The organism is Verrucosispora sp. TAA-831 (genome assembly GCF_050780145.1).
Lineage (GTDB): Bacteria > Actinomycetota > Actinomycetes > Mycobacteriales > Micromonosporaceae > Micromonospora.
This window is the reverse complement of sequence record NZ_CP192240.1, coordinates 6,812,719-6,927,715: the sequence shown is the minus strand read 5'-3', so window position 1 is coordinate 6,927,715 and position 114,997 is coordinate 6,812,719. Positions and strand designations below refer to the sequence as shown.

Here is a 114,997-nt window from a genome sequence, read left to right as displayed (position 1 = left end):
CCAGCGCGGCGGTGACGAAATCCTCGTCGCCCACGCTGCGGGCCACCGCCCGATCCAGGTCCGCGACCACCCCGCGCAGGTCGGACCGCTCGTACGCCACGTGCCGGTAGGAGCCCAGCACGATGCTGGCCAGCCGGACCGCCTCCAGACCCTTGCCGCGTACGTCGCCGATGATCATGCGTACGCCGTACGGGGTGTCGATCGCCTCGTAGAGGTCGCCGCCGATCTCCGCCTTGGCGGTGGACGAGATGTACCGTCCGGCCACCGACAGCGTGCCCACCCGGGGACCGAGCGGACGCAGCACCGCCTGCTGGGCGACTGCGGCGAGCTTGGACAGCTCGGCGATCTGCTCGGCCTGTCGTTGACGTACCGCCGCCACCGCCGCCGCGATCCCGGTGCCCAGCGCGATGCCCGCCACCGCGACGGCGGTGGAGAGCGAGACGTTCTCCTCGGCCAACGCGAACGAGGCACCGAGCACCGAGGCGGCGGCACCGACACCGAGCACGATCCGCCAGGACGCCAGCGCGGCGGCCAGGAACGGAGCGGCCACCATCAGCGCGATGTAGTTCGCCGCCCGGCCGTCGGCCAGTTCCACGGCGGAGACGAGCGCGAGCAGGACAAGGGCCGCGCCGAGGCCGGCGCGGGATCCGGGACTCAGCCGGCCACGGCCCGGCTGGAGGAGTTGCGTACGTACACCCGACAGCATGCCCGATGGACGTGAACGAAAAAATGAACCTGACCCGTCGGACGAGAATGATCTGGCCGCGAGGATCATCCCGCGCACCGATCGCCGCCCGGTCGGGCTCAGCCCAACACCTCGTAGCGCACCTGGATGTGACCGAGGTCGTGCGAGGCGATCTCACCGAACGCGCCACGGGAGAGGTCCAGGCAGCGCCCCTCGATGAACGGTCCCCGGTCGTTGATGCGTACGGTGACCGACTTGCCGTTGGCGGGGTTCGTCACGCGTACCCGGGTGTCGAACGGCAGGGTCTTGTGCGCGGCGGTCATCCCCTCCGGGTTGAACGCCTCGCCGTTGGCGGTGACCTGGCCCTGCCAGTAGAACGATGCGCCGCACGAGCCGGTGTCCACCACCGGGCGGGCGGTCGTCTTCGAGGCCGTCGGCTTCGGGGTCGGGCTGGCCGTCCGCGACTTGCTCCGCGACGGCGCCTGCGTGGTCCGGACCGGCGTCGGGCTCGCCGTGGCGCTCGGCGAGGCGCTGGTGCTGGCGCTCGGGCTCGGGCTGGCACTCGGTGACGCGCTCGGCGAGCCGGTCGCCGGATCGGTGGCATCCGGGATGGTCGGGAGGTCGATCGCGGTCGGGCGGGCCGGGTCCGAGTCGTCGGACAGGCGCATCGCACCGACCGTCCCGCCGACGGCGAGGGCGACGGCCAGCACCCCAGTGGCCGTCAGCCCGGCCGGCGAGGTGATCCTGCGGGTACGGGAGTGCCTACCAGTCACCGGCCCGGTCCTTTCCTTGGCAGATCAAATCGGGTCGGACCATAACGAGAGAAGCACATCCGACGTCAACGTGATCATGATGGTATGACCGTGATTGCGGCGATACGTGAAGCCGATCATCCGATCCGAGGTGGGCCAGCCGGCCCCCGCAGCCGTGGGCTGCCGTCGGCCCCGTGCAGCTTGTTAGCTCGCCCGCGATGGGCCGGCCGCCGCCTCTGGCGGCGCGGGGTGCCGCAGGATGAGGGGATGTCCGCTGAGCTGCGCGCCCGCCTGGTCGAACTGATCCACTGGATCGACCCCGGTCCCGGGGCGAGCCACCTGGTCAGCGACGTCTCCGGCTGGTGGCGCGACCCCGACGTACTCGCCGCTCTCGGTCCCGCGCTCGTCGCGCCGTTCCGGGCCGCCCGGCCCACCGTGGTCGTCAGTCCGGCCGTCACCGGCTTCCTGCTCGGCCCGCTCGCCGCCACTGCGCTCGGCGTCGGGTTCGTAGCGGCGCACAAGCCGGGCGACGGCCGACTGCCTCCCGGATCGCTGACCTGGGCGCAGAGCCCGCCCGACTTCCGTGGCCGACGGGTCGACCTGGCCGTACGCGACCGACACCTGGGCCCCGGCGACCGGGTGCTGGTGGTCGACGACTGGGTGGCGACGGCCGCCCAGGTGCGCGCCCTCTACGACATCTGCGCCGCCCGGGGTGCCGAGGCACTCGGCACCTCCGCCGTCGTGATCGACTGCGCACCGGCGCTGAGCGCCGAACTCCGCATAAGCGGCCTGCTCACGAGCGCCGACTTGTGAAAGGAAGGGCACCTTATTAACGCCTCGTGCATAGCAGGGGTCCCCTGCTAACAACCGAACCCCGCCGCGCCGCCGCGGGTCAGCGGACGAAGTCCTCCACCACCGTGCAGACCTTGCCGAGCACCTCGGCGGACCGGGCCAACGGCCCCGGCACCATCAGCGCATGGTCGGCGGCGGTGATCTCCAGCACGTGCGGGGTCAACCGGCGGGCGATCCCACCGTCCCAGGACGAGTCGGCCGTACCCCCCACCAACAGGAACGGGGCGGTGGCCCGGCGCAGCGCGTCGACCACCTCGCCCCGGTGCAGCAGCGGCGTGAGCCAGACGGCGGGCAGCCGCCGCTCGACCGCGAGTGGCGCGGCCAGCGAGCCGAGCGACTTGCCGACCAGCAGGTCGGTGCGCTCGGTCAGGGTCGGGGCGACCTCGTCGCAGACCCACCGGCCGATGGTGTTCGGGTCGAAGTCCTCCGGCACCTGCCAGGCGATCCCGTGCAGCCCGAAACCGAGCCGACGCAGCGCCTCACCCAGATAGAGGAAGAGCGGATACCGGGTGTCGTAGCCGCGTCCGGGAATGAGCACCGCGCGTCGGTCCGCCATCGACATCTCCTCTTTCGTCGGGCATCGACCGTACCGCTCCCACGTGGACTCTCCACCCGTCGAGATCCCACCGGAACCCTCGCCCCCACCGGTAATCTCGCGTCATGTGGCCACGCGTCGGCGGACTACGCACCCTCGCCCTCGGCACTCCGGGCGAGCTTCGCGCAAGGCTCAACACCCTGGTCCTGGCCGGGGTGAAGACCGCCACCGCCGGCCTGCTCACCGAGTACGCCGAGGAGCGCGAGGACCTGGAGCACGTCGGCGAACGACTGGTCGTGGTCGACGACCAGGACGCCCTGGTGGCCGTGGTCCAGGTGACCGGCGTGGAGGTGACCCGCTTCGCCGAGGTGAGCTGGGACTTCGCCCGCTCCGAGGGAGAGGGCGACCGCTCGGTCGAGGAGTGGCGGGCCGGGCACGCCGCCTACTGGGACCGGCTCGGCACCCCGGTCACCGACGACACCGAGATCGTCTGCATCCGCTTCCGGCTGGTCAGCCGAGGCGACGAGGGCGCGTACGGGACGTAGGACGGCCTCAGCCGCGCAGCTCGGGGAGCAGCCGGGTCGCCACGTCGACGAGCACCGCCTCGTCGCCCGCGTACCAACTGCTCTCCCGGGGCCAGTGCGTGATCACGTCGGTGAAGCCCAGCTCCGCCGCGCGGCCCACCTGGTCGGCGAAGAACTGTGCACTGCTCAGCGAGAAGACCGGTCCGGAGTCCAGCGACAGGTAGCGGTCCAGGCTTGCCGGGTCCCGGCCGTCGGCGGCGAGCCGCGCGTCCATCCGCGCCGCCAGCCCGGCGACCCCGTCCCACCACTCGCCCAGGTCGTCGGCGTCCGGGCCGGTGGTCACCCAGCCCTGACCGAACCGGCTGACCAGCCGCATCGAGCGGGGACCGTTGGCGGCCATCACGAACGGCACCCGGGGCTCCTGCACACAGCCGGGGTTGTTCCGCGCGTCCACCGCCGTGAACCAGTCGCCCTGCCAGGTCGTACCGTCCTTGAGCAGGATCGTGTCGAGCAGCTCGGTGAACTCGGCGTACCGCTCCACGCGCTGTCGCGGCGGCAGCGTCTCACCGCCGAGCACCGCCGAGTCGAAGCCGATGCCACCCGCACCGAGCCCGAGCAGCATTCGCCCGTCGGACACGTCGTCGAGCGAGGTCACCTGCCGGGCGAAGGCCGCCGGATGCCGGAAGTTCGGGGACGCGACGAGCGTGCCGAGCCGGATCCGCGAGGTCACCGTCGCGGCGGCGGTGAGCGTACCCATCGAGTCGAACCACGGGCCGTCCACCAGATCCCGCCAACCCAGATGGTCGTACGTCCAGGCGTGGTCGAAGCCCCACTCCTCGGCCTGCTGCCACCGGTGCCGGGCCACCGACCACCGCTGGTCGGGCAGGATCACGATGCCGAATCTCATGATCACCAGAGTACGGCGACCGACCAGCGGATCAGCCCAGCCGGTCGAGAAACTCCAGCGTGCGACCGATCAGCAACTCGGCGGCCGACTCGTCGTAGTCGACGCCGCCCGCATCCGCGAAGAGGTGCCCGGCACCGGGGTAGACGTACAGCTCGGCGCCGTCGATCTCGTCCGCCATCGCCCGCATCGCCGGCACCTCGGCCCACTCGTCGTCGGCCATCGCGTGCATCTGCACCGGCGTACGGGTCGGCCACGGGCCGAACTCCTCCGGCGGCACCGCCCCGTAGAGCAGCAGCGCGCCCAGGGCACCCGGCCGGGTCTGGGTGAGCGACTGCGCCGGCAGGTTGCCGAGCGAGCAGCCCGCGTAGACGAGCTGCTCGGGCAGCGCCTCGGCAGCCGCCGTCCCGCGCCGGATGATCTCCCCGAACCCGATCGACTCGGCGTGCGCGACCCCCTCGTCGACAGTGCCGAAGGTGGCACCGTCGTACAGGTCAGGGGTGTGCACGGTGTGTCCGGCGGCCCGCCACCGGTCGGCCAGCGCCAGGAACCCCGGCGTCTGCCCCTGAGCATGGTGGAACAGCAGAATCTCGACCATCCCCCCACCGTAAAACCACCACCCGACAAGAACCGGGAGCGGCCACCACCTCGTCCCGGTGCCACCGCCGCCAGATCTCGCCCTAGGTCACGGACGGCAGCGTAGAAGCCCACCACATCCCATGATCGTCACTGCTGCCCCGGCCCGGCGTGGCGCATCAGGCCGCGGTCTCCACATAGTTCGCCAGGTCCGCTTCGATGCCGGCCGCCGTGAAGAAGGCAGCCGGCTCGAACCCCTCCGCGCGGTGCGCCGCCTGTACGGCAACACGGGCTGAGGGCAGATCGTCCGGGGAAGACCACCGCACGATGGTGACGGCGTTGAAGCGACCCGGGCCGGAGTGCTGTTCCAGCAGGGCATCGTCGAGGAATCCCGGTTGATCCCGCAGGATCGCGTGGGTGCGCCGTACGTGTCGCCAGAACTCCGCGCGCGCGGATTCCGGGACGTCGAACTTGTCCACTCGGTAGACGACGGGCATGCCGCCCTCCTTCATGCCGGAAATCGGTCAGACCGAGGCTAGAACCTCAACCCGACTTGAGATCAACAGCTCGGAGCGACAACCTCACCGAGATGAAATGCTCACGCTGGTTCGGTCTCGTCCAGCACCCATCGGAGGTAGGCGGGATTCCCCTCATTCACGGTCACGGCGATGACGCAGGGCACCTCGTACGGATGCCCCACGCCCGCACGGGCGGTGATGCGGTCGACCAGGCTCGCCCGGGTGTGCAGCGCCCCCGGGCCTCCTGTTCGTCGTGGACCGTGCCGTGCCACCGATAGATCGAGCGAATCGGAACGAGGTGGTGTCCGCAGGCGGCCAGACGGTCGTCCATCAGGCGGCGGGTGAAGGCTGCCAGCCACTCGGGGTCCAGCCCGGTGATGATGGGCGCGGGCTTCCTGCTCACTGTGCGCCATTCCGCCCCAGCCGGTGGCGATCTCGCCGTCGTAGCTCAGCCCGACCCAACGGCCAGTCATCTCCTGTCCGAGCGGATGAAGCACGAAGTACGTCGTTCCCTTGGACCGGACAGAGCCACCGTTCGCGGCGTACCAGCCCACAAGGATCTCGTTGTCCCACAAGCGGAGTTCGCCCTGCCAGTGGTAGCCGCCTTCTGCAACGTCGATGCCGCGGCGTAGCCGGCGCGGCAGCCGATCGGCAGGAGCCCGACGGCGGCCAGCCACCCTGGCGATCTCATGGGCGCTGGCAACATCAGAGCATTGGCGGGGACTTACGTCCTGACCAGTGCCTTCGCGGTGGAGCGGGTGACGGGAATCGAACCCGCACTGTCATCTGTCCGCGGAGTAGGCGTCGGCAAGGGCCTCGCCGAAGAGCCGTCCGGCGAGTTCCGCGCAGCGCATCCGGGCAGGAGAGAAGTCATAAGGCATCTTGGTGATCGCTGTGGCGGCACTCAACTCTGTGTGCTCCGCCCCTCTCAGGTCGGCGTCGTAGCTCTCGAAGATCTTCTCCTCGGCCGCATCGAGACCGGCTGCCTCGATGGCCTGATTCAGGGCCATCAGGTGAGCGCATCGCTGTACGGCAAGCTCTTCGACGAGCGGGTCGTCGGGTTCGACGCCGTCGTCGAGGGCGGCCTCGGCCGCCTCCAGACGGTCCTCCTCGGCCCGCAGGTCGGGGTGGGTGGCCAGCACGATGAACGTGCCGGCCTGGATGGCGGCGCCCAGCGGCCCGAAGATCCGTTCTGTGATGAGCAGGGCGTCCAGATCGGAGGGGCGCAACGCGCCCGGGGGCAGGTGGCTGAGCCGGTCCGTGACCAGTTCGGAGAGCAGCCCCTGCGGGCTGCCCAGCGCCTGCAGACGCTGGACAGCCGCGCGCCGACGCTTGATGATGGCCTCCTGCGCCGCCAAGGTCTCCTCCAGCCTGCTCAGGACCGACTCGATATCCGGGGCGTGGTCCAGGGCATCGTCTCCGGCGTCGTCCCGGGCTTCACCGAAGGCGGCCCGCATGTCGTCCAGGCTGATACCGGCATCAGCCATCTTGCGGATCCACAGCAGGCGGGTCATGTCGTCATAGCCGTAGCGGCGGCGGCCGTCCCCGCCGCGCTCGGGTTCCGGCAGCAGACCGATCTCGTGGTAGTGGCGGATGGCGCGTGGGGTGATCCCGGCGAACGCAGCGGCATCACCGATCTTGACCTGCCGGGGAGGCGTGAGAGAGGGATACATCGCAGTCAGAGCCTTTCGTGCTGTGGTGCCCTGACCTCACCACATGCCGCTACGGCATGTGCAACAACCGCCCACCGGAGCCAGGCCCTAGGGCGCAAGCCACCTGAGATCCGGTAATGCTGGGAGGAGGCCAGATGGAGACATGGCGTGTCCTGGCGGGAGTCGCCACGAGCCTGGCTATCGGCCTCGTCGGCGTTGCCCTGGCCACCAACTTTCGCGACGTGACGGAGTGGCACGTGCGGCGGTCGATGTCCACCACGAGCGGGCTACGGCGAGTTCCGCCGTGGCGCTGGCTCTCAGGCGTCCCGCACGAGCAGCGTCTTGCGCGCTTCATCCTGCTGGAACGGGCGATTGGCGTAGCTTTCGCCGCGATCGGCCTTACGTCCTTGATCGTTCTCGGCTACGGCATCTTGAGTGGCCAGCCGATGCGCATGGTGAAGTAGGTAGCTTGATCTTCCCGCCGGCAAGGGAGGTCGATCAAGGCATCGCCGACGCGATCGACAAGGCGGTGACGGCGGCCCGAGGCACGCCCAGCAAGCAGCGCACGCCGAGGCAGGCCCGAAGGTGGCAGACCAGCGACCGAAGCGAGCTAATGGCCCGCTAATGACCCACGGCCGGTTTCAGCTCTCCTGGCAACGCGAAAGCCCTGGTGGGACTCACGTCCTGACCAGGGCTTTCGTGCGTGGAGCGGGTGACGGGAATCGAACCCGCACTGTCAGCTTGGGAAGCTGATGTTCTGCCATTGAACTACACCCGCAAGCGGCACCACTGTACCTGAGCCACCGCCCCGGTGCACCCAGCCACCCCCGCCGACCACCCCGCCCGGCCCGCCTCCGCACGCTGCGCAAGAAGTTGCATGCCGGCAACACATAGCCATTCTCAAATCTGTCGATGCGTTGTAACGTCTGGCCCACGTTTCCCGCACGACGCGACACAACCCCCGGTCGCGTCGCCAGAAAGAGGTGGGCTTATGGGACTCCGTCCCGTCCTGCTGAACCGGCGGATCGCCGGCATCGCATCGACGTCGCTGGCGGTGGCGCTCGGCGTGGCCACGGTCGGTCTGCTGCCGGCGGCCACCACGGCCGCCGCCCCGACGGCTACCGCCGTCTCCGCCGACGAGGTGTGTGAGGACCCGACGGGCACTGCGGCCCGAGTCCGGGGCGACGCGGTCGTCAAGCACGACCCGAACGAGTTGACCATGACGCAACTGCACCAGCGGGAGTCGGAGTTCGCCGACCTGTTGCAGGAGCGGGCCAAGCGGGTCGGTCAGCGTACGCTCAGCGCCCAGGCCGCGGCGGCCTCGGTCACCATCCCGGTGGTGGTGCACGTGATCCGCAAGGACACCACCCGGGCCGGCGGGAACATCCCCGACTCGATGATCCAGTCGCAGATCACCGTGCTGAACCAGTCGTTCGCGGGTGCGACGGGCGGTGCCGCCACCGCCTTCGCCTTCCAGTTGCAGAGCATCAACCGGGTCACCAACACGTCGTGGTATCCGATCAGGCAGGGCTCCACCGCCGAGCGGCAGATGAAGACCCAGCTCCGCCAGGGCACCAAGGGCACGCTCAACATCTATCTCGGTGAGCTGAGCGGGGGCCTGCTCGGCTGGGCGACCTTCCCGCAGACCACGCTGAACGTGATGGACGGCGTGGTCGTGCTCAGCGAGTCGCTGCCGGGTGGCACCGCCACCAACTACAACCAGGGTGACACCGGCACCCACGAGGTCGGCCACTGGCTGAACCTGTACCACACGTTCCAGGGCGGCTGCTCGGGCAGCGGCGACCAGGTCTCCGACACTCCGGCGGAGGCGTCGCCGGCCTACCAGTGCCCGACCGGTCGGGACACCTGCTCCACCGCGGGGCTGGACCCGATCACCAACTTCATGGACTACACGTACGACACCTGCATGTACCAGTTCACCCCGGGCCAGGCGACCCGGATGATCAACGCCTGGAACACCTACCGCGCGTAGCGCGGGAGTCGTCGGCGCGTACCTCCGGTGCCGGTCCCGTCGTCAGGCGGGGCCGGCACCGGAGTGCTCAGGCGGCGCGGACATGTCGGGCCGCACGGGTCGGGTGGGGCGCGGGCCGGGCCGCCTGCGGGGTGGCACCGGCCGGGTCGAGCCAGACCTGTACCGCCGGTCGTCCGACCAGCCCGGCGGTGGCGGCGTGCTGGTGCCGGGTGAGCATCGCCACGTCGACGGTGAACTCGAACAGGCGCCAGTCGACGTGCGGGGCTGCGCGGGCCGCCAGCGCCAGCCGGGCCACCGTGGCGTCGTCGGTGACGGGTCGGGCCCGACCGGCGACGTACGCCTCGTCGTCGCTCTCCTCCGCCGGGAACGAGTGCAACGCATACCGCCCGTCGCGTTCCAGGTCGCGCCGCTTCGGCGAGTCGATCACGAAACAGAACAGACCGTCGTCGGTGATCAGCGGGGAGACCGGGTGCACCCGGGGCCCGCCGTCGGCGCGGACCGTGGCCAGGTAGCCGAAGCCCGGGCCGTACTGCTGCATGAGAAGGCGGATCCCGTCGGCGAGTCGAGGCTCGTCAGCGGTGAATTCGGACCAGGAAGCCATGCCGCCATCCTATCGAACATACGTTCTAAGCGGGTAGTCCGACACGCAGGTCACGCATACCGGCCGCTAAGGTGTGGCGATGCTGCTCTCCGACCGTGACCTGGTCTCCGAGATCAAGGCCGGCACCCTGGCACTGGAGCCCTTCGAGCCCACCCTGGTGCAGCCGTCCAGCATCGACGTCCGCCTGGACAAGCTGTTCCGGGTGTTCAACAACCACCTGTACACACACATCGACCCGGCGACCCAGCAGGACGATCTCACCTCGCCGGTGGAGGTGCCCGACGGCGAGCCGTTCGTGTTGCACCCCGGTGAGTTCGTGCTCGCCTCCACGCTTGAGGTGATCTCGCTCGGCGACCAGCTCGCCGGCCGGCTCGAAGGCAAGTCCAGCCTCGGCCGCCTCGGCCTGCTGACGCACTCCACCGCCGGTTTCATCGACCCCGGCTTCTCCGGGCACGTGACGCTGGAGCTGTCCAACGTGGCCAACCTGCCGATCACGCTCTGGCCCGGCATGAAGATCGGCCAGCTCTGCATCTTCCGGCTCTCCTCGCCCGCCGAGCACCCGTACGGCTCGCTCGTCTACGGCTCGCGCTACCAGGGGCAGCGCGGCCCGACGCCGAGCCGCGCCTGGCAGAACTGGCGTACCTGGCCGACCCGCTGACGACCCGCTGACGACCGGCGGGCCCGCGCCGCCGTGGAGCGGGCCCGCGATCATCCGGCTACTCAGCCGGGTCGGCCGAAGCTGTGGATCGGGCTGCTGTCCATCCGCTTCATCGCGATCGGCTTGCCCGCCCGGGAGGCGTGCACCACCCACCCGCCGCCGACGTACATGCCGACGTGGTGCAGGTCGCGGTAGTAGAAGACCAGATCACCTGGGCGCAGGTCGCCGCGACCGACCGAGGCGGTGACCTGCCGCTGCCGCGCCGCGTTGTGCGGCAGCGCCACCCCGGCCCGCGCCCACGCGGCCAACATCAACCCCGAGCAGTCGTACGCGTGCGGCCCCTCGGCACCCCACGAGTACGGCTTGCCGATCTGGGCGCAGGCGAAGGTGACCGCCTCACCGGCCGGGCCACCCGGGTAGGTGGCCGGACAGGGCGCCGGCCGCAGCGGACCACCACCCCCGTCGTCGTACGCCCGCAGCCGCAACCGCTGCAACCGCTCGATCTCGGTGTCGATCTGCCGCCGCTTCGCGGCCAGGTCGGCCTCGGTGCGGGTCAGCTCGGCGATGGTGCGGTCCAGTCCGGCTCGGGTGGCGGCGAGTTCGTCCCACAGCTCACGCGCCTGGCGTACGTCCTCCTGCTGGAAGCGGGCGTACCGGTCGAGCAGGCCGAGCTGGGCGACGACCTCGCCCGGCGACCGGCTGCCCAGCAGCGTGTTCACGGCGCGGACCGGCTCGCCCCGGTACGCGCGCGCGGCCAGCGCGCCGACCCGCTTCGTCGCCTCGTCCACCTGCTGTTGGAGCGGGGCGATGCGGGCGGTCAGCGCGTCTGCCTCCCGGCGGGTGCCGGCCAGGTCCTGCCGGGTCGCGTTGTGCCGTTCGATGACGGCTTCGAGCCGGTTCCAGTCCTCGTCGATCTGGCGCTCGATGTCGTCGACCGTGGGATCGGCGTGGGCCGCCGTCGCGCCGCCGGTCAGCAGAACGGCGGTCGCGGCGAGTGCGGCGAGTGCGGTGGTGCAGCGGTACCAGCGGAATCGCGGCGCAGCCGTCGTCGGGCCGGGCTTCGCCGGCCGGTACGACGGTGGCCGCGGGGCATGGTGTGCCACCGGGCTGCGTACTCCTTCTTCCCAGACCGCCTACCGGGTTAGCTGACGGGTTCGGGCGGGAAGGGGACGCCCTACCGCGACGATCGCGGACTCACCCCGGGAACCTGGGTCCCCGGCTCGCTCGGACAGCGACTCGGCGGTGTCGGACCGTCACCGCCCCGGGTGGGCGGTCCTGCCAGCGGGCCGACGATTGACCAGCGTAGGGACGATCGGCGTCGATACGCAACACACCCACACCGTCACTCTCGGTGCATTAATCCGACAACGAAGAAGGCCCCCGGTCGCTTGACCGAGGGCCTTTCGTCGTTCCTGCGTACGCGCTCAGGCGTCAGCCGGGTCGACGGAAGCCGGCGACCGGCATCGTCGTGATCGGCGAGACGTTCACCGGCACACCGGCACGCGCCGCGTGCACCATCGTGTTGTTCCCCAGATAGATCCCGACGTGGCTCACGTCGCTGCGGAAGAACACGAGGTCACCGGGGCGGGCGTCAGCCCGGGAGATGGCCTTGCCCTCGCGCCACTGGGCACCCGTGAAGTGGGTCAGGTAGATACCCGCCGCCTTGTACGCGTACTGGGTGAGACCCGAGCAGTCGAACGAGTTCGGCCCGGTGGCACCCCAGACGTACGGCTTGCCGACCTGCGCGCAGGCGGTCCGGATCGCCGTCCGGGCCGCGTCGCTGACCACACCGTTGATGGTCGGGCAGTTGGTGGTCTTGACGGTGGTCACCGGAAGGGACCGTTCCAGCCGCTTGATCTCGGCGTCGATCTGCTTCTTCTTCGCCGCGAGCTGCTTCTGCTTGGCCTCCTGGTCGACGATCAGCGCGTCGAGTACGGCCTTCTGGTCGTCGTACTTCTTCCGGATCTTCATGACGCCCTCGAGCTGACGGCGCTCCTCCCAGGCCAGCCGGTCGAGGAGGGCCATCTGCTCACCGAGCTTGTCCGGCTTCGCGTTGAGCAGCACCGCGCCGATCTCCTGCGAGGGGCCGGTGATGTAGTACCGGGAGGCCAGACCGGCGACCCGGTTCATCGCCAGCTCCGTCTCCAGCGCCAGCGGCTCGATCTTCTTTTGCAGCTTGTCGGCCTTCTCGCGGTTGGTCCGCAGCTCCGAGCGCACCTTGTTGAACTGCTCGATAGTGGGTTCGAGCTGCTGCCACTGCTTGTCGATCTGGCGCTCGATCTCGTCCACCGACGGCGCGGCGGACGCGGGCGCGGCGACCAGACCGGCACCGACCGCGGCGGCGGCGACCAGGACGACCAGGCGGCGAGCGGCCTTGCGCAGCCCGCGCGCGGGGGTGGGGCGTCCCGGCGCATGACGATGGAGGGGCATGGTTGCCACCGGCACCGACTCCTTTGCGACCGACCACCGGGCGTCCCGCTAGCGGTAGGGGGCGAGACAGACGACCCACGGCGGTCGGTGCCTCACATTAGGGAAGGCGCGCGGTGGAATCAAGGCGACCAACGGCTCATTCACCTTTGTGCGACGGACCGCACACAAAGGGTGTCGACCAATTCGTTACAGTCATCTCCGCCAATATAAAAATCAGGACGTGTCGGCATCCGTACAGATGCCGACCACGCCCCGACGTTCTCGCTGGTCACCCGGCGACCGGCTCGCCCTCCTCGGCGCCCCGGGTCGGCTCGGGCTTGATCGAACGCAGCAGCACGCTGGCCACGTCGACCACCTCGACCTGGTCGCCCGCCCCCTTGCCGTTGACTCCGTCACTCAGCATCGTCGAGCAGAACGGACAGCCGACCGCGACGGTCTTCGCGCCGGTGGACATGGCCTCCTCGACCCGATCCACATTGATCCGCTTACCGATCCGCTCCTCCATCCACATGCGCGCGCCACCGGCGCCACAGCAGAAGGAGCGCTCGCTGTTGCGCGGCATCTCGACCACGCTGTTGTCGGCACCGACGGCGCTGCCCAGCACCTCGCGCGGCGGGGCGAAGACCCGGTTGTGCCGGCCCAGGTAGCACGGGTCGTGGTAGGTGACGCCGCCGTCGACCGGCTGCACCGGGGTCAGCTTGCCGGTGGCGACCAGGTGCGCCAGCAACTGGGTGTGGTGCACCACCTCGAACTCGCCGCCGAGCTGGCCGTACTCGTTGCCCAGGGTGTTGAAGCAGTGCGGACAGGTCGCGACGATCTTCCGCTTTGCCTTCTCGCGGCCCTCGAACGCCTCGTTGAGCGTCTCCACGTTCTGCTGGGCGAGCATCTGGAAGACGAACTCGTTGCCGATCCGGCGGGCCGGGTCGCCCGAGCACGTCTCGCCCTCACCGAGGATGGCGAACGAGACACCGGCCTCGTTCAGCAGCGTGGCGACCGCCCGAGTGGTCTTCTTCGCCCGGTCCTCGAACGCGCCCGCGCAGCCGACCCAGAAGAGGTACTCGAAGTCCTCGACCTCGCCGACCCGGGGCACCTCGAAATCGAGACCCTTGGTCCAGTCCTCCCGGGTGTTCTGCGGCGCGCCCCAGGGGTTGCCCTTGTTCTCCAGGTTGCGCAGCATCACGCCGGCCTCGGAGGGGAAGTTCGACTCGATCAGCACCTGGTAGCGGCGCATGTCGACGATGTGGTCGACGTGCTCGATGTCCACCGGGCACTGCTCGACGCAGGCCCCGCAGGTGGTGCACGACCAGAGCACGTCCGGGTCGATCACGCCGCCCGCCTCGGCGTCGCCGATCAGCGGCTTCTCCGCCTCGGCGAGCGCCAGCACGTCGAGGTGGGCGAGTTGCGCGGCGGTGGCCTTCTCCTCGCCGGTGAGGTCCTTGCCGCCGCCGGCCAGCAGATAGGGCGCCTTGGCGTACGCGTGGTCACGCAGGCTGAGCACCAGCAGCTTCGGCGACAGCGGCTTGCCGGTGTTCCACGCCGGGCACTGCGACTGGCACCGGCCGCACTCCGTGCAGGTGCTGAAGTCCAGCAGGCCCTTCCAGGTGAACTGCTCGACGTGCGCGACGCCGAACTGGTCCTTCTCCGGATCGGCCTCCTCGAAGTCGAGCGGCTTGCCCTCGCTCGTCATCGGCCGCAGCGGCCCGAGGCCGGAGCCGGACGCACCCGGCTTGCGCTTGAAGTAGATGTTCGGGAAGGCGAGGAAGCGGTGCCAGGCGACGCCCATGGTCACGTTCAGCGAGATCACGATGAGCCAGGTCATCGAGATCGCGATCTTGACCAGGGCGGCGATGCTGACCCCGGACTCCCAGTCCGGCAACACCGAGCCGACCGCGTGACTCAGCGGGGTGGCCCAGGTCGGGTACTCGAAGTGGTCGGTGGCCACCTTGAAGCCACGGATCAGGAAGCCCATGACGAGGACGGCGAGGACGACGGCCTCGACGAAGTAGCCCTGCCACATGGTGGAGCCGGTGAACCGGGACCGGCGTCCGGCCTGACTCGGCCGGTTGGCCACCCGGATCGCGATCAGCACCACGATGCCGACCACGCCGAGGATGCCGATCCACTCGGTGACCAGCCCGTAGAGCGTCCAGCCACCGATCAGCGGCAGGCCGGCGGTCGGCGACACCACCTCGAAGTACGCCTCGAGCACCAGCAGCGACAGCACGAGAAAGCCGACCATCACGAACCAGTGCGCGGCGCCGACCACGCTCCAGCGGAGCATCCGGGTGTGCCCGGCCGTCTCCGCGAGCATGGTCTTCGTACGCGCGGCGTGGTCACCGGAGCGGGACGGGTCGGGCTGGCCCAGCCGGATCACGGCGAACATCTTCGAGACCGCACGCACCGCGAGCCACACCGCCACGGCGGTGATCGCCGCCGCGAGGATCGTGGTGACGATCTGGACGCTGCCCATCGAGTTGGCCTCCCGGTCTGCTGCCTGTCGAGCGGCTCGGCGACCGGGGTCGGGGTGCGATTGGTCACGCCAGGGTGCCGCACCTCGACCCGGATCGGTCGATGACCTCGGTCCACTCGGTCATGCGATGCAGCTTACGCGCAAGGTTACTCAGCAGTAACGTGAGACTTCTCGCACCTGGGCCACGCCGCCCTGCGCACACCTTAGGAGGCCACCGCCGAATCCGCTCGGCCGGGGCCCGGGCACGTGGCCGTTGAGCAGGGGATCAGCGCCAGCGGGAGAGCAGGATCAGCGAGGCGACCATCGCGCCGAAGCCGACCGCGAGGTTCCAGTACCCCAGCTCCATGACCGGGTACTCCTGCTCGGACAGGTAGTAGACCACCAGCCAGGCGATGCCGAAGGCGATCAACGACACGGCCGTGGCGGGCAGCCAGACCGGGCTCGGCTTACGGGACGCCGATGTCGTCGTCGGGCGTACGTCCGTGGGCGGGGTGTACACCTTCTTCTTGCGGACCTGAGACTTGGGCACGACGCTCTCCAGAGGGGTTACGACCTCGTCCGGCCTGACAACCGGGCGCGAGGGCGACGGTCCATGGCCAATAATGTTCGACAGCTAGCGTAGTCCGGAAGGCCCGTCCAATCCACGAATGAGGCCAGACCGATGTCCGGCATCGGCGAATCGGACGGGCGGGCGACCGTCGCTCCGCCGCACCTGTCGGGTGCCGGAGCCGGAGGACAAGGGGGGAACGGCCGTGGAGTACACGTCCGGCGCAGCGTCGTGGCAGAAGGCGCTGCGACGACTCGTCGCCGGGTTGCTGCCCCGTCGGCCGCGTCAGCGCCGTCCGGGCTGGTCGATCGGGGTACCCCTGATCGCCGCCGCGGCCGGCCTGCTCTTCACCACCACCGCCACCACCGCTGGCGGCACGAACCTGCGCGAGGACCGACGCCCCCAGCTCACCGAGCTGATCGAGGACCGCCGCGCCCAGGTGGCGGCGAACGAGGAACGCGCCGCGACGCTGCGCAAGGAGGTCGAGAGCCGTACGGCCGACCTCGCCGGCTCGGACACACCGATCCGGGAGCAGCAGGAACGCGGCGCCGCCAGCCTCGCCAACGCCGGTTTCACCGAGTTGACCGGCCCGGGGATGACCGTCGTGCTCGACGACGCGCCCCGACTCAACAACCTGCCCGAAGGGGCCACCAACGACGATCTGGTCGTGCACCAGGGTGACGTCCAGGCAGTGGTGAACGCGCTGTGGGCCGGTGGCGCCGAGGCGATGTCAATCATGAACGTCCGCGTCCTGGCGACCAGCGCGGTACGCTGCGTGGGTAACACCCTGCTGCTGCACGGCCGGGTGTACTCCCCTCCGTTCAAGATCGTAGCAATTGGCGACCCCGCCGCACTGCGGCAGGCCCTCGCCGCTTCCGAGGGAGTCCGGTGGTTCAGGGACGCGGTCGACAACTACCAGCTCGGCTACCAGGAGCTTTCCGGCACCGTCACCGTGCCCGCGTTCGAGGACTCCACCACCCTGCGATCGGCCACGGTGCCGCGGTGAGCACGCTGTGAGCCCGCACCCCGACGGCCGGCACCGCGACCAGGCCGAGGAGCCCACCGCCTTTCTGCCGAAGGTCGAGCGACCCGACCCCGGCGTGGCCGACGGCCGCCCCCCGGCCACGCCGGACAACCGCCGCACCGCCACGCCGGACAACCGCCAACCGGGCATGCCGGACAACCGCCACCAGGCCCGGCCCGACAGCCGTCGCGCCGCCGCGCCCGAGGGCCGTGCGTCGGGCGGGTCCGAGCGTCGCCCGCCGGTCCCGCCCGGTACCCGGCCGTCCGATACCCACGACACCCGACCCGGCGAGCCCACCGGCCCGGCCGGTCGCTGGAACACCACGCCCGGCCGGTGGGACACCTCCGCCCCGCCGGGCAGCGGACCGGACCCACGCTTCGGCGACACGGCCGGCCCGGGTGGCTCCGGGGCACCGGGCCGCTGGGACACCGCGCCGGGGCAGGACCGGACACCCGGTCAGTGGGGTCCCTCGCCCAGCGAGGACCGGACGCCGAGCCAGGACCGGACGCCGGGGCAGTGGGGTCCGTCGCCGAGCCTGCCGCCGGTCGGTGGGCCCGGTCGACGGCAGGGCCCGGGTGGTGCCGGGCAGTGGAACGGCGTACCCCTGCCCTCCGGCGAGCCGGACATCCCCGTCGAGCCGACCCCGTGGCGCGGGGCCTTCGAGGCCCGCCGCCCCGCCGCGCCCACCCCGCCCGACCGCACCGCCCCCGGCGGTCCGGGACAGGCCAGCGGCAGCGGCCCGGGTGCCTCCTCGACCTGGTCCGGTGGACAGCCGCCGCCCCTCTCGCCGCCCGGCGGCGCGACCGGACGACCGGCGACCGGACCAGCCCGGCCGGACACCGGATCACCGCCGCACGGGCCCGGGTCACTGCGCCCGGACGTGCCCAGCCTGGCTCCCTCGGGGAACGGATCCGCACCCTCCGGGGCCGGCCCGGCCCGGTCGAACGCCGGCCCGGTACGACCGGCCACGCCGCAGCCCGGCCAGCCGTCGACCTCGTTCTCCGGCGCGGGGCAGTCGTCGTACGCCCGGCACGGTCTCGACCCGGCGCAGGCGCGGCACGGCGGGCAGCCCGAGCAGGTCCCGCCGTCGGGGCCCGTCCGCCAGCAGCCCACGGGCCCGCAGCAGCCGACGGCACCGCACCCGACGTCACAGCCCACCGGCCCGCAGCCGCCCGCAGCGTGGCGGCCGGAGAGCCGGGACGGCCGCGACGGGCCGCCCTCGGGGCAGCCCACCGGCCAGAGCTGGTCCGGTGAGGGACCGACCGCACTGATGCCGGCGATCGGCGGTCAGGCCCGCTCGGCCGCCGCCCCGAACGGCGGCACGCCCCCGGCCTCGTCGACCACGCCCTCCCTCACGGGCAACCCGTCCGCGTCGCCGACGCGGGGTGCCCCGGCACCGACCGGCAACACCCCGGCGTTGTCGCCGACCGGTGGGGCCGCCACCGGCTCCCGACCGGACGACGGCCGGTCGGCCGACCCGGGCGCCACCGCCCTCATCCCGGCGGTGACCGGCACCCGACCGAGCACTCCGCCCGCGATGGACTCCACCGCCCTGATGGGGGCCGTGCCCCGGCCGCCCGAGACCGACGACCCGGCCGACGGTGCCGACCCGGGCACCGAGCCTCCCAAGCCGCGCCGGGGCGACCGGGTGGTGCAACTCCGGCCGCACCAGACCGGCGAGGGCTACAAGAGCGTCTACTCCGAGCTGACCCGGCCGTCCGCCTGGTCCCGGATCCGCACCGGCCTGCGGTTCAGCGGCGAGCTGCTGATCACGTTCGGCCTGGTGGTGCTCCTCTTCGCCGGCTACGAGATCTGGGGCAAGTCGGCGATCGTCGACGCGCACCAGGGCGAGCTGAGCCAGCAGCTCGCCGAGGCGTGGGGCCCCGAGGGCGACCCCACGGTCTCCCCCTCGGCCAGCGCCTCGCCGTCGGCGTCCCCGAAACCGCCGGTCAACGGCAAGCCGATCGCCGGGCTCTACATCCCGAAGTTCGACAAGGAGTGGATCGTCGTCGAGGGCGTCCGACAGGAGGACATCCGGTACGCGCCGGGCCACTACCCGGACAGCGCCCAGCCCGGACAGGTCGGCAACTTCTCCGTGGCCGGACACCGCAACCGGGCCACCTTCTGGCGGCTGGACGAGCTGCGCAACGGTGACGCGATCGTGGTCGAGGGCCGCGACGACTGGTACGTCTACCAGGTCACCGAGAACCACATCGTGAAGCCGTCCCAGGTGGAGGTGGTCGCACCCGTGCCGGGGCGGCCCGGGGTCCGGCCGTCCAAGCGGATGCTGACGCTGACCACCTGCAACCCCAAGTTCGACAACTACGAGCGGCTGATCGTCCACGCCGAGTTGACCCGTACGCAGCCGAAGGCCGAGGGGCGCCCGGCGGAGCTGGGAGCCTGACGATGTACGCCTGGATCTGGCGAAAGCTGCCCTTCGGGGTACCCGGCAAACTCGTCGGCAGCCTGCTGCTCGCCACCACCGCGGTAGCGCTGCTCTGGTACGTGGTCTTCCCCTGGGCCGGGCCGCACCTCCCGTTCACCGGAGAGGACGTCCAGGTGACCCAGCAGGACGACGGTCCCGGGGCACCCGGCGGTGACGTGGTGCCCGGTGAGGATCCCTCCGACGCCCCGCCCGGTGACGAGCACGACCTGCCGTACGACACCGACCGGAACAACACCCCGCCGCCGGACGAAGACGAGTGAGGCCGATGCGCGTCCTGGTGATCGACAACTACGACTCGTTCGTCTTCAACCTGGTGCAGTACCTCGGCCAGCTCGGCGTCGAGTGCGAGGTGCGGCGCAACGACGAGATCGACGTGGCGGAGGTGGGACGGGTCGGTGCCGACGGCATCCTGCTCTCACCGGGACCGGGCAGTCCCGACCGGGCCGGCATCTGCCTCGACGTGATCCGCCGGTACGCGGGCGAGATCCCGATCTTCGGCGTCTGCCTCGGTCACCAGGCGATCGGCGAGGCGTACGGCGCCACCGTCGCCCGCGCCCCCGAGCTGCTGCACGGCAAGACCTCCGAGGTACGCCACGACTCGGTCGGCGTACTCGCCGGTCTGCCCGACCCGTTCACGGCGACCCGCTACCACTCCCTCGCCGTCCTGCCCGAGACGCTGCCGGCGGAGCTGGAGGTCACCGGCCGGACGGAGTCCGGCGTGGTGATGGCGATGCGGCACCGCACGCTGCCGATCGAGGGCGTGCAGTTCCACCCGGAGTCGGTGCTCACCGAAGGCGGGCACCTGATGTTGGCGAACTGGCTGGCTGGCTGCGGCTACCAGGAGGCGCTGGAGCGGGCGCCCGCGTTGGCGGCCGAGGTCGACACCCGCCGCCGCGCCGCGTTCGCCACCACCTGACGCCGGTCCGTCACCGGCCCGCCCGACACAGCGAAGCGGTCACCGACCGCCCGGCCCCGCCGGACCGGGCGGCGTCGCCACCGCACGGGGGTGGCGGCGGGGGCCGCGTCGGTCACTCTCCGGGGAAGCGGAACGGCGGGAAGCCCGAAGTCGGCATCACCTGGCCGCCGCCACTGCCACCGCTGCCGCCACCGTCGTCGTCCTCGTCCGGCGGCGGGGTGGACGGGCTCCCGGTCGGCGGCGTCGGCGTCGGCGGATCCGGGTCCTCCACCTCGGGCACCGACACGACGATCTTCACCGTGCTGCCCTTGGTGCGCTGGGAGTTGGCGTTGGGACTCTGGTCGAGCACCCGACCGGCCTGGTCGGCGGGCACCTCGCGGCCCTGGTCGACGTCGACCTTGAAGCCGGCGTTCTCCAGCGCCTGCTTAGCCGCCTGCTCGGTGAGCCCCTCGACGTTCGGCACCGGCACGACGTTGCCCCGCGACACGGTGAGGGTGACCTTGGTCCCCTCTGCCACCTTCTCGCCCTCAGCCGGCTCGATCTTCAACACCTGGCCCTCGGGCGCGGCGTTGTTCTCCTGCTTGACCTCGACTTCGAGTTTGAGCTTCTCCAGCTCGTTCTCGGCGAACTGCCGGGTGCCACCGACCACGGACGGAATGGTCACTTCGGGCTTGCCGCCGCAGATCTCCACGGTCACCGTGCTGTTCGGCTCCACCCGTTCACCGGCAGCCGGGGTCTGGTTGACCACGGTGTCCTTCCGGCAGTCCGAGTCGAAGACGGGGTTGCCCACCTCCAGGGTGAGGCCACTCTGCTCGGCCTGGGCGCGCGCGTCCTCCTGGCTGAGCCCGGTCAGGGTCGGCACCGGAGTGTCCTCGGGATCGCGCTGGTTCAGCAGCAGCGCGGCGACCAGTGCGATCACCGCGAGTACGCCGAGCGCGGCGAACATGGCGATCAGCCAGGACGAGGCGCGACGCTGGCGCGGGTCGCCGACCCGGGCGGGGATCTGCCGCGTCTGGGTGGCACCCGCCGCACCGGACGAGTAGCCCGGGGACGGCGCCATCGCGACGGTCTCGTCCTCGCGCATCACGGGCGTCGCCATGACCGGGCGCCCAGCCGCCGCCCGGAGCATGTCGGCACGCATCTCACCGGCGCTCTGGTAGCGGTTGAGCGGGTTCTTGGAGAGCGCCTTGAGCACGATCGCGTCGACCGCCGGGGTGACGTCCGGGTTCAGGTCACTCGGCGTCGGCGGGGTCTCCCGCACGTGCTGGTACGCGACGCTGACCGGGCTGTCGCCGACGAACGGCGGGTGGCCGCAGACCAACTCGAAGAGGACGCAGCCGGCGGCGTACACGTCGGAACGGGCGTCGACGGCCTCACCGCGCGCCTGCTCCGGGGAGAGGTACTGGGCGGTGCCGATGACCGCGCTGGTCTGCGTCATCGTGGTGGCACCGCTGGCCAGAGCCCGGGCGATACCGAAGTCCATCACCTTGACCTGGCCGGTCTGGGTGAGCATCACGTTGCCGGGCTTGATGTCGCGGTGGATGATGCCGTGCCGGTGGCTGAACTCCAGCGCGGCGCAGATGTCGGCGGAGATCTCCAGCGCCCGCCGGGGCTGCAACCGGCCCTCGGCACCGAGCACCTCCTTGAGGGTGCGCCCGTTGACGAACTCCATCACGATGAACGGAAGGGTCTCGCCGGTCGGCGCCTGTTCCTCACCCGTGTCGTAGACCGCGACGATGGCCGGGTGGTTGAGCGAGGCCGCGTTCTGCGCCTCCCGCCGGAAACGCATCTGGAATGTGGCGTCCCGGGCCAGGTCGGTCCGGAGCATCTTGATCGCGACATCTCGGCCGAGCCGCAGGTCGCGACCGCGATGCACCTCGGCCATGCCGCCATATCCGAGCAGCTCGCCGACCTGGTACCTGCCACCGAGCAGGCGGGCCTGCGCTGTCATCGCGTCCGTCGTCCTTCACTCGTCGTCGTCTCGTGGCTGCCCACGCGGGGCTGATCCAGTCGACGGTACGCGGTACCGGCCGGATCGTCTCGCCCGTCGAGCCCTGGCACGACGGACGACACCGTTTGCACGGAGACCCCGACCGGCAGGTCGGCGCTCTGGTTCATCCGCACCCGGTAGGAAACCACGCCGGAACAGAGCAGGACCAGTACGCCCAGCATCACTGCCAGAAACAGGACTCCGGAACGCGACCGTCCGGGCACCTGCTGTGGTGGTGCTGGCCGTGGCTGGTAGCCGGGCGGCGCGGCGGCGGCACGCGGGTAGTTGTTGGGCGGGGGCATCGGTCGGCCGACCGGCATCGCCGGCACGGCCGGGGCGACGGTCGTGGGGCGCAGTGGTTGCGCCGCCGGGGGACGGGCCGCCATCGGCGGCCGGTGGTTCACGGCCGGAGGGCGACCGGGCGGTGTCGAGTGCGGCGCCGCCGACGGGCGCGGCGGTTGCGGTGTCGGCACCTGGGCGCGTCCGGGAGCCGGTGACGCGGGGGCGGCCGAGATCGGGTTGGCGTTCTGCCCACCCGCGCGCGCCTGCTGGGACAGCGCCGTCTTGAGCTGCCGGGCCACCCCGGCCAGCGCGGCGGCGCTCTGCCAGCGGTCCTTGGGGTCCTTCGCCATGGCCCGCTCCACCAGGGCGCAGACCTGCGGCGGGATGTCGGACGGCAACTGTCGCGGGGTCTCCCGCACGTGCCGCATGGCGATGTCGAGCGGGTTGTCGCCCTCGAAGGGCCGACGCCCGGCGAGACACTGGTACGCCACCACGCCGAGGGCGTACACGTCCGAGGCGGGGGTGGCGACCTGGCCGGTGGCCTGCTCGGGCGAGATGTACGAGGCGGTGCCGAGCACCGAACCGGCGGCGGTGAGCTGGCCGACGAGTTCCGAGCGGGCGATGCCGAAGTCGGTCAGCACCAGCGTGCCGTTCGGCCGGACCAGCAGGTTGCCGGGCTTCACGTCCCGGTGCACGATCCCCTTGAGGTGGGCCGCGTGCAGCGCGTCGGCGGCCTGCGCCACCAACGCCATCGTCCGGGCCGGGGTGAGTCGACCGACCCGGCTCAGCGTGGCCGAGAGCGGGTCGCCCTCCACGTACTCCATCACCAGGAAGGCGATCTGCTGGTCGTTGCCGAAGTCGTAGACGTCGACCACACCCGGGTGGTTGATCGTCGCCATGGTGCGTGCCTCGCCGCGGAACCGCTCGGCGAAACCGGGCTCGTCCAGCAGCGCCGGCAGCAGGCTCTTCACCGCGACCGTACGGCCGAGCACCTGGTCCAGGCCGCGCCAGACGTCGCCCATGCCACCGCTGGCGATGCGCTCGTCGAGACGGTAGCGGTTACCGAGCTGCACTCCCGGACTGAGCATGTCAACGCCCTCCACGGTCGGCGATGACGGCGCGCATGATCTGCCCGGTGATCCGGGCCGCCTCTGCGCTGCCGCCGCTGCCGGCCTCTTCGAGCAGCACGCAGACCGCCGAGACCGGTTCCCCGTTGGAGTCGATGGCGAAACCGATGAACCAGCCGTGGTCGGGCCGGTCGGGCGCCGACTGGGCGGTGCCCGTCTTGCCACCCACGGTGTAGCCGTCGATCTGCGCGGACCGGGCGGTGCCGTTCTCCACCACGCTGACCATCATGTCCCGCAGGTCGGCGGCGACCTCCCGGCTCACCGGACGGCGCAGTTCGCGCGGCTGGGCGGGATCGTAGACCGTGGTGCGGTCCGGCCCGAGGAGCTGGCGTACCAGATAGGGCCGCATCTGACTGCCCTGGTTGGCGACCGCCGCGGCGATCATCGCCCCCTCCAGGGGACTCATCCGCACGTCGCGCTGCCCGATGGAGGACTGGGCCAGCGCCGCCGGGTCGGCCCCGCCGTCGGGGTTCTGCATATCACCGGTACGGCTGGCCGCCACCGACTGGCCGCCCTCGCCGAGCCGGCCGACGGTGAGGTCCTCCTGCTCGAACCCGAACTGCCGGGCCTTCTCCTTGATCACGTCCGGGCCGAGCTGCACACCGAGCTTGGCGAAGCCGGTGTTGCAGGAGTCGGTGACCGCCTTCATCAGGGTGACCTCGGACTGCGGGCAGATCGACGGCACCGCGTTGGTGATCGCCTCGCCGGAGGTGGGCGGGGTGTAGCTCGGCCCGGCCGGGATGTTGGTGTCCTTGCCGATCCCGTTCTCCAGCGCGGCGGCGGCCACCACCATCTTGAACGTGGAGCCCGGCGGCAGCACCTCGCCCAGCGCGCGGTTGCGCAGCGGGCGCTGCGGGTCCTGCTCCAGCTCGTTGTACGCCTTGGTCGCCTCGTTCGTGTTGTGGCTGGCCAGCGGGTTCGGGTCGAAGCTGGGCATGGAGACCATCGCCTGCACCGCCCCGGTCTTCGGGTCGATGGCGATCGCCGCGCCCTTCTTCACCCCCCGGTTGTTGTTGCGCAACTGGTCGTACGCGACGTCCTGGGCCCGCCGGGAGAGGGTGAGCAGCACGTTGCCCCCGGCGGTGCGGTCGCCGGTGAACATGTCCTTGATCCGGTTGGCGATGAGCTGGTCGCTGGTGCCGGCGAGGAAGTCGTTCTCGGAGCGCTCGATCCCGGTGTCGCCGAGGTTGACCGGCTTGTAGCCGAGCACGTGGGCGTACTTCGCCCCACCCGGGTAGGTCCGCAGGAACTTCAGCTCGCCGTCGGTCTCCTTGCTGACCGCCAGGGCGGTGCCGCCCGCCTCGATGTTGCCGCGACGGCGCTCGTACTCGGCGACCTGGACCCGACCGTTGTAGTCGCTGGTGCGGTACTCGTCGGCCTTGTACGCCTGGATCCAGTTCAGGTTGGCGAAGAGCAGAGCGAACAGGACGATGACGACGACGCCGACCCGGCGCAGGGGTGCGTTCACGGCTTGATCACCTCCGTGGGGGCACCGTGCAGTTGCTCGGGCGGTCCGCCGGACGGGCGGTTCACCTTGCCGCCGATCCCGGTCACCGGGCGGCGCCCGGCGTCGGAGACCCGCAGCAGCACCGCGACGAGCAGCCAGTTCGCCATCAGCGAGGAGCCACCGGCGGAGAGGAACGGGGTGGTCTGACCGGTGAGCGGGATCAGCCCGCTGATGCCGCCGACGATCACGAAGACCTGGAGCGCGAGGGTGAAGGCCAGGCCACCGGCGAGCAGCTTGCCGAAGGAGTCACGGACCGCGATGGCGGCCCGCAGCCCACGCTCCACGATCAGCAGATAGATCACCAGCAGCGCGGAGAGGCCGAACAGGCCGATCTCCTCACCGAGGCCGGCGAAGATGAAGTCGTTCTGCACCTCCGGCAGCAGCAGCGGCTGGCCGCCGCCCGGTCCGGCGCCGAACATCCCGCCGGTGCCGAGCGCGAGCAGCCCCTGCACCAACTGGTAACCGGCGTCGTACGGCTCGGCGAACGGGTCGAGCCAGATCTCGGCCCGGACGTAGAAGTTCGCGAACGGTCCACCGACCAGTTCCCCGAGCACGTACGCGAGGTAGGCGCCGCCGAAGAAGAGGACCAGACCGATGAGCAGCCAACTGACCCGTTCGGTGGCGATGTACACCGTCGCCACGAACATGCCGAAGTAGAGCAGCGAGGTGCCCAGGTCCTTCTCGAAGATCAGGACCAGCAGGCTGATCGCCCAGACCACCAGCACCGGCCCCAGGTCGCGACCACGCGGGAAGTCGATGCCGAGGAACCGGTGACTGGCCAGCGAGAGCACCTCGCGCTTGCGGACCAGGTAGTAGGCGAAGAAGACCAGCAGGGCGAGCTTGGCGAACTCGCCGGGCTGGATGGAGAAGCTGCCGACCCGGACCCAGAGCTTGGCACCGTTGATCTCGGAGATGCTGGCCGGCAACACGGCCGGCAGCATGACCAGCACGATGCCGGCCAGGCCCAGGGTGTACGCGTACCGGGAGATCGAGCGATGGTCGCGCATCAGCGCCAACAGCCCGGCGGCGAGGATCACCGAGACCAGCGTCCAGGCCAACTGCCGCCCGCCGGTGCCGGCGAAGGTGGCCATGTCGACCCGGTCCTCGGGAGCCGACCGGGCCAGGTCCAGCCGGTGCAGGAAGCCGACGCCGAGCCCGTTGAGCAGGGCCACCGCCGGCAGCAGGGCCGGGTCGGCGAAGGGCGCCAGGAACCGGATCACCAGGTGCATGCCGAGGAACACCGCGGTGAGCGCGGCGGCCGGCACCCAGAAGGTCGGGGTGACCGTGTCGAGCACGTTCGCCTCGACCATCGCCCCGTACGCCGCGACCAGGGCCATCGCCAGCAACAGCAGCGACAGCTCGGCGTTGCGCCGGGACCGGGCCTGGCGTACGCCGGAACGCTCGCCCGCACTGGCGGGCGAGGTTGCCGGGGTGGCCGCTGCGGTCACGATCGTCCTCGGTTCGGGTGCCGGTGCCTACTCGGGCGACCGGCAGGCCGCCGGGTCGACGGTGGGCGAGAAGGTGTCGGGCGTGGCATCGGGTGTACCGGTGGTGGGCAGGAGCGCCGCCCCGTTGTCGGACGGGCGCACCGGCGGGGTCGCGGAGGCACCCGTGGCGGAGACCGACGCGCTGCCGACCGGGCTCGGCGAGCCGCTCGGCGGATCCGCTGCCGGCGACGGTTCGCCGGCGTCGGGGGTCGGGGTCGCCGTGGGCGGGCAGATCGGCTTGAGGTTGACGTTGGTGGGGCTGTCCACCGTCAGCTCGGCCAACCGGCGTTCCGCATCCGGCTCACTCTTGGCCGGGATGCCCTGCTTGACCTGCTCCTGCGCGGCGAGGGTGAGATCGTCGAGCTGGGCGCTGCTCTCCGAGTGGACCGTGGAGAGGTCCATCCCGGCGATCTGACCCTGGATGCCGCGGAACACGGCCACCTGGCCGTCCTGCGTGGCACCGACGTAGTACTGCCGCTGGGTGTAGGTGTACCCGCCGTAGAGGCTGCCGCCGAGGATGACCGCCAGGGCGGTCGTCATCGCCAGTGCCCGCAGCGGGCGGCGACGGGCCTCCGGCTCGTCGTCGGCGTTGCCGGCGGGCTCCTCCGGCACGGCCGGGCGGGGCGCGGAGAGCGCCGAGGCCCGAGCGGCCGGGGTGGAGACGTCGGCCGAGGTCGCCATGCCACGGTCCCGGGCCGCCGCGCCGCCGACGATCGGGGCCGCCTCGACGATGTCCCGGTCGGTGGCGTCCGCGATGATCACCGTGATGTTGTCCGGACCGCCGCCGCGCAGGGCGAGTTGCACGAGTCGCTCGACGCACTGCTGCGGGTCGGTGTACTCACGCATGGTCTCGGCGATGGTCTCCGCACTGACCACGCCGGAGAGTCCGTCGGAGCAGATCAGGTAGCGGTCGCCGGTGAGCACCTGACGCACCGAGTACTCGGGGTCGATGTCCCGGCCGTCCAGGGCCCGGGTGAGCAGCGAGCGCTGGGGGTGGCTGCTCGCCTCCTCCGGGCTGATCCGGCCTTCGTCGACGAGCATCTGGACGTAGGTGTCGTCCTTGGTGATCTGGGCGAACTCACCGTCGCGCAGAAGGTAGGCCCGCGAGTCACCGATGTGGACCATGCCCAGCTTGCTGCCGGAGAAGAGGGTCGCGGTGAGCGTGGTGCCCATCCCCTCCAGCTGTGGGTTGGCTTCCACGGTGTCGCGGAGCTGTTGGTTGGCGGTGCCCACGGCGGAACGCAACGCGTCGACGAGGGCGTCACCGGGGACGTCCTCGTCGAGCGGCGCCATGGCACCGATGACGATGTTGCTGGCGACGTCACCGGCGGCCATGCCGCCCATGCCGTCGGCGACGGCGAGTAGCCGCGGTCCGGCGTAGACGGAGTCCTGGTTACCGTCACGGATCAGACCGCGGTCGCTGTGGGCCGCATAGCGCAGGGTCAGAGTCATGGCCGTAATTCGAGAGAGGTGCGGCCGATCCGGATCGGCACGCCGAGGGGAACGGGGGTCGGTCCGGTGACCTTAGCGCGATCGAGGTACGTCCCGTTAGTCGAACCGAGATCCTCGACGAACCACTGCCCGTCGCGCGGTACGAGCCGGGCGTGTCGCGCGGAGGCGTAATCGTCGGTGATGACGAGGGTGGAGTCCTCCGCCCGACCGATGGTTATCTGTGCCTCGCCCAACGTGATCCGGGTGCCGGCCAGTTGCCCCGCGGTCACCACGAGCTGGTGTGCCGCCCGCCCCCGCTTCACCTTCGCCGGCTTCGCCGTCGCCTGGCCGGTCGACGCGCCGACCGCTCGGGGTGCGGCCACCAGCCGACCTGAGCGGGCCCCCGCGAACAGGTCCCGACGGATGACGCCGACCACCGTGAACACGAAGATCCACAGCAGGACGAGGAATCCGAACCGGGCGACGGTGATGACGAGTTCCGGCAAGGCGGGTCAGCCGTCCACGCGGAAGGTCAGGGTGGTCGTACCGAGCTGGATCATGTCGCCGGGGTTCAGCGCCACGGCGGAGACCCGCTGGCCGTTGACCATCGTGCCGTTGGTCGAGCCGAGATCGGTCAGCACGACCTGGCCGCCGTCGAAGTCCAGCCGGGCGTGTCGCCGGGAGATACCGACGTCCGGCAGACGCAGGTTGGCCTGGTCGCCCCGACCGATCACGGTCGAACCCATCTGGAGCGGGTAGGTGCGGCCGTCACCGGAGACCAGCCGTACGTTGCGACCGCCACCATGACCCTGCGGCGGGCCGTAGCCGCCGCCCTGGTCGTACGAGGGGTAGCCGGGCGGGCCGGCGTCGTACCCGCCGCCGGGCGCCGAGACCGGGGCGACCTCGCCACCGGTGTAGACCTCGGCGGTGACCCGGAACATGCCGGTGTCCAGCCCTTCACCGCGCTCGATCTCGACGATCACGTCGCCGTAGACCGTCCAGGCCTGCTCGCCGATGAACTCCGCCTGCGACTGGGCCAGTTCCTGGGCCAGCGCGGCGGCGTACGGCGCCAGCCGACTGTGGTCGTAGGGCGAGAGATCGATCACGTAGCGGTTCGGCACCAAGGTGCGCCCACCGGCCAGGATGGCCTTGTGCGCCTCGGCCTCCCGCTGCATGGCGTTGAGGATCTCCACGGGGTGCACGACCCCCTTGAAGACCTTGGCGAAAGCCCCTTCGACCAGGCCTTCCAGACGCTTCTCGAAGCGTTGCAGCACGCTCACCGGCTCCTCCTCGAGTCCCGAGGACATGATGGTATCCGTCCAGAGCGCACGCAGCTCACACGCCGCTCGGCCAGCAGGCCACGGCCCGTTCGGACGGCCTCGGATCGTCGTGCTACTCTTTCGTCCGCCACGAACGGTAACCGCTGGAAGCAGCGAATGCCATTCGCGGTGACGACCGAGGGTCACGTAGCATTGCCGAGGTCCGCCGGAGACGGTGGAACCGGTCCGGGCTACGCTGCCCGAGGTCATGCCACGGGGAAGTGGCGGAATGGCAGACGCGCACGGTTCAGGTCCGTGTGCCCGAAAGGGCGTGGGGGTTCAACTCCCCCCTTCCCCACCACAGACGAGGGCTCCGCGGCGACGCGGGGCCCTCGCTCCGTATCGAGGCGCACCAAACGTCACGCTATGCTCCGATGGTTTCTGCCTCCGACGCACCAGGAGTGGCATGTGAGTGTCGCATTCGTGACCGGTTCGGGCGGGCTGATCGGCTCCGAGGCGGTCCGGCACTTCGCCGGCCTCGGTCTCGACGTCGTCGGCATCGACAACGACATGCGGCAGGAGTTCTTCGGCGAGGAGGCGTCCACCGCGTGGAACGTCCGCCGGCTGACCGACGAGCTGGGTGAGGGGTACTCGCACCACAGCATCGACATCCGCGACCGCAGCGCGCTCGGCGCGCTGTTCAAGCGGTACGGCCGGGACGTCGCCGTGGTGATCCACACGGCCGCGCAGCCCTCGCACGACTGGGCGGTCCGTGACCCGTTCACCGACTTCGACGTGAACGCCGCCGGCACCCTGAACGTCCTGCAGAGCGTCCGGGAACACTGCGTGGAGGCACCGTTCATCCACTGCTCGACGAACAAGGTCTACGGCGACCGGCCGAACAGCCTGCCCCTGGTCGAGCTGGAGACCCGCTGGGAGATCGAGCCGGGCCACCCGTACGAGCAGGGCATCCGCGAGGACATGTCGATCGACGCCTGCCTGCACTCCATCTTCGGCGCCTCCAAGGTCGCCGCCGACGTGATGGTGCAGGAGTACGGTCGCTACTTCGACATGCGGACCGCCTGCTTCCGGGGCGGGACGCTGACCGGCCCGGCCCACTCGGCGACCGAACTGCACGGCTTCCTGGCGTACGTGATGCGCTGCAACCTGGAACGCCGGACGTACAAGATCTACGGCTACCAGGGCAAGCAGGTGCGGGACGCCATCCACAGCTCGGACGTGGTCTCCGCGTTCGAGGCGTTCTTCCGCAACCCCCGCTCGGCGGCGGTGTACAACCTCGGCGGCGGCCGGCACTCGAACACCTCCATGCGGGAGGCGTTCACCGAGGCCGAGCGGATCACCGGGCAAGAGATGATCTCGGAGTACGTCGAGGCCAACCGGATCGGCGACCACAAGTGGTGGATCGGCTCGAACGAGGCGTTCCAGGCCGACTACCCGGACTGGAAGCAGGTCTACGACGTACCCATGATCATGCGTGAGATCTACGAGGCCAACGTGGACAAGTGGGTGCCGGGAGCATGACCAAGAAGAACGTCCTCGGTGTCCTCGTCGACGCCACGAACTACGCCGAGGCGACCGAGCGGGTGGTGGCCGCCGCGCAGGAACGCCGTCCGATGGCGTTGACCGCGCTGGCCGTGCACGGCGTGATGACCGGCGTGCTGGACCCGCCGCACAACGCGCGACTCAACTCGTTCGACGTGGTGACCCCGGACGGCCAGCCGGTGCGCTGGGCGTTGAACCTGCTGCACGGTGCCGGCCTCACCGACCGGGTCTACGGGCCGCTGCTGACCCTGCACGTGCTCTCCCGTTTCGCCGACGAGGGCCTGCCGGTCTACCTGTACGGCTCGACCGACGAGACGCTGGCCCGGCTCATCCCGGAGCTGGAGCGGATGTTCCCGGCGTTGAAGATCGCCGGGGTGGAGGCGTCGAAGTTCCGCGCCGTACAGCCGGGCGAGGACGTCGAGATCGCCGACCGGATCAAGGCCAGCGGTGCCCGGCTCGTCCTGGTCGGCCTCGGCTGCCCACGCCAGGAGGTCTTCACGTACGCGATGCGTCCGCTGCTGGACATGCCGATGATGGCGGTCGGGGCGGCCTTCGACTACCACGCCGGGCTGCTGCGCCAGCCACCGCCGTGGATGCAGCGGGCCGGGCTGGAGTGGTTCTGGCGGCTCGGGCTGGAGCCGAAGCGGCTCTGGCGTCGCTACGTGATCCTCAACCCGGCGTACCTCGGCCGGCTCTTCGCGCAGAAGACCGGGCTGTGGAAGGCCCGCCCGCCGGCACCGGCCACCGAGCGTCCGAGCACCTTCGCGGTCTGACCCGACGACGGAGACCGGGCCCCCTGGCGGTACCGCCAGGGGGCCCGGTGCCGTCACGGACGATGCTCAGAGGGTGAGCGTCCAGGTGTTGAGGTAACCGGTGTCTCCGCTGTAGACGTCCCGCACCTGGAGTCGCCAGGTGCCGTTCGCCGCCTCGCTGGAGAGGTTCACCGTGTAGGTGGCGTTCACGTTGGCCGTGCCGTCGAAGATGCTGCTGTTCTTCAGGCGGTAGGACGAGCCGTCCGGGGCGAGCAGGTCGACGACCAGGTCGCCACGGTAGGTGTGCACGATGTTCACCGCGACGGTCGAGTTCGACGCGGCGTTCCGGTTGCAGCCGGAGATGGTGATGGAGCTGGTCACCGCCGCGCCCGCGTCCGGGATCGTGACGTCGGTGCCGTTGGTGCCCGTGCATCCGCCACTGCCGCTGCCGGTCACCGTCAGCGAGTACGTCGCGGTCCTGCTGCCGGACGTGGCGCTGCCGGTCACCGTCACCGGGTACGTGCCGGCGGGGGTGCTCGCCGAGGTGGTGACGGTCAGCGTCGACGACCCGCCGGAGGTGACGGTGGCCGGGCTGAACGAGGCGGTCGCCCCGGACGGCAGGCCGCTCGCGGAGAGGCTGACCGACTGCGCCGACCCGTTGGTGGTGGCGGTGGCCACGCTCGCGGTCACCGAGCCACCGGGCGCGGTGGAGCCGGAGGTCGGCGACACCGAGACCGAGAAGTCGTTGGTCGGCGGCGGGGTGTCGCCGTTGACCACGTAGAGCAGTTGGTTCGGGGTGCCGGTGCCCACATTCGTGATCACGTTCGGGGTGGAGTTGGCCACCAGGTAGTCCCGGACCTGTTGCGGGGTCCACGACGGGTTGGCCGAGAGGACCAGTGCGGCGACGCCGGCCACGTGCGGTGACGCCATCGACGTACCGCTGATCGAGTTGGTCGCGGTGTCGCCGGTGTGCCAGGCCGACGTGATGCTCACGCCGGGCGCGAGGATGTCCACGCAGGTGCCGAAGTTGGAGAAGCTGGCGGCGGCGTCGTTGTTCTGGGTGGCGCCGACGGTGATCGCCGGAGCGGCCCGGGCCGGCGAGTAGTTGCAGGCGTTCTGCCGCTGGCCCAGCGCGTTGCCGTTTCCGGCGGCCACCGCGTAGGTGATGCCGGCGTTGATCGAGTTGATCACCGCGTTGTCGACCGAGGTGTTCGCCCCGCCGCCCAGGCTCATGTTGGCCACGGCCGGCTTGACCGCGTTCGCGGTGACCCAGTCGATGCCGGCGATGACTCCGGCGTTGGTGCCGCTGCCCTGGCAGTTCAACACCTTGACCGCGACCAGCCGGGTGGCCTTGGCGACGCCGTACGCGGTGCCGCCGACCGTACCGGCGACGTGGGTGCCGTGGCCGTTGCAGTCGGTGTTGTTGGTGTCGACGGTGTTGGTGCCCCAGGTCGCCCGGCCACCGAAGTCCGAGTGGGTCGTCCGGATGCCGGTGTCGATGACGTACGAGGTGACGTTCGAGGCGGTGTTCGGGTAGGTGTAGGAGCTGTTCAGCGGCAGGTTCCGCTGGTCGATCCGGTCCAGGCCCCAGGACGGTGGGTTCGTCTGGGTGCCGCTGATCGTGACGGTGTGGTTCTGCTCGACGTACGCCACCGCCGGGTCGGCGGCGATCCGCGCCGCCGCCTTGGCGCTGACCCGGAGTTCCGCACCGCGTACCGCGGCGGTGTAGGTGCGGGCCGTGCTGCCGCCGTGCCGGCGCAGCAGCCGGTCCACCGACGAGCCGACGGCGCTGCGGCCCACCTCGGCGTCCTTGAACACGACGATGTAGCTGCCCTCGACGGCGGTGGCACCGCCGGCACTCCTGACCGTGCCGACCGGCTCGGCCGCCATGGCCGGGCTGGCCGTGGCGACCATGGCCAGCGCGGCCAGGCCGACGAGTACGGTCCTGTGTGGAAGAGCCATCTTCCTACCTCCCTCCGACCGGCACCGATCGTCGACCCGTTCGTGGCAGGTTGATCGATGAAAGCCGATCGAGGTGAGAGTAGTGGTGTGCCCGGAGGCAGATAAACATGCCGGAACTCCCATCACGCCGGTGCGATGGCCCCCTACGGGGACCGGGTACGGGAGGAACGGGGGACGGGCCCGGATTCGCGAGCGCGGAAAGCGGGCAAGTCTGATGGGCATGCAGAGCCATCTCGCCCTCCTGCTCCCGGTCGCCGCCGTCTGGTGGGTCGCCGGATACGTCGCGGACGGGTTGCCCCGGATGACCCACGCCCGCCGGCTGCGCCGGCACGCCGGTTGGCTGCTCGGCCTGACCGGGATCGGGCTCGCCCTGACGGTGGCGCTGCCGATCGCCGGACTGAGCACCCCGGGAGCCACCCTGGCCGACCGGGCGGCGAGCGGACTCACGCTGGCCGCCGTCCCCGCCGCCGTGGTGGCGATCTGCACGGTCCGCCGGGTACGCCGACTGCTGGCCGGCGCCACCACGCTCGCCACGGCACCCCGGACCCCGGCACCGCACGGGTTGCGGGCCGCCGCCGCCCACCCGCTGATCGGTCTGCCGTTGCAGGTGACCGGGCTTGCTCTGCTGCCGGCCCTGATCGCGGCGAGTGGCGTCGGTCAGTTGCTCGGACCCGGTGCGGCCGGGCCGGCGGTCACCGTGGGCGCGTTGGGCGTCGCGGCCATCGGCGTACGCCACGCGCTGCGGCACAACCGGCTCGCCGAGTTGGCCATGCCGGAGCGGGCGGTGACGTCAGCGCAGTCGGCCCGAGCCCTGCACGTATAGCAGTTCCAGGATCGCCCGGGTCGCCTCGAACCAACGGTCCAGCCAGCCGGGCGGCGGCACGCTGCCGCGCGGCGGCAACTCCATCATCAGCCCGTGCATCAGCGGGTGGTCCACCAGCGAAGGGTTCTCCGTCATCGGCCATCCCGGTGGCGGGAACGACCCCTCGGTGAGCGGATTCGGGTCCAGGGACGGTGGGGCGTGCTGCGACTGCGCCGCCGCCTCGCCCCGGACGTCCCGCCCGCCACGTTCACCGTCCGGCGGCACCTCGCTCAACATGCTGTCCCGGCGGGCGCCGCGGTACTGACCGCCGAACCGCTCCGCCTTCGCGGGACCGTTGCTGATGTTCTCTGATCCGATACTCGTCATTGCGTCTCGCCTGTCTCGTTCGGTTACCCGCCCTGCCGGGAGGATGTCGACCAGCGCGTACCGACAGGTACAACGAGACACGGTCGATGTGGCGACGGCAGCCCTCGGGACGGCCACGGGCACCCGACACGACGACGGTCCCCGTCCGGCCGAGCCGGACGGGGACCGTCCACACCGCTTACCGCCAGTCAGCTCCGGCCGAACGCGCCGTCCCTGGTGCCGGCGACGAAGGCGTGCCAGTGCCCCGGGGCGAAGACGAGGGCCGGACCGGCCTTGTCCTTCGAATCCCGGACGCCGACCGCCCCGGTCACGTACGCCACCTCCACGCAGTTGTCACAGTTCGGCCCACTCTTCGAGCTCTTGAACCATGTCGCCTGCGTCAGGTCCACGGAGAATCCTTGCGTCGCCACTTCCACAACGGCTCCTCTGCCAGTCTCGCGATGTACTCGACGGACTCCTCCGGACGTCGGGCCGCTGCTCGAATGTGATCGAAGATGAAGCTGTACTTCTGTAGCTCGTCGCTCTTCTCCAGGAAGAGCCCACCCGTGGCGTTCTCTGCGTACACGACATCCGGATCACCGGGTTCGGGAAAGCTGAGGATCGTGAAGGTGCCGTCCATGCCGGCGTGCGCCCCTACCTCGAACGGCAGGACCTGGAGCGTCACGTTCGGCAGTTGGGCCACCTCCGCCAATCGCTTGAGCTGGTCACGCATGACCATGTCCCCGCCAACCGGACGGCTCAGCACCGCCTCATCGAGCACCACCCACAGATCGACCGGATCATCCTGGGTCAACAACGACTGACGGCCGAGTCGGACACGCACTCGTTGTCGTACCTGTTCGGGGGTGAAGTCCGGACGAGCGGCCTTGATCATCGCGCTGGCGTAGTCCTCGGTCTCCAGCAGTCCGGGTATGACCTGCTGTTCGTACGCCCGGATCGAGCTGGCCGCCGCCTCCAGGCCGACGAACGCACCGACCAGCACCGTGCTGTACGGGTGCCACCAGCCCTTCTGCCGCGCCTCGCGGGCGATCTGCACCAGCTCGTCGCTCTCTGCCCCCACCACGCCATAGATGCGGAGCATGTCCCGGACGTCGCGGGGCGTGGCGGTGGTGTGGCCGGTCTCGATGCGGGAGATCTTCGACGCCGAGCACTCCAACTGCTCTGCGACCGCCTCTATGGTGATGCCGGCGGCCTCGCGTTGGCGGCGCAACTCCGCGCCGAGCCGGCGCCGCCGGATGGTCGGACTGCGGCGCTCGCTCACCCGATGTCACCTCTCGCCTCGACGCGCCGTCGGTTCGACACCCGCCTCGGGCGCGACCGTCGGGGCTGGCGAGCGTACGCGGCGTTGGGGTGGTGCCGGTCGTCGGCCGGCCGCGGCGGCGAAACCGTTCCTCAGTGTGCCGCTCGGGTGGTGGCGCGTTCAAGCGCCGTTTCGTGCGAGCCGCTCACTTATTGGCAAAAGTCTACGTGCAACTTGCATGCAGCACGTCTCTGATGCACTCTGTCCGTATGACCTGGGTTACGCACCGTCTCCGCGCCATCTCCCCCCGTGATCCCCACGGCGGAGGCGCGGACGGGGTGCAGACCCGACCGTCGGCCATGGGCACGGACTCCCCGCACGGGAGCCGGCCGCCCACCCCCGGCGGCGGCTCCGGCGACACCACCTGAGCCCGCACCGGTCGAGCGGCGCGCCACCAGCGTGCCCGGCACCGACCGACGCCCGCGCCACGAACCGGCGCACGAGACACGACCTCGTTGCCGGAGCCGCATCTCCCCCCGATCGCCCCCGCCGACCTTCCCCGTCGGCCAACCCTCTCAGGAGCCCATGTGCTTCCCCGCTCCGGTGACGTACTGCACGTGACTCGCGCGGCGAGTGTCCAGTTCCGCAAGCCCATCCAGTTCCGGGTGATCCGGGTACTCGACCGACCCACCTACGACGGCTGGCTCTGGCTCGAAGGCTACGAGTTGAACGCGGCGGGGGACGCGGTCAACCGGCGTTCGATATTCGTACAGCGGGCGGGTCTGGAACAGATCCAGGCCGCTCCGCAGCCGCGTGCGCACACCGTCCGCTCGGCCCGTCGGCCGGTCACCCGAACTCCGATCCGGGTGGGCTGAGCATCACGAACAGCCGCCGTGGGGGCACGCCGACGCCATAGAATCGGTGTGCCCACCCCGGCAAAGTCTCCATCCCGCGCGTCCCGGGCCCTGAACCTGGGATGGCCATGGTCAATCTGCCCACGCGACAGCCCCATCGGTCCCGCATCACCTACGCCTTCGGAGTCCTGGCGCTTCTCGGTGCCGCCACCACCATGCTGGTGCTGGTCCGGGACCCCGCCCTCTCGTCCACCCGACTGGCCGAGCCGGTCCCGGCACCGGAGATCACCGTCGTGCAGACCGAACCGGTCGGCCCGTACGGCGTGACCGGCGGTTGGGACGAGTTCGGCACGAGCGACCAGCCGGGCGGCGCCCCGGCCACCGCGTACGGCGGCTCCGGGTCGGTCGACGATCCGTACCGGGACACCGACCCGTCGGCGCACGCCACCCGTGCCGACCCTCGCCAGGAACTCAGCCGCTCGCTGTTCTGGTCCGGCGTGTTCGGTTTGTCCATCTCGCTGGCCGGGCTGGGACTGGTCGGCACCAGACGCCGGATGTGGTGACCGGCCTCAGGTGGTCGGGCTCGCCGTGACCGTCGGTTCGGTGGTCGGCGCACCGGTCGTCGGCGACGGGCTCGGGCTCGCGGTGGCCACCACCAACCTGATCTCGTCGCCCTCCTCGACCAGCGCACCCGCACCGGGTTCCGTGGCGATCACCGTGCCCGGCGGCTGGTCCGACGGCCGGTACTCCACCTCGTAGCCGAGACCGAGCTGGTCCAGCAGCGCCCGCGCCGCCGCCTCGGAGAGCCCGGCCAGCGGCGGCACCGGGAGTTGGGTCGGGGCAGCGCTGGTGGTCGGCGGTGGCGACGGTGACCGGGTGGTCGGCGACGGTGACGCGGTGGTCGGCGACGCCTGCGTCGTCGGTTGCGGGGACGGTGGCGTCGACCCGTCCTCGTCCAGCGCCTGCCGGACCAGCCACAGGCCCACGCCGAGCAGGACGAGCAGGAGCAGCAGGACGACACCCCAGAGGATCGGCGACCACCAGCGCCGGTTGCCCGGATCGTCGGGGTACCAGTCGCCACCGGCCGGCTCGCCGTCGAAACCGGGCCGGACCGACGGCACCTCCGCCCGCCCCGACCACGCCGCGGAACCGGACCGCTGCGTCGGGGGCAACGGCGCGGTCGCGTCCACCGGCTCCCCGGGAGCACGCCCGAACGGCGCGGTCTCGTCGGGTACGGCGGGATCGGGCGTACGGTCCAGCGGCGCGGTCTCGTCGGGACGTCCGCTGGCCGGCGGGATCGGGCGGGTCCGGTCGTCCGACTCGCCCTCGGGCGGCTCCTGGCGGTCGTCGCTCATCGCACGTCCTTTCCGCCGGTCCGGCGGGCGGCATGGCCCTCGACGGTCAACCTAACGGTTCGTCGGGCCATCGGCCGGCATCAGCGTGTCGGACGCGCGTCTCTACGACTCCTCGCTGGCCTCCGGGCTCGGGGTCGTGCCGCACCAGATCTGGACCACGTCGTTCCATCTCCCGACGGCGCCGCCCGCCGGGTCCTGTGCGGTGACCGTGCCGGACTTCCCGCTCGGGTACCGCGGATAGAAGCCGTCGTCGACGAGTTCGTCCCGCGCCTCACCGCACGAGTCGCCGACCAGGTCAGGTATCGAACTCTCCGGCGCGGCACCGGCCACGGTGACCTTCACGGTGGCCCCGCGCTTCACCGGTGAACCGCCGGCCGGCTCGGTGCTGCGCACGCGGGAACTGTCGCCGCTGCCGAAGACGAACTGCCAGCCCAGGCCCCGGTCCCGTAGTTCCTCCCGGGCCTCCTCGAAGTCCATGCCGACGAGTTCCGGCACCGTCAGGCCGGTGCGGTTCGGCGTGGGCCGGGCGGGCTGGCTGGTCGCTGTCGTCGGCCGGTCGCGCGGCGTCGGCGAGCCTTCGGACGTCGGGGCCCGACTGCCGCTCGCGTCCAGTGTCGTGTCGCGCGGGGGCTTCTGGTCGCCGGCCAGCACCCATCCGCCGGTCGCCCCGATGACGGCGAGGAGCACCGCCGCGAGCCCGCCGCCGATCACCACCTTCGCGCGGTCCGGGCCGGCGCCGGAGCGCACCTCGTCCCGGTCCGTGGATCCGTCCGTCATCTCCGCCCACCGCCCTATCACCGGCGACCGTAGTCGCCGACGCCAAGCACTGTCCGTCACCGTTGCCGGCCGGTGCCGCGCACGACTCGCCGCACCGACCACAGGACGTTACGCTGCCCGGCATGGCCAGACAGGGCTGGGGAGGATCGATCGCCACTGCGGCCGGCGTGGCAGCCGGCGCCGGGGCCGCCCAACTGGGCTTCGGGTATGGGCTCGGCATTCTCAACTGGGCACCGACCGAGGCGACCGCCGGCACCGCGGCCTGGGTGGCGAGCCTGATCTGGGCCACCTGGATCGCCGCCACCTCGACGATCTTCGGCGCGGTCTGCGCGCAACGCCTACGCGACCGCCGCACCGCACCGCAGCCGACGTCCGCCGCACCCCCCGACGCCGGTACGCCCACCGACGCCGGCCCGTCGGCCGCCACCACGCCGCAGCCCGAGACGGTCGGGGCCGACACCGCTCGGACCAGCACCGTCCGGCCCGACGACGCCCGATCCGATTCCGCCGGGTCGACCGACGTTCGCCGGGAGGGCGGTGACGGCGGTGGTCTGCACGGGATCGCGCTGGCCGGTGCCGCCGGGCTGGGCGCGCTGATCACCGTGCTGCTGGTCGCCGTGCCGGCGCGGGTGGCGGAGGTGCCGGACACTCCGTCCCCGCGGGACATGGCCGCCGCCTACGCCGCGATCGGCGTACTGGTCGGAGTGCTGGTGGCGGTCTGGGCACTGCGCTGCCGGGCCGCCGCCACCAACGTCATCGCCACCGCCGGCTGGCTCTGGCTGCTCGCCGTGGTCGCCGTCGTCGACTCGGTGCTGGCCGGTCGCGGGCTCACCACCGCCCAGCTCGGCATCTGGCAACTCAGCTCGGACAATCCGCAGTTCTGGATCCGGGACTACTTCTATTGGCCGGGCGCGATCCTCTCGCTCGGCTCGGCGCTGCTGATCGGCGCGCTGGCCGCGCGGCACGGCGTACGTCCGGCGCACCGACGGGTCGGTGCCACCGCCTCCGGTGCCGCCGGACCGCTGCTGGTGGCCATCGCCTACTTCCTCGCGGTGCCGAGGCTGACCGCGATCAGCCCGGAGCAGGTGTCGGCCCACCTGATCGCCCCGTACGCGGTGATCGTCGGTATCGGCGGGTCGGTCCTGGTCGCGGCGCTCGCCCAGCGGGCCGCCCGGCGCAGGCAGGAACTGCCGCCCACCGGCGACACACCCCGGGTGCCCCGGCAACGCAGGGCGGCCGACGACACCGGCCTTGCACCGGCGGCCAGCGAGGGTCCTGCGCGCACCCCGACGGCCGCCGACCCGACCGCGCCCGACCCGGCCGGGTCCGGCTCGACGACGACGCTCGACGGACCGGCGGCGGACAGGGCGAAGGAACCCGCGCGCGCCGCGACCCGGAGCCCGGCCCGACGGCGACTCGGCGGCAGGAGCGGCACGGACAGCGGCACCGGGCGGAGCGGAACGGTCGACGACGACGCGCCCGTCACCCCGACGGCCCCCGGCGGCTCGCCGGCCTCCGACGAGGCGTCGCCCACCGCACCACCGGACGGCGGTGCCACCGGTACCGACCCCGCGCCCGAGGGCACCGGTCGGCGCAACCGCCGCAGCCGCTGACCCGGCGGTGCGTGTGCGCGCCGGGGCGCTCGGCGCGACGGGTCAGTCGATGGGCCAGGTGTGCACGGGCTCGTTGGTGCGCTGCAACTCGGCGTAGCGCTGGAGCATGTGGTGCAGGGCGGCGGTCCGGTCCAGGCCGTGTTGCCGTTCGGCGGCCCACACCGCCGCGGTCTGCCAGGCCGCACCGTTACGACCGGTACGACAGCGCTGCTCGATGATGCCGAGCAGGCGGTCCCGCTCCGCCGGGGAGACCCCGAACCCGTCGAGCCCGGCGGCGGCGATCGGCAGCAGGACGTCCAGCACCAGCGTGGTGACCGGCACCTCGCCGAGGCGTGGCCAGTGCAGCACCGCGTCCATGCCCCGTCGGGCGGCGGCGTGGAAGTTCTCCTCGGCGGAGCTGAAGGTGAGCTGGCTCCAGATCGGCCGGTCGGCCTCGGCCAGGCCCCGGGCCAACCCGAAATAGAAGGCGGCGTTGGCCAGCATGTCCACCACGGTCGGCCCGGCCGGCAGCACACGGTTCTCCACCCGCAGGTGCGGGCGGCCGTCCATGATGTCGTACACCGGCCGGTTCCAGCGGTAGACGGTGCCGTTGTGCAGCCGCAACTCGGCGAGCTCCGGTACGCCACCCGCGTGCAGCACCTCCACCGGGTCCTCGGTCTCGCAGATCGGTAGCAGTGGAGGGAAGTAGCGGACGTTCTCCTCGAACAGGTCGAAGATGGACGTGATCCAGCGTTCCCCGAACCAGACCCGGGGCCGTACGCCCTGCGCCTTCAGCTCGTCCGGCCGGGTGTCGGTGGCCTGCTCGAACAGGGCGATCCGGGTCTCCGCCCAGAGTTGGCGGCCGTACAGGAAGGGCGAGTTCGCACCCACCGCCACCTGCACCCCGGCGATGGCCTGGGAGGCGTTCCAGTAGTCGGCGAAGCTGTCCGGTGCGACCTGGAGGTGGAACTGGAGGCTGGTGCAGGCGGCCTCCGGCGCGATCGAGTCGGTGTGCGTACGCAGGCGCTCGACACCCCGGATGTCGAGCTCGATGTCCTCGCCCCGGGCACCGACGATCTGGTCGTTGAGCACCCGGTACCGCTCGTTGGTGGAGAGGTTGTCCGCGACCAGGTGGCGCTCGGTCAGCGTGGGCAGGATGCCGACCAGGACGATCCGGGTGTCCGAGCGGGCCGCCCGCCCGTTCGCCCGATCCAGGCTGCCGCGCAGGTCACGCTCGTAGTCGGTGAACCCGCCGTTGGAGATGAGCCGGGGGTTGGCGTTCAGCTCCAGGTTGAACTGGCCCAACTCGGTCTGGAACAACGGATCGGCGATGGCGGCGAGGATCTCCTCGTTGCGCATCGCCGGCTCGGCGAGCGGGTCGACCAGGTTGAGCTCGATCTCCAGCCCGGTCATCGGCCGGTCGGCGTCGAACCCGAAGTCGTCCAGCATCAACGCGAAGACGTCCAGACAGCGGCGGACCTTCTGGCGGTACCGGATCCGATCCTCACGGGAGAAGGCGGCTCGGTCGACGTCCCTGCCCATGTTTCCTCCCGGCGCGCGACGCGACGGAACGGTGCCGTTCCGCAGCGCAGTGTGAACCATACTCGGTGAAAGCGCCGAACCGGATGGCCCGAAGATCGGTCCATTGTCGCAGTCCACCCGCCTTGCGGGTGGGTCGGACCCATCGACGGGGCGGGTGAGCCGCTCCCGTGGGCATTCCTACCCGGCCAGGTCCGTGGCGCCACCCACGTCCCTGCTGACAACCTGTGACAAACCGCACCGCGACCGTCACCGGAAACGCCGACGGACCCGCGCGGTCGGCGCGGGCCCGTCGGCGTACGGGGACGATCAGGACTGGCGAATGCCCTCGCCCTCGATCTCGATCTTGATCTTCTTGCCGACCAGCACGCCGCCGGACTCCAGGGCGACGTTCCAGGTCAGACCGAAGTCCTCCCGGTCGATCTCGGTGCTCGCCGAGAAGCCGAAGATGTCCTGGCCGAACGGGCTGCGGCCGACGCCCTCGAACTCGACCTTGAGCTCCACCGGACGCGTCACGCCCTTGATGGTCAGCTCACCGTCGAGCACGAACTCGTTGCCCTCGTGCGACTTCACACCGGTGCTGCGGTACTCCAGGGTGGGGAACTGCTCGGCGTCGAGGAACTCCGGGCTGCGCAGGTGCGCGTCCCGGTCGGCCTGCGCGGTGTTGATGCTGGCGGCCTGGATGGTGGCGCTGACCGTGGACCCCAGGGGCTCCTCGGCGATCGTGATGGTGGCGGCGGCGTCGGCGAACTCACCGCGAACCTTGCTTACCATCATGTGCCGGGCGACGAAGCCCACGCGCTTGTGCGCCGCGTCCAGCAGGTAGGTGCCGGCCGCCGGGATGGTGAGGCCGTTCCACTCGCGGGTAACCGGCTCGGTGCTGCTGGTCATGAGAAACTGCCCTCCGGAAGAGATTGTTTAGTAGCCCAACGACTGCCTGAGCAACTATAGTCGTAGCAATATTCCGTGTGTCAAGTACTGATAGGATGGGCCGGTGGACCCGAACGTGTTCGACGACCCTCGGATCACCGCTGTCGGCCTCCTCTTCGAGGTGCACGCGGGCCTCTCCGCCCGCTTCGCCACGCAACTCGACGAGCACGGGCTGTCAGCGGTCGAGTTCGAGGTGCTGACCCGGCTCACCCGGTCACCCGGCAACCAACTACGGATGACCGATCTCGCCGCGCAGACGTCGCTCTCCACCAGCGGCGTCACCCGGGTCGTGGACCGGATGGAGCGCGACGGTCTGATCACCCGGCGCGCCTGCCCGTCCGACCGACGCAGCTCGTACGCCGTGGTGACCCCCGCCGGTCTGCGCCGGCTCGACGAGAGCCTGCCCGGCCACCTCCGGCTCATCGAGGACTGGTTCACCGGCCAGCTCGACCCGGCGGCGCTGGACGCGCTGCTGGACGGCCTGCGGCAGATCCGCGACGCGGTTCACCCCTGCGCGACCGCCGGCAGCAGTGACACCGCCCCGGAGCAGGAACCAGCCCGGAAAACGCCGGATTCGTCCCCTTGTTGAGTGGCGCGACGCCTCGACCGCACCCGCGCTCCGACCTTCGGTGCCGATCGGTACACCCGAGCGTGACGGCACCGGCAGAAGGACCGGCAGAACCGGACAACGAAACGGCTATACCGCCACAAGAGGGACGGACTTCGCGGTAGTCGCTCGCTAATCTCGCTGCAGCGGGGCACATCGGGGGGAATCGGCGCGGGCGATGAGCGAGGGGTGGTAACAGGGGGCTTCCTCGCCCGCGCCACCTCGGGTTTCCGCCGCCGGTCGGCCGGGCCACGTGCCCGGCCCGCCGTGCTTCTCCGGCACCACCGTCGGGCCGGTCCGGCTCAACGGCGACGACCGACCGACAACGCGTACAACAACTCCTGCTCCTGTGGCAGCAGCCGCACGGCACCCGCGCGGCAGGCGAGGTCCAGTCGATCGAGCACCTCCGGATCCGCCGTACTCGCCGCGAGGCCGACCAGCGCCTCCACCACCCGCCGCCGGTCCCGGTCCTCCCGGTTCATCTCGGCCGCGGCGGTGAACCACTCCACGGCGACCTCCCGGTCACCCCGGTGCCGGGCTAGCTGTCCCTCGATCAACGCGCCGGTCCCGTCCAACGGCCGCAACTCCACGAGCACCTCGGCGGCCTCGGCCGCACGGCCGTCCTGCGCGAGGGCCAGACCCAGCGTGCCCAGCACCCGACGACGGTGCCGGGGCACCCCCAGGTCGGCCAGCGCCGCCAGGACGCGTCGGGCCTCGCCGACCGCGTCGACGTACCTGCCCTCCAGGCGGAACACCTCCGCGACGGTGCCCCGGGCCAGCACCCGCAACCGCTGCTCGCCACACTGGCCACCGAGACGGTCCACGGTGGCCAGTCGACGCCGCGCGGCAGCGAGGTCGGCCACCCGCATCTCGTGCCAGGCCAGGTGGTGCTGCGCGATCGCCATCTGCCGGAGCAGACCGGCCTCGGTCGCCACCGCCAACACCGCCTCCGCCTGCTCCCGCGCCTGTCCCGGTCGGCCCGTCGCGGACAACAGCGCACCCAACACGTTCCGCGCCTCCAACTCGCCCGGCACGTCACCGAGACGCCGGAACGCCGCCAACGCGGCCTGCGCCGTCGGTAACTCCTCACCCGCCGCGCCGTGCTCACCGGCGAGCATCGCGACGCCGAGCGACGCCCAGGCCCGCAGCGCCGGATCGGCATCGGCGGTACGCGGATCGGCGAGCAGCCGCAGCAGCCACTGCCGGCCCAGGACGTCCCGTCCCCGCAGCCGCCACCACCGGGACAACGCCGCCGCCAGGCGCACGGCGGTCAGCGGGTCGTCCACCGCCGCGTACGCCAGTGCCGAGCTGATGTCGCCGGTGACCTCGTCCAACCGGTGTGCCGCGACGGTCGCACCGGCACCGCTGAGCGCCGGCACGGTCCGCTCCACCAACCGGGTCACCACCCGGGCGTGCCGACGCCGGACCGCAGTCGACTCACCGGCACCGGAGGCCTGCTCGACCGCGTAGTCCCGCACGGCGTCGACCAGCCGGAACCGGAACGGTCCGGTGCCGCGTACGCTCAGCAGCCCGAGGTCGAGGAAGCGGTTCAGCATGGGTACCGGGTCGGCGGTCGCCCCCGTCCCGGCCAGCATCTCCTCGGCCATCTCGACCGACCAGCGGTTGCCGAACGCGGCCAGCCGACGCAACGCGGCCCGCTCCTCGTCGGCGAGCAACCGGTAGCTGGTCGCCACCGCGTCGCGGAGCGTCTCCGCCACGGCCGCCCGTGCGTCGTCACCCCGGCTCGGGCCCGGTTCCCACCCGCCGCGTGCCGCGCCCGAGGTGTCCAGGTCCAGCACCCGGTCGCCGTACCGGTCGAGAAGCTCGGTGAGGTCGAGCAGTCGCCCGCGCGCGGCCATCAGCTCGATGGCCAACGGCAGCCCGCCCAGCCGCCGGACCAGCGACGCCAGCGCCGGCAGCTCCGCGTCGGACGGCGGCTCCGGGCGCACCTGCGCCAGCCGCGCGGTGAACAACGCGACCGCCGGATAGGTGGCCAGCGCCCCCGGGTCGGTGCCGCCCGGCGGCGGTACGTCCAGCGGCGACACCGGACGGACCCGCTCCCCCGGCAGCCCGACCGGATGCCGACCGGTGACCAGCACTCGCAGCGACGGCACCCCACCGACGAGCCGGTGCAGCGTGGCCGCCACCGGGCCCGGCGCGCGTTCCGCCGCGTCCACCAGCAGTACGGCCCGGCGGTCACCGAGCCGGGCGGCCAACTCGGTGATCCGGGCGGCACCGAGCACCGTCACCGAGGCGGCCAGCACGTCGGTGACGTCGGACCCGGCACCGATCAGCACCCCGGCCACGCCACCCGGATGGGCCGGTGCGACGGCGTGCACCGCCGCCAACGCCAGCGCCGTCTTGCCGACCCCGGCCAGCCCCACCAGGCTGATCACCCGGGGGCCACGCGGATCGGTCAACATCGCGGTCAACTCGGCCACGTCCTGCTCCCGGCCGATCAGCTCCGGCGCGGGCGGCAGGCCCAGCGCCGGACCCGGGTGGGATGGCGCGCTCGCGGTGCCCGTCCCCCGCGCGGCGGTGAGGAACCCGGCGCGGGCGGTACCGGTCAGGTCGAGCGCTGCGGCGAGCAGTTCGACGGTGGTGCGCTGCGGTCGTACGGATCGACCCCGTTCCAGGTCACGAACCGTTCGGATGCCGACGCCGGCGCGCACCGCCAACTCGGCCTGGGTGAGGCCGGCGGACAGGCGGTGCGACCGTAAGAGTTCCGGGAGCCCGGCGTGCGTGGCCGGCCCGACCCGACGATCATGACCCGGAGGCATGGCCACGGACACTACGGGCCACACCCGACACTGGACACGGGATCGTCGGCCACCCGACCCGACCGCGAAGAAACCCGACAGCGGCCGACCGGTCGACAGCACTGGACGATCAGCCATTGATCGGGGTGACCGGCGACGGTCACAATGCCGCCCATGTCCCGCGACAGATTGCCGGGCGACCTCGACACCCGGCAGGCCCGCTGGTTGCTGACCCGGCACGCCGGCCTACTCGGCCGTCAGCCGCAACTCGGCCACCCCAGTGGCATACCGGTGACCCGGCGTACCCACCCGGAACTCGCCGGACTGGTGGCGGAGACCGCCGATCGGCTGGGTACCCCGATGCCCGACCGCGTGCTGCTCACCGGCACCCCGACGGTGGACCTGGCCGTCGCACGCCGACGCCGGCATCTGCTGATCGGCCTCCCACTGCTCGACTGCCTCAACGCGACCGAACTGCGGGCACTGGTCGGCTACCGGCTGGCCCTGCTGCGCCACCGCCACTGCGGTCTGGTCGTCGGCCTGCTGCACCTCTGGACCGAGGCGGTGCGCGCCGAGACGTACGAGGAGGGCCGGGACCTGCGCCGGGTCACCGAGTTCCGGCGTACGCTGGCCGGCTTCGCCGCCGAGGTGCAGCGCGACGCCGACGAGGCCGCCGTGCTCGCGGCCGGCGCCGCTGCGGCGGCACGGGCGTTCGCGCTGGCGGACGCCGCCGCGCAGGGGTACACCGACTTCCTGGAGAGCACGGCGCTGCCCGAGCACCGATGGTGGCGGCTGGCCGAGGTGGGCATCAGCGACGTGGACGACGGGTGGCGGCACCTGCTGCGACACGGGACGCCCGACGTCGAGTGGGGTGAGGACGAGGCGCAGGTGCTCGCCACCCTGCATCCCCGGCTCGCCGACGCGCTGCGTGCCCTCGGCAGGACGCCACCGCCGGTGGTGCCGACCGCCCATCCGGTGCCGGTCGCCCCGCTGTCCGGGCGGGAGCGCCGCCGGCTGGCCCGACGCCTGCTGAACATCCCCTATCCGCGCTACATCCGCTGGCACACCTTCGCCGACTCCCCGCCGCGTTGGTGGCTGCGCCGGGCCGCCGGGGAGGCCGGTTCGGTCCGGGCCGACGTGGCTGCGGTGCTGGGTCGACCGCCCGTCGACGACGTCGAGGCCATCGACGTGATCCGGACCCGCCCCCGGGAGGTGCTGGCCGCCGCCATGCACGTGCCGGTGGGCGAGCTGTCCGACGATCCGGGCGACTGCGAGTGGGACGAACCAGCCGCCGCGTCGGTGTGGCTGGTCGAGGAGAACCTGCTGCGCCGTGGCTGGCGGTTGGCACATCCGTCGGTCCGGGGTGTGCTGATCGGGCCGGCGGGCGAACAGGTCGACGCCCGTGCCCTGATCGCCCGTGCCGAACAGGACGCGGCGGACCGTTCGACCCTGCGTCAGCTTATGACGTCGGGCTGACCCGGCCCCGAGGCGCGCTCACCGCCTCGGGTCGGCCGGACGTCGGAGCGGGCTCACATCCCCAGGTCGCGCGCGATGATCATGCGTTGCACCTCGGACGTGCCCTCGCCGATCTCCAGGATCTTGGAGTCCCGCCAGAACCGGGCCACCGGGTACTCGTTCATGAAGCCGTAGCCGCCGTGGATCTGGGTCGCCTCCCGGGCGTTGTCCACCGCGACGGTGCTGGCGTGCAGCTTGGCGATCGCGGCCTGCCGCTTGAACGGCTCGCCGGCCAGCATCCGCGCCGCCGCGTCGTAGTACGCCAGCCGGGCGGTGTACGCCCGCAGCTCCATGTCGGCGATCTTGAACTGGATCGCCTGGTAGTTGCCGATCGGCTGGCCGAAGGCGTGCCGCTCGGCGGCGTACTTCACCGACTCGTCGACGCAGCCCTGGGCGAGCCCGACGGCCAGCGCGGCGATCGCGATCCGGCCCTCGTCCAGGATGCGCAGGAACTGGGCGAAGCCGCGCCCACGCTCGCCGAGCAGGTTCTCCGCCGGCACCCGGCAGTCGTCGAAGGTCAGCTCGTGGGTGTCCGAGGCGTTCCAGCCGACCTTCGAGTAGCCCGGCGCGACGGTGAAGCCCGGCGTCCCGCTCGGCACGATGATGGTGGAGAGTTCCTTCGCGCCGTCCGGTCGGGTGCCGGTGACGGCGGTGACGGTGACCAGCGCGGTGATGTCGGTACCGGAGTTCGTGATGAACGCCTTCGAACCGTTGATCACCCATTCGCCGGTCGTCTCGTCCAGCACCGCCCGGGTCTCGGTGCCACCGGCGTCCGAGCCGAAGCCCGGCTCGGTGAGTCCGAATCCGGCCAGCGCCTCACCGCTGAGCAGCTTCGGCAGCCACTGCGCCTTCTGCTCGGCGGTGCCGAACCGGTAGATCGGCATCGCACCCAGGGAGACCGCCGCCTCCAGGGTGATCGCCACACTGGAGTCGACCCGGGCGAGTTCCTCCAGGGCCAGGCAGAGCGCGAAGTAGTCACCGCCCATGCCGCCGTACTCCTCGGAGAAGGGCAGGCCGAACAGGCCCATCTTGCCCATCTGCCGGACCACCTCGTACGGGAAGGTGTGCTGCTCGTAGTGCTCGGCGATGACCGGCGCGACCACCTCGCGGGCGAATTCCCGCACGCTCTCGCGCAGCGCCTCGTGCTCCTCGGTGAGCCGGAAGTCCATCGGGTTCCTCCTGTGCGGACGTGCCCGCCGGGCGCTCGTGACGCCGGGGCGGTGCCGGTGCTGACTGGTGCCGGGTGAGCTGTCAGACGGGGGTGACGCCGTGCCGGCGGCGGGAGAAGTGCCGCTCCTTGCTCCGGGCGGCGGTGAACCGGCGGACCAGCTCGGCGCGGAGCTGGTGCGGTTCCACGATCGCGTCGACCACCAGCTCGCTGGCCAGCCGCACGATGTCGATGTCCCGCTCGTACTCCGCCCGCTTCGCGGCGACGAACGCGGCCCGCTCGGCCTCGTCCTCGATCGCGGCGATCTTGTTGGCGTAGACGGCGTTCACTGCGGCCTCGGCCCCCATCACCGCGATCTTCGCGGTGGGCAGGGCGATCGTGGCGTCCGGCTCGAAACCCGGCCCGGCCATGGCGTAGAGCCCGGCCCCGTACGCCTTACGGACCACCACGCAGATCTTGGGTACGGTCGCCTCGGAGATCGCGGTGATCATCTTTGCGCCGTGCCGGATGATGCCCTGCTTCTCCACCGCACTGCCGACCATGAAGCCCGGCACGTCGCTGAGGAACAGCAGCGGCACGTTGAACGCGTCGCAGAGCTGTACGAAGCGGGTCGCCTTGTCGGCCGAGTCGACGAAGAGCACCCCGCCCTTGAACATCGAGTTGTTGCCGACGACGCCGACGACCTCGCCGTCGAGCCGACCGAAGCCGATGGTCAACTCCTTGGCCCAGAGCGCCTGGATCTCGAAGAAGGAGCCGTCGTCGAGCAGACCCTTGACGTACCGCCGCATGTCGAACGCCTGGCGCTCACTCGCCGGCACCAGGGCGGCCAGGTCCGCCTTCTCGGGCGCCTCGACGGCCTCGGCGGCCGGCGGACGCTGCGTCCAGTTGGCCGGCAGGTAGGACAGGTAGCGCTTGACCACGTCGAGCGCCTCGGCCTCGGACTTGCAGAGGAAGTGCCCCACGCCGGACTCGGCACAGTGCACCTTGGCCCCGCCCATCGCCTCCAGCGTGGTCTTCTCGCCGGTGACCATCTCGACCATCCGGTCGGAGCCGAGATACATGCTGGCGTTGCCGTCCACCATCGCGACCACGTCGCAGAACGCCGGGATGTAGGCACCGCCCGCCGCGCTCGGCCCGAACAACGCGCAGACCTGCGGGATCGAGCCGGAGGCGCGAACCTGGTTCCAGAAGATCTTGCCTGCGCCGCGTCGGCCCGGGAACAGGTCGACCTGGTCGGTGATCCGGGCACCGGCCGAGTCGACCAGATAGACCATCGGCACGCCGGTGTCGTACGCCCGCTCGATGGTCCGGATGATCTTCTCGACGGTTCGCGCGCCCCAACTGCCGGCCTTGACCGTCGAGTCGTTGGCCATCAGGCAGACCTGGCGTCCGTCGATGGTGGCGGTGCCGGTGACCACGCCGTCGGCCGGCAGGCCGTCGGCGAGCGCGTTCGCGTAGAGCCCGTCCTCGACGAACGACCCCTCGTCCACCAGCAGTGCGACCCGTTCCCGGGCGAACATCTTGCCCTTGGTCGCGTTCGCCGCGTGGTACTTCTCCGCGCCACCGGACCGGACCCGCTTGCGTAGCTGCTCCAGAGCCTCACCGTCGAACGTCACGCCGCCCCCTCGCCGCCATCCCGACACCGGCACTCCGGCCCGGGCAACCAGCCTGAACGATCGTTAGGCTAACGCATCGGGAACGGCACCGGCGACCTGCCGGTCTCCGGCGCGCGGCGGACCGTCACCGACCGTCGACACCGCCCGACGGTGGCTCCGGTGCCCGGTCGGGTCGGTCCAACTCCGCGACGTGGGTCGGGTCGAGCACCCGGGCGAGGAACGCCCGGGTCCGTTCGTGCCGGGGAGCGCCGAGCACCTCCTGCGGCGGGCCCTGCTCGACCACCACCCCACCGTCCATGAACACCACCCGGTCGGCGACCTCCCGGGCGAACGCCATCTCGTGGGTCACCACCATCATCGTCATACCGTCCTCGGCCAGCTTCCGCATGACGGTGAGCACGTCGCCGACCAACTCCGGGTCGAGGGCGGAGGTCGGCTCGTCGAAGAGCATCAGCTCCGGGTCCATGGACAACGACCGGGCGATCGCCGCCCGCTGCTGCTGCCCACCGCTCAGTTGCGCCGGGAACGCGTCGGCCTTGTCGGTCAGACCGACCCGCGCGAGGTTGCCCCGGGCGATCCGCTCGGCCTCCGCGCGACCGCGTCGCAGCACCCGACGCTGGGCGATGGTGAGGTTGTCCAGCACGGTCAGGTGCGGGAAAAGGTTGAACGACTGGAACACCATGCCGATGCCCCGGCGGACCCTGTCGATCTCGACGTCGGGATCGGTCATCTCGACGTCGCCGACCCAGATCCGGCCGGAGGTCGGTTCCTCCAACAGGTTCACGCACCGCAGCAGAGTCGACTTGCCGGAACCGGACGGCCCGATGACGCAGACGACCTCGCCGTGACCGACCTCGACGTCGATTCCCCGGAGCACCTCCAACGCACCGAACGACTTGTGCAGGTCGCTGATCCGTACGGCGGGCCGGGACCGATCTTTCGACATCCGGATCACCGGGCTTTCGCGTAACGAAGTTCGAGACGCCGCACCAACTGGGACAGCGGCAACGTGATGAGCAGATAGGTGAAGCCGGCGACCAGCAACGGAGTGGCGTTCACCCGGTCGTTGAGCGCGTCCCGACCGAATTTCGTGATCTCGATGGTCTGCGCGGTCACACCGAGCACGTAGGCGAGCGACGAGTCCTTGGTGAGCAGGATGAGTTCGTTCGTCAGCGGCGGGATCACGATCCGGAACGCCTGCGGGATGATGATGGCGCGCATCGCGGTGAAGTGCGACATGCCGAGCGTACGGGCCGCCTCCATCTGCCCCTTGGGAACGGCCTGGATACCGGCGCGAATGGTCTCCGCCATGTACGCCGCCGCCGTCAACCCGAGGCCGATGGCGATCGAGCCGAACACCCCGCCGGGAATCTCCCGCTCCGGAAAGGCGATCGGGATGCCGTACCCGACCAGGAAGAGCACGAGTAGCGCGGGCAGCCCCCGGAACAACTCGATGTACCCGGTCGCCACCCAGCGGTAAGGCGCCACCCGGGACAGCCGCATCAACGCCAGCAGCGTGCCGAACACGAGACCGAAGGCGAACGCGCCCAGGGTGTAGAGAATCGTGTTGCGCAGCGCGACCGTGATGATCGTCGGGAACATCGACTTGATGATGTCGACGCGGAAGAAGGCGTCGGCGAGCCTGCCCCAGTCGGCGCTGCCGATCACCAGCGCGACGACCGCCACGAAGGCCAGGTACTGGAGCCAGAGGGACAGCCGTTCGCGCTGGCGACGACGCAGCTTCACGGGCGTGGGCCGATCCACTTCTCGTAGACCCGGTCGTAGGTGCCGTCCTGCCTGGCCCGGTCGAGCACCTCGTTGATGGTCTTGAGCAGTTCGGGGTTCTCGTCCTTGCGGACCGAGAAGCCGTACTGCTCACCGGTGTCGAACTCGGCCGCCACCTCGAACCCGCCCGGGTTCTCCTTGATGTACTCGGTCCAGACCGGCAGGTCGTTGATGGCCGCCTCGACCTGCCCGTTGGCGAGCGCCTGCTGCTCGGCGGCCAGGTCCTCGAACTCGACGAGTTCGAGACCCTTCTCGGCCGCGAGCCCGCGCGCGTAGTCGCGCCCGGTGGTGGCGGCCTGGACGGCGACCTTCCTGCCGCGCAGATCGTCCAGCGACTTGTACGGCTTACCGGCCTTGACCAGCATCGCCTGGGTCGCGTCGAAATAGGGCGCGGAGAAGTCCATCACCTTCTGCCGTTCCTCGGTGATCGTCATTCCGGCGGCGGCCACGTCACACTTCCCGGTGTTCAGATCCTGGCCGGACTTGATCCCCTCGAACGGCGTGTCGACGATCCGTTGTTCCACGCCGAGTTCCCGGGCGACCAGGTCGATCAGGTCCACGTCGAAGCCGATCACCGCACCGGCCGCGTCCTTGGACTGGAACGGCGGATACGGCAGGTGCGTGCAAACGGTCAGCTTGCCCTTCTCGACCAGCTTGACGCCGCCGGCCTGCACCTCGCTCTTGTCCTCCTTGGCGCATCCCGCCGTCGCGACGAGAGCGACAACCGCCACTACCAGGCAAACCTTTCGGACCGGGCTCTGCACAGTCACACGGTGTCCCTTCGGATCGTCCCGTTGGCCGGAAGCCACGGCCGTGAGAGCGCACGGTACCTGATCCAGATGTCCGCTGACAGACGTCCGAGGACCAGTTTTCCGCCCCATGGGACACAGCGGGCGGAAGGCACATCTCATCGCCATCAGACAATTTCCTCGAAGCCGTCGACCTCCGCTCCGACACCTGCTAAGACGTACAGCCGTCAATGCGTTGACAGGCGAGCGAGAGCGCCGTTAGGGTCCGACCCGGGTCAATGGAGACCTGCCACTCGCGCCCTCGGCAGGCACCGCCGGGAACGCGGAAGCACACCTCGGGGGAGGTGCCCTCAATGGCATCCTCATCTGCGCTTTGACGATTCTCGGAATGGAGCGCGTCCGCCGCGATCCCGCTGAGGTCGGCGCTCTCCTCACAGGACCCACCCGACCACGTCCGCTACACCGGACCGTGGTCGACCTCGTCGACGAAGCCGTACGGCGTCACCCGGACGCCGACGCGGTCGTCCATCCCACCGGCGCGCTGACCTACCGGGACGTCGACCGGCTGGCCGACGTGGTCGCCGCCGACCTGCTCGCCCACGGCGCACGCCGGGGAGACTTCGTCGCCCTGCTGCTCGACGATCGCGTCGAGCAACTCGTCGCGATGCTCGGCACCATGCGTTCGGGCGCCGCCTTCGTGCCGTTCGACCGGGCCTGGCCCGCCCAGCGGCTGCAACGGATGCTGCACGACCTCGCTCCCCGGGCGGTCGTCGGCGCGCCACCGTCGGCCATCGACCGGCCGGTGATCGGCGTACGGACCGACCCGGACGCCGCCGCCGGACCGGCCGTCGCGGCGCGGCCCCGCCCCGACGACCCGATCTACGCGTTCTTCACCAGCGGCTCCACCGGGCTGCCCAAGTGCGCGGTCAACCTGCACCGGGGTCTGGTGAACCGCTTCCTGTCGATGACCGAGCGGTTCGCCGCCGACGGCGCGGTGGTGCTCCAGAACTCCGCACACACCTTCGACTCGTCGATCTGGCAACTGCTCTGGCCGCTGACCCGAGGCGCCACCGTGGTCATCCCGGACCGCACCGGCATCCTCGACTTCGACGCCACGCTGGCGCAGATCCACCGGCACCGGGTCACCATGACCGACTTCGTGCCGAGCATCTTCGACCTGCTCGTCGAACGCCTGCGCAGCCGACCGCAGGACCGGCGCCTGCTGTCGTCGATGCGGCAGGTCTTCATCGGCGGTGAGGCCGCCAAGCCCCCGGCCGTACAGGCGTTCCGGCGGATGTTCCCGGACGTGCGGGTGACCAACACCTACGGACCTACCGAAGCCTCGATCGGCTCGGTGTTCCACGCCGTCGGCGACGACGACCGACAGGTCATCCCGCTCGGCCTGCCGCTGCCGAACACGGCCGTGCTGCTGCTGGACGAGCACGGCGCACCCACCCCGCGCGGCGACGTCGGCCAGATCCACCTGGCGGGCGTGTGTCTCGGCGCGGGCTACCACGGCGACGCGGCCCGCACCCGCCAGGTGTTCGTGCCGAACCGCTACCCCGGGGTCCCCGGCGACCTGCTCTACCGCACCGGGGACTTCGGCTGGGTACGCGACGACGGCCTGCTGATGTTCACCGGCCGGCGCGACGCCCAGGTCCAGATCGCCGGGGTACGCGTCGACCTCGGCGAGATCGAGTGCACCCTCGCCACGCTGCCCGGTCTGCGCCAGGTGAAGGTGCTGGTGGACGAGGCCGGTGCCACCGCCGCCCTGGTCTGCTTCTATTCGGCGGACGGCGAGGTCGGCGAGGAGACGCTGCGCGAGCACGCCCGTGCCGGACTGCCCGGTGAGCTGGTGCCCGGCCGGTTCGTCCGCCTCGACGGCCTGCCGTTGCTCGCCAACGGCAAGGTGGACCAGCAACGCCTGCGCGGGCACCTCGCGGAGGCACCGGCGGGCAACGGCGGGCCCGGTCCGACCTATCCGGCGGGGAGCGTCGAGGCGCGGATCGCCCAGATCTGGGCCCGGGTGCTCGGCTTCGGCGCGTACGACGGGGACTTCTACTGCCTCGGCGGGACCTCGCTCGGTGTCGCCCGACTCGCGGTCGACCTGGAGCGTACGTTCGGAGTGCGGCTCGCCGCCCGCGACCTGGTCCGGGCCTCCACCATCGCGGCCCAGGCGGAACTGGTCCGGGGCGGCCGGTCCCTGCCGGTGCCCACCGCCGTGCCGCCCGAGCTGGCCCGGGACGCCCGGCTCGGCGACCTGGGCACCGCTTCGCCGCGACCGGCCGAGGATCCGGGCGCGATCCTGCTGCTCGGGGCGACCGGTTTCGTCGGCGCACAGGTGCTCGCGGCGCTGGTGGCCCACGGCGACCGGCCGGTGGTCTGCCTGGTCCGGGCGGCCGACGACGAGGCCGCCTCGGATCGGGTGGCCGCCGCGCTGGCCGCGACCGGGACGGCTGCGGTACATCGCTGGTCCGCGCTCGCCGGTGACCTGGCCCGACCGCTCCTCGGTCTTCGCGGTGACGACTGGCGGCGGCTGTGCCACCAGGTCGGCACGATCGTGGACGCGGCGGGCCGGGTGGACACCCTCCGCGACTACCTCGATCTGCGCGACACCAACGTGCACGGCCTGCGGACGCTCGTCGACCTCGCCGGCACGCAGGTCCGCAAGAGGCTGGTCACGCTCTCCACCACGACGGTCCGGAGCACACCCGGTACGCCGTTGGCCGAGTCGTTCCTCGCGCCCACGTCGGCACCGCCGGTCGACGGCTACAGCCAGTCCAAGTGGGTCGCCGAACAGCTCGTCCGGGGTGCCGCCGCGCAGGGCGTACCCGCGACCGTCGTCCGGCTCGGTGAGGTGGCGGCACACTCCCGTACCGGCTCCGCCAACCCGCGCTCGTCGGTGACCATGGTCCTGCGGCTCTGCCTGCGACTCGGCGTACGCCCGTCGACCCGGCTGTGGGTGGACTGGACACCGGTCGACGTGGTGGCCCGGATGGTGGCCGCGCTCGCCGACCCGCAGCGCCGCACGCCCGCCGAGGGTGTGCTGAACGTGGTGGCACCCGCCTCCGTCGCCGTCGCCGACCTGTTGGCCCGGCTACGCGTCGGGGACGGGCCACTGCCGGAGATCAGCTACGACGAGTTCCTCGACCGGGCCGCCGACGCGGTCGGCGACGACGAGGTGGCGCGCTGCCTCGCCGTCCTGCGTCCCCGCGCCGCGGCGGCGACCGAGCCACTGGCCGAGGTGGTCCACGACGCCCTGGTCGGCACCGAGACACCCCAGGCCACCCGGCTGGCGCGGGGACTCGGCCTCGACTGGGGCACCAGCCGGGACAGGGAGATCGACGTGATGATCGACCGTCTCAACCGGACGTACCACGCAGCGGTGGGCCGTCCTCATCTGTCCAGCGGGACAGTTCAGTGAACCGCGACCAACGGGTCCAGGAGACGCCATGAAGGTCAATCTCTACTACGCACCCTACCCCTCGCAGATCTTCCAGGGCGAGAGCGAGCCGATCAACACCGAACGGCCGCACAACCCGAAGAGCGCACTGACCACGATCGCCGCCGGGCTGCGCGCGTACGCGCCGCACTTCGGCTACTCCTGCGACATCGAGATCGTCGATCTCCAGCTCGGCGGGCAGCGGGTGAAGTACAAGTCGCTCCCGTACGGCCCGCGGGTCATGGACTGCTACCGGTACGGCACCCCGTTCGAGGAGGCCGACGAGAAGATCCGCGCGGCGGACGTACACGGCATCACCTGCAACTTCACCAACAGCGCGCAGATCGTGGCCGACCTGGCGCTGCACATCAAGCGGATCAATCCCAAGGCGATCGTGGTGGTGGGCGGGGTCGACTGCACCGCCCGCCCGCAGTACTACCTGGCCCGGGGTGCCGACGCGGTGGTGCGCGGGGAGGGCGAGCTGACCTTCGCGCGGCTGGTGGACGCGGTCTACCACAAGCGGGACCTGTCCACGGTGCCGAACATCTCGCTGCCCGGCCGGCTGATCCCCAGCAAGGTCGACTCCTCCGAGACCGTGCCGATGGACTCGATCGAGCCGATGGCGTTGGACCTCATCCCCGACCTGTCCATCTACGACGACACCGCCGAGGGGCCGCCCCCCGCGGGCGTGCAGGGCAACTTCATCTGCTGGGAGACGTCCCGGGGATGCGCGTGGCGGTGCTCGTTCTGCACCGCGCCGTCGCGGGGCGGTTACCGCTACATGAGCCTGCCGGTCATGGAGAAGCACCTCCGGGTCTTCCAGGAGTACGGCATCAAGACGATCGTCTGGCAGGAGGACAACCCGCTCTCCCGGATCCAGCAGAACGGCGCGGGCCGCTACCTGTACGACTCCGGGCGCGAGGACGTCCTCGCCATGTTCCGGATGTTCCGCGAGTACGGCTTCGCCTGGGAGTTCGCCAACGGCATCGAGTTCGGCAAGTTCATGCAGAACGGCAGCTTCGACCACGAACTCGCGGACGCGCTGCTGGGCAGCGAGACGGTCGACGGTCGCTGGGTCGGCTGCTACCGGGTGCAGATCCCGCTGGACAACATGAACGTCAAGAAGCGCCGGTTCCCCAAGCTGCTCGGCTTCGACGAGCAGGTGAACGTGCTGGCCACCATGCTCACCGACCACGGCGTCGGCCACCAGACGTACGACCTGTTCATCGGCTACCCGGAGCACGACCGCGAGGGCATCGACATCTTCACCGACTACTGCATGCGGTTGAAGGAGGAGCTGACCTCGGTCGGCAAGGGCAGGTACAAGCCGTACTTCAACGTGTTCAACCTGTCGCTGCTGCCGGGTGCCCGCGACTGGGTCACGCTGCGCTCGCTGCTCCAGTTCGACATCGACGAGAACCCCGAGGTGATCGGGATCTTCCTGTCGGCCATCAACACCGACCACTTCACCTACTGGGACATCTACCAGAAGCGTCTCGAAATGACGAACATGCTCAACGACCGCGAGATGCACCGTCTCTACGACGGCATCTACGCGGGTTGACGGGAGGTACGGCCATGCGCGTCACCCTCTTCTACGCCCCGTACCCGGGGCAGTCGTTCCGGGACGAAGGAACCACGATCAGCCCGGTCCGGGTCCGCAACCCCAAGAGCGCTCTCGTCACGTTGGCCGCCGGAACGCGCGCGTACCTGCGGGAGTGGGGTGTCGACGCGGAGTTCCGGATCGTCGACACCCAGGTCGACGCCGGGGAGCCCGAGCACTACGCCTCGTTCGCGTACGGGCCCCGCACCGTCGACTGCATCCGCTACGGCGGCGCCTTCGAGAACTACGCGGACGAGGCCCGGGCCGCCGACGTCATCGGCATCTCGAACAACTTCACCAACTCGGCCCGGGTGGTGGCCGACTTCGCCAAGTTCCTCAAGAAGATCAACCCGAACGCACTGGTCGTGGGCGGCGGGATGGACGTCACCGCCCGGCCCGAGTGGTACCTCGCCAACGGCTTCGACGTGGTGATCCAGCTCGAAGGCGAGCAGACCTTCGCCCGGGTGATCCAGGCCCGGGCCACCGGCAAGCCGATCGAGGAGTCGGTGCTGAGCCGTCGGATCGGCGACGGCCTGGTCATCATGGGCGGCCCCCAGCTCAACCTGGCCGAGCTGCCGCCGATGGCACTCGACCTGATCGACGACCTGTCCGTCTACGACGACACCGGCGAGGGCCAGCCGCCGATGACGGTACGGGCGCCGTTCACCTGCTTCGAGACCTCGCGCGGCTGTTACCGGACGTGCTCGTTCTGTGCGACGCCGATGCGCGGGCACTACCGCTACATGAAGCCGGACGTGGTGCGTCGACACTTCGACTACTTCCGGTCGGTCGGCATCTCGAACATCCTCTTCCAGGAGGACAACACGCTCTCCCGGATCCAGCGGTCCGGCCGGGGCACGCTGCTGCACGACTCCGGCCGTGAGGACACGCTGGAGATCTTCCGGATCGCCCGGGAGTACGAATTCTCCTGGGAGTTCGCCAACGGGCTCGAATTCGGCAAGTTCCTGGACCTCGGCGAGGTGGACCGGGAACTGATGGAGACGCTGTTCTGGAACGACACCAGCGGCGACCGGTGGATCGGTTGCTATCGGGTCCAGATCCCGTTGGAATACCTCGGTGACGAGCCCACCCAGAAGTTCCGTAAGCTGCGTCCGTTCCAGGAGCAGATGCGGATCATCACGTCCATGCTGGACCTGGGCGTCCGATACCTGACGTTCAACATGCTGATCGGGCACGACGACGATGACCAATCGATGATCGACATGTACCTGGACCGGTGCCTCGAACTCAAGGACCGGCTGGTCGAGGCCAGTCCCGAGGCGACCAACTACTTCAACGTGTTCAACCGGACACTGCTGCCCGGCACCGCCGACTTCCGGAAGAAGGCGGACCGGCTCGCCTTCGACATCGAGCAGACCCCGGAGGTGATCAGCGTCTACCTCTCGCCGATGCCGTCCAAGCACCTGTCCTACTACGAGTTGTTCGAGCAGCGGCTCCGGCTCACCGAGGCGCTGAACGGATCGCTGATCGACCAGTACGACGGGATCTACCGGCCGCGTGCCGGTGCCGACGCCGCCCCGGTGGCCTGATTGGACGCCCGTGTCGCTGGTTGACGCCGTCGGGCGGTACGTCGAACTCTGGCGTACCCCCGGCGTACCCCGGGTGATGCTGCCCGCGATGCTCGCCCGACTGCCGGTGGCGATCGAACCACTCGCGATCTTCCTGCACGTCAGTGAGAAGACCGGGTCCTACTCGGCCGGTGCGACCGCGCTCGCCCTCTTCTCCGGCGGCCTGGCGGTCGCCTGGCCGGTGCACGGGCGACTGATCGACCGCCACGGGCTGCGTCGGGTGCTGCCGGTGCTGGCCATGCTGCACGCGGTGGCACTGGTCGGGTTCGTCGCCGCGAACCAGGGGCCCGGCTGGATGCTGATCTCGTCCGTGGTGCCGGTGGCGCTCACCATGGCGCCGGTCGGCTCGACCGTCCGGGCGGCCTGGGCGCTGATCCTGCCGCCCGGGCCGAAGCTGAACACCGCCAACGCCCTGGAAGCGGTGCTGATCGAGGTGTTCTTCGTGATCGGGCCGGCGGCGACCGGCCTGTTCACCAGCGTCTTCAGCGCGTTGGCCACCACTCTGCTGGCCGGCGGCATGCTGGTGGTCGGCTCGCTGCTCTACGGCAGCGCCCCGGCCGTCGCCACGCTGCGCAAGCCGGGCGAGGCGGCGGAGGCCGAGGCGACGACCGGCGACGGTCCCGGGCGCACCCGGCGGCCGTGGCGGATCCCGGGCGTGGTGGCGATCCTGGTCGCCGCCGGTGCCGCCGCAGCCGCCTTCGCCGTCCTGGAGGTCGCGGTGCCGGCCACCGTGTCGGCGCACGGCAGCACGGCCGCGACCGGGGTGGCGCTGCTGTCGCTGCCCCCGGCCGCGAGCGTCCTCGGCGGGCTGGTCTGGGGGGCGCGACAGCACACCCGCCGAGCGGTGAACCGCTACCTGGTGCTGCTGGCGGTGGCGTTGGCCTGCATGATCCCGCTGGTCTTCGCCACCTCGATCCCGGTGCTCGCGGTCTGCCTCTTCCTCGCCGGCCTGCCGTTGGCGGCGCTCAGCGCCGAGGAGTTCGGGCTGCTCGGCCAACTGGTGCCCAAGACGGTGATCAACGAGTCGTTCGCTCTGGCCGCGACGATGATGGCGGTCGGCAGTGCGGCGGGCACCCTGCTGGCCGGCGCGGTCCTGGGCTGGTTCGGCCCCGCCGAGGCGCGTCTGCTGTCCCCGGTGGCCGCGCTCGTCGCACTCGCGGCCGTCTTGTGGGTGCGGGATACGCTGAGTCGCGTCGATGCCCCGGTCAGTGTCGGCAGCGCATCGTGACCGGCTGAGTCACCAGTCGCCGGGCACCACCGGGCCGGGATCCGCAGCAGCAGCGAGGGGGGACGCGTGTCCGGTTTCGGGGGGAGCGACTACTACGGCGTCCGCAGGTGGGAGATGTCCACCGAGGAGGCGCTCGACCGGGCCTGGGTCGGTGTCGACGACGTCGACCTGGTGATCGTCACCGATCCGGCCCGGGACCGGTGGGCGGATCTGACGGCGTCGGGTTTCCGACTCAAGCCACGCTGGGTGACCTGGGGGCGGCGTACGCCGGAGCGGACGGCGGACTTCCTGGCCGCCCTGCCGAAGGCGGAACGGCAGAACGTCCGCCACGCGCTGCGGTACGTCGAGTCGGCGGGGCTCGACGTCGAGGTGCACGACCGGATCGACCCGGTCCTGTTCGACGAGTTCCTCGACGTCTACGACGCGCAGATCGCCACCATGCCGTACGGCCTGCCCGCCGCACACGCGGTCACCGCCACCGAGGCCGGGCTCGCCGACTTCGTACTCGTCACCGCCCGGTCCGCCGGTGAACTGGTCGGCGCGGTGATGTGCCGGGTCACGCCCGAGGCGCTGCGGGTGGCCTTCTCGGCCGCCCGGCCACAGGCCCGACGAGGGATGATCAGCCGCGCGCTCTACGTGGCCGCGTTCGAGGAGAGCGCCCGGCGCGGACTCCCGTGGATCTCGCTCGGCACCGACCCGACCCTGTACGGCCACATCGCGCAGGCGGGGCTGTTCAGCTTCAAGAGCCGCCTCGGGTTCGTACCGGTCCCGCTGCACCACCTCGACCCGGACGACGACGGCTGCGACGAGGCCGAGTTGGTGCTGCGTACCGACCGGCTCGCCGACCCGGTGCTGAGCCTCTGCTACGCCCGACCGCCCGACCGGGCGGCCACCTGGACGGACCCGCTGCCGATGCGGCTGGACGTGCTGAGTCCCGCCGTCGGGCTGGACCTGCGTCCGTACCGGGCGTCGTTCGTGACCGAGGTGGTCGCGGCACCCCCGCACGGAGTCCCCGGCCACAGCGTCGACACGACCACCGCCGACACCGACGAGACCATCGTGATCGTCGACCCGTTCTCCACCGGCGCGCTCCTGGCACCCGAGTTCGCCCGGCACGGTCGGCGCTGCGTCGCCGTCCTCACCGGCACGATCAACGAGCGCTACGCCGCCGGGCTGCGCCGGGAGCAGTTCGTCGACGTGCTGACCGCGTCCGGCGAGGGTCCGGCGGCCCTCCGGCAGCTCGCCGACCGGCTCGTACCGCTGCGGCCGGGCCACGTGATCCCGGGCTGCGAGTGGGGCGTCGACCTGGCCGACGACCTCGCCGCCGAGCTGGGGCTGCCGGGCAACTCCCGGACCGATGACCGGCCCCGGCGGCAGAAGCCGGCGATGATGGCCGCCGCCGCCCGCGCCGGCCTGCGGGTGCCGCTGGGCACCCAGGTCCGCAGCATCGAGGAACTCGACGAGTGGCTGGCCGCGACGCGGGTGCTCCCGGTCGTGGTCAAGCCCGCCGCCAGCGCCGGTTCCGAAGGGGTGCACTTCTGCGCGGACGGCGCCGAGGCCCGGTCGGCGGCGGGCAAACTGCTCGGCTCGGCCAACGCGATGGCCCAGGTCAACGACTCGCTGCTGGTGCAGGAGCAGTTGGTCGGCCAGCAGTACTTCGTCAACAGCGTGAGCCTCGACGGCCGGCACCACGTCCACGAGATCTGGCGCGACGACCGGATCTTCGTCGACGGGCGGCCGGTGTACGACCGGCAGGTCCTGCTGGACGGCGCGGGCGAGATCCAGGACCGGGTGCAGATCTTCGTCGAGCGGGTCCTGGACGCGCTCGGCGTGCACGACGGGCCAGCGCACACCGAACTCTTCGTCGACGACCGGGGGCCGGTGCTGATCGAGTCCGGTGCTCGCCTCGAAGGGGGCGTCACGCCGGACGGGCCGAGGCAGGCGACCGGGGAGAGCCAGCTCTCGCTGACCGTGGAGCGGTACGCCGCTCCTGAGCGCTTCCGTCGCCGTCTCGGCACCGGCTACCGCCGCCACCGCGCCCTCATGGTGGTCTGCCTGGTGGCCCCGTACGACGGTCTGATCGCCGACGGTGCCGCCGACCGCCTGGCCGAGCTTCCCTCGGTGTTGTGCGGGTCGGCGTTGAACCTGCTGCCGGACACGCCGGTGCACCGGACCGTCGACCTGTTCACCTCGCCCGGCCACCTCTATCTGATCGCCGACGATCCGAGCCGTCTGGAGGAGGATTACCAGCGCATTCGTGCCCTCGAACAGGACGCTCTCTACAAGCACAGGTAGGGGCCGATCTTCGTTGAGTGGACGGATATCCTGTGCGCTGATCTCCTGAATGAGGAACAGATGGACGAGTTCACCTATCGCGACGGCACGCTGCACTGTGAAGGGGTCCCGCTGACCTCGGTGGCCGAGCGTTTCGGCACACCCACCTACGTCTATTCGGCGAGCACCCTGATCGACCACTACCGTCGCTTCGCGAAGGCGTTCGACGCGGTCAACCCGCTGGTCTGTTTCTCGGCGAAGGCGCTGAGCAACGTGCACCTGCTCCGCCTGCTCGGTCGGGAGGGCGCCGGTGTCGACGCGGTCAGCGGCGGCGAACTGCACCGGGCGATGCTGGCGGGCGTAGACCCGGAGCGCACCGTGCTCGCCGGGGTCGGCAAGTCGGAGGCGGAGCTGCGCGAGGCGGTCGTCCGCAACATCCGCTGCATCAACGTCGAGTCCGAGGCCGAGGTCGAGCTGCTGTCCCGGATCGCCCGCCAGGAGGGCAAGCGTCCCCGGCTGGCGATCCGCGTCAACCCGGACGTGGCACCGGACGACCGGACCCCGGCACGGACGACCACCGGGACCCGGGGCGGCAAGTTCGGCGTGGACATCGACCGCGCCGGGGCGCTGTTCACGAAGGCCGCCACCGACGAGGCGCTGCGCATCGAGGGCTTCCACGTCCACCTGGGCAGCCCGATCTTCGACCCGCAGGTGTACGCCACCGCCCTCGATCGGCTGCTGGCCCTGGTGGCCCAGCTCGAACAGGCCGGGCACCGCATCACCACGCTCAACCTGGGCGGTGGTTTCCCCGCCGAGTACGTCGACCGCACCGCGCCGAGCTGGGACGACTTCGCCGAGGCGATCATCCCCCGGCTGACCGGGTTCGCCCGGCTCGGCGGTCAGGTCATCTTCGAGCCGGGTCGGACGATCGCCGCCAACGCCGGTGTGCTGGTCAGCACCGTCCGCTACCTCAAGCAGGCCGGTGAGCGGCAGCTCGTGGTGCTCGACGCGGGCATGACGCACCTGGCCCGGGCGGCGATGTACGACAGTTACCACTTCATGTGGCCGGTCCAGCCCCCGGCGGACGCCACGCCGGTCTCCCGGGACGTCTCCGGCCTGGCCGGGCTGACCTCGTACGACGTGGTGGGCCCGATCTGCGAGTCCAGCGACTACCTGGCGCGGGGTCGCTCGCTGCCCGAGCTGGAGCCCGGCGCGCACTTCGCGATCTTCACCGCCGGGGCGTACGGCATGACGATGACCAGCAACTACAACAGCCAGCAGCGGCCCGCCGAGGTGCTGGTGCACGGCGACCAGGTGACGTTGATCCGCCGCCGGGAGACCTACGACGACCTGGTGGCTCTGGAACTGTTCGACGACGGCGTCAGCCAGGGGAGTTGATGGACGACCTGTCGGTCACCACCCGACGTTCGGTCACCGAGATCGGCGAGGACGTGTGGAACGGTCTCGCCGCCGGTGACGGCTTCTACCTCGGCTACCCGTGGGTGGCCTGGTCGGAGACCGACAGGTCGTTCGACACCACCTACCTCGTCGTGCAGGACGCGGCGGGCACCACGCTGGCGGCGGTGGCCACCTACCTGTGGCACGGCGCGAGCGTGCCGTCGATGAACCTGGCCTACAGCCCGAGCCACATGGCCGAGGAGAACCTCGGGCGGTCGCTGTCGCCCGAGGAGCACGCGGCGTTCCTGCCGGTGCTGCTGGTGGGTTCGCGGGCCGGCTACCACGGTGCGGTGGCGATCGCCGACGATCTCACCGCCGACCGGCGCGACGCCGTGCTGACCGCCCTCTTCACCGAGGTCGAGGCGTTGGCGGCGCGGCTCGGCGCGGCCAGCGTCGCGCTGCTCTACACCCCGGTGGCGAACGTCGAGGCGTACCTCGCCGCCTGGACGCGGGCGGTCGGCCCGGACGGTCCGCCGCCGGTGGCCGCGCCGCTGTCCGCCGAGGCGGTGCTGCCGGTGCACGTCGGCGAGGGCTCCGCCGCGACGGCCGGACGCCGCGAGTGGCGGCGGGAACGCCGCCGGTACGAGGCCGCCGTGGACCGGGTCGAGACGGTGCCGCTCTCCGCCTGCGTGGACGTGATCGCCCCGCTGCTCGGCGCGACGCAACGCAAGTACGGCGGCCCGGACACGGACGCCGACATGCACGCCTACTTCGCCTCGCAGGTGCCGTCGCTCGACGCGTACAGCCACGTGCTCCTGGAGTACACGGGCGACACCGTGGTCGGGTTCAGCCTCAACTACCTGTGGCCCGACGGGGTGTACGTCCGCGCCGCCGGGTTCGCCGAGGGGGCCGCGCCCTACTCGTACTTCAACCTCAGCGTGTACCGACCACGGGAGCTGGCGGCGGAGCGCGGCCTGGGCCTGGTCCACCTCGGCGCCGGCACGTACGGCGCCAAGCGCGCCCGGGGCGCCGAACCGCGCTGGACGGCCGGTCTGGTCCGGCCGCCGGTCGGTGTATCCGCCGAGATCGTGCGTTCCTTCGCGTCGCCCGGCTCCGACCATCAGCAGGCGGTACGCGTGTGGGGCGACGACACACCCCCTCAACCCCCTCGGGCACCGGAGAGGTGACACATGCGCTACCGCAGGTTCGGCCGACTGTGCTGGCAGGTCAGTGAGGTCTCGTACGGCATGTGGGGCGTCGGCGGTGGTCTGCACGGTTGGACCGGCGTCGAGGACGACGAGAAGGTCGCGGCCCTCCAGCGCGCCGTGGACCTGGGCTGCAACTTCTTCGACACCGCCTGGGTGTACGGGCGCGGGCACAGCGAACGGGTGCTGGGCGAGCTGGTACGCGCCAACCCGGACACCCGGCTGTACGTCGCCACCAAGGTGCCGCCGAAGGACATGCGCTGGCCGTCGACCCGTGAGTCCACCCTGGACGACGTCTTCCCGCCCGAGCACATCGAGGAGTACGTCCACACGAGTCTCGGCAACCTCGGCCTGGACGCCATCGACCTGTTGCAGTTGCACGTCTGGGAGGACTCCTGGGCGGACGACCCGCGCTGGCAGCGAACCCTCACCGGGTTGCGTGAGCAGGGCCTGATCGGCGGCATCGGCGTCTCGGTCAACCGCTGGGAGTCCTGGAACGGCGTCCGCGCGTTGGCCACCGGGCTGGTCGACGCGGTCCAGGTGATCTACAACATCTTCGACCAGGCGCCCGAGGACGACCTCTTCCCGGCGGCGGCGGAACACGACGTGGCGGTCATCGCCCGGGTGCCGTTCGACGAGGGCACCCTGACCGGCACGTTGACGACGGAGACGACCTGGCCGGACGGAGACTGGCGCAACTCGTACTTCGTGCCGGAGAACCTCGCCGCGAGTGTCGCGCGGGCCGAGGAGTTGCGCGGGGACCTGCCGAGCGGGATGCCGATGCCGGAGGCGGCGCTGCGGTTCATCCTCGCCGAACCTCGGGTCGCCACCGTCATCCCCGGCATGCGCCGGGTCACTCACGTCGAGCGCAACCTCGCGGTCAGCGACGGGCAGCAGCTCGACCCGGCGCTGCTGGAGACCCTGCGCGGGCACCGGTGGTCACGCCAACCGACCTGGTGGTCCCAGTAGCCGGGTCAGGTCGGGGACGGGGTCAGCCGGGTACGCGGACCGGCGCGCAGCACCCCGGAGGGCAGGCGTCGACCGGTCAGTTCCTCGGCCAGCTCGGCCACCTCGATCAGGGCGTCCAGGTCGATGCCGGTGTCGACGCCCATGTCGTGCAGCATGTGCACCGCCTCCTCGGTGGCCAGGTTGCCGCTGGCGCCGGGCGCGTAGGGGCAGCCACCCAGGCCACCCACGCTGGCGTCGAACTCCGTCACACCCAGTTCCAGGGCGGTCAGCAGGTTGGCCAACGCCGTACCCCGGGTGTTGTGGAAGTGCAGCAGCACCGGCACGTCCGCGTCGCGGTCGCGTACGGCGGTGACGAGGTCACGGACCCGTCGGGGCGTACCCATGCCGGTGGTGTCGCCGAACGCGACGCGGTCGGCGCCGTCGCGGACCACGCGGTCGACGATGGCGGCGACGCGGGCCGGGTCGACGTCCCCCTCGTAGGGGCAACCGAAGCTGGTCGCGATGATCACCTCGGCGGTGGCTCCGGCCTGGTGCAGCAGGTCGATCAGCTCGGCGATGTCGTCCAACGACTCGTCGGTGCCCCGGTTGACGTTGCGGCGGTTGTGCGTGTCGCTGGCCGAGACGACCACCTCGATCTCGGTGAAGCCGGCGGCCAGGGCGCGCTGCGCGCCTCGGGTGTTCGGCACCAGCGCCGAGTAGCGGACCCCGTCGACCTTCGCCGCCCGCTGCCACACCTCGTCGGCGTCGGCCATCTGCGGGATCGCCCGGGGGTGCACGAACGACACCGCCTCGATCCGCCGTACGCCGGTGCGGGAGAGTGCGTCGAGCAGGCGTACCTTGGCCTCGGTCGGGATCGGCTCCTCGTTCTGTAGCCCGTCTCGCGGCCCGACCTCGCGGATCGACACGGACGTCGGCAGCTCCGCCATCTCGGCATCACCTCACTGTGACACTCACCTGTCGCTGACCACCCAAGCATGTCACGTCGGGCGGTGATCGCCACGGTCCCGAGGTGCCCGCCCCGGGCGTCGCGGCGGGCACCTCGGGACCTGGCGGGGTCAGCGCATCCGGGAGACGATGCCGGTGTCGTAGTCGCCGGAGACGAACTCCGGGTTCTCCAGCAACTCGGCGAAGAACGGCAGGTTGTTCTTGGGACCGGCCAGCGCGAATCCGGCCACCGCCGCACGGGCCCGGTCGATCGCCTCGGCACGGGTGGGCGCGTCGACCACGAGCTTGGCCATCAGGCTGTCGTAGAACGGGGTCACGGTGTTGCCGGCGACGTAGCCGGAGTCGACGCGTACTCCGGCACCGGTCGGCTCCACCCAGGTCTGCACCACTCCCGGGCCGGGCAGAAAGCGCTTCGGGTCCTCGGCGTTGATCCGCAGCTCGATGGCGTGCCCGCGCGGCGTCAACGCGTCCGGGTCGAAGGTCGGCGTCAACCCGGCGGCCACCCGGAGCTGCTCCTCGACCAGGTCCAGGCCGTAGACCAGCTCGGTGACCGGGTGCTCCACCTGAAGCCGGGTGTTCATCTCCAGGAAGAAGAATTCTTCGGAGGTGGGGTCGAGCAGACACTCCACCGTGCCCGCGTTGCGGTACGTGACCGCCTCACCGGCCCGGACCGCCGCCGCCAACAGGCGGGTACGCAGTTCCGGCGAGACCGCCGGTGACGGCGACTCCTCGACCAGCTTCTGGTTGCGGCGCTGCACCGAGCACTCGCGCTCGCCCAACGCCACCACCCGGCCGTCGGCCAGCCCGAGGATCTGCACCTCGACATGACGTACCCGGGGGAAGTAGCGCTCGATCAGCACCGAGCCGTCGCCGAACATCCGCTCGGCGAACGCGCGCACCTTGTCGTACTCGCTGTCCAGCGCGGCCTCGTCGACGGCGACGCCCATGCCCATGCCGCCACCGCCCGCGGCGGCCTTCACCATCACCGGGTAGCCGATCTCGGCCGCCGCGGCGCGCGCCGCCGGCAGGTCCGCCGCCGGTTCGGTGGTGCCGGGTGCCACCGGCACACCGGCCGCAGTCATCAGGTTCCGCGCATTGATCTTGTCGCCCATCGCGCTGATCGCGTCCGCGTCGGGTCCGACCCAGATCAGACCGGCCGCCTCGACCGCACGGGCGAAGTCGGCGTTCTCCGACAGGAAGCCGTAGCCGGGGTGGATCGCCTGCGCACCGGTCGACTCGGCGGCGGCCAGGATCGCTTCGGCGTTGCGGTAGCTCTGCGCCGGGTTGGCCGGTCCGACACAGATCGCCTGGTCGGCTTCGGTGACGAACGGCAGGTCGGTGTCGGCCTCCGAGTGCACCGTGATCGCGCGTACCCCGAGCCGCTTGGCGGTACGGATGATCCGGCGGGCTATCTCACCTCGGTTGGCGACCAGCAACGACTCGATCATGCTTCCTCCGCGTTCCATTTTGTGGGACGCGGGCAAGCCAACCACGGCAGCCTGCATGTAAGGAAGGGTCCCCTGCTAACGCCTGCGGTATAGCAGGGGACCCTTCCTAACACTCAAGCTGCCGGCGGGTCGGTCGGGGCGAGCAGGGCGGCCAGGGTCGCGGCACGCAGCAGTTCGGCCCGACGTCGACGGTCGACCTCGCCACCGAGGAACGGCGTGGAGTTCATCAGACCGAAGGCGGCGTGCGCCAACACCCGTGCCTCGCCCGCCGGCAGGCCCGGGTGCAGCGCGGTCAGCACGATGACCCACTCCTCGACATAGAGGCGCTGGAGTCGCCGGATACGCCGCCGTGGCTCCTCGGGCAACCGGTCCAGCTCGTGCAGGTGCAACGCGATGACGGCCGGGTTGGCCAACGCGAAGTCGACGTGGAAGTCGATCAGCGACTCCAGGACCGCCCGCGGGTCGCCGGGATGCGCGGCGGACCGCTGCCGACCGCCCTCCAGCAAGCCCTCACTCACCGGCACGAGCGCGGCGACCAGCATCGCCTCCTTGCCGGCGAAGTGGTGGTAAAGCGCCGGGCCGGTCACCCCGGCGGCGGCGCCGATGTCGTCCATCGACACGCCGTGGTAGCCGCGGGAGGCGAACAGCCCCACCGCGATCTCCAGAATCTCGTCCTTGCGGGACCGGCGCCGCCCCGACCCCGTGGCCCCGCTGCTCCCGCCCCGGGCCTGCTGCTCCACCGTCACCGGGTCAGCGTAGACCCACCGGGAAAGAGACGGGGGCCCTTGGTTACCCGTCAGTCCGATTACCGGGAAAGGCCCACGAATCCCCAGGTCGTCAGTGGTCGTGATCCAGGTCGTGCTGCTTGCGCAGGTCGGTCGCCTCCGCCGAGCGACCCAGCTCGTCCAGCGCGCGGGCGAGCAGCCAGGCGGCCTGGGCCGTCGGCCTCGACCCGGTCGGCAGACCGCCCAGGACCTCGCGCAGCACCGGCTCCGCCTCGGCCGGTCGGCCCTGCCGCAGCAGCAACTCGCCGGTGAGGATCTCCACCTGTGCCGCCTCGCCGAACGCCTCCACGGACCGCAGTCGGTGCGCGACCCCGGCCAGCCGGTCCAGCGCCTCGTCCTCCCGGTCGTCCGCAGCCAGCACCCGCGCCGCCGTCTCGGCGGCCAGCGACACCTCGTAGATCACCGGCGGCTCGTCGGCGGCTCCGGCGGTCAGCTCACCGGCGAGCCGGTCGGTCGTCTCGACCGCGCGCAACGCACTGGCCGTCTCCGCGGCCCAGAGGTACGCCGAGGCCTCCCGACGACGGGCCCGCAGTTCGTCGAGGTGTTGTCCGGCGAGCTGGTACGCCGAGGCGGCGGCCGCGAACTTCTGCCCCGCCGCCGCATCCCGGTCGGCCTGGTAGAGGATGTCCCCGGCGTCCTCGAACACCTGCGCCCGGTGCGGGAGATTGTCCGGCCCGTCGAGGTTCTCGGCGAGCCGGTCGAGCAGCGTCAGTGCCGCGTCGATCTCGCCGAGCCCCTGGTAGATCCCGGCCAGCAGGTGTCGGGCCGCGTCGGCGTCCGCCTGGTGACCGAGCCGGTCCAGACCGGCCACCGCCTCCTCGGCCACCTCGGCCGCCTCACCGAGCCGCCCGGCCAGGCGGTACGCGTTTGCCAGCTCCCACCGCAGGTAGGCGTCACCGGCCTCGCCCCGCTCGACGCAGAGCGCCACCGCCTCGGTGTAGTCCTCCACCGCATCGTCGGCCCGCCGAGCCGCCACCAGCGCACGGGCGCGCGCGACACGCACCGCCAGGAACGACGGCTCGGTGGCATGGGACATCGCCTCGTCGCAGGCGGCGACCGCCTCGACCGGATCGTCGGCGGCACCCGCGTACGCCAGCGCGCTGGCGACGATCATGTCGTCCGCGCCCGCCTCGCGGGCGAGCACGCGGGCCCGCTCCACGCCGGGCAGGAACTCCTCCTGGTCGTCGAGGTGTTCCAGGATGCGCACCCGATGCAGCGCGATCCGGGCACTCAGGAACCGGTCCGTGGTGGCAGCGGCGGCCCGCTCGGACGCCGCCAGCGCCTCCGTCCAGCGTTCCCGGTTGCCCAGCGCCACCGCGAGCCGGTCGAAGGCGGCGGACCGCTGCCGGTCGTCACCGTGCACGTCGAGGAACTCCGCAGCGGCACTGACCAGAGCGAACCCTTCCTCGCTGGGCCCGTCCCCCTCGTCGAGCAGCACACCGATCCGGCTGGCGACGACCTGGGCGCGAGTGAGGTCGGGCAACTCCTCGTACGCCGCCATCGCCACCCGGTTGGCGGTCAGCGATCCGGCGACGTCGTTGACGTCGATCAGCTCGGCGGCGCGCAGCTCCAGTCGGCGGGCGTGCTGGCGCGGCGTCAGCTCCACGGTGCCGAATCGCTCGTCGAACGCGGCCAACACCGTACGCAGCCCCGCCCGATCGTGGGCGGCCCACCGCTGCTCGGCCAGATCCAGCAACTCCTCCGTGTCGGCCTCGGCCGGTACGACGAACTCCGCCGACCGGCGCGGGGCGGGCACCTTGGCGTCGCCGGCCGGGGCGGAGCCCGCCGCAGACGTGTCGACACCGTCGAGCGCGGGACGCGGGCCCGGCGACACGGCACGACGCCGCAGGCTCGCCGAGAGGGGCAGATGGTCACCGACCGGCGTCACGGCCAGTCGCCGGGCGATGCCCTCGGACTGGTTGCTGTTGCCGTTGCGGGCGTCGAAGCGGACGGCGAGCGCGGTCGCCGTCTCGGTCAGCTCGGCGGCGAGCGCACCCAGCGTCACCTCGGCGGCGGGCCGCTCCCCGAAGGCACGGCGGTGCACGGTCAGCGTCTGGTCGTCCACCTGGCGCAGCGCGGCGGCGGCCGACGCGGCGAAGTGCATCGCGGCACCCGGCGAGGGAGCCCGGTCCAGCCAGTCCAGGTGCCGCTCGACGATCTCCAGCGCCCGCGCGTCGTTGCCGGTCAGCGTGCAGAACTCGATGTGCTCGCTGACGTCCCACAGGTCGGCGATGCTGCCCCGGTGCCGTCGGTACGCCTCCCGGTGCGCGTTGCGCGCCTCGTCGCGCCGCCCGCTGTGCAGGTACGCCGGAAGCAACGCGGTGAGGATTCCCTGCGGCTGCTCGGTGCAGCTCAGCCGTCCGCTCAACACCGGCTCGGCGAGCGCCACGGCCTCGTCGTGGCGGCCGGTGCGGCTCAGGTGGTTGACCTGCGTGGTCGGGTCACAGCCCGCGCAGTCGGAGAGCTGGTCGCGGGGCGTGGTCAGCCACTTGCGGTACCACTCCTCGGCCTGCTCCCGGTCGCCGAGGTGGTCGGCGACCCGGTAGCGGTACTTGTAGACGGCCTGGAGGCTGTGCCCGCCCTCGCGGTAGCGCCGCTCCATGTCGTCGAGCACCGCGTGGGTGCGGTCCAACGGCACCTCGGGGAAGCTCAGCATCCCGTTGACCATGTGCTTGAAGTGCCAGAGCAGGTGCTGGGCGTACCGCTGGTGGTAGGGCTGCGGGTCCTTGTCGAACTCGGCCAGGCACCAGGCGAAGACGACGAACGACTTGGCCGGCTCGCCGCCGTAGATGTACGTGCTGATGCCCTGGCTGCGGACCGCGAAGGCGAGGTGCCGGTCGTCAGCGGCGTCCGCCCGGCGCAGCAACTGCTCCAGCGCGGCGACCTGCCCGATGCCGTACGGCATCTCGCTGGTCTGGTGCAGCATGCGCCACAGGTCCTCGTCGGCCACGACGTCTCACTCCTGTCCAGGGACGGCCCGACCCAGCAGGCCGAGGAAGGAACTGTTGAGCAGGGCGGCGTCCGCCGCGCGGATGGGGTGGTGCCCGAGCAGCAACGCCTGCCCGTAGAGCGCCTCGACGGCGAGCCCGACCAGCTCCGGGTCACCGAGTGCGGTGATCCGGCGTACCAGCGGGTTGCGGTGGTTGAGCACGAGCTGCGGGCGGTCCGCCGGGGCGGAGGCGGCCAACGCGTCGAGTACGCCGCCCCACAGCTCGTCGGCCTTGTCCCGGCTGGCCGCGAGCTGGTCGGTGAACGCGGCCGAGCGGCTGAGCAGGTAGAGCGCCGGGAGCGAGGCCGGATCGTAGGCGCGGATCAGCACCTCGCACCCGAGCCGTTCCAGGGCCCGGCCGGCGGCGGTGAGGAACGGCCGCAGCGCCAACTCGACGTGCGGTTCGAGGGCGTGGAACCGGGTGGTCAGGTCGCTCGGTTCGAGCCGTTCGATGAGCACCGTACGGTCCACGGTGGGCAGTCGCTCGATCAGCTCGCTGTCGTACGTGTAGCCGCCGTTGACCACGGCCAGGTCCTGTGCGGCGGCGACGGCCGCGAGCTGGCGGAACTCGTCCAGGCTGGCGGCGTACCGGACCAGGCCGTAGCGCTGCCGGAACTCGGCCAGGGTGAGCGTGCCGACGTTGGTGTCCATCGGCCACCACTGGTCGACCAGGTTGAGCATCTCGTCGTCGTGCAGGGCGAGCGCCTTGACACCGAGGTGGTGCACCTGGAGGAACTCGGCCAACCGGTGCGGCTGGTGCTTGGCGAGCCGGACCAGCCAGCCACGGATCTGCGTGCCGAGCGACTCACGGGTGCTGGTGAGCAGCGAGTCCTCGTAGAGCGCCTCGCGGCTGGCGGTGGGCCGCAGCTCGCTGGTGTCGACCACGCAGTGCGCGAAGAAGGCCCAGTCCGGCAGCAGTCCGTCGGCGTGCTCGGTGAGCAGCATCCGCTTGAGGTAGACCCGGTGGCCCGCGCGGGCGGCCGGATTCACCGCCGTGGGCAGGATGAAAGCCACTCCGGTCAGCCCGGCCTCCGGCACCCGCAGCGGCACCACGTCGAACGGATCGACGCCGAGCGTCTCGCGGGCGTACGCGATCAGGGCGGCCCGGTCCACGGGCACCCCCGGGCTGGTCGGCCAGGGCGGTTCCCCGGTGGTGGTCACCACGCTGCCGACCCGGACGGTCACCGGCAGCAGGCTGCCGTAGAGGCGGGCCAACTCGGTGACGGTGGCGGTGGCGTACCACTGGTCGGCGTCCTGACGCGGCACCAGGGTGACCGTGGTGCCGACCTCGGCGCGGGCCTCCTGCGGCGGGGCCAGGCGCACCGCGTAGCGGCCGTCGGCGTAGCCGGTCCAGAGCACGGTGGGATGGTCGCCGTTGCGGGTGACCACCCGGATCTCGTCGGCCACGAGGAAACACGAGAGCAGCCCGATGCCGAACTGGCCGAGGAACTCGTGGCGGGAGAAGCCCAGCTCGTCCCGTTTGGAGCTGCGGCCGATGGTGGCCAGCAGCTCGTGCACCTGCGCCTCGGTCAGCCCGATGCCGGTGTCGTGCACCCGCAGGGTGCCGTCGCCGGTCAGCTCGGGCGGCTCGATCCGCACCAGGGCCGGTGCGTCCGGCTCGGCGGCCCGGCGCGCGGTGATCGCGTCCACCGCATTCTGCATCAGCTCACGGACGTAGACCCGTGGGCTGCCGTAGAGGTGATGACTGAGCAGGTCGACCAGGCCACGCAGGTCCACCTGGAAGGTACGGTCCACGCCTTGTCCGCTCCCCGCTCCCGGATGTCGGCGCCCACCGTACCGGTGCCGGCCGACATCCGCGTGCCCGATTCCTCAGCGAGACCTCGCCGGGTGCGCCACCCTATCGGACGCGCGTTGGCTGAGTCCGGACAGCCGTAGGGCGATCCGGCGGCGGACCGGTGGCAGCGCCGCGAGCAGGCGCAGCAGCGCGTCCCGGGCGGGACGTGCGGCGGACGGCACGGTGGCGAGCCGGGTCAGCCGGTCGGCGAAGCCGGCCACCTCGTGGGCGAGGGGGCGACGCCGGGCCGCGTACTCGTCCAGCAGGGAGTCGGGCTCCCCGCCCAGCACCGCCGACAGGGTCTCGCCGAGGTCGACGGCGTCGCAGATGCCGAGGTTCATGCCCTGCCCACCGGCCGGGCTGTGCACGTGCCCGGCGTCCCCGGCGAGTAGTACCCGACCCGTGCGGAAGGTCTCCGCGACCCGTCGGTGCAGCCGGAAGCGCGAGGACCAGAGGACCTCCCGGACCTGGTCCGGCCGACGGCGCAGACCGCGCTCGTCGAGCAGTCGTTGCAGGTAGGGCAGGTCCGGCTCGGCGGGCGGGTCGGTCACGGTGGCGACCAGCCGCACCCGGTCGTCGGGCAGCGGCGCCCAGACCAGCGGTCCGCCCCGGGCGAGGAAGACCGACGCGCCGTCGCGGGGCAGCACGCTGTCCAGGCGTACGTCGGCCAGGACGAACGACTCCGCCGACCCGTCCGGGCCGGTGAAGGGGATGCCGGCCGACTCGCGGACGGTGCTGTGGATGCCGTCGGCACCGACGACCCAGCGCGCCCGGACGATCGCGTCACCGAACTGCGCCGCCACGCCGTCGGCGTCCTGACGCAGCCCGGTCAGCCGGTACGGCCGCAGCACCCGCCCGCCCGCCTCGGTCAGCCGTTCGGTGAGCACCTGTTCGGTGACCGACTGGGACACCATCAGCGCGTACCGGTGGCGGCTGGGCAGCCGGTCGAACGGCACGGTGACCAGCACCCGGTCCCGGTCGCGGGCGCTGAACCGGGCCGACGGCAGCCCGCGCGCGACCAGCGGCGCGCCCGCGCCGACCCGGTCCAGCATCTCCAACGTGTACGCGTGCACGACCGCCGCCCGTGAGGTCACCGCCGGTTCCTCCCGCTGATCGATAAGGGTGACCTCGACTCCCCGGCGAGCCAGCGTGAGCGCGGCGGTCAGGCCGGTCGGACCGGCTCCGACGATCAGGACGTCCGTGGTTCCGGGCAGCATGACGACCTCCCCCGATCCGCTTGCCAACAACTGTTGGCAAACACTTGTTGGCAACGCTAGGCGCCCCCGAACGGAGAAGTCAACACGTGTTGGCATAGCGTCGTGCACATGACGGAAGGCGTACCGCAAGAACAGCCGGCACCCGGCGGGCGCCCGCGCAACGCGGACGCGACCCGCGCGGCCATCCTGCGGGCCGCCCGCGAGCGTTTCGCGGCCGACGGCTACGACCGGGCGACGATCCGGGCCATCGCCGCCGACGCGCGCATCGACCCGTCCATGGTGATGCGCTACTACGGCAGCAAGGAGGGCCTGTTCGCGGCGGCGGCCGAGTTCGACCTGCGGCTACCGGACCTGAGCGGCACACCGGCCGACCGCCTCGGCGAGACGCTGGTCGGTTACTTCTTCACCCGTTGGGAGGGGGACACCACGCTGCCGGCGCTGCTGCGCACGGCCAGCACCAACCCGAGCGGTGCCGAGCGGGTACGCGACATCTTCGCCACCCAGCTCGGCACGGCCGTGTCCCGGGTGGTCGTCGACCCGACGGAAGCCCCCCACCGAGCCGGCCTGGTCGCCAGCCAGCTACTCGGCGTGGCCCTGACCCGGTACGTCCTGCACCTGCCCCCCATGGTCGACTTCGAGCCCGCCGAACTGGTCGCCTGGCTGGCCCCCACCATCCAGCGCTACCTGCGCGACCCGACGCCGGACTGATCCCGGCGGCGGGCACCCCGATCGCCAAGTCGATCAAGAAGTTCCGGTCAGGATCGGACGGTGGGAGCCACCAAACTTCTTGATCATCCCGGTGGGCGGCTCACCTCGGGTCGGGGCCCTTGACGACGGGAGCCCGGACCAGGTTGCCCCACTCGGTCCACGAGCCGTCGTAGTTGCGCACGCGCGGGTATCCCAGCAGGTGCCGCAGCACGAACCAGGTGTGGCTGGACCGCTCGCCGATCCGGCAGTACGCGATCACGTCGTCGTCCGGGCTCAACCCGAGCTGGTCGGCGTAGATCGTGCGCAACTCGTCGGCCGACTTGAACGTGCCGTCCTCGTTGGCGGCGGACTTCCACGGCTTGCTCACCGCACCCGGTATGTGCCCGCCGCGCAGCGCGCCCTCCTGCGGATAGTCCGGCATGTGCAGCATCTCGCCGGTGTACTCCCCCGGCGACCGCACGTCCACCAGCGGCCGGTCGGCGGCGACGTGCGCCGAGACGTCCTCCCGGAACGCCCGCACCGGCGCGTCGTCGCGCTGCGGCACCGGGTACTCCGCCCTCGGCCGGACCGGCCTGTCCCGGGTCAGCTCCCGCCCCTCGGCGATCCACTTCTGCCGACCGCCGTCGAGCAGCCGCACGTCGTGGTGACCGAAGAGGGTGAAGACCCAGAGGGCGTACGCGGCCCACCAGTTGAAGTTGTCACCGTAGAAGACGACCGTGTCGTCACGACCGATGCCCTTGGCCGCGCACAACTCGGCGAACCGCTCGGCGTCCAGGTAGTCGCGGGTCACCTGGTCGTTCAGCTCCAGGTGCCAGTCGACCTTCACGGCGCCGGGGATGTGGCCGGTGTCGTAGAGCAGCACGTCCTCGTCGGACTCGACCACGACGAGACCCTCGTCGCCGAGGTGCTCCGCCAGCCATTCGGTGGTCACCAGTCGCTGCGGGTCCGCGTACGACTGGAGTCGGGGATCGGGATCACTGGGCACAGACATGAGCCCCAAGGTACGCCGAGCAGCCGCGTCCGCGCGGGGTTGTGTGTAAGGAGGGGTCCCCTGCTAACGCCTCCGGTATAGCAGGGGACCCCTCCTTACAACGTGCAGCGAGCGGCGGCACCGCCTGGAGCGCCCGGGTCAGTCGGGGAGAGGGCTGAGGGTGGGGCGTTTCGCGGTGCGGGTGTCGCCGGAGGAGCGGCCGGTGAGGCGACGCTTGAGCCAGGGCGCCAGGTGTTGACCGGCCCAGCGCAGGTCGGCGGTACGGGCGGCCAGCCACGGGCTCGGCGTCGGCCTCGGCGGTACGAGCAGCCACTCCTCGTCACAGCCGACGCCCAGCGCACCGAGCACCTGGGCGGCGACCCGGCGGTGTCCGGCCGGCGACAGGTGCAGCCGGTCGGTGCTCCAGAGCAGCGGGTTGAGGTACGTGTCGTCGGCGTACAGGTCGACCAGGATCGCGCCGTGCCGTTCGGCGGTCTCCCCGACGGCACGGTTGAGCAACTCGATCCGGGGTGCGATCAGCCGCTGCCCCGGCAGTCGGGCCATCACGTCGGCGAACCGGAACAGCACCACGTCGGCACCGCCCGAGCGCAGTTCGCCGACGACCGAGTCGAAGCGGCCGACCAGCGCGGCCGGGTCGAAGTTGCGCCGCAGCACGTCGTTGCCACCGGCGGCGAAGCTGATCAGGTCGGGCTTCATCGCCAGCGCGGACGGCACCTGTTCGGCCACCACGTGCGGGAAGAGTCGGCCACGGATGGCCAGGTTGGCGTACCGGAACTCGGGCCCGGCCTCGGCGGCCAGCCGGGTGGCCACCAGGTCGGCCCAGCCCCGGAACGTGCCGTCCGGGTAGGCGTCGTCCAGACCCTCGGTGAAGCTGTCCCCGACCGCGACGTAACTGCGCCAGCGCACTGCTCACTCCTCGAAGCTGCGGGTAAGGCTGCCGGTGTAAAAGGCTGCCAGCACGGAAGGGCACCTTATTAACGTCTGCGGTATAGCAGGGGTCCCCTCCTAACACCTGGGAGTCTGGCACCGGTCGCATTCACCGGTCTGCCCCGCGATCGCCGAACGTGGCAGACGTCATCCGTCCGGCGACTCGGCGGGCAGGCGGCAGCGGCCGGTGCAGGCGCGCGGCGGGTCGACCGCCGAGCGACGGTACGGCCCCCAGGCCACGAACCGGGCGAACAGCTCAGGCGGCGTCGGCCCGCCGTCCGGGTCGAGCCGGAACAGGTCGTGTGTCGCCTCGAAGTACAGCCCGGACAGGTAGACGGCCAGGTCGAGCCAGCGGTCGTCGTACTCGACACGGAGCAGCAACCGCGCCTCGGCGCAGGGCCACGAGTGCCCGCAGGCCCGACACAGCCAGAGCGGGCGCAGCGGCAGATGCTGCGGGCCGGACATCGGGTGCTGCCGGGGCCGCTCGGCCGCCGGGCCACGACGCGGCACCGGGTACGACTTCGGGTGGGACATCTCGACCTCCGCCTCCGGATGAGACCGCCCCACGGCATGTCGGGCGGAAAGGGTTGCCGACCACGGCACCGGGGCTGCCGAACGTCGGAACTGGTCGCCGACGCCACGGCATCGGAGAGCCGGACATCGGTGGAGCCGCCGACACCACGGCCTCGGGCGGCCGGACGTCGGGTGGGGCCGCCCCGGCACGGGGAGGTGTCGGGACGGCCCCGGTGCAGTCCCACCCCGTCCCCGGTGGATGGGAGCAGGGCCGCCGGGTGACAGTCTGCTGACCGGACGACTACTGTCGGACAGCATCGACACCGGCTGTGGCGATGGTGACGCCGGGCCGGGCATCCATCTGAGCGACCGAGAATTCGTGGAGGCAGCGTGGAATCCGAGCCGACCTCCGAACTGATCCGGGCACAGTTGCGCAGGCTGCGACTCTCCGCCGACCTGACCCAGGAGGATTTCGGCAAGTTGGTGCACTTCTCCGGCTCGCAGATCTCCGCGATCGAGCTGGGGCAACGGCCGTTCGACCGGCTCTTCCTCAAGCGGGCCGACGAGGTGTTGAACAGCGACGGCCTGCTGTCGGGGCTGCTGCGCATCGCCGAGCTGCACGGCCAGCCGAACTGGCTACGCCCCTGGCTGGACGCCGAGCGGAGCGCGCGGCAGTTGCGCTGCTACCACCCGACGCTGATCCCCGGCCTGCTCCAGACCGAGCACTACGCCCGCGCGGTGATCCAGTCCGACGACATGCTCAGCGACGAAGAGGTCGAACGGCGGTTGGCGGTACGAATGGATCGGCAGGCGATCCTGACCCGACCGGACCCGCCGATCCTCGTCGCGGTGATCGAGGAGACCACGCTGCACCGGGCCGACGAGGGTTTCCGAGGCATCATGACTCAGCAGATCGGTCACCTGCTCGAATGCGTCAAGCGTGGTGGCGTGCTGGTGCATCTGATTCCGGCCGAGGTGAGCGTGCATGTGGGGCTCATCAGCCCGCTCACTCTGGCCCGAGGCGCCGATGGTGATTGGCTCGGACACCTGGAGAACCATGTCGGCGGCACGACCATCGACAGGGACGAGGAAATCGCTACGCTGCTCACGAGGTGGGAGAGCGTCCGTAGCGTAGCCCTCCCGAAGGGACAGTCAGAGCTGCTGATGAAGGAAGTGATGGAGTCATGGTCCACGATCTGACTGGCGCAGACTGGCGCAAGTCCACCCGCAGCGGCAGCGGTGAGTGCGTCGAGGTCGCCGCCAACCTGCCCGACGTCGTCGGCGTGCGGGACAGCAAGGACGTGACCGGTCCGGCGCTCGTCTTCAACCCGTCCGCCTGGCGCGCGTTCGTCATCGAGGCCAAGCGTCCCTGACCTGGACGGCAACGACCGGGCCGCAGGTCGGCAACGCCAGCCCAGCCGGACCAGCGGAGCATCAGGTCAGCGACGTCACCTGAATGATCGCGTCAGCGAAGGCCCTCGGCGCTTCCTGCGGCAGGTTGTGCCCGATGCCGCCGCTGATCGTGCGGTGCTCGTACGGGCCGGTGAACTGCTTGGCGTACACCCCGGGTTCCAGGTGGGGTGCGCCGTTGGCGTCGCCTTCGAGGCTGATGGTGGGCACCGTGACGGCGGGCTTGTCGGCCAGTCGGTCCTCCAGGTCGGCGTACTGCGGCTCGCCGTCGGCCAGGCCCATCCGCCAGCGGTAGTTGTGGATCACGATGTCGACGTGGTCGGGGTTGTCGAGGGAGGCCGCGCTCCGGTCGAACGTCGCATCGTCGAAGTCCCACTGCGGGGACGCCGTCCGCCAGATCAGCTTGGCGAAGTCCCGCAGATTGCGTTCGTACCCCTGACGGCCCCGGTCGGTGGCGAAGTAGAACTGGTACCACCAGGCGTGCTCAGCCTCGGGGGGCAAGGGTGCCTTGCCCGACTCCTGGCCGTCGATCAGGTAGCCGCTGACCGCGACCAGCCCGGCACAGCGGTCCGGCCAGAGGACGGCCAGGATGTCGGCGGTGCGGGCACCCCAGTCGAACCCGGCCACCGTCGCCTGCGGCACGTCGAGGGCGTCCAGGAAGGCGACCGCGTCGCAGGCCATGGCCGCCGGTTCGCCGTTGCGGACGGCGTCGGGCGAGCGGAAGCTTGTCGTGCCGTAGCCGCGCAGATGTGGCACGAGCACCCGGTGACCGGCGTCGGTGAGCAGCGGCACCACGTCGGCGAAGCTGTGGATGTCGTACGGCCAGCCGTGCAGCAGCAGGACGACCGGCCCGTCCGGCGGTCCGGCGTCGACGTAGCCCACGTTCAGCACACCCGCGTCGATCTGCCGCACGTCATCGAACAAGGCCCCGCTCCTCGCCCTCGATCACCGACCGCTCCCCCCGGACGGTAGGCCGGGACGGAAGGCGACGACGACGGTTCCGGCAAGGAGGCGGCACCCGGTGCAGCGCTGGCTAGAATCCCGCGTCGCCGCTGCCGCGCAGCAGGTCGAGTAGCCCGTGACCGTCCTCGATCCAGGCGTCCGGTGCCAACTCGGGCGCGTCGGGCTCGCGGTCGGTGCGCGGCGAGCGCATCAGGACCGCCGCCCCGACACCGGCCCGCCGGGCGCAGGCCACGTCCCGGTGCAGGCTGTCGCCGACGAACCAACACCGGTTCACCGGTACGCCGATGGCGTCGGCGGCCAACTCGGCGAAGCGCGGGTTCGGCTTCCGCAGCCCCGTCTCGTCGCTGTAGAACTCGGCGACGAACCGGCCGGACAGCCCGGCGGCGGCCAGGAAGTCACGGTGGGCGGCACCGCAGAGCGCGTTGCTGACCACGGCCATCGGCACGCCCGCCTCGGCAGCCGCCGTCAACGCCTCGGGGATGCCGGGCCGGACCTGCCACTCGGTGCGCCACGTCGACGCGTACGCCAGCGGGGTGGCCTGCCGCGCGACGGCGGCCCGGGCCGGTTCGGGCCAGGTGTGGGTGACGAAGTCCGCCCACACCTGGCCGTGCGTCAACTCGACCGGCTCGGCCGAGACACCGGTCTCGTCCCGCCACCGCCCGTACGCCCGCGCGCCCGAGGTGAGGTCGGCCGCGATCCGCTCGTCCGGCAGGGCACCGTCGATCACTTCGGACATCCGCCGGACGACCTCCGGCGACGCCCACCCGTTCCCCGGTGCGTCCGCCAGCACGCCCCCGAAATCCAGCAACAGTCCGCCCGGCGCCCGCATCATGACCCCATCCTCGCCCAGACCGTCGCCCGGCGACGGGCCCGGTGTGGAGATCCGCCGATCCGCACCGGTCAGGGGCGTACCCGACTCATCGCCCAGGCGACGAGGCCGGTCACCACGCCCACGATGACGCCGGTGAAGACGCTGCTGATGGTGGCGGAGAACCGGACGACGACCGTCTGGGCACCCGGGGCCAGGCCGGTGAGGTTGCCGCCGAGCGTCGGCGGTTCGTCGAAGGCGACGTCCCAGAGGAGTTGGTGGGCGACCGCCAGCAGGACGCCGTGGCAGAGACCGACCACGAGCAGGGTCAGGAACGGGTTGGGTACCCGCCGCACCAACGCCACCGTGATCCACACGACCGGCGGTACGACCACCAGCAGCAGGTTGACGAAGGTGCGCTCGTGCACCAGGCCCAGGTCGTGCAGCACCACCCGGGGCAGCCCGAGCAGCGCCAACCCGACCAGGGCGAGCAGCGGCAGGCCGAGTGCGGAGCGGTGCGGGGAGGTGGTGGTCATGCCGGCAACGCTAGGGACGGCCGGGCCGCCCGCCATCCGCAGACGGACCCGATCGCGGTACGTCGGGAGGCGACCCCGGACGTCGCCATCCGACGACTCCGACGCCGCCCATCCGCGCCGTACGCTGGGCCGGTGAGCGGTCAGCCGAGCCAGCCTGCGGTACGCCGGGTCCGGCCCTGGCTCACCGACGCGCTCCTCGGCGTGGGCGTCACCGCCGTCGTCTCGGTGGTGATCACCGCCAACGAGGGCGGCCGGCAGGAGCCGGACCGGATCGCGTACCTGTGGGCGGTCGGTCTCGGCGCGCTGATGCTGGCCCGCCGCCGCTACCCGGTGGTGGTGCTCGCCGTCACGGTGCTCGGCCTGTTCGCCTACTACGCCGCCGGTTACCCGGCGGTCGGTCTGGCCGTGCCGGTCGCCGCCGCCCTCTTCTCCGCCGCCGAGCAGGGCCGCCTCGCCGCCTCGATCACCGGTGCCGTGGTGGTGGTCGTCGTGTCCGTGGTCGTCCGCCTCGCCGAGGGACAGAACTTCTCCTTCGTCGTCGGCTACGAGCTGGCCGGTCACGTCCTGCTGATGGGCGCGGCGATCGCGCTCGGCGACAGCCTGCGGTCCCGGCGGACCGTGCAGGTCGACGCGCGACGGATCGCCGAGTTGACCGAGGAGCGTTACCGGCAGGAGGCGGACGCCCGTGTGCAGGCTGAGCGGATCGCGGTCGCCCGGGACCTGCACGACTCGCTCGGTCACACCACCTCGGTGATCGCGTTGCACGCCGACGTGGCCCGGGAGGCGTTGGGCCGCGACGAGGAGGCCGCCCGGTCGGCCCTGGAGCTGATCCGCGCCACCGCCCGCCGGAGCATGGACGACCTGCGGCGCACGGTGGCGCTGCTGCGCCGCGACGACGAGCCGCCCCGGACGGTGGTTTCGCTGGCGCACCTCGACGCGGTGACCGGGGCGGCCGGTGCCGCCGGGTTCGACGTCGACGTGCGGGTCGACCTGCGCTCCGCACTGCCGGCACCGGTGGAGGCCGCCGCGTACCGGATCATCCAGGAGGCGGTCACCAACGTGGTCCGGCACTCGGCGGGCAGCCGGGTGGAGATCCTGGTCGCGCAGGACGAACAGCAGGTGACCGTGTCGGTCACCGACTCCGGCGCGGACCGGCCGACCACCGAGCAGGCCACCGGCGGCGGGCACGGCATCGCCGGAATGCGGGAACGGGCGCAGAGCCTGGGCGGCTCACTCACCGCCGAGCACCGGGCCACCGGTTTCGCCGTACGCGCCGAACTGCCGCTGGCGGGTACGCCGTGACGACCGTGCTCGTGGTCGACGACCAGGACCTGGTCCGCGCCGGAATCCGTACCCTGCTGGAGTCCGATCCGCAGATCAACGTCGTCGGGGAGGCCGCCGACGGCCGCACCGGACTGCACCTGGCCCGCCGGTTGCGGCCGGACGTGGTGCTGATGGACATCCGGATGCCGATCCTGGACGGGTTGGCGGCCACCGCCGCGATCCGCGCCGACGAGACGCTGACCGGGACCCGCGTGCTGATCCTCACCACCTTCGACGACGACGAGGACATCGTCGAGGCGGTCCGCCTCGGTGCCGCCGGGTACCTGCTCAAGGACACCGGCTCGGACGACCTGCGGCGAGCGGTGCACACCGCCGTGGCCGGTGGGAACCTGCTCTCGCCCACCATCACCCGCCGGGTGATGGAACAGCTCGCCGCCGTTCCCCGGCTGCCACCGCCGGACCCTCGGCTGGCCGTGCTCACCGACCGGGAACGGGCCGTGCTCGCCCGGGTCGGGCTGGGCGAGAGCAACGACGAGATCGGCCGCGCGCTGTTCATCAGCCCGGCCACCGCCCGCACCTACGTGAGCCGCCTGCTGACCAAGCTGGACGCCCGGGACCGGACCGCGCTGGCCGTCATCGCCCACCGGGCCGGGCTCGGGGACCCCGGGCACGCCTAATCGGATCGCCGTCCCGCACCCCGGGTCGTACGCTGCGGCAATGCTGCTGCGCATGTCGACCACGCTGATCCGGACGCTGCGCGAGGACCCGGCCGACGCGGAGGTGCCGAGTCACCGGCTGCTGCTGCGCGCCGGTTACCTGCGCCGGGCCGCCCCGGGCGGGTACACCTGGCTGCCGCTGGGCAAGCTGGTGCTGGACCGGGTCGCCGCGATCGTCCGGGCCGAGATGACCGCGGTCGGCGACCAGGAGGTGCACTTCCCGGCGTTGCTGCCGGCCGAGCCTTACCGGACCAGCGGACGCTGGACCGAGTACGGCGACGACATCTTCACGCTGGCCGACCGGCGTGGCGCCGAACACCTGCTCGCTCCGACCCACGAGGAGTTGGCCGCGCTGCTGGTGAAGGATCTGTTCACCTCGTACCGCGACTTCCCGGTGACGTTGTTCCAGATCCAGACCAAGTTCCGCGACGAGGCCCGCCCGCGCGCCGGGCTGCTGCGCGGACGCGAGTTCCTGATGAAGGACGCGTACTCCTTCGACCTGGACGATGCGGGGCTGCGCGCGGCGTACGACCGGCACCGGAACGCGTACCGGCGGATCTTCGACCGGCTGGGCCTGGAGTACACGGTGGTGCACGCGACGTCGGGGGCGATGGGCGGTTCCGCCTCGGATGAGTTCCTGGCCATCGCGCCGGTCGGCGAGGACACCTTCGTGGGCTGCACGGACTGCCACTACGCGGCCAACACCGAGGCGGTGACGACACCCGCACCGGCGGCCGGTGACCCGCTGGCCCAGCCGCCCGCCGAGGTGCACGACACCCCGGAGACGCCCACCATCGCCAGCCTGGTCGCGCTGGCCAACGAACGCCGACTCGCCGGACGCGACGACTGGACCGCCGCCGACACCCTCAAGAACGTCGTGCTGACCGTACGCCGACCCGGCGTCGACGAGACCGACCTGCTGGTCGTGGGCGTACCCGGTGACCGAGAGGTGGACCTCAAGCGGCTGGCCGCGGTGCTGGCACCGGCCACCGTGGACGTCTTCGACGCCTGGGACGAGCGCCCCGACCTGGTCCGGGGTTACATCGGCCCGCAGGTCTTCGACAAGCTCGGCATCCGCTATCTGGTCGACCCCCGGGTGGTGCCCGGCACCGCCTGGCTGACCGGGGCGAACGAGCCGGGGCGGCACGCGGTCAACGTGGTCTGTGGCCGCGACTTCACCCCCAGCGGCACCGTCGAGGCCGCCGACGTCCGTCCCGGCGACCCCTGTCCCGCCTGCGTCGGCGGGTGCCTGACCATGCGTCGGGGCATCGAGATCGGACACATCTTCCAACTCGGCCGCCGCTACACCGACGCCTTCGCGCTCGACGTCCTCGGGCCGCAGGGCAAGCCGGTACGCCCCACCATGGGCTGCTACGGCATCGGGGTGTCTCGGGCGGTGGCGGCGATCGCCGAACAGCACCACGACGACCGGGGACTGGTCTGGCCGGCGGCGATCGCGCCCTGCGACGTACACCTGGTGGCGGCCGGCAAGGGTCCGCAGGTCGAGGCGGCGCTCGACCTCGGCGCCCGACTCGCCGCCGCCGGTCTGCGGGTGCTGGTGGACGACCGGGCCGGAGTCTCCGCCGGGGTGAAGTTCACCGACGCCGAACTGATCGGCATCCCGCGCACCGTCGTGGTCGGCCGCCGCCTGGCCGACGGGTACGTCGAGGTGCGCGACCGGTCCACCGGGGAACGTGTCGAGATCCCGGTGGAAGACCTGGCGGACCGTCTCGTCGAGGAGGTAGGCAGGAACGTGGTGTAGCAGTCACGTAACCGGGTACCGCATCACGATCGGCAGAAGGTGTTCTGGAGGCTCTCATGACCGAGTATCGGGTCGTCGACGTGATGACCAAGCAGGTGATCTACCTGTCGGCGGAGACCACACTGGACGAGGCCGCCCGCGTGATGCGGGACGCCGACATCGGCGACGTGGTGGTGACCGACGGTGCCGAGCTGGCCGGCATCCTGACCGACCGGGACATCGTGGTCCGGGCGGTGGCGGAGAACGCCAGCGCGACGACCACCACCATCGGCTCGATCCTCACCCGCGAGGTGGTGATGATCGAGCAGTTCTGCACCGCCACGAAGGCCGCCGCTCTGATGCGCGAACGCGGTATCCGCCGCATCCTCGTCTGCGACCACGAACGCAAGCTGGTCGGCATCGTCTCCCTCGGCGACCTGGCGATGCAGCTCGACCCCACCTCCGCCCTCAGCGAGATCAGCGAACAGGCCCCCCAGGTGTAAGGAAGGGCACCTTCCTAACGCCTGCGGTAGAGAAGGGGTCCCCGGTTAACACTCGGCGCTCGCCGAGCACCGTGTACGACACGCGCTCCGCGACCATGCGCGACCGCGCGGCCGGAACCGTGGGCGCGACCGCACTCCGGCCGCAACCGCAGCACCGACCGCGACCGCACCCGGACGCGACCGCAGTGCCGCGCCTGTCGCCGGTAGCCTGGCGGAATGCCCGAGATGCCGAGCAAGCTGGCGGAGATCGTCGACGAGTTCGCCTCCGCGCCCCGCGACGTGGTGCTGGAGATGCTGCTGGAGTACTCCGACGCGGTGCCGCCGCTGCCCGCCGACCAGGCCGGGCACGAGGGCATGGAGCAGGTGCCGGAGTGCCAGACTGCGTTCTTCCTGCGTGCCGAGGTGACGCCGGAGGGCACCGTTCGCACCCTGTTCGACTGCCCTCCGGAGGCGCCCACCACCCGCGCGTTCGCCGGCATCCTCGCCGAGGGGCTGGCCGGTGCGAGCCCGGAGCAGGTGCTCGCCGTCCCGGACGACCTGTACCAGCGGATGGGTCTGGCGCAGGCGATCAGCCCGTTGCGGGTACGCGGCGGCACCGCCATTCTCGCCCGACTCAAGCGCCAGGTCCGCGAGCAGGCCGGCTGACCTCCTCTGCCCCTGCGGCAGGTCCGGGAGCGGGCCGACTCACTCCGACGCCGGTACGGGAACAGATCGGTGTCCCGACGGGTTGTCTCCGGGCATGGAGATCGACATCTACGCCGACGTGGTCTGCCCCTGGTGCTGGATCGGCCTGCGCCGACTGGAGGAGGCTCTCGCCTCGTACGACGGTGAGGTCACCGTCCGGCACCGCCCCTTCCAGCTCGACCCGTCCCCGGTGACCGAGCCGGTGCCGCTGCTCGACGCGCTGGCCGCCAAGTTCGGCGGTCCGGAGCGGGCTCAGGAGATGGCCGCCCAGGTCAGGGAGATCGGCGCGAGCGTCGGGCTGGAGCTGAACTTCTCGCGGGCGATCGCGGCCAACACGTTCCAGGCGCACCGACTGGTCGACTGGGCGACCGAGCGGGGTCGCGGCACCGAGACGGTGAACGCCCTGCACCAGGCCCACTTCACCGACGGCGTCGACATCGGTGACCGGGGGGCGCTCGCCGAGATCGCCACCGAGGTCGGGCTGGACGGTGCGGAGGCCCGCCGCTTCCTCGACTCCGACGAGGGCGTCGCCACGCTCGACGCGGAGCTGACCGAGGCGCGGCAACTCGGCATCACCAGCGTGCCGACCTTCGTGTTCGCCGGGAAGTACGCGGTCTCCGGCGCCCAGGAGCCGGCCACGCTGCTCGCCGCGCTCAACGAGGTCGCGGAGCGTGAGGCCGCCGCCTCCTGACCCATCGACGGTGGCGATGTTTCACGTGCAACCACATCGACACCGTTCGACGATCAGGTCGACTTGGCCAGGCCCTCCACCACCCGCGCGCCGGGCAACACGGCCAGCGCCGGGCCCGGCAGGACGATCTTGCTGTGCCGCACCCCCGAACCGATGACCACGTACGGTGCGGCCACCACCCGGGAGTCGACCAGGATCGGCCACTCCGGCGGCAACCCGATCGGGGTGATGCCGCCGTACTCCATGCCGGTCGACTCCACCGCGTCGGCCATCGGGGCGAAGCTCGCCTTGCGTACGTCGAGCGCACGCCGGGCCACCCCGTTCACGTCGGCCCGGGTGGTGGCCAGCACCACGCAGGCCGCGTACCGGACGACGCCCTCCCGTTTGCCCGCGACCACCACGCAGTTGGCCGACTCCTCCAGCCCCACCTGGTACGCCTCGCAGAAGGCGGCGGTGTCGGCGAGGTCGGCGTCGATCGGCGCGACCAGCACGGCGTCGACGTCCACCGGCGCGTCGGCGGGCCACTGCGCCAGCGCGTCAGCGACCGGCGCGGCCAGCAGTTCGGGGCGGCCACGGGCGGGCTCGGTACGCAACGTTCCCATCACGGGTGCGATCGTCGCATCCGTCGCGGGTGCACCGGTCACCGAGGCTCCGGCTCAACCGTTGGTCAGGAACCCGTGCTCCTGGAGCATCGCCCGGTCCCGGGCAGCCGCCATCTCCTCCGCCCTCTCCGCCTGCACGCGGCGCGCCTCGATGTCCTCCAGAGCGTGCCGGACCGCGAGCCGGATCACCCCGTAGAGGAAGACGAAGCCGCAGACGTACAGGAGACAGGTGACGACGAACGTGAGCATGAGCCGACGGTAGGGCGAACGTGAACGAGAGCGGGTGTCATCTTGTCGTCGTTCCCCCGTACGTGTCGGCCAGGTAGTCCGCCCAGGTGCGGCGGCCGGTCGGGCGGGTCTCGGTGACCAGTCCACCGGCGCGATGCCGTCGCGCGGACCTGCGCGCAGCAGCTCGATCAGCCGGTCCGCCACCTCACCCGGATCGACCGGCTGGGCCACCACCGCCCGGTCGGCGATCACCGGGCAGGGCTTGCCGGACGCGCGCAGCGACCCGTCGAGGAACTGCGGGAACCGGGTGGCCCGCACCGTCAGGGCACCCCTCCGGCGGCCACCACCTGCTCGGCGGCGAGCTTGTGCCGGTAGTACGCGTAGGGCACCCGGTCCACGCCGACGATCGAGACGTAGATCAGGTGGGCCACGCCGCCCTCGGCCGCCGCGGCGACCAGCCGGCGGGTGCCGAGCACGTCGATCTGGTGCGTGCGACGGGTCGGGTACGGCGTGGCGTGACAACTGTGGGCCACCTCACCGGGCCAGGTCCAGCACGGTGAGCACGACGAAGAACACGATCACCGCCTCGCTGACCAGCCAGGCATGGCTGTCGGCCCAGTCCCGTATCCGGGGCAGCACCGCTTCGGCGCGGCGGCCGAGCAGCAGCAACGCCAGCAACGGCAGAGCCAGCAGCGTCAGGGTGAGCAGCATGAAGGGCACCAGGTGCCACCACGGCAGGCCCTGCCGGGCGGCACTGGCGCCGACCGTGAGCATGGTCAGGTCGTCGGACGGCATGGCGAGGAACAGCAGCAGGCCGACCCGGAGCGCGTACCGGGGAGTGGCGTGCTGGAGCCGACCCATCCAGGCGGGCGGCCCGGAGTGCCGCCGCAGGAACACCACCACCGCCAGGACGGCCAGCAGGAGCAGGACGATCCAGTCGACGACCCGTTCGAACCGGCCGTCCCGGGTGTCGAGGCTGATCCGGAACAGGTGGGTGACCAGCCAGGCCAGGGTCGTACCGCCGCACACCACGATGGCCGCTCCGGCCAGGTAGCCCAGCGACGCGGCCCGGGGCCGGTCGGAGGAGGCGAAGAAGACCGCCGCCACCAACTGGGTCCCGGCGACCATGACCACGGCCAGTGGTAGGAGAGTCAGGAAGTTCATCGCGTGCCCATCCTCCCGGCTGCCTCCGTCCGGCACCCCGGATTCGGCGGATGCGTACGCCCGCCGAGGTCAGGCCGCTCCGACCCGCGCACGTGGCACGACCCGACCGGCGAGCAGCGCGCCGACCAGCGCCAGCCCGGCCGCCGCCGCGAGGGTCACCCCGTAGCTGCCCGGACCCGGTGCGGCGCCCGCCGCCAGCACCGCACCGGTCAGCGCCAGCACGGCCGCTGCGGCGAGCGAGTCGCACAACTGCAACGACGAGCTGTTGCGGCCCTGCTCGCCCGGGGCCGACAACTCCAGGGTCAGCACCGACAGCGACGGATAGAGCAGGCCCATACCGGTCCCGGCCACCGCCCAGCCGAACACGCCCACCCCGACCGGTACGACCGGCAGCACGGTGAGGCCCACCACCGCGACACCGACGGTGATGCAGGTCAGGCCGGCTCTCGGCAGGGTGGCACGGCTGCGTGGCGCGCGGACCCGTCCCTGTAGCCACGACCCGAACGACCAGGCGACCGCCCCGGTGGTCAGCACCAGACCGGCTGCGGTGGGCGAGAACCCGCGTTCCCGGGAGAGCATCAGCGGGATCACCACCTCCGCGCCGACGAAGGCACCCGAGGCCAGCCCACGCAGCCCGACCACGGTGGGCAGGCCCCGCCCGGCCCGGAGGAACCCGGCGGGCAGCAGTCGTGGCGCGCAGACCAGCAGGCCGACCAGGGCGGTACCGACCAACGCCACGGCGGTGAGGCCGCGCTGCTGACCCCCGATGTGCAGCAGTGCGGCGCTCACCCCCGCCCCACACGCCCAGCCGATCCGGGTGAGCGGACCGGACGGGTCGCCGGTCGGCCGCACCGGCCCGTCGACGTCGGCCACCGACCCGTCCAGTGACCGGCCCGCTCCGGCCGACCGGCCCGCGTCGATCGAGCGGAGGCCCGGATGGACCAGCAGGACCGCCGGCACCGCCACGACCGGCACCGCCAGGAAGACCCACCGCCAGCCGACGTACTCCACCACCAGGCCCGCCAGCAGCGGCCCCACCAGCGACGGCACCACCCACGCGGCGGCGAACGCGGCGAAGATCCGCCGGTGCAGGTGCTCCGGGTACGCCTTCGCGACGATGACGTACAACGCGACCGACAGCAGGCCGGAGCCGAAGCCCTGCACGATCCGGCCCACCACCAGCGTGCCCATCGTGTCGGCGCTCCCGGCGAGCAGCAGCCCGACGACGAAGCCGCCGAGACCGAACCACATCGGCCAGCGCGGTCCCCGGGCATCGCACCAGAGACCGGAGATCACCATCGCCACCACGCCCGCCGCGAACGGGCCGCCGAAGGCGATCCCGTACAGGGCCAGACCGTCCAGGGCGCGGGCCACGGTCGGCATGGCGGTGCCCACCGCCAGCGCCTCGAAGGCCAGTAGCGAGACCAGGGCCACGGTGCCCACCGTCATCGCCCGCAGCCGAGTGGCGAAGATCGTCTCCGCCGACGTCAGGTCCGGAGCCGAGGCGGTGGCGGTCACCGGACACTCGCACGGCGGCGCGGGACACCGACGGGACGCCGGTACGGGACGATCGACATGACCCGATCCTGCGACCTCAAGCCATGTTCAGGTCAAGCGTGACGCGGCTTACCCTCAGGCCGACTCCAGCGCCTCTCCCAGCCCTTTGGCCAGTCCCGACAGGCGCTGATCGGCCAGCAAGTGCCCGGCGGTGATCACCAGCGCCAACGGCCACTCGATCACCTGGAGCGCGGTGAGCACCCCGATGCCCGCGTAGTAGGCGAGCTTGTCCGGCGGCGGCACGGCCACCATGCCGAGCCACGGGATCTCCACCCGGTGGGCGAACGCCCGCAGCGTCTCCTGCGTACCGCTGAGTTCTCGTGTCAGCGCACTCATCTCGGCCTCCCCGTGGACGACGACGCCTCCCTTGGACGACGACGCCCACCCCGGATTCCACCGCCGAGGCCGTCCATGCCCACCGAGGCGAGAAACTTCCCCGCCCCGGCGGGCATAAGGGACGCCCGGCCGGGAAGCCAGGCCGCCGGGCCCGACCGGTAGGAGGCGAGATGCGGCGACCCGTGTCCGTACCGCCGCTGGTCGGCGACGCCTCGCGCAGCGTCGGTGCCGCCGCCACCCGGCTCGCCCGGGCCGTGGGGCTCTCCAGCCGCCGGGTGTGGTCCCGGCCGGGACGCCACCACATCGAGGTGCACGGCGTCTGCCAGGACGGCGGCGACACGCTGGCCCGGCAGGTCGAGGCGGCCCTGGAACGGATGCCCGGCGTGCTCTGGGCCCGGGTCAACGCCCCCTCCGGACGGGTGGTCGTCGCCGTCGACACACCGGGACCGAAGGTACGCGAGCTGATCGGCACCATCTCCCGGATCGAACGCACCTGCCCGCACGAACCCGACCCGGAGATCCCGCCTCCGCACCCGCCGGAGGAAGGGCCGCGCACCGCCCGTACCCTCGGCGCGCTCGCCTCCGACGCGCTCGGCCTGACCATCTCCGCGGCCACCCGGATCCTGCCCGTGACCCCGGTGCCCGCCGAGGTCTCCGGTCTGCTCAGCGCCATCGACCTGCACCCGAAGCTGCACGCCCTCGCCGGTCTGGGCCTGCGCCGCGACCCCCGCGCCGAGGTCATCTTCCCGCTCGCCGAAGCGGTGGTGCAGGGCCTCACCGGCGGTTGGACGGGCATCGTGCTGGACAGCGCCCAGCGCGTCGTGCAGTGGGGTGAAGGACTGGCCCAACTGCACGCCTGGGAGAAGGCCGAGCCCGGCCTCACCGGGGAACCGGACCGGGCCGTGGCCCGCTCCCCGGTCGGCGAACGCCCCTGCCCGAAACCGGACGGTGCCCCGGAGCGGTACGTCACCCGGATGCTGGGCACCGGCGCGGCTGCCTTCGCCGCCGCCACACCCGTCGTCGGTCCGAAACGCGCCGCCGCGCTGGGGCTCTCCACGCTGCCCAAGGCCCCCGGCAGCGGTCGCGAAGGGTACGCCGCCCAACTCGGCCGCATCCTCGCCCGGCGGGGCGTCATCGCGATGGACCGAGGCGTACTGCGCGAACTCGACCGGATCGACACGCTGGTCCTCGACGCCCGGGTGCTCGGCTCCGACCGGGGTGTCCTGGCCGACCTGGCCCCGCTGCCCGGCGCCGACACCTCGCAGGTGGCGGCACGGGCGTTCACCCTGTTCGAGCCGACCGCCCCGACCGACGTACGTCGACTCGACGGCTGGCGACTCGGCCCCCTCGACCGCCTCGACGTCCACGACCCCGGCGACACCGACGACAGTCGCCGGCTACGCGAACGCGGCGGAACGCTGCTCGGCCTGGCGCAGGGCGACACCCTGGCGTCCGTACTGCGGGTGGAACCGGAACCCGCGCCCGGCGTCGACACCCTGCCCGCCGTCGCCCGACAGGCCGGTCTACGGCTCGTGGTGGCCGGCGACGACACCGAGCGGTACGCCTCCGCCGACGCGCTGCTGCCCGGCGACGACCGGCTGGCCGAATCGGTCCGCACCCTGCAACGCGAGGGGGCGGTGGTGATGCTCGTCTCCGGCGACCGCGCGGCGCTCGCGGCGGCCGACTGCGGTCTGGGCGTCGCCGACCCGGAAGCCGCGCCGCCCTGGGGAGCGCACCTGCTGGTCGGCACCGACCTGCGGTCGGTCGCACTGATCATCGAGGCGGCCGGTGTGGCCCGCCGGATGACCGGCCAGAACATGCGCATCGGGCTGGCCGGCAGCGGCCTCGGCGCGCTGGCGGCCTTCACCGCCGACCCCGCGCTGCTGCCCGGCCGTAGCCTCGCCTCGGTCAACGGCGCGGCGGCACTGGCCTTCGCGCACGGCGTCTGGCGCGCCGGTCGGCTCTCCGCCCGCACCGAGTCGGCCGCCCCGGCGATCACCGCCTGGCACCTGATGCCGGTGCCGACCGTCCTCGACCAGCTCGGCACCGAACGCGGCGGCCTGACCGAGACCGAGGCCGAGCGCCGCCGGGCCGCCGGGCCGGGCGAGACCTCCGGCCCCGGCGGGCTGCTGCGGGCCTTCGTGGACGAGCTGGCCAACCCGCTCACACCGGTGCTCGCCGCCGGAGCGGTCCTCTCCGCCAGCTTCGGCTCGCTCGTCGACGCCGCCCTGGTCGGTGGCGTGGTCGGCGCGTCCGCACTGGTCGGCGCCGTGCACCAGCGCAACACCGAGAAGTCACTGGCCGCGCTGCTGTCCCGCTCGGCGGTCACCGCCCGGGTCTGCCGGGGCGGCACGGAACGGGTACTCCCGGCCGAGGACCTCGTGCCGGGCGACGTGATCGTGCTCGAATCCGGCGACGCCGTACCCGCCGACTGCCGGGTGCTGGACAGCGTCGGGTTGGAGACCGACGAGTCCTCGCTCACCGGCGAGTCGCTGCCGGTCGCCAAGACCGACCAGCCGGTGGTGGCCGCCGCCGTCGCCGACCGCCGGTCGATGCTCTACGAGGGCACCACCGTCGCCGCCGGACGCGGCGTCGCCGTGGTGGTGGCCACCGGCACCGACACCGAGGCCGGGCGCAGCCTCGCACTCGCCCGGCAGGCCCCACCCGCCAGCGGCGTCGAGGCCCGGCTCGGCCGGCTCACCCGGGCCGCGATCCCGCTGGCCGCCGGGTCGGCGGTCGCCGTCGTCGGTGCCGGGCTGCTGCGCGGCGTACCCCTGGCGCAGACCGCCGCCACCGCCGCGAACCTGGCCGTCGCCTCCGTGCCGGAAGGGCTGCCGTTCCTGGTCAGCGCCGCCCAACTGGCCGCCGCCCGGCGACTCGCCGAACACGGCGCGTTGGTCCGCAACCCGCGCACCATCGAGGCGCTCGGCCGGGTCGACGTCCTCTGCTTCGACAAGACCGGCACCCTCACCGAGGGACACCTGCTGCTGGCGGGCGTCGGCGACGCCGACGGGTACGCCCCGGCCGACCGACTCGACGACCGGCTCCGGCGGATCCTCGCCACCGCGCTGCGCGCCACTCCCGCAGCCGACGATCCCGAGGAACTGTCCATGCAGACCGACCGCGCGGTGCGGCGCGGCGCCACCTCCGCCGACCTTTCCGAGCAGTACGCGGCACCCGGCTGGCGGGCGGTGGGCGGCCTGCCGTTCGAGCCGTCCCGGGGCTACCACGCCACCGTGGGCGAGACCGAGGGGCGGATGCTGCTCAGTGTGAAGGGCGCGCCGGAGCGCGTACTGCCCCGCTGTGCCGCCCGCCGCACCGACGGCCGCGACGAACCGCTCGACGACGCGGGCCGGGCGGAGCTGCACCGCCTGCTCGGTGAGCGCGCCGGAGCCGGACACCGCATCCTGGCCGTCGCCGAGTGCGTGGTCAGCGACCCCGACCTCACCGACGACGACGTACGCGGCCTGGTCTTCACCGGATTCCTGGCGATCGCCGACGGGGTACGCGACAGCGCCGCCCCCGCCGTCCGCCGGATCCGACAGGCCGGCGTGCACACCATCATGATCACCGGCGACCATCCGGCGACCGCCGAGGCCATCGCCGCCACCATCAGCGCGGGCGACGCCCAGCGGGTGGTCACCGCCACCGAACTCGACACCCTCGACGACGACGCCCTCGCCGCCCGGCTCGCCGTCACCGACGTGGTGGCCCGCTGCACCCCCGCACACAAGGTCCGGATCATCCAGGCGTTGCAGAAGTGCGGCCGGACCGTCGCGATGACCGGCGACGGCGCCAACGACGCACCCGCCATCCGACTGGCCGACGTGGGCATCGCCCTCGGCCAACGGGGCACCCCGGCCGCCCGCGCCGCCGCCGACCTGGTGGTCACCGACGACCGGCTGGAGACCATCATCGCCACCCTGGTCGAGGGCCGGGCGATGTGGTCCTCGGTCCGCCACGCGCTGAGCATCCTGGTCGGCGGCAACCTCGGCGAGATCGCGTTCAGCGTGCTGACCGCCGCCGCCACCGGGCAGGCCGCGCTCAACGGACGCCAACTACTGCTGGTCAACCTGCTCACCGACATGGCGCCCGCACTGGCCATCGCCGTCCGCCCACCCGGCGACGGCGACCACACCGACGGACTGCTCCGCGAGGGCCCCGACAGCTCCCTGGGCGAGACCATGACCCGCGAGATCGGACTGCGTGCCGCCGCTACCACCCTCGGTGCCACCGCCGGCTGGACGCTGGCCCGCTACACCGGCAGCCGCCGACGCGCCGGCACCGTCGCCCTGGTCTCGCTGGTCGGCACCCAGCTCGGCCAGACCGTCCTGGCCGGTGGCACCAGCCCGTCCGTGCTCGCCTCGACCGCCGCATCGGTCGGCGTCCTGGCCGCCGTGGTGCAGACCCCCGGCGTCAGTCAGTTCTTCGGGTGCACCCCGCTCGGGCCGGTCGGCTGGACCATCGCGACCGGCTCCGCACTCGGCGCCACCTTCGCCAACGGCGCTCTCACCAAGCTGGTCGCCCGCCTACCTCAGACCGACCGCGCTCCTGCCGACGGCTCTCCTGTTGACGGCGCTGGTGGCGATGGCGCTGGTGCCGACGGCCTGTCGTCTGGCGGTGTGTCGTCTGGCGGTGTGTCGTCTGGCGGTGTGTCGTCTGGCGGACGCCGGGCCGAAGGCGTCCTGGTCGAGGACGCTCGGGTCCACGGTGTCCAGGTGGACGGTGCGCGGGATGACGGTCACCGGGATGACGACGCTCAGCCCGATGGTGCGTCGTCGAGCGCGGCGTCGTCGGACGGTCGGGCTTCCCAGGTCGGCCCCGGGCCGCAGGAATCCTGAGCGTCAGCCGGGGGAATGCCAGGTCGCGGCGGCGCGACGCAACCGGTCGTTGATCGCCCGCCCCACCCCGCTCTCCGGCACCGGCTCGGCGACGATCTCGGTGACCCCGGCGGCGTCCAACCGGTGCAGTGCCTCGAAGAGCCGCGCCGCCGCCTCGGTCAGGTCACCGGCGGTCGAGAGCACCTCCACCGCCGCCCAACCCTCCGCCGGCCGATCCCGGAACGCCAGGTAGCCGCGCCGAACCCCGTCCTCGACAGGCAACGTCCCCGCGTCCCGCAGACGCAGCGGCGTACGGGGCGCGTAGTGCGCGGCCAACGTCCCCGGCGCGACCGGCTGCCCCGAACTACCCTGGCGCACCGTCACCGGGCCGGTGACCTTCTCCAACTCCTCGACCGGCAACGCGCCCAGACGCAACACCACCGGACGGTCCCCCCGGGCGTCCACGATCGTCGACTCGATCCCGCACCGGGTCGGCCCGCCGTCGAGCACCACGTCCACCGCGCCACCCAGCCCGCGTACCACGTGCTCCGCCCGGGTCGGACTGAGCTGGCCGAACCGGTTGGCGCTCGGTGCCGCCACCGGCACCCCCGCCGTGGCGATCAGCCGCCGCGCGTACTCGTTGTCCGGCACCCGTACCGCCATCGTCGCCAACCCGGAGGTGACGATCGGCGGGATCACGTCCGGCCGGTCCACGATCAACGTCAACGGACCCGGCCAGAACCGCTCCGCCAACGCCGCCACGCCCGCGGAGACCACCCCCACCAGCGCTTCCAGGTCAGCGGCGTCGGCAAGGTGGGTGATCAACGGATCGAAGCTGGGCCGCGCCTTCGCCTCGAAGATCCGGGCCGCCGCCCGCGCGTCCAACGCGTTCGCCCCCAGGCCGTAGACGGTCTCGGTGGGAAAGGCCACCAACCCGCCGGTACGCAGCACCGAGGCGGCCTCGGTCAGGTCGCCCTCGGCAGGCAGGACACGCGGAGATCCAGTGCTCACACCGTCGACGCTAGCCTGCGCCCGACGCCTCACCCGACATGCCCCGACTCACCCGGAGAACTCGGCGACGTACGCCGTGAGCGGCACCGCCCCCGATCCCGTACCGCCGACCGTGACATCGCCCCCGAGGTCCTGCTCGGCGTACTCGCCCGGCTCCCGGACGGCGGTCGTGACGACCAGCATCGGATGGGTGAAGTGCACGGTCAGGAAGCGCCAGGCCGCCCGGTTCAGGTCCGGCTGCCGAGAGTTGGGCACCCCGTCAACCGCACCCGCGTGGAACAGCAACGGCGTGCCCGCCCGATCCCGCAACACGCGGCCCAGCGATAGACGCTCCGAGCACTCCGCACAGCGCAGGAACCCCTCGTCGGACGCGTCGAACCCAGCAGACAGCAGGTCCGCGAAACCACCCTCCGGCCAGCCCGCCAGATACGCCGAGAAGGAGATGTCACCCTCCCCGTCGCCGTCCAGCATCGCGGGAAGACAACCGGTCTCCATCTGCCGGTGCAACTCCGGGTCCCAGTCATGGGCCACCCGCAACCGGTGCCCACCATGATCGGCGAGCAGCTTCCACAAGGCGCTCGACGCGGAGCGACACTGCGAGAAGACCGGCTCGTCCGGGTTACCGGCGTACCGGGTCAGCGCAGCGCCGGGCTGTTCACTCAGCGGCTTGCCGAGACCCCAACAGATCCGGTTGCACGAGCAGTAGAGAAAAGCGGAAGCCCCCATTGCCATCCCCTAACCAGGTACGCCCATGCCCCGCGCTCCCAGCATCCAAAGCCCCAATGGGCGCCCGTCCGGCGTGTGGAAAGCAACGTACACGTCCGCGTACCGCGCGAGCCGGCGATCGTCGCGGTTCTTGGCCCAGAATGCCTCCATCAACCGACGCACGTCGGTTCCTGGGGGCACCTGTACGAACAACTCACCCCGATAGGTCAACTTCTTGGCGTAGTCCTCGAACTGCCGGGCGAAGGTAGTGGGCGCCCCACTGAACGTCTTGACCTCTCGCCGATACACTTCCTGCCCGCTCTTGTCCAGAAACGAGACGTCCGGTGGCGGCTTGTTCGCACCGGCGAGCGTCGGCGTCGACCCCTCGGGGCCGTAGAGTGCCCGCTCTGCGTTTGCCTCACTGAGCACGAAATCCTTGTGCTGAGCGTGCTCCCGCATCAAGCTCACGATCGACTTCTGCCGCGTGGCCGCGTCGAGATTCAGCTCCGCGCCACATCCCTTGCAGGCCGTACGAGCCAGGCGGATGTTGGTGGCGAGCACCTCGTGGGGCAGCCGCTCCCTTCCCTCCTCCGCAGGCGCGTCCTCTGGTGCTTGTGGAGGTGCGCTCGTCGCCACTCCCACCTCTGGCGGCAAGCTGCTCGACGAAACGGATGAGCCGGTAGATCCGCAGGCCGCCAGCGCTAGCAGAAGCGCTCCGGTCAAGATCCGGGTAGCGCCGAGGCGGAGTCGATCGGCGAACACCATGCCGGCAACATACGACGGTGTCACACTTCGCCGCAGTCCCGACTACCGTCCGTACTGACTGCGCGGAGGCAAAACAGACCACTGAAGCTGATGAAGAGTACGCCTTATGACTCTCGGCAAATCCACGAGAGCCCTCCCGGAAGCGGAGGTGTAAGTGGAGCCCAGGGGACTCGAACCCCTAACCCCTGCCTTGCAAAGGCAGTGCTCTGCCAGTTGAGCTAGGGCCCCGTACGCGGGCTGGGATGCCCGCCGGTCGGAACGACGACGGTCAGCGCAGGTCCGGGGAGGTGGTGGCCTCGTGCCAGAGCGCGCGCTCGTCGTTCGCTTCCTTGATCTTCTTGGCCACCACGGCGGCCACACCGACGACGCCGGCCAGGATCAACAGCTTCTTGAACATGGGGCCTGCCCCTTACGCTCGACGCACCGTCGGACCATTGCGGTGGGGCTAGCTGGAATCGAACCAGCGACCTCAGAGTTATCAGCTCTGCGCTCTAACCGACTGAGCTATAGCCCCGCGTAGCGACGAGCAAGGTTAACCCATCCGCTCACGCCGCCCCAAATCGGGGTGGGCCCTCGGGGCTGCCCGACACCGTCGTCATCGAACCTACCCGAACGCCGCTGGCCGGCCCACCGAGATACCTGGGACGGGCCGGGAACGGCGACCGGGCCGGCCGCGGGAGGCGACCGGCCCGGAGGCGGTGTTCCTGAGGTGTCAGTCGCGCTCGGCGAGCGTCAGCTCGATGCCGCCGACCAGGTCGGCGCAGACGTTGTAGACGAACGCCCCGAGCGTGGCCAGCGCGGTGAACAGGACGACGTTGACCAGACCGATCAGCGCCGAACTGAAGATCACGCCGCGGGCGGTGATCTGGAAGCCGCTGGTGCCCTGCCCACCACCCGCGTTGACCAGGTCACCCAGGCTGTCGTTCACGCTGGCGAAGACGCCCATCGCGTCCAGCGCGAGGTAGAGCACCGAGGTCGCGACCACGATGACGATGAACAGCACCACCGACACGGCGAACGCGAACTTCATCACGGACCAGGGGTCGATCCGCTTGAGGTTCAGTCGGGCCCGGCGCGGCCCGCGTGACGCGGCCGAGCTGACCGAGGTACGCGCGGCGCGTACCGCCTCGCCCACCCGCGCGGCACCGACGGCCGACGAACCGACTCCCGGAGGCAGACCGCCGCCGTTCGTCGGGCGACCCGCACCGAGCGGACGGTTGGTGTCCGGCTTCGCCCCGAGGCCGGTGATGCGGGGCTGGGTGCCCGTGGTCCCGGTGCTCGACGTCGGCAGCACGCCCGTGGTGCCCGGCGAGGACGGACCTGGGCGAGGTCCGGTCGTCGATGTGGTCGACGGCTTGCCGGCGGCGCTGGCGGCAACTGTCGGTGTGCCCGGCGAGCCGGGGGCCTCGGTGCCCGGCCTGTCGCTGGACGCCTCGGCATCCTTCTCGTCTGTGGGCTTGTCGGGCGGCGGAGCCATACCGGGGGCCCGAGTGAACTTCGGGGCAGGCGCGTCGGCGGGAACGGTCGCCCGGCCCACGGCCGCGCGGCCGGTCGCTGGCGTGCCGGTCTTCGCGGCGTCCTCGTCGACCGGGTTGGCCGAGGTCCCCGCGTTCCCCGACTTCGCCTGTGTCTCCGTCATTCAACTAGTCCTGTTCGTCAGGCTCGTCGGCATTGCGAGCAATCGCCACGATAGTCACGCCATCCGGGAGGTCCATCAGCTTGACCCCCATTGTGTTCCGGTCGCGTGTACGGCGTACAGGCTTCACCGGAGTCCGGATAACGCCACCGTTGCTGGTGATGGCAAACAGCTCGTCGTCCGGGTCGATCACGACGGCACCGACCAGACCACCGCGCCGTTCGGTGATCTTCGCAGTCAGTACGCCCTTACCTCCCCGGCCCTGCACCGGGTATTCCTCGATCGGGGTACGTTTCGCGTATCCCCCGTTCGTGGCGACGAGCACGTCCAGCCCCTCGCGGACGACCTCCATGGCCAACAGCTCGTCCTCGTCGCTGAAGCGCATGCCGATCACGCCCGACGTGGCCCGACCCATCGGCCGCAGGGCCTCGTCGGTCGCGTTGAACCGGATCGCCTGGGCGTTCTTGGAGACCAGCAGCAGGTCCTCACCGGGGTCGACCAGCGCAGCACCCACCAACTCGTCCTCATCGCGCAGGTTGATCGCGATGATTCCGCCGGACCGGTTGGAGTCGAACTCCTCAAGCCGCGTCTTCTTCACCAGGCCGTTCTTCGTCGCCAGGACCAGGTAGGGCGCCACCTGGTAATTCGGGATCTCGATGATCTGTGCGATCTGCTCATCCGGTTGGAACGCGAGCAGATTGGCCACGTGCTGGCCCTTGGCCACCCTACTGGCCTCCGGAAGCTCGTACGCCTTGGCCCGGTACACCCGCCCCTTGTTGGTGAAGAACAGCATCCAGTCGTGCGTCGAGCAGACGAAGAAGTGGCTGACGATGTCGTCCTGCCGCAGCGTGGCACCGCTGACACCCTTGCCGCCGCGCCGCTGCGAGCGGTAGAGGTCCACCTTCGTCCGCTTGGCGTACCCGGTACGGGTGATGGTCACCACCACGTCCTCGCGGGCGATGAGGTCCTCCATCGAGACCTCGCCGTCGAACGGGATGATCTGGGTACGCCGCTCGTCGCCCCACTTCGCGACGATCTCGCCCAGCTCCTCCGAGACGATCCGCCGCTGCCGCTCCGGCTTGGCCAGGATGTCCTTGAGGTCGGCGATCTCCAGCTCCAGCTTGGCCAGGTCGTCCAGGATCCGCTGCCGCTCCAGCGCGGCGAGCCGACGAAGCTGCATGTCCAGGATCGCGGTCGCCTGGATCTCGTCGATCTCCAGCAGCCGGATCAGGCCCTGCCGGGCGTCCTCGACCGTGGGCGAACGCCGGATCAGGGCGATCACCTCGTCCAGGGCGTCCAGCGCCTTGGACAGACCACGCAGGATGTGCGCCCGCTCCTCGGCCTTGCGCAGCCGGAACGCCGTCCGCCGCCGGATCACCTCGATCTGGTGCTCGACGTAGTAGCGGATGAACTGCGCCAGGTTCAGCGTGCGCGGCACCCCGTCGACCAGCGCCAGCATGTTCGCGCCGAAGGTCTCCTGGAGCTGGGTGTGCTTGTAGAGGTTGTTCAGCACCACCTTCGCGACCGCATCGCGCTTGAGCACCAGCACGATCCGCATGCCGGTACGCCCGGACGACTCGTCGCGGATGTCCGCGATCCCGCCGAGCTTGCCCTCCTTAATCAGCTCCGCGATCCGCTCGGCCAGGTTGTCCGGGTTCACCTGGTACGGCAGCTCGCTGACCACCAGCGCCGGCCGACCGCGCTTGTCCTCCTCGACCTCCACCACCGCGCGCATCCGGATCGAACCCCGACCGGTGCGGTACGCGTCCTGGATGGCGGACTGGCCGACGATCAGACCGTGGGTGGGGAAGTCCGGACCCTTGACGATCTCCAGCAGCGCCTCAAGCGTGGTGGCCTCGTCCGCCTCCGGGTTCTCCAGGCACCACTGCACCGCCGCGCCGATCTCCCGCAGGTTGTGCGGCGGGATCTTGGTGGCCATGCCGACCGCGATGCCCTCGGAGCCGTTGATCAGCAGGTTCGGGATCCGCGACGGCAGGATGGTGGGCTCCTTGGCCCGGCCGTCGTAGTTGTCCTGCAGGTCTACGGTGTCCTCGTCGATGTCCCGCAGCATCTCCATGGCGAGCGGGTCGAGCTTGCACTCGGTGTTGTGACTGACGAACCCGTCGGAGACGAACGAGTGGTCGTCGGTGTCCACCCGGATGCTGTAGACCGGCTGCACACCCGCGTCGGTGACCCCGGCCACCTCGGCGTAGTAGAACCGACCGTCCACCAGCGGCTCGACCACGTCGAGCACCTCGGACTCGGTGATCTGGGCGGTGATCTCGGCGCGATCGCGCTCCCAACGCTCGATCCGGTCCACGTTGTGCCGGCGCAGCCAGTCCCGCTCGGTCCAGCGGCTGGCGCCGTGCTCCCGGATGAAGTCACCGACCAGCGGCACGTGGTCACTGGAGAGCGCCGTGCTGCTCGCCGGGACCGAGGCCAGCTCCGACTCCAGCTTGGCCTGCTTGCGGCCGAGGAAGCCGACCTGGGCGGCGAAGATCCGCGCGTCCCGGCGGGTGGTCACCACGACCTTGATCTCGCCGTCGTCGTACCGGCACTGGCGGCTGACGACGCCGAACTCCAGCAGCAACTGCTGCACCTCGCGGGCGAGCCGCTCGCTGCGCGTGGAGTACGAGATCTGGATGGTGTTGCGCGGCAGCATCGAGGAGGAACCGTCCCCCTCGAAGAGTGCCTGGAGGAAGGCCCGCTTGGTCGCGGCCGGCCCCTGCCAGACGAACTCCGGCACGACCTTGTCGGCGCTGCGCGCACCGATCGTCTCGCCGAGGATGCTGGCCCGGAGCGCGGTGAGATCCTGGATGTCGAGTTCGTGCAGGACGCTTCCGGACGCGGTCACCCGCTCACTGACGTGCCGGCGCCCACCGACGGCGAGGTCGTAGGCCGCCAGGACGCGGACGAAGAACTCGCGGTCGACGTTGTTGAAGCCCGCGCGGGTCTCGGAGACCCACCCCTCGCTGACGAAGGCACCCGCGAGGACGGCGGCCTCGACGTGTTCCGGCATCGGACAGCCGATCTCGTCCGGCACGCTGCGCTGGAGCAACACCCGGTCACCGGGGGAGATCTCGGCGAGCAGCTTCCAGAGCAGCGTCGGTACGCCGGCCACGTCCACCAGGCAGAGCACCGGGTGGTTGTGGGTGCCGGTCAGCTCGTACCCCTCGTGGGTGCGCAGCCGCAGCGTCGGGTGCTCGCCGGAGTGGAAGAACGCCGAGGCGCGGACCAGGTCGCCGTTGCGGTCGCGGACCTTGAGGTCGATGTCGGTCTCGCTGCTCGACGCCGCGCCCGGCACCACGTCGCCGATCCGCACGCTGCCATCAGCGGTGCGAATACGGACATCTGCGGTCAGACAGTAACGCATCGCCGCAGCAGGGTCGTTTCCGGGCGAACCGAAGTTGCCGTTGCCGTCCACCAGCGGGTAGCGCAGCGACCAGGGCTGGGCCATCCGGACCAGGGCGTCGTAGATGGCCGAGTCCCCGTGCGGGTGGAACTGGCCCATCACGTCGCCGACGACGCGCGAACACTTGACGTAACCGCGGTCCGGTCGGTAGCCCGAGTCGAACATGGCGTAGAGGATCTTGCGGTGGACCGGCTTGAGCCCGTCCCGGACGTCCGGCAGCGCCCGCCCGACGATGACGCTCATCGCGTAGTCGAGGTAGGAGCGCTGCATCTCCACCTCGAGCCCGACCGGCTCGATGCGGTCGTGGGCGACCACGGCAGCCGGCGCCTCGGGGACCTCGGGCTCGTTCGGTGTGGACTCGGGGGAATCGGTCACTGTTAACCCTTATCAGACTGAGAGTCGTTTTTGTGCCTGTGGATAACTGCTGTGGATAGCGGCCAAGTTGTGGATAACTCTGTGGATCGGCCTGCCGGACCGGAACTCCGGTCCGGCAGGCGCGTCCGTCAGATGTCCAGGAAGCGGACGTCCTTGGCGTTGCGCTGGATGAACGAGCGGCGGGCCTCGACGTCCTCGCCCATCAGCACGCTGAACAGCTCGTCGGCGGTGGCGGCGTCGTCCAGGGTGACCTGACGCAGCGTCCGGGTCGCCGGGTTCATCGTGGTCTCCCACAGCTCCGGGTAGTTCATCTCGCCGAGGCCCTTGAACCGCTGGATGTCGTCCGGCTTGGCGTTCGGCTTCTTCTGCTGACGCAGCGCGATCAGCCCGTCGCGCTCCCGGTCGGAGTACGCGTACTGCGCGTCGTCGCCCTTCTTGTTCCACTTGATCTTGTAGAGCGGCGGGGCGGCGAGGTAGACGTGACCGAGCTCGACCAGTGGCCGCATGAAGCGGAACAGGAGGGTGAGCAGCAGCGTCTGGATGTGCTGACCGTCGACGTCGGCGTCGGCCATCAGCACCACCTTGTGGTAGCGCAGCTTCTCCATGTCGAAGTCGTCGTGGATGCCGGTGCCCAGCGCGGTGATCAGCGCCTGCACCTCGTTGTTCTTGAGCACCCGGTCGATCCGGGCCTTCTCCACGTTGAGGATCTTGCCGCGGATCGGCAGGATCGCCTGGGTACGCGGGTCCCGGCCCTGCTTGGCCGAGCCGCCCGCCGAGTCGCCCTCGACGATGAACACCTCGGACTCGCGCGGGTCGGTGGACTGGCAGTCGGCCAGCTTGCCCGGCATCGAGCCGGACTCCAGCAGCGACTTGCGTCGGGCCAGCTTGCGCGCCTGCTGGGCGGCGATCCGGGCGCGGGCGGCCTGGGACGCCTTGGTGATGATGATCTTCGCTTCGGCCGGGTTGCGGTCCAGCCAGTCGACCAGCCGGTCGTTGCAGACCCGCTGGACGAAGCTCTTCACCGGGGTGTTGCCGAGCTTGGTCTTGGTCTGACCCTCGAACTGCGGGTTGGTCAGCTTGACCGAGATGATCGCCGCGAGGCCCTCGCGGATGTCCTCGCCGGAGAGCTTCTCGTCGCCCTTGAGCAGCTTCTTGTCCGCACCGTAGCGGTTGACCACGCTGGTCAGCGCGGCCCGGAAGCCCTCCTCGTGGGTGCCGCCCTCGTGGGTATTGATGTTGTTGGCGAAGGTGTAGACCGATTCGCCGTACGACTCGTTCCACTGCATGGCGATCTCAAGGGACATGCCCTCTTCCTCGGCACCGAACTCGATCACCGTCTTGTGCATCGGGCTCTTCGAGGCGTTAAGGTGCCGGACGAAGTCGGCGATGCCGCCCTCGTACTGGAAGGTCACCTCGCGGAGCTTGCCCTCCTCGCCCTCGGCGACCCGCTCGTCGAGCAGGTGGATCTTGAGGCCACGGGTCAGGAACGCCATCTCCTGGAGGCGGCGGTAGATGGTCTGGAAGTCGAAGTCGACCGTCTCGAAGACGTCGGGGTCGGGCCAGAAGGAGACCGCCGAGCCGGTGGTGTCGGTCGGCTCGCCCTTCTCCAGGGTGGTGGGCTTGGAGTGGTGGTACTGCTGACGCCAGACGAAACCGTCCTTGTGGATCTCCACCGCCATCTTGGTGGAGAGGGCGTTGACGACCGAGACGCCGACGCCGTGCAGGCCGCCGGAGACGGCGTACGCCTTGCCGTCGAACTTGCCGCCGGCGTGCAGCACGGTCAGCGCCACCTCGACGCCCGGCTTCTTCAGTTTGGGGTGCAGGTCGACCGGGAAGCCACGCCCGTTGTCGGTGACCCGTACGCCTCCGTCGGCGAGCAGCACCACGTCGATCGTGTCGCAGTGACCGGCCAGCGCCTCGTCCACCGCGTTGTCGACGACCTCCCACACGAGGTGGTGCAGGCCCCGTTCGCCGGTGGACCCGATGTACATACCGGGCCGCTTACGGACCGCCTCCAGACCTTCGAGGACGGTGATCGACTCGGCGCCGTACTGCTGATTGTCCTGCGCTGCCACCCTCGGCCACTTTCTCGCGCCGTCCGCGCCGTCAGGCACGCCCGGCGCGGGTTCGGCGGACAGACGCGACGTCGGCACGCAGACCGGCACCGGGGACAAATCCGGGGTACGGGTCGAACGCGCCGGTCGCCGCGGTTGCCCGCGGATCGCGATCGGCTCGACCCGAGTCGGACAATGATCGCGGGCCCGTGTCGGGCCCGTGACCCGTCGCTCCGCACCGGGTCTTCGTCTCACCCCAATCTTACTGTGCGCGGGCGACAGAACCACCACTCGGCACCCCTTCGCGGCGGCTCAGATCTACGGAGCGGGCCGAACCGCGCTGTCTGCGACTCCCCCTACACGCAAGGGCATGATCGCCGGATCCGTCGCGTGACGGCGACACGGCCCTGACGGCGGCCCCGACGGCGCTACTGGCCGGTATCGCCCACCATGGTCGTTGCCGTCCGTTCGCGTTGGCGGGCCGGCCTTGATCTTTCAGGGCCGGAACCGGACGATCGACCCGATTGACCCACCCGTGCCCGTTGAGAGGTGACACCAAGATGGGGCTGGACAACGTCGCGGTCCAGTGGCCGCGGACCGGCCAGTTCTACGATCCGGTCGCGCCGGCCGACTTCGTCGACTTCGGCGAGATCGTCGACGTACCGGGGATATCGGCGCCGACCGCCGCGCTCGCCGAGCTGATCGCGAAGACAGGTACGGTCCGGGCCACCGCGTACACAGAGGTGGTCGACCTGATCCTCGGACTCGACGGTGTGCTCTACGCCACAGACGCGGCGGCGGAGGACGAGGACCCGGTCATCGACCCGGACGGCTGCGCCTGGATCGCGGGCGGCATCGAGCGCTTCGTGATCGCGCACCGTCCGCACGGCGAGGCGGTCACGTTCGAGTCGGTCGGCACCGTGCTGCGGTCGCTGCTGGCCGACGGCCGCCTGGCCGAGCAGCAGTTGCGCTGGCTGGACAGTCGGCTGGACGCACTGCGGGACGAGAGCGGCGCGCCGCCGCAGTGGACGTACACCTGTGCCGAGTTGAGCGTGGTGGCGGCGTTCTACCGGCGCTGTGCCGAGCGGGGCTTCGCGGTCTACGCCGAGTCGGCCGCGCCGCGTCGCGCCGCGCACTCCTGACCGTCGGCGTACGCCGCACCCGCCAGGTGCGGCGTACGCCACGCGGGGAACGGGTCGGGTCCTCAGCCGTACGTGTCGCGGGGGCCCCGGCCGCGTACCCGGCGTGGGCCGCGTGACCAGGACGGCGCGGCCGGGCCGTGGATGTGCAGCTTGCGCACCACGTTGTGGCCGATCTCGCGGGCGATCTGTTGCAGCAGCGATCCGGCGAGCAGGCGGAGCTGGGTGGCCCAGGCGGTGGACCTGGCCTCCACGGTCAACTCGCCGTTCTCCAGCTTCACCGGACGGCTGTGCTGGGCCACCTCCGGCCCGACCACCCGCTCCCACGCGCCGAAGACGGTCGCCTCGGCGGCCGGCTGCTGCCATCCGCGCGCCTTCACCAGCCGCGCCAGCACGGTGCCGAGCAGTTGTGGATCGCGCGGATCGGGCCCGGGACCGGAGTAGCCGCGCAGCCGTCGCTCGCCTGTACCCCCTCCGGTGACGCCGCGTCGGCGCGGCTTGGCGGCCTCCCGGCGGGCCTTGGCGGCGTCCAGCACCGCCCGTGCGAGCTGCGGCCCGGAGGTGCCGTCCGCCGGGGTGTCCGCGTCCGCGCCCGTGGCCGCCGGGCCGCCTTCGGCGGAGGCTCCTGCGGACCGGCCGGGACCGGCCGGGGGCGACGCACCGGCTTCGTCGTTGCCGGTCGGGGTGGTCCGGCCCGCGCCGCGCGAACCCCGGCCCCGGGTCGCCCGGCGGGGCGCTGCGACGCCGTCGTCGGCCCCGCGGGCACGGGTGGGAGCCGCGTCGGGGTGCGGCCGGTCCGGCTCATCCGACACGACGCACCGTCCCCTCGGCCACCTCGAAGCGGGCACCGCGCAGGGCCGGCGGTACGTCGTCGGCGACCGCACAGGTCACCAACAGTTGGCTGGCGCCGTCGACCAGGTCGGCCAGCCGCTCCCGCCGTCCGGAGTCCAACTCGGCGAAGACGTCGTCGAGCACCAGGACCGGTTCGATGCCGTCGCCGCGCAGCAGGTCGTAGCCGGCGAGCCGGAGCGCGAGCGCGAACGACCACGACTCGCCGTGGCTGGCGTACCCCTTGACGGGCAGCGGGCCGAGGGTGAGGGCGAGTTCGTCCCGGTGCGGGCCGACCAGGGTGGTGCCCCGCTCGGTCTCGGCGGACCGGGACTCCGCGAGCGCGGCGGCCAGGATCGCGGCCAGCGTCTCCCGGTCGGTGGTCGGCTCGGCGAGCTCCACCGACGGCCGGTACGCGATGCCCGCCGCGCCGCGTCCGGCCGCCACCGCGTCGTACGCCTTGGCGACGTGCGGTGCCAACGCGGCGACCAGTTCGAGTCGACCGGCGAGCAGTTCGGCGCCGTGCCGGGTCAGGTGCGTGTCCCAGACAGCCAGGGTGGAGAGGTCGCCGCCCCGGGAGCCACCGGTCTTGCGCGCCAGGTACGCGGTCCGCAGCAGGGCGTTGCGCTGTTTGACGACCCGCTCGTAGTCGGCGCGGACCCCCGCGTACCGGGGCTGGCGCGACACCAGCAGGTCGTCGAGGTAGCGGCGGCGTTCCGCCGGGTCGCCCCGGACGAGTTCGAGGTCCTCCGGGGCGAACAGCACCAGCCGCAGCGCACCGAGCACGTCACGGGCGCGGCGGGCCGGTGAACGGCCGAGCCGGGCCCGGTTGGCCTTGCCCGGCACGATCTCCAACTCGACCAGCAGTTCCCGGCCCTCGTGCACCACCGCGCAGCGGATCACCGCAGCGGTGGCTCCGGCGCGGACCAGTGGCGCGTCGGTGGCGACCCGGTGCGAGGCGAGCGTCGCCACGTACCCGAGCGCCTCGACCAGGTTGGTCTTACCGACGCCGTTGGCGCCGATCAGCACGTTCGGCCCCGGTTCGAGGTCGACGCCGACCCGCTCGTAGGAGCGGAAGTCGACCAGTTCGATCCGGCGGACGTACACGGGGCCGGGCGCCGGTCAGCGCTTACGGACGGCGTGCCCGCCGAACTGCTGGCGCAGTGCGGAGACGGCCTTCAGCGCCGGTGACTCGTCCTGCCGGGACGCGAACCGGGCGTAGAGCGACGCGGTGATCACGTTGAGCGGTACGGCGAGCCGGACCGCCTCGTCGACCGTCCAGCGGCCCTCACCGGTGTCCTCGGTGTAGTCGCTGAGCTGGTTCAGCTCCGGGTCCTCGTCCAACGCCCGGTCGAGCAGGTCCAGCAGCCAGGAGCGGACCACGGTGCCCTCGCGCCAGGACTTGATCACGCCCGGCACGTCGGTGACCAACTCCGAGGCGGCCATCAGCTCGTAGCCCTCGGCGTAGGCGTGCATGAGGCCGTACTCGATGCCGTTGTGCACCATCTTGGCGTAGTGGCCGGCGCCGACCGGGCCGGCGTGCACGAAGCCGAACTCACCCTCGGGCTTGAGTGACTCGAAGATCGGCTTGAGCCGCTCGACGTGCTCGTCGGCACCGCCGACCATCAGGCCGTAGCCGTTCTGTCGGCCCCACACGCCGCCGGAGACCCCGACGTCGACGTAGCCGATGCCGCGCTCGTTGAGCCGCTCGGCGCGCAGCGCGTCGTCGCTGAACCGCGAGTTCCCGCCGTCGATGATGAGGTCGCCCTCGCCGAGCACTCCGGCCAGGTCGTCGATCGTGGCATCGGTGACGGCGGCGGGCACCATCACCCAGACCGCCCGGGGTGCGTCCAGCTTCTCCGCCAGCTCGGCCAGGCTGCTGACGTCACTCAGCTCCAAGTTGTGGTCGAGACCGACCACCTCGTGACCGGCAGCACGCAACCGCTCGCGCATGTTGCCGCCCATCCGGCCGAGTCCTACCAGGCCGAGCTGCATCGGTTCTTACCTTTCGTGGGTTTCGGGTGTGCTCTGTCGATCAGCGGGACACGCGGATCGGCATGATGAGGTACCGGTACCCAGGGATGAGCTCGCCATCCTCACCAGCAGGGGAAATCACCGCCGGCTTGAAGGCGTCGACGAACTGCAACACGGCGAACTGGGACCCGAGGTTGGCCAGCCCGTCGATCAGGTACTGCGGGTTGAAGCCGATGGTGAGCGGCTCGCCGGTGAAGGTGGCCTCCATGGCCTCGCTGGCCCGGGCCTCCTCGGTGCCGCCGGCCTCGACGACCAGGCCGTCGGCGCTGAAGCTGAGCAGCACCGGGGTGGTCCGCTCGGCGACCAGCGCGACGCGCTTGACGACCTCGATGAGCGTGCTGACGGCCACCCGGGCGTCGGCGTTGTGGTTGGCCGGGAAGAGGGACCGCACCGGCGGGTAGTTCGCGCCGTCCAGCAGGCGGCTGGTGGTCCGGCGGGTGCCACCGGAGAAACCGATCATGCCCTCACCGGCCGCGCCCTGGGACAGGGCGAGGACGACGTGACCGCCGAGCGGCCCGAGGGTCTTGGCGGTGTCGTTGAGGGTCCGCGCCGGCACCAGCGCGTTGATGCTGATGTCCGCGTCGTCCGGGTGCCACTCCATCTCGCGCAGCGCCAGCCGGTATCGGTCGGTGGCGAGCATGGCGAGCGTGCCGCCGGAGAGTTCGAGGCGTACGCCGGTCATCATCGGCAGCGTCTCGTCCCGGCTGGCGGCGACCGCCACCTGGGCGACTGCGGCGGCGAAGGCGGCGGCGTCGACGGTGCCGGCGCTCTCCGGCATCTCCGGCAGCGTCGGGTAGTCCTCCACCGGCATGGTGGGCAGGGTGAACCGGGCGCTACCGCAGACCAGTTCGAGGTGGGCGCCGACTGCGGCGATGTCCACCGGCTTGGCCGGCAGTGCCTTGGTGATCTCAGCGAGCAGGCGACCGGAGACCAACGCGGCGCCGTCGGCGTCGCCCTGCACCTCCACGGTCACCTGGCTGGAGACCTCGTAGTCGAAGCCGGACACCTGCAGGCTGCCCTCGGTCACCCGGAGCAGCACGCCGGCCAGCACCGGTACGGACGGCCGGTTGGGCAGGCTCTTCGCGGTCCAGGCCACGGCCTCAGCGAGCGCGTCGCGCTCCACTCGGAACTTCATCAATGCCTCCGCGTCGACGTCGACGTCGTCAACTCTCTCATGCCGGCCGCTGCCCACCGACCCACCTGGCGTGCGGGTACCCATCGCACCTTAGGGCGCGAGGGTATCGGCTGTGCGCCCGACCCCTGGCGATCGAGTCGATGCTGACGGATGCCTCCGACAGCATCGGCCCGATCCACAGGAAGTCCAACGGTGATGATTGGTTTTCGTTCTTTTAGAAGAGATAACCCATCGTCTTCATCGCACCTGTGCAAACTGTGGAGAACTCGCGTCGTCGCAGCTCAGAGCGGTTATCCACGTGTGGTTTCGCTGTGGAGAACCCGGGGTAAAACCTGCCTGGTGGTCCACAGGCCCTCGTCGTGCACCGCGTTGTCCACCGTCGTCCACCGGTTGTCCACCGGTAATCCACCGACTTTCTCCCCAGTCCTGTGGACAGCCGAGACCGTCTCGGACCCCGTCATCCCCAGAACCTTCAACAGGGCGTCCACAGGTGGTTCGTCGTCGGTGGACAGAGCGCCGAGTTTTCCCCAGTCGCCCACAGGCGTCCACAGCGTTGTCCCCAGGGTTTCTCCACAGCCTGTGGGTAACCGGGTGCCGACGGTACGTCGTTATCCACCGCCGGTGGACAACGAGCTGTGGACAACGAGTGCGGGCCGAAGCGGACACGCCTGCGACGGTGTGGTCTACACCTCGTCGAGAGTCCAGGGTCGAGACCGAAAAGAGACCCGGCCGAGGCTCCGGCCGGGTCGTGGGTATCGCTGTGAGGTGGCGTACGCCTCAGGTGTTCTGCTTGATCCGGTTGGTCAGCTCGGCGATCTGGTTGTAGAGCGAACGCCGCTCGGCCATCTGCTGGCGGATCTTGCGGTCGGCGTGCATGACGGTGGTGTGGTCCCGTCCGCCGAACGCCTGTCCGATGCGGGGCAGTGACAGGTCGGTCAGCTCCCGGCACAGGTACATGGCCACCTGACGGGCGTTGACCAGTACCCGGGAGCGGGAGTGCCCGCGCAGGTCCTCCAGGCTGACGCCGAAGTAGTCGGCGGTGGCCACCATGATCTGGTCGGCGGTGATCTCCGGACCGGCGCCGTCCGGGATGAAGTCCCGCAGCACCTCTTCGGCCAGCGACAGCTCCACGCTCGACCGGGTCAGGCTGGCGAAGGCGGTGACCCGGATCAGAGCGCCCTCCAACTCCCGGATCGAGTTCGACACCCGGGAGGCGATGAACTCCAGCACGTCCGGTGGGGCGTACAGCCGCTCCTGGGCCGCCTTCTTCTGCAGGATCGCGATCCGGGTCTCCAGGTCCGGCGGCTGGATGTCGGCCAGCAGGCCCCACTCGAACCGGGTCCGCAGCCGGTCCTCCAGCGTCGCCAACTGCTTCGGCGAACGGTCGGAGGTGATCACGATCTGCTTGTTCGCGTTGTGCAGCGTGTTGAAGGTGTGGAAGAACTCCTCCTGGGTGCGCTCGCGGTTCTCCAGGAACTGGATGTCGTCGATCAGGAGGATGTCGACGTCGCGGTAGCGCCGCTGGAACGCGCTGGTCTTGTCGTCCCGCAGCGAGTTGATGAAGTCGTTGGTGAACTCCTCGGTCGAGACGTACCGGACCGAGCGGGCGTTGCCCAACGTGGTGGCGTAGTGCCCGATGGCGTGCAGCAGGTGGGTCTTGCCCAACCCCGAACTGCCGTAGATGAACAGCGGGTTGTACGCCTTCGCGGGCGACTCGGCCACCGCCACACTCGCCGCGTGCGCGAACCGGTTCGAGGAACCGATGACGAACGTCTCGAACATGTACTTCGGGTTGAGCCGGTTGCCGCCACTGTCCGCGCCGGTCGGCAGACGGCGGTCGTCACGTCCGACCGGGCGGTGGTCGGCGCTGCCCCGACCGGGCCCGCTGTCGGTGCCGCCGTCGTTCGGCATCGCCCGGATCACGTGCTGGTCGCGGGGCGAGACACCGTGGTCCTCGCCGTATCGTCCGGGGAAGCCGCGCGGGCCGTTCGGCGGCGGGTCCAGGCGGCCGGTCTGCTCGGTGAAGCCGAGTCGGTCGGCGGGCCGCCGGGGCACCTCGGTCGGCCGGTCGTGCGGTCGGGACGGCTCACCGAAGGCGTGGCCGAAGAGGGTCTCCTGGCCGTCGACCAACGGGGGACCGGTCCGTCCACCGCCGTCGGCCGGTGACACCTCCGCCACGGGCCGGTCGAACCGGCCCGGCTGCGGCTGTTCCGGGATCAGCGGGAGTTGTTGGCGACCGGGGTCACCGGCTCCGCCGCCGTCCGACCCGCGAGCGTCGAAGTCGACCGGGCCGTCCTGCCCACCGACGCCGGGCTCCGGGGAACTGCGGTAGACGGTGCCGGTGGGGTGCCCGTCCTCGGGTACCCGGACGGTGACCGCGACCTGGATCGGCCGACCCAGTCGGCGGGTGAGCGCCTCGGTGATGGCCGGACGCAGTCGGGACTCGATCACGTCCCGGGTGAACGCGTCCGGCACCGAGAGCAGCGCGGTGTCCTCGACGATGGCCCGCAGCCGGGTCAACCGCAGGTACGCCCGCTGCTGCGCGGAGATGATCTCGTCGGCGAGCTCGTCCGTCGTCGCCGTCCACACCGCGGCAAGGTCGGTCGTACCGGCCACCGTCGTGCCACCCCCTCGCCTCTGCTCCCCCGGACGCCGCCGTCCCCCGGCTGTCCGGATGCCTGGTACCGAGCGGTGTGACGTCGCACCCACCCGGACG

General features: G+C 71.3%; 100 protein-coding genes, 4 tRNA genes, 1 pseudogene and 1 riboswitch (1 of these 106 cut by a window edge). Of the genes and pseudogenes, 37 read left to right on the top strand and 68 right to left on the bottom strand.

Features of this window, described 5'->3' with window-relative positions:
- Positions 1–706, bottom strand: the 5' portion of a protein-coding gene (locus ACQVFL_RS30835; protein ID WP_396696520.1) for a PP2C family protein-serine/threonine phosphatase. Its footprint begins 422 nt before the window's first position; 706 of the gene's 1,128 nt are visible here — the first part of the coding sequence; it begins with the start codon at positions 704–706; its stop codon lies off the left edge, out of view.
- A gap of 98 nt (positions 707–804) precedes the next feature.
- Positions 805–1,458 carry a septal ring lytic transglycosylase RlpA family protein gene (locus tag ACQVFL_RS30830; protein WP_396696518.1) on the bottom strand — a complete coding sequence of 218 codons (654 nt, stop codon included), beginning with the start codon at positions 1,456–1,458 and terminating at the stop codon, positions 805–807.
- 246 nt (positions 1,459–1,704) lie between these two features.
- On the opposite strand from ACQVFL_RS30830, the gene ACQVFL_RS30825 reads away from it, so the two are divergent.
- A complete protein-coding gene (locus ACQVFL_RS30825; RefSeq protein ID WP_396696516.1) occupies positions 1,705–2,250 on the top strand; it encodes a phosphoribosyltransferase in 546 nt (181 codons plus the stop codon).
- Positions 2,251–2,329: 79 nt separating this feature from the next.
- Here ACQVFL_RS30825 and ACQVFL_RS30820 read toward each other — a convergent pair whose 3' ends face one another.
- Positions 2,330–2,845, bottom strand: coding sequence for an alpha/beta hydrolase (locus ACQVFL_RS30820; RefSeq protein ID WP_396696514.1), 516 nt, complete (start codon positions 2,843–2,845; stop codon positions 2,330–2,332).
- 104 nt (positions 2,846–2,949) lie between these two features.
- Here ACQVFL_RS30820 and ACQVFL_RS30815 point away from each other — a divergent pair, with 104 nt between their 5' ends.
- Positions 2,950–3,369 (top strand): ASCH domain-containing protein, encoded by a 420-nt coding sequence (locus ACQVFL_RS30815; RefSeq protein ID WP_396696512.1) that lies wholly within the window; start codon positions 2,950–2,952, stop codon positions 3,367–3,369.
- Between the two features lie 7 nt (positions 3,370–3,376).
- Here the strand turns inward: ACQVFL_RS30815 and ACQVFL_RS30810 are convergent, their stop codons facing one another.
- The 6 genes from ACQVFL_RS30810 to ACQVFL_RS30785 all read right to left on the bottom strand — a co-directional run bounded on the left by ACQVFL_RS30810 (position 3,377) and on the right by ACQVFL_RS30785 (position 7,019).
- Positions 3,377–4,261, bottom strand: coding sequence for an LLM class flavin-dependent oxidoreductase (locus ACQVFL_RS30810; protein WP_396696510.1), 885 nt, complete (start codon positions 4,259–4,261; stop codon positions 3,377–3,379).
- Positions 4,262–4,286: 25 nt separating this feature from the next.
- Complete coding sequence (locus ACQVFL_RS30805; protein WP_431728189.1) at positions 4,287–4,850, bottom strand: dienelactone hydrolase family protein; 564 nt, start codon at positions 4,848–4,850, stop codon at positions 4,287–4,289.
- Between the two features lie 157 nt (positions 4,851–5,007).
- Positions 5,008–5,325, bottom strand: a complete 318-nt coding sequence (locus ACQVFL_RS30800) for an antibiotic biosynthesis monooxygenase family protein (protein ID WP_431728188.1) — start codon at positions 5,323–5,325, stop codon at positions 5,008–5,010.
- Positions 5,326–5,426: 101 nt separating this feature from the next.
- Positions 5,427–5,528, bottom strand: coding sequence for a divalent cation tolerance protein CutA (gene cutA, locus ACQVFL_RS30795; protein WP_396696650.1), 102 nt, complete (start codon positions 5,526–5,528; stop codon positions 5,427–5,429).
- Positions 5,489–5,677, bottom strand: coding sequence for a divalent cation tolerance protein CutA (gene cutA / locus ACQVFL_RS30790; protein WP_431729915.1), 189 nt, complete (start codon positions 5,675–5,677; stop codon positions 5,489–5,491). Before cutA (ACQVFL_RS30790) ends, cutA (ACQVFL_RS30795) begins: the two co-directional genes overlap by 40 nt.
- Before the next feature lie 451 nt (positions 5,678–6,128).
- On the bottom strand, positions 6,129–7,019 hold the full coding sequence (locus ACQVFL_RS30785) for a MerR family transcriptional regulator (protein ID WP_431728187.1): 891 nt from the start codon (positions 7,017–7,019) through the stop codon (positions 6,129–6,131).
- Positions 7,020–7,153: 134 nt separating this feature from the next.
- Here ACQVFL_RS30785 and ACQVFL_RS30780 point away from each other — a divergent pair, with 134 nt between their 5' ends.
- Positions 7,154–7,462 (top strand): hypothetical protein, encoded by a 309-nt coding sequence (locus ACQVFL_RS30780; protein ID WP_396696502.1) that lies wholly within the window; start codon positions 7,154–7,156, stop codon positions 7,460–7,462.
- A 240-nt stretch (positions 7,463–7,702) separates the two neighbouring features.
- On the opposite strand, the gene ACQVFL_RS30775 is transcribed toward ACQVFL_RS30780, so the two are convergent.
- A tRNA-Gly gene (locus tag ACQVFL_RS30775) sits at positions 7,703–7,776 on the bottom strand.
- A 213-nt stretch (positions 7,777–7,989) separates the two neighbouring features.
- Between ACQVFL_RS30775 and ACQVFL_RS30770 the strand changes: the two genes are divergently transcribed.
- Complete coding sequence (locus tag ACQVFL_RS30770; protein WP_396696500.1) at positions 7,990–8,991, top strand: zinc metalloprotease; 1,002 nt, start codon at positions 7,990–7,992, stop codon at positions 8,989–8,991.
- Between the two features lie 67 nt (positions 8,992–9,058).
- On the opposite strand, the gene ACQVFL_RS30765 is transcribed toward ACQVFL_RS30770, so the two are convergent.
- Positions 9,059–9,592 carry a pyridoxamine 5'-phosphate oxidase family protein gene (locus tag ACQVFL_RS30765; RefSeq protein WP_396696498.1) on the bottom strand — a complete coding sequence of 178 codons (534 nt, stop codon included), beginning with the start codon at positions 9,590–9,592 and terminating at the stop codon, positions 9,059–9,061.
- A 79-nt stretch (positions 9,593–9,671) separates the two neighbouring features.
- Here ACQVFL_RS30765 and dcd point away from each other — a divergent pair, with 79 nt between their 5' ends.
- Positions 9,672–10,250 (top strand): dCTP deaminase, encoded by a 579-nt coding sequence (dcd, locus tag ACQVFL_RS30760; RefSeq protein ID WP_396696496.1) that lies wholly within the window; start codon positions 9,672–9,674, stop codon positions 10,248–10,250.
- Positions 10,251–10,312: 62 nt separating this feature from the next.
- On the opposite strand, the gene ACQVFL_RS30755 is transcribed toward dcd, so the two are convergent.
- The 4 genes from ACQVFL_RS30755 to ACQVFL_RS30740 all read right to left on the bottom strand — a co-directional run bounded on the left by ACQVFL_RS30755 (position 10,313) and on the right by ACQVFL_RS30740 (position 15,679).
- The gene (locus ACQVFL_RS30755) at positions 10,313–11,353 is read right to left on the bottom strand and encodes an NlpC/P60 family protein (protein ID WP_431728186.1); all 1,041 of its coding nucleotides are present in this window, start codon (positions 11,351–11,353) and stop codon (positions 10,313–10,315) included.
- Between the two features lie 12 nt (positions 11,354–11,365).
- Positions 11,366–11,502, bottom strand: a riboswitch (cyclic di-AMP (ydaO/yuaA leader).
- Positions 11,503–11,681: 179 nt separating this feature from the next.
- Positions 11,682–12,695 (bottom strand): NlpC/P60 family protein, encoded by a 1,014-nt coding sequence (locus ACQVFL_RS30750; protein ID WP_396696492.1) that lies wholly within the window; start codon positions 12,693–12,695, stop codon positions 11,682–11,684.
- Positions 12,696–12,948: 253 nt separating this feature from the next.
- Positions 12,949–15,150, bottom strand: a complete 2,202-nt coding sequence (locus ACQVFL_RS30745) for a (Fe-S)-binding protein (protein WP_396696490.1) — start codon at positions 15,148–15,150, stop codon at positions 12,949–12,951.
- Positions 15,151–15,415: 265 nt separating this feature from the next.
- Positions 15,416–15,679: a cell division protein CrgA gene (locus ACQVFL_RS30740; protein WP_350697905.1), complete on the bottom strand. Its 264-nt coding sequence runs from the start codon at positions 15,677–15,679 to the stop codon at positions 15,416–15,418.
- A 223-nt stretch (positions 15,680–15,902) separates the two neighbouring features.
- Here ACQVFL_RS30740 and ACQVFL_RS30735 point away from each other — a divergent pair, with 223 nt between their 5' ends.
- From ACQVFL_RS30735 to ACQVFL_RS30720, 4 genes are read left to right on the top strand one after another with little or no spacing between them, the layout of a single operon-like run.
- A complete protein-coding gene (locus ACQVFL_RS30735; protein WP_396696488.1) occupies positions 15,903–16,703 on the top strand; it encodes a DUF881 domain-containing protein in 801 nt (266 codons plus the stop codon).
- A 7-nt stretch (positions 16,704–16,710) separates the two neighbouring features.
- Positions 16,711–19,125 (top strand): class E sortase, encoded by a 2,415-nt coding sequence (locus tag ACQVFL_RS30730; protein ID WP_431728185.1) that lies wholly within the window; start codon positions 16,711–16,713, stop codon positions 19,123–19,125.
- A gap of 2 nt (positions 19,126–19,127) precedes the next feature.
- Complete coding sequence (locus ACQVFL_RS30725) at positions 19,128–19,427, top strand: hypothetical protein (RefSeq protein ID WP_396696484.1); 300 nt, start codon at positions 19,128–19,130, stop codon at positions 19,425–19,427.
- A 5-nt stretch (positions 19,428–19,432) separates the two neighbouring features.
- Positions 19,433–20,083: an aminodeoxychorismate/anthranilate synthase component II gene (locus ACQVFL_RS30720; protein WP_396696482.1), complete on the top strand. Its 651-nt coding sequence runs from the start codon at positions 19,433–19,435 to the stop codon at positions 20,081–20,083.
- Between the two features lie 112 nt (positions 20,084–20,195).
- On the opposite strand, the gene pknB is transcribed toward ACQVFL_RS30720, so the two are convergent.
- From pknB to ACQVFL_RS30685, 7 genes are read right to left on the bottom strand one after another with little or no spacing between them, the layout of a single operon-like run.
- Entirely contained in the window at positions 20,196–22,034 is a 1,839-nt protein-coding gene (gene pknB, locus ACQVFL_RS30715; RefSeq protein WP_431728184.1) for a Stk1 family PASTA domain-containing Ser/Thr kinase, read from the bottom strand.
- Positions 22,031–23,443, bottom strand: a complete 1,413-nt coding sequence (locus tag ACQVFL_RS30710; RefSeq protein WP_396696478.1) for a serine/threonine-protein kinase — start codon at positions 23,441–23,443, stop codon at positions 22,031–22,033. The genes pknB and ACQVFL_RS30710 overlap by 4 nt, the downstream gene beginning before the upstream one ends.
- Position 23,444: 1 nt before the next feature.
- Entirely contained in the window at positions 23,445–24,950 is a 1,506-nt protein-coding gene (locus ACQVFL_RS30705) for a peptidoglycan D,D-transpeptidase FtsI family protein (RefSeq protein ID WP_431728183.1), read from the bottom strand.
- Positions 24,947–26,437: an FtsW/RodA/SpoVE family cell cycle protein gene (locus ACQVFL_RS30700; protein WP_396696474.1), complete on the bottom strand. Its 1,491-nt coding sequence runs from the start codon at positions 26,435–26,437 to the stop codon at positions 24,947–24,949. Before ACQVFL_RS30700 ends, ACQVFL_RS30705 begins: the two co-directional genes overlap by 4 nt.
- Positions 26,438–26,464: 27 nt before the next feature.
- Positions 26,465–27,928 carry a protein phosphatase 2C domain-containing protein gene (locus ACQVFL_RS30695; RefSeq protein ID WP_396696472.1) on the bottom strand — a complete coding sequence of 488 codons (1,464 nt, stop codon included), beginning with the start codon at positions 27,926–27,928 and terminating at the stop codon, positions 26,465–26,467.
- A complete protein-coding gene (locus tag ACQVFL_RS30690; RefSeq protein ID WP_111242783.1) occupies positions 27,925–28,413 on the bottom strand; it encodes an FHA domain-containing protein FhaB/FipA in 489 nt (162 codons plus the stop codon). The genes ACQVFL_RS30695 and ACQVFL_RS30690 overlap by 4 nt, the downstream gene beginning before the upstream one ends.
- Before the next feature lie 6 nt (positions 28,414–28,419).
- Positions 28,420–29,214 carry a DUF3662 and FHA domain-containing protein gene (locus tag ACQVFL_RS30685; RefSeq protein ID WP_350697915.1) on the bottom strand — a complete coding sequence of 265 codons (795 nt, stop codon included), beginning with the start codon at positions 29,212–29,214 and terminating at the stop codon, positions 28,420–28,422.
- A gap of 227 nt (positions 29,215–29,441) precedes the next feature.
- On the opposite strand from ACQVFL_RS30685, the gene ACQVFL_RS30680 reads away from it, so the two are divergent.
- From ACQVFL_RS30680 to ACQVFL_RS30670, 3 genes are all read left to right on the top strand, one after another.
- Positions 29,442–29,527: transfer RNA gene (locus ACQVFL_RS30680), tRNA-Leu, on the top strand.
- Between the two features lie 65 nt (positions 29,528–29,592).
- Positions 29,593–30,708 (top strand): NAD-dependent epimerase/dehydratase family protein, encoded by a 1,116-nt coding sequence (locus ACQVFL_RS30675; protein WP_396696469.1) that lies wholly within the window; start codon positions 29,593–29,595, stop codon positions 30,706–30,708.
- Positions 30,705–31,502, top strand: a complete 798-nt coding sequence (locus tag ACQVFL_RS30670) for a WecB/TagA/CpsF family glycosyltransferase (RefSeq protein WP_350697917.1) — start codon at positions 30,705–30,707, stop codon at positions 31,500–31,502. Before ACQVFL_RS30675 ends, ACQVFL_RS30670 begins: the two co-directional genes overlap by 4 nt.
- Before the next feature lie 66 nt (positions 31,503–31,568).
- Here ACQVFL_RS30670 and ACQVFL_RS30665 read toward each other — a convergent pair whose 3' ends face one another.
- Positions 31,569–33,443 (bottom strand): S8 family peptidase, encoded by a 1,875-nt coding sequence (locus ACQVFL_RS30665; protein WP_431728182.1) that lies wholly within the window; start codon positions 33,441–33,443, stop codon positions 31,569–31,571.
- A 220-nt stretch (positions 33,444–33,663) separates the two neighbouring features.
- On the opposite strand from ACQVFL_RS30665, the gene ACQVFL_RS30660 reads away from it, so the two are divergent.
- Entirely contained in the window at positions 33,664–34,266 is a 603-nt protein-coding gene (locus ACQVFL_RS30660; RefSeq protein WP_396696465.1) for a hypothetical protein, read from the top strand.
- On the opposite strand, the gene ACQVFL_RS30655 is transcribed toward ACQVFL_RS30660, so the two are convergent.
- From ACQVFL_RS30655 to ACQVFL_RS30645, 3 genes are all read right to left on the bottom strand, one after another.
- Entirely contained in the window at positions 34,234–34,632 is a 399-nt protein-coding gene (locus ACQVFL_RS30655; protein WP_396696463.1) for a hypothetical protein, read from the bottom strand. The two genes, ACQVFL_RS30660 and ACQVFL_RS30655, sit on opposite strands and share 33 nt — an antisense overlap.
- 188 nt (positions 34,633–34,820) lie before the next feature.
- Positions 34,821–35,042, bottom strand: coding sequence for a DUF397 domain-containing protein (locus ACQVFL_RS30650; protein WP_131051387.1), 222 nt, complete (start codon positions 35,040–35,042; stop codon positions 34,821–34,823).
- Complete coding sequence (locus ACQVFL_RS30645; RefSeq protein ID WP_396696461.1) at positions 35,012–35,893, bottom strand: helix-turn-helix domain-containing protein; 882 nt, start codon at positions 35,891–35,893, stop codon at positions 35,012–35,014. Before ACQVFL_RS30645 ends, ACQVFL_RS30650 begins: the two co-directional genes overlap by 31 nt.
- 566 nt (positions 35,894–36,459) lie before the next feature.
- On the opposite strand from ACQVFL_RS30645, the gene ACQVFL_RS30640 reads away from it, so the two are divergent.
- Together ACQVFL_RS30640 and ACQVFL_RS30635 are read left to right on the top strand one after the other, a co-directional pair.
- Positions 36,460–36,747 carry a hypothetical protein gene (locus ACQVFL_RS30640; RefSeq protein WP_396696459.1) on the top strand — a complete coding sequence of 96 codons (288 nt, stop codon included), beginning with the start codon at positions 36,460–36,462 and terminating at the stop codon, positions 36,745–36,747.
- A gap of 101 nt (positions 36,748–36,848) precedes the next feature.
- Positions 36,849–37,289 (top strand): hypothetical protein, encoded by a 441-nt coding sequence (locus tag ACQVFL_RS30635; RefSeq protein ID WP_396696457.1) that lies wholly within the window; start codon positions 36,849–36,851, stop codon positions 37,287–37,289.
- Positions 37,290–37,295: 6 nt separating this feature from the next.
- On the opposite strand, the gene ACQVFL_RS30630 is transcribed toward ACQVFL_RS30635, so the two are convergent.
- Positions 37,296–38,081, bottom strand: coding sequence for a PASTA domain-containing protein (locus tag ACQVFL_RS30630; protein WP_431728181.1), 786 nt, complete (start codon positions 38,079–38,081; stop codon positions 37,296–37,298).
- Positions 38,082–38,183: 102 nt separating this feature from the next.
- Complete coding sequence (locus ACQVFL_RS30625; RefSeq protein WP_431728180.1) at positions 38,184–38,858, bottom strand: PASTA domain-containing protein; 675 nt, start codon at positions 38,856–38,858, stop codon at positions 38,184–38,186.
- 122 nt (positions 38,859–38,980) lie between these two features.
- Here ACQVFL_RS30625 and ACQVFL_RS30620 point away from each other — a divergent pair, with 122 nt between their 5' ends.
- On the top strand, positions 38,981–40,471 hold the full coding sequence (locus ACQVFL_RS30620; protein WP_431728179.1) for a hypothetical protein: 1,491 nt from the start codon (positions 38,981–38,983) through the stop codon (positions 40,469–40,471).
- 42 nt (positions 40,472–40,513) lie between these two features.
- Here the strand turns inward: ACQVFL_RS30620 and ACQVFL_RS30615 are convergent, their stop codons facing one another.
- Together ACQVFL_RS30615 and ACQVFL_RS30610 are read right to left on the bottom strand one after the other, a co-directional pair.
- A complete protein-coding gene (locus tag ACQVFL_RS30615) occupies positions 40,514–41,992 on the bottom strand; it encodes a glutamate--cysteine ligase (RefSeq protein ID WP_396696451.1) in 1,479 nt (492 codons plus the stop codon).
- A gap of 306 nt (positions 41,993–42,298) precedes the next feature.
- On the bottom strand, positions 42,299–42,880 hold the full coding sequence (locus tag ACQVFL_RS30610; protein WP_396696449.1) for a YceI family protein: 582 nt from the start codon (positions 42,878–42,880) through the stop codon (positions 42,299–42,301).
- Between the two features lie 103 nt (positions 42,881–42,983).
- Here ACQVFL_RS30610 and ACQVFL_RS30605 point away from each other — a divergent pair, with 103 nt between their 5' ends.
- Positions 42,984–43,508, top strand: a complete 525-nt coding sequence (locus ACQVFL_RS30605) for a MarR family winged helix-turn-helix transcriptional regulator (RefSeq protein WP_396696447.1) — start codon at positions 42,984–42,986, stop codon at positions 43,506–43,508.
- 320 nt (positions 43,509–43,828) lie between these two features.
- On the opposite strand, the gene ACQVFL_RS30600 is transcribed toward ACQVFL_RS30605, so the two are convergent.
- Positions 43,829–46,306 (bottom strand): ATP-binding protein, encoded by a 2,478-nt coding sequence (locus ACQVFL_RS30600; protein ID WP_431728178.1) that lies wholly within the window; start codon positions 46,304–46,306, stop codon positions 43,829–43,831.
- Between the two features lie 153 nt (positions 46,307–46,459).
- Here ACQVFL_RS30600 and ACQVFL_RS30595 point away from each other — a divergent pair, with 153 nt between their 5' ends.
- Positions 46,460–47,761 carry a hypothetical protein gene (locus ACQVFL_RS30595; RefSeq protein ID WP_431728177.1) on the top strand — a complete coding sequence of 434 codons (1,302 nt, stop codon included), beginning with the start codon at positions 46,460–46,462 and terminating at the stop codon, positions 47,759–47,761.
- 53 nt (positions 47,762–47,814) lie between these two features.
- On the opposite strand, the gene ACQVFL_RS30590 is transcribed toward ACQVFL_RS30595, so the two are convergent.
- From ACQVFL_RS30590 to ACQVFL_RS30570, 5 genes are all read right to left on the bottom strand, one after another.
- Positions 47,815–48,969, bottom strand: coding sequence for an acyl-CoA dehydrogenase family protein (locus tag ACQVFL_RS30590; protein WP_396696441.1), 1,155 nt, complete (start codon positions 48,967–48,969; stop codon positions 47,815–47,817).
- A gap of 82 nt (positions 48,970–49,051) precedes the next feature.
- Positions 49,052–50,584, bottom strand: a complete 1,533-nt coding sequence (locus ACQVFL_RS30585; RefSeq protein ID WP_396696439.1) for an acyl-CoA carboxylase subunit beta — start codon at positions 50,582–50,584, stop codon at positions 49,052–49,054.
- A gap of 124 nt (positions 50,585–50,708) precedes the next feature.
- A complete protein-coding gene (locus tag ACQVFL_RS30580) occupies positions 50,709–51,530 on the bottom strand; it encodes an amino acid ABC transporter ATP-binding protein (protein ID WP_396696437.1) in 822 nt (273 codons plus the stop codon).
- A 5-nt stretch (positions 51,531–51,535) separates the two neighbouring features.
- Entirely contained in the window at positions 51,536–52,330 is a 795-nt protein-coding gene (locus ACQVFL_RS30575; RefSeq protein WP_396696435.1) for an amino acid ABC transporter permease, read from the bottom strand.
- Complete coding sequence (locus ACQVFL_RS30570) at positions 52,327–53,100, bottom strand: basic amino acid ABC transporter substrate-binding protein (protein ID WP_396696433.1); 774 nt, start codon at positions 53,098–53,100, stop codon at positions 52,327–52,329. Before ACQVFL_RS30570 ends, ACQVFL_RS30575 begins: the two co-directional genes overlap by 4 nt.
- Positions 53,101–53,587: 487 nt before the next feature.
- Here ACQVFL_RS30570 and ACQVFL_RS30565 point away from each other — a divergent pair, with 487 nt between their 5' ends.
- The 8 genes from ACQVFL_RS30565 to ACQVFL_RS30530 all read left to right on the top strand — a co-directional run bounded on the left by ACQVFL_RS30565 (position 53,588) and on the right by ACQVFL_RS30530 (position 66,826).
- Entirely contained in the window at positions 53,588–56,542 is a 2,955-nt protein-coding gene (locus ACQVFL_RS30565; RefSeq protein WP_431728176.1) for a non-ribosomal peptide synthetase, read from the top strand.
- A gap of 28 nt (positions 56,543–56,570) precedes the next feature.
- Positions 56,571–58,124: a B12-binding domain-containing radical SAM protein gene (locus ACQVFL_RS30560; RefSeq protein WP_396696429.1), complete on the top strand. Its 1,554-nt coding sequence runs from the start codon at positions 56,571–56,573 to the stop codon at positions 58,122–58,124.
- 14 nt (positions 58,125–58,138) lie between these two features.
- Positions 58,139–59,713, top strand: a complete 1,575-nt coding sequence (locus ACQVFL_RS30555) for a B12-binding domain-containing radical SAM protein (protein ID WP_431728175.1) — start codon at positions 58,139–58,141, stop codon at positions 59,711–59,713.
- 10 nt (positions 59,714–59,723) lie between these two features.
- Positions 59,724–60,980, top strand: a complete 1,257-nt coding sequence (locus ACQVFL_RS30550) for an MFS transporter (RefSeq protein ID WP_431728174.1) — start codon at positions 59,724–59,726, stop codon at positions 60,978–60,980.
- Positions 60,981–61,046: 66 nt separating this feature from the next.
- Positions 61,047–63,275 (top strand): GNAT family N-acetyltransferase, encoded by a 2,229-nt coding sequence (locus tag ACQVFL_RS30545; protein WP_431728173.1) that lies wholly within the window; start codon positions 61,047–61,049, stop codon positions 63,273–63,275.
- Between the two features lie 60 nt (positions 63,276–63,335).
- The gene (gene lysA, locus ACQVFL_RS30540) at positions 63,336–64,652 is read left to right on the top strand and encodes a diaminopimelate decarboxylase (protein ID WP_396696421.1); all 1,317 of its coding nucleotides are present in this window, start codon (positions 63,336–63,338) and stop codon (positions 64,650–64,652) included.
- Positions 64,652–65,839, top strand: a complete 1,188-nt coding sequence (locus ACQVFL_RS30535) for a GNAT family N-acetyltransferase (protein ID WP_431728172.1) — start codon at positions 64,652–64,654, stop codon at positions 65,837–65,839. Before lysA ends, ACQVFL_RS30535 begins: the two co-directional genes overlap by 1 nt.
- 3 nt (positions 65,840–65,842) lie before the next feature.
- Complete coding sequence (locus tag ACQVFL_RS30530) at positions 65,843–66,826, top strand: aldo/keto reductase (protein ID WP_431728171.1); 984 nt, start codon at positions 65,843–65,845, stop codon at positions 66,824–66,826.
- Between the two features lie 5 nt (positions 66,827–66,831).
- On the opposite strand, the gene ACQVFL_RS30525 is transcribed toward ACQVFL_RS30530, so the two are convergent.
- From ACQVFL_RS30525 to ACQVFL_RS30500, 6 genes are all read right to left on the bottom strand, one after another.
- Positions 66,832–67,752 carry a hydroxymethylglutaryl-CoA lyase gene (locus tag ACQVFL_RS30525; RefSeq protein ID WP_396696415.1) on the bottom strand — a complete coding sequence of 307 codons (921 nt, stop codon included), beginning with the start codon at positions 67,750–67,752 and terminating at the stop codon, positions 66,832–66,834.
- A 129-nt stretch (positions 67,753–67,881) separates the two neighbouring features.
- Positions 67,882–69,219, bottom strand: coding sequence for an acetyl-CoA carboxylase biotin carboxylase subunit (locus ACQVFL_RS30520; protein ID WP_431728170.1), 1,338 nt, complete (start codon positions 69,217–69,219; stop codon positions 67,882–67,884).
- 113 nt (positions 69,220–69,332) lie between these two features.
- A complete protein-coding gene (locus ACQVFL_RS30515) occupies positions 69,333–69,965 on the bottom strand; it encodes a TetR/AcrR family transcriptional regulator (RefSeq protein WP_396696411.1) in 633 nt (210 codons plus the stop codon).
- Positions 69,966–70,056: 91 nt separating this feature from the next.
- Positions 70,057–72,954, bottom strand: coding sequence for a hypothetical protein (locus ACQVFL_RS30510; protein WP_431728169.1), 2,898 nt, complete (start codon positions 72,952–72,954; stop codon positions 70,057–70,059).
- A gap of 6 nt (positions 72,955–72,960) precedes the next feature.
- Positions 72,961–74,748, bottom strand: coding sequence for an HSP90 family protein (locus tag ACQVFL_RS30505; protein WP_431728168.1), 1,788 nt, complete (start codon positions 74,746–74,748; stop codon positions 72,961–72,963).
- Between the two features lie 75 nt (positions 74,749–74,823).
- Positions 74,824–76,005, bottom strand: coding sequence for an FAD-dependent oxidoreductase (locus ACQVFL_RS30500; protein WP_396696405.1), 1,182 nt, complete (start codon positions 76,003–76,005; stop codon positions 74,824–74,826).
- A 108-nt stretch (positions 76,006–76,113) separates the two neighbouring features.
- On the opposite strand from ACQVFL_RS30500, the gene ACQVFL_RS30495 reads away from it, so the two are divergent.
- The gene (locus ACQVFL_RS30495) at positions 76,114–76,713 is read left to right on the top strand and encodes a TetR family transcriptional regulator (protein ID WP_396696403.1); all 600 of its coding nucleotides are present in this window, start codon (positions 76,114–76,116) and stop codon (positions 76,711–76,713) included.
- A 100-nt stretch (positions 76,714–76,813) separates the two neighbouring features.
- On the opposite strand, the gene ACQVFL_RS30490 is transcribed toward ACQVFL_RS30495, so the two are convergent.
- From ACQVFL_RS30490 to ACQVFL_RS30480, 3 genes are all read right to left on the bottom strand, one after another.
- On the bottom strand, positions 76,814–77,704 hold the full coding sequence (locus ACQVFL_RS30490; protein ID WP_396696401.1) for a sulfurtransferase: 891 nt from the start codon (positions 77,702–77,704) through the stop codon (positions 76,814–76,816).
- A 138-nt stretch (positions 77,705–77,842) separates the two neighbouring features.
- Positions 77,843–78,610 carry an SGNH/GDSL hydrolase family protein gene (locus ACQVFL_RS30485; RefSeq protein ID WP_396696399.1) on the bottom strand — a complete coding sequence of 256 codons (768 nt, stop codon included), beginning with the start codon at positions 78,608–78,610 and terminating at the stop codon, positions 77,843–77,845.
- A 168-nt stretch (positions 78,611–78,778) separates the two neighbouring features.
- On the bottom strand, positions 78,779–79,165 hold the full coding sequence (locus ACQVFL_RS30480; RefSeq protein ID WP_396696397.1) for a hypothetical protein: 387 nt from the start codon (positions 79,163–79,165) through the stop codon (positions 78,779–78,781).
- A 369-nt stretch (positions 79,166–79,534) separates the two neighbouring features.
- On the opposite strand from ACQVFL_RS30480, the gene ACQVFL_RS30475 reads away from it, so the two are divergent.
- Together ACQVFL_RS30475 and ACQVFL_RS30470 are read left to right on the top strand one after the other, a co-directional pair.
- Positions 79,535–80,344: a helix-turn-helix transcriptional regulator gene (locus ACQVFL_RS30475; protein WP_396696395.1), complete on the top strand. Its 810-nt coding sequence runs from the start codon at positions 79,535–79,537 to the stop codon at positions 80,342–80,344.
- Positions 80,329–80,517 (top strand): DUF397 domain-containing protein, encoded by a 189-nt coding sequence (locus ACQVFL_RS30470; RefSeq protein ID WP_431728167.1) that lies wholly within the window; start codon positions 80,329–80,331, stop codon positions 80,515–80,517. Before ACQVFL_RS30475 ends, ACQVFL_RS30470 begins: the two co-directional genes overlap by 16 nt.
- 61 nt (positions 80,518–80,578) lie before the next feature.
- Here ACQVFL_RS30470 and ACQVFL_RS30465 read toward each other — a convergent pair whose 3' ends face one another.
- The 3 genes from ACQVFL_RS30465 to ACQVFL_RS30455 all read right to left on the bottom strand — a co-directional run bounded on the left by ACQVFL_RS30465 (position 80,579) and on the right by ACQVFL_RS30455 (position 82,861).
- Complete coding sequence (locus ACQVFL_RS30465; RefSeq protein ID WP_396696391.1) at positions 80,579–81,478, bottom strand: alpha/beta fold hydrolase; 900 nt, start codon at positions 81,476–81,478, stop codon at positions 80,579–80,581.
- Positions 81,479–81,587: 109 nt separating this feature from the next.
- Entirely contained in the window at positions 81,588–82,349 is a 762-nt protein-coding gene (locus tag ACQVFL_RS30460) for an HAD family hydrolase (protein WP_396696389.1), read from the bottom strand.
- A 68-nt stretch (positions 82,350–82,417) separates the two neighbouring features.
- On the bottom strand, positions 82,418–82,861 hold the full coding sequence (locus ACQVFL_RS30455) for a hypothetical protein (protein WP_396696387.1): 444 nt from the start codon (positions 82,859–82,861) through the stop codon (positions 82,418–82,420).
- A 132-nt stretch (positions 82,862–82,993) separates the two neighbouring features.
- Here ACQVFL_RS30455 and ACQVFL_RS30450 point away from each other — a divergent pair, with 132 nt between their 5' ends.
- The 6 genes from ACQVFL_RS30450 (at position 82,994) to ACQVFL_RS30425 (ending at position 88,480) form a co-directional block, all read left to right on the top strand.
- Positions 82,994–84,163 carry a sensor histidine kinase gene (locus ACQVFL_RS30450; RefSeq protein ID WP_431728166.1) on the top strand — a complete coding sequence of 390 codons (1,170 nt, stop codon included), beginning with the start codon at positions 82,994–82,996 and terminating at the stop codon, positions 84,161–84,163.
- Positions 84,160–84,822 (top strand): response regulator, encoded by a 663-nt coding sequence (locus ACQVFL_RS30445; protein WP_431728165.1) that lies wholly within the window; start codon positions 84,160–84,162, stop codon positions 84,820–84,822. Before ACQVFL_RS30450 ends, ACQVFL_RS30445 begins: the two co-directional genes overlap by 4 nt.
- Positions 84,823–84,862: 40 nt before the next feature.
- A complete protein-coding gene (locus ACQVFL_RS30440) occupies positions 84,863–86,623 on the top strand; it encodes a proline--tRNA ligase (protein ID WP_431728164.1) in 1,761 nt (586 codons plus the stop codon).
- Positions 86,624–86,679: 56 nt separating this feature from the next.
- Positions 86,680–87,105: a CBS domain-containing protein gene (locus tag ACQVFL_RS30435; RefSeq protein WP_396696379.1), complete on the top strand. Its 426-nt coding sequence runs from the start codon at positions 86,680–86,682 to the stop codon at positions 87,103–87,105.
- Positions 87,106–87,321: 216 nt separating this feature from the next.
- Entirely contained in the window at positions 87,322–87,750 is a 429-nt protein-coding gene (locus tag ACQVFL_RS30430) for a SufE family protein (protein WP_396696377.1), read from the top strand.
- 94 nt (positions 87,751–87,844) lie between these two features.
- Positions 87,845–88,480, top strand: coding sequence for a DsbA family oxidoreductase (locus ACQVFL_RS30425; RefSeq protein WP_431728163.1), 636 nt, complete (start codon positions 87,845–87,847; stop codon positions 88,478–88,480).
- A gap of 53 nt (positions 88,481–88,533) precedes the next feature.
- Here ACQVFL_RS30425 and ACQVFL_RS30420 read toward each other — a convergent pair whose 3' ends face one another.
- From ACQVFL_RS30420 to ACQVFL_RS30395, 6 genes are all read right to left on the bottom strand, one after another.
- Positions 88,534–89,082, bottom strand: a complete 549-nt coding sequence (locus ACQVFL_RS30420) for a YbaK/EbsC family protein (RefSeq protein WP_396696648.1) — start codon at positions 89,080–89,082, stop codon at positions 88,534–88,536.
- A gap of 54 nt (positions 89,083–89,136) precedes the next feature.
- Positions 89,137–89,331, bottom strand: coding sequence for a hypothetical protein (locus ACQVFL_RS30415; protein WP_396696646.1), 195 nt, complete (start codon positions 89,329–89,331; stop codon positions 89,137–89,139).
- 299 nt (positions 89,332–89,630) lie between these two features.
- The gene (locus ACQVFL_RS30410) at positions 89,631–89,786 is read right to left on the bottom strand and encodes a hypothetical protein (protein WP_431728162.1); all 156 of its coding nucleotides are present in this window, start codon (positions 89,784–89,786) and stop codon (positions 89,631–89,633) included.
- A gap of 58 nt (positions 89,787–89,844) precedes the next feature.
- Entirely contained in the window at positions 89,845–90,474 is a 630-nt protein-coding gene (locus tag ACQVFL_RS30405) for a GAP family protein (protein WP_431728161.1), read from the bottom strand.
- 69 nt (positions 90,475–90,543) lie between these two features.
- Complete coding sequence (locus ACQVFL_RS30400; protein ID WP_431728160.1) at positions 90,544–91,992, bottom strand: MFS transporter; 1,449 nt, start codon at positions 91,990–91,992, stop codon at positions 90,544–90,546.
- A gap of 114 nt (positions 91,993–92,106) precedes the next feature.
- Positions 92,107–92,367: a hypothetical protein gene (locus tag ACQVFL_RS30395; RefSeq protein ID WP_396696367.1), complete on the bottom strand. Its 261-nt coding sequence runs from the start codon at positions 92,365–92,367 to the stop codon at positions 92,107–92,109.
- 170 nt (positions 92,368–92,537) lie between these two features.
- Between ACQVFL_RS30395 and ACQVFL_RS30390 the strand changes: the two are divergent.
- A pseudogene (locus ACQVFL_RS30390) lies at positions 92,538–96,926 on the top strand (HAD-IC family P-type ATPase); the annotation flags it as partial.
- Positions 96,927–97,211: 285 nt separating this feature from the next.
- Here the strand turns inward: ACQVFL_RS30390 and ACQVFL_RS30385 are convergent.
- The 9 genes from ACQVFL_RS30385 to gyrB all read right to left on the bottom strand — a co-directional run bounded on the left by ACQVFL_RS30385 (position 97,212) and on the right by gyrB (position 107,166).
- Positions 97,212–98,198 (bottom strand): L-threonylcarbamoyladenylate synthase, encoded by a 987-nt coding sequence (locus tag ACQVFL_RS30385; protein ID WP_431728159.1) that lies wholly within the window; start codon positions 98,196–98,198, stop codon positions 97,212–97,214.
- Between the two features lie 48 nt (positions 98,199–98,246).
- Positions 98,247–98,924 (bottom strand): hypothetical protein, encoded by a 678-nt coding sequence (locus tag ACQVFL_RS30380; RefSeq protein ID WP_431728158.1) that lies wholly within the window; start codon positions 98,922–98,924, stop codon positions 98,247–98,249.
- A 9-nt stretch (positions 98,925–98,933) separates the two neighbouring features.
- Positions 98,934–99,668, bottom strand: a complete 735-nt coding sequence (locus ACQVFL_RS30375; RefSeq protein WP_396696361.1) for a hypothetical protein — start codon at positions 99,666–99,668, stop codon at positions 98,934–98,936.
- Between the two features lie 155 nt (positions 99,669–99,823).
- Positions 99,824–99,896 (bottom strand) — tRNA-Ala (locus ACQVFL_RS30370).
- A gap of 40 nt (positions 99,897–99,936) precedes the next feature.
- Positions 99,937–100,065 carry a DLW-39 family protein gene (locus ACQVFL_RS30365; protein WP_217705935.1) on the bottom strand — a complete coding sequence of 43 codons (129 nt, stop codon included), beginning with the start codon at positions 100,063–100,065 and terminating at the stop codon, positions 99,937–99,939.
- Positions 100,066–100,108: 43 nt separating this feature from the next.
- Positions 100,109–100,182, bottom strand: a tRNA-Ile gene (locus ACQVFL_RS30360).
- Between the two features lie 198 nt (positions 100,183–100,380).
- Positions 100,381–101,307 (bottom strand): DUF3566 domain-containing protein, encoded by a 927-nt coding sequence (locus tag ACQVFL_RS30355; protein WP_431728157.1) that lies wholly within the window; start codon positions 101,305–101,307, stop codon positions 100,381–100,383.
- Between the two features lie 4 nt (positions 101,308–101,311).
- Positions 101,312–105,091, bottom strand: coding sequence for an intein-containing DNA gyrase subunit A (gene gyrA / locus ACQVFL_RS30350; protein ID WP_431728156.1), 3,780 nt, complete (start codon positions 105,089–105,091; stop codon positions 101,312–101,314).
- A gap of 128 nt (positions 105,092–105,219) precedes the next feature.
- Positions 105,220–107,166 (bottom strand): DNA topoisomerase (ATP-hydrolyzing) subunit B, encoded by a 1,947-nt coding sequence (gene gyrB, locus ACQVFL_RS30345; protein WP_396696319.1) that lies wholly within the window; start codon positions 107,164–107,166, stop codon positions 105,220–105,222.
- A gap of 539 nt (positions 107,167–107,705) precedes the next feature.
- Here gyrB and ACQVFL_RS30340 point away from each other — a divergent pair.
- Complete coding sequence (locus ACQVFL_RS30340; protein WP_431728155.1) at positions 107,706–108,287, top strand: hypothetical protein; 582 nt, start codon at positions 107,706–107,708, stop codon at positions 108,285–108,287.
- A 62-nt stretch (positions 108,288–108,349) separates the two neighbouring features.
- Here the strand turns inward: ACQVFL_RS30340 and ACQVFL_RS30335 are convergent, their stop codons facing one another.
- From ACQVFL_RS30335 to dnaA, 5 genes are all read right to left on the bottom strand, one after another.
- A complete protein-coding gene (locus ACQVFL_RS30335) occupies positions 108,350–109,096 on the bottom strand; it encodes a DUF721 domain-containing protein (RefSeq protein WP_431728154.1) in 747 nt (248 codons plus the stop codon).
- Positions 109,086–110,219 (bottom strand): DNA replication/repair protein RecF, encoded by a 1,134-nt coding sequence (gene recF, locus ACQVFL_RS30330; RefSeq protein ID WP_431728153.1) that lies wholly within the window; start codon positions 110,217–110,219, stop codon positions 109,086–109,088. The genes ACQVFL_RS30335 and recF overlap by 11 nt, the downstream gene beginning before the upstream one ends.
- Positions 110,220–110,234: 15 nt before the next feature.
- On the bottom strand, positions 110,235–111,107 hold the full coding sequence (gene gnd, locus ACQVFL_RS30325; protein WP_431728152.1) for a phosphogluconate dehydrogenase (NAD(+)-dependent, decarboxylating): 873 nt from the start codon (positions 111,105–111,107) through the stop codon (positions 110,235–110,237).
- 40 nt (positions 111,108–111,147) lie between these two features.
- Positions 111,148–112,281, bottom strand: coding sequence for a DNA polymerase III subunit beta (dnaN, locus tag ACQVFL_RS30320; protein ID WP_396696308.1), 1,134 nt, complete (start codon positions 112,279–112,281; stop codon positions 111,148–111,150).
- Positions 112,282–113,058: 777 nt separating this feature from the next.
- The gene (gene dnaA, locus ACQVFL_RS30315; protein ID WP_396696306.1) at positions 113,059–114,897 is read right to left on the bottom strand and encodes a chromosomal replication initiator protein DnaA; all 1,839 of its coding nucleotides are present in this window, start codon (positions 114,895–114,897) and stop codon (positions 113,059–113,061) included.
- Positions 114,898–114,997 lie beyond the last annotated feature (100 nt).

Excerpts from the sequence above, each read along its gene's own strand:
- ACQVFL_RS30800 (WP_431728188.1), bottom strand. The coding sequence starts at position 5,325 with ATGCCCGTCGTCTACCGAGTGGACAAGTTCGACGTCCCGGAATCCGCG.
- ACQVFL_RS30710 (WP_396696478.1), bottom strand. The coding sequence starts at position 23,443 with ATGCTCAGTCCGGGAGTGCAGCTCGGTAACCGCTACCGTCTCGACGAG.
- ACQVFL_RS30500 (WP_396696405.1), bottom strand. The coding sequence starts at position 76,005 with ATGCTGCCCGGAACCACGGACGTCCTGATCGTCGGAGCCGGTCCGACC.
- ACQVFL_RS30480 (WP_396696397.1), bottom strand. The coding sequence starts at position 79,165 with ATGTCCCACCCGAAGTCGTACCCGGTGCCGCGTCGTGGCCCGGCGGCC.
- ACQVFL_RS30780 (WP_396696502.1), top strand. The coding sequence starts at position 7,154 with ATGGAGACATGGCGTGTCCTGGCGGGAGTCGCCACGAGCCTGGCTATC.
- dcd (WP_396696496.1), top strand. The coding sequence starts at position 9,672 with ATGCTGCTCTCCGACCGTGACCTGGTCTCCGAGATCAAGGCCGGCACC.
- ACQVFL_RS30580 (WP_396696437.1), bottom strand. The coding sequence starts at position 51,530 with ATGTCGAAAGATCGGTCCCGGCCCGCCGTACGGATCAGCGACCTGCAC.
- ACQVFL_RS30695 (WP_396696472.1), bottom strand. The coding sequence starts at position 27,928 with ATGACTCTGACCCTGCGCTATGCGGCCCACAGCGACCGCGGTCTGATC.
- ACQVFL_RS30615 (WP_396696451.1), bottom strand. The coding sequence starts at position 41,992 with ATGGGCAGGGACGTCGACCGAGCCGCCTTCTCCCGTGAGGATCGGATC.
- ACQVFL_RS30435 (WP_396696379.1), top strand. The coding sequence starts at position 86,680 with ATGACCGAGTATCGGGTCGTCGACGTGATGACCAAGCAGGTGATCTAC.
- ACQVFL_RS30805 (WP_431728189.1), bottom strand. The coding sequence starts at position 4,850 with ATGGTCGAGATTCTGCTGTTCCACCATGCTCAGGGGCAGACGCCGGGG.
- ACQVFL_RS30555 (WP_431728175.1), top strand. The coding sequence starts at position 58,139 with ATGCGCGTCACCCTCTTCTACGCCCCGTACCCGGGGCAGTCGTTCCGG.
- ACQVFL_RS30495 (WP_396696403.1), top strand. The coding sequence starts at position 76,114 with ATGACGGAAGGCGTACCGCAAGAACAGCCGGCACCCGGCGGGCGCCCG.
- ACQVFL_RS30720 (WP_396696482.1), top strand. The coding sequence starts at position 19,433 with ATGCGCGTCCTGGTGATCGACAACTACGACTCGTTCGTCTTCAACCTG.
- ACQVFL_RS30685 (WP_350697915.1), bottom strand. The coding sequence starts at position 29,214 with ATGTCCTCGGGACTCGAGGAGGAGCCGGTGAGCGTGCTGCAACGCTTC.
- ACQVFL_RS30725 (WP_396696484.1), top strand. The coding sequence starts at position 19,128 with ATGTACGCCTGGATCTGGCGAAAGCTGCCCTTCGGGGTACCCGGCAAA.
- ACQVFL_RS30520 (WP_431728170.1), bottom strand. The coding sequence starts at position 69,219 with ATGATCGAGTCGTTGCTGGTCGCCAACCGAGGTGAGATAGCCCGCCGG.
- ACQVFL_RS30620 (WP_431728179.1), top strand. The coding sequence starts at position 38,981 with ATGGCCAGACAGGGCTGGGGAGGATCGATCGCCACTGCGGCCGGCGTG.
- ACQVFL_RS30440 (WP_431728164.1), top strand. The coding sequence starts at position 84,863 with ATGCTGCTGCGCATGTCGACCACGCTGATCCGGACGCTGCGCGAGGAC.
- ACQVFL_RS30815 (WP_396696512.1), top strand. The coding sequence starts at position 2,950 with ATGTGGCCACGCGTCGGCGGACTACGCACCCTCGCCCTCGGCACTCCG.
- ACQVFL_RS30455 (WP_396696387.1), bottom strand. The coding sequence starts at position 82,861 with ATGACCACCACCTCCCCGCACCGCTCCGCACTCGGCCTGCCGCTGCTC.
- ACQVFL_RS30560 (WP_396696429.1), top strand. The coding sequence starts at position 56,571 with ATGAAGGTCAATCTCTACTACGCACCCTACCCCTCGCAGATCTTCCAG.
- ACQVFL_RS30460 (WP_396696389.1), bottom strand. The coding sequence starts at position 82,349 with ATGATGCGGGCGCCGGGCGGACTGTTGCTGGATTTCGGGGGCGTGCTG.
- ACQVFL_RS30415 (WP_396696646.1), bottom strand. The coding sequence starts at position 89,331 with ATGCTCACGTTCGTCGTCACCTGTCTCCTGTACGTCTGCGGCTTCGTC.
- ACQVFL_RS30470 (WP_431728167.1), top strand. The coding sequence starts at position 80,329 with ATGGTCCACGATCTGACTGGCGCAGACTGGCGCAAGTCCACCCGCAGC.
- dnaN (WP_396696308.1), bottom strand. The coding sequence starts at position 112,281 with ATGAAGTTCCGAGTGGAGCGCGACGCGCTCGCTGAGGCCGTGGCCTGG.
- ACQVFL_RS30490 (WP_396696401.1), bottom strand. The coding sequence starts at position 77,704 with ATGTCTGTGCCCAGTGATCCCGATCCCCGACTCCAGTCGTACGCGGAC.
- ACQVFL_RS30395 (WP_396696367.1), bottom strand. The coding sequence starts at position 92,367 with ATGAGTGCGCTGACACGAGAACTCAGCGGTACGCAGGAGACGCTGCGG.
- ACQVFL_RS30600 (WP_431728178.1), bottom strand. The coding sequence starts at position 46,306 with ATGCCTCCGGGTCATGATCGTCGGGTCGGGCCGGCCACGCACGCCGGG.
- cutA (WP_431729915.1), bottom strand. The coding sequence starts at position 5,677 with ATGGACGACCGTCTGGCCGCCTGCGGACACCACCTCGTTCCGATTCGC.
- ACQVFL_RS30765 (WP_396696498.1), bottom strand. The coding sequence starts at position 9,592 with ATGGCTTCCTGGTCCGAATTCACCGCTGACGAGCCTCGACTCGCCGAC.
- ACQVFL_RS30675 (WP_396696469.1), top strand. The coding sequence starts at position 29,593 with ATGCTCCGATGGTTTCTGCCTCCGACGCACCAGGAGTGGCATGTGAGT.
- ACQVFL_RS30625 (WP_431728180.1), bottom strand. The coding sequence starts at position 38,858 with ATGACGGACGGATCCACGGACCGGGACGAGGTGCGCTCCGGCGCCGGC.
- ACQVFL_RS30530 (WP_431728171.1), top strand. The coding sequence starts at position 65,843 with ATGCGCTACCGCAGGTTCGGCCGACTGTGCTGGCAGGTCAGTGAGGTC.
- ACQVFL_RS30420 (WP_396696648.1), bottom strand. The coding sequence starts at position 89,082 with ATGGGAACGTTGCGTACCGAGCCCGCCCGTGGCCGCCCCGAACTGCTG.
- ACQVFL_RS30590 (WP_396696441.1), bottom strand. The coding sequence starts at position 48,969 with ATGGACTTCCGGCTCACCGAGGAGCACGAGGCGCTGCGCGAGAGCGTG.
- ACQVFL_RS30665 (WP_431728182.1), bottom strand. The coding sequence starts at position 33,443 with ATGGCTCTTCCACACAGGACCGTACTCGTCGGCCTGGCCGCGCTGGCC.
- pknB (WP_431728184.1), bottom strand. The coding sequence starts at position 22,034 with ATGACAGCGCAGGCCCGCCTGCTCGGTGGCAGGTACCAGGTCGGCGAG.
- ACQVFL_RS30355 (WP_431728157.1), bottom strand. The coding sequence starts at position 101,307 with ATGACGGAGACACAGGCGAAGTCGGGGAACGCGGGGACCTCGGCCAAC.
- ACQVFL_RS30375 (WP_396696361.1), bottom strand. The coding sequence starts at position 99,668 with ATGGTGTTCGCCGATCGACTCCGCCTCGGCGCTACCCGGATCTTGACC.
- ACQVFL_RS30660 (WP_396696465.1), top strand. The coding sequence starts at position 33,664 with ATGCAGAGCCATCTCGCCCTCCTGCTCCCGGTCGCCGCCGTCTGGTGG.
- ACQVFL_RS30635 (WP_396696457.1), top strand. The coding sequence starts at position 36,849 with ATGGCCATGGTCAATCTGCCCACGCGACAGCCCCATCGGTCCCGCATC.
- ACQVFL_RS30535 (WP_431728172.1), top strand. The coding sequence starts at position 64,652 with ATGGACGACCTGTCGGTCACCACCCGACGTTCGGTCACCGAGATCGGC.
- ACQVFL_RS30525 (WP_396696415.1), bottom strand. The coding sequence starts at position 67,752 with ATGGCGGAGCTGCCGACGTCCGTGTCGATCCGCGAGGTCGGGCCGCGA.
- ACQVFL_RS30430 (WP_396696377.1), top strand. The coding sequence starts at position 87,322 with ATGCCCGAGATGCCGAGCAAGCTGGCGGAGATCGTCGACGAGTTCGCC.
- ACQVFL_RS30405 (WP_431728161.1), bottom strand. The coding sequence starts at position 90,474 with ATGAACTTCCTGACTCTCCTACCACTGGCCGTGGTCATGGTCGCCGGG.
- ACQVFL_RS30610 (WP_396696449.1), bottom strand. The coding sequence starts at position 42,880 with ATGACCAGCAGCACCGAGCCGGTTACCCGCGAGTGGAACGGCCTCACC.
- ACQVFL_RS30825 (WP_396696516.1), top strand. The coding sequence starts at position 1,705 with ATGTCCGCTGAGCTGCGCGCCCGCCTGGTCGAACTGATCCACTGGATC.
- ACQVFL_RS30365 (WP_217705935.1), bottom strand. The coding sequence starts at position 100,065 with ATGTTCAAGAAGCTGTTGATCCTGGCCGGCGTCGTCGGTGTGGCCGCC.
- ACQVFL_RS30655 (WP_396696463.1), bottom strand. The coding sequence starts at position 34,632 with ATGACGAGTATCGGATCAGAGAACATCAGCAACGGTCCCGCGAAGGCG.
- ACQVFL_RS30630 (WP_431728181.1), bottom strand. The coding sequence starts at position 38,081 with ATGAGCGACGACCGCCAGGAGCCGCCCGAGGGCGAGTCGGACGACCGG.
- lysA (WP_396696421.1), top strand. The coding sequence starts at position 63,336 with ATGGACGAGTTCACCTATCGCGACGGCACGCTGCACTGTGAAGGGGTC.
- ACQVFL_RS30425 (WP_431728163.1), top strand. The coding sequence starts at position 87,845 with ATGGAGATCGACATCTACGCCGACGTGGTCTGCCCCTGGTGCTGGATC.
- ACQVFL_RS30785 (WP_431728187.1), bottom strand. The coding sequence starts at position 7,019 with ATGTATCCCTCTCTCACGCCTCCCCGGCAGGTCAAGATCGGTGATGCC.
- ACQVFL_RS30745 (WP_396696490.1), bottom strand. The coding sequence starts at position 15,150 with ATGGGCAGCGTCCAGATCGTCACCACGATCCTCGCGGCGGCGATCACC.
- ACQVFL_RS30595 (WP_431728177.1), top strand. The coding sequence starts at position 46,460 with ATGTCCCGCGACAGATTGCCGGGCGACCTCGACACCCGGCAGGCCCGC.
- ACQVFL_RS30770 (WP_396696500.1), top strand. The coding sequence starts at position 7,990 with ATGGGACTCCGTCCCGTCCTGCTGAACCGGCGGATCGCCGGCATCGCA.
- ACQVFL_RS30820 (WP_396696514.1), bottom strand. The coding sequence starts at position 2,845 with ATGGCGGACCGACGCGCGGTGCTCATTCCCGGACGCGGCTACGACACC.
- ACQVFL_RS30380 (WP_431728158.1), bottom strand. The coding sequence starts at position 98,924 with ATGGGGGCTTCCGCTTTTCTCTACTGCTCGTGCAACCGGATCTGTTGG.
- ACQVFL_RS30670 (WP_350697917.1), top strand. The coding sequence starts at position 30,705 with ATGACCAAGAAGAACGTCCTCGGTGTCCTCGTCGACGCCACGAACTAC.
- ACQVFL_RS30340 (WP_431728155.1), top strand. The coding sequence starts at position 107,706 with ATGGGGCTGGACAACGTCGCGGTCCAGTGGCCGCGGACCGGCCAGTTC.
- gnd (WP_431728152.1), bottom strand. The coding sequence starts at position 111,107 with ATGCAGCTCGGCCTGGTAGGACTCGGCCGGATGGGCGGCAACATGCGC.